Here is a 113,370-nt window from a genome sequence, read left to right as displayed (position 1 = left end):
GTCAAGGCCGACCAGAAGCTGTATGTCGGCGACGATCAGGTATCTGCGCCCGACCAGCTTGGCCCGATGCTCGATGCCAAGACCAAGGGCGACAAGGAAACCACCATCTTCTTCCAGGCCGACAAGGGCGTGGATTACGGTGACCTGATGGAAGTGATGAACAACATGCGCGCGGCCGGCTATTTGAAAGTCGGTCTGGTAGGTCTCGAGACGGCAGCCAAGAAATGACGAAGACGCGGCACAATCTGGCGCGTTACAGCGGCAGCCTGGCACTTGTGCTGGGTGTCCATGCCGTCGCTGTGCTGCTCACGCTCAATTGGTCGGTGCCTCAGGCCATCGAGCTGCCGCCGGCAGCCATGATGGTCGAGCTGGCACCTTTGCCGGAGCCTGCGCCACCTCCTCCTCCAAAAGCCGTCCCCCAGCCGCCGGCACCGGTCGAAGAACTGCCGTTGCCCAAGCTGGTGGAAGCCCCTAAACCCAAGATTGCCATCGCCAAGCCGCCCAAGCCGAAGGCCAAGCCCCAGCCGCCCAAGCCTGAGAAAAAGCCTGAGCCGCCGAAGGAAGCGCCGCCGACCGAAAGCGTGGTAGACGCACCGCCAAGCAACACGCCGCCGCAGAAGTCCGCGGCACCGGCACCGAGCATTGCGTCCAACAGCAACGCCCTGCCTACCTGGCAGAGTGACCTGCTGCGCCACTTGGCCAAGTACAAGCGTTACCCGGAAGACGCGCGTCGTCGCGGCCTGCAGGGCATCAACCGCCTGCGTTTCGTGGTCGATGCCGAAGGCAAGGTGGTGTCGTACGCCATGGCCGGTGGTTCGGGCAGCGCGGCGCTGGACCGGGCGACCCTGGAAATGATCCGTCGTGCCGGCACGGTACCCAAGCCGCCACCCGAGTTGTTGAACAACGGCACGATCGAAGTCGTGGCGCCGTTCGTCTACTCGCTGGACCGCCGCTGAGACTTTTGTTTCTGTCACAAATCGGCAAGTCTGATAACGTGCGTCTATCGATTGCAGCCGCTATGCTGGGCTCGCAACTTCATGGACGCACGTTATGACCCTCACAGAATTACGCTACATCGTCACACTCGCCCAGGAACAACATTTCGGCCACGCGGCCGAACGTTGCCACGTGAGCCAACCGACCCTGTCGGTCGGTGTGAAGAAGCTCGAGGACGAGCTTGGCGTGCTGATTTTCGAGCGCAGCAAGAGCGCGGTGCGCCTGACCCCGGTCGGTGAAAGCATCGTCGCCCAGGCGCAGAAGGTACTGGAACAGGCCCAAGGCATCCGCGAGCTGGCCCAGGCCGGCAAGAACCAGCTGACGGCCCCGCTCAAGGTCGGTGCCATCTATACCGTCGGCCCTTATCTGTTCCCGCACCTGATCCCGCAGCTGCACCGTGTGGCGCCGCAGATGCCGCTGTACATCGAAGAGAACTTCACCCACGTACTGCGCGAAAAACTGCGCAACGGCGAACTCGACGCAGTGATCATCGCCCTGCCGTTCAACGAAGCCGACGTGCTGACCCTGCCGCTGTACGATGAGCCATTCTGCGCCTTGATGCCTGCCGACCACCCATGGACGGCGAAAAAGACCATCGACACCGCCATGCTCAACGACAAGAGCCTGCTGCTGCTCGGTGAAGGCCACTGCTTCCGCGACCAGGTCCTGGAAGCCTGCCCGACATTGAACAAAGGCGGCGAAGGCTCCCGGCACACCACGGTGGAATCCAGCTCCCTGGAAACCATTCGGCACATGGTTGCCTCGGGCCTTGGCGTCTCGATCCTGCCGCTGTCGGCCGTGCACAGCCACCATTACGCGCCAGGCATCATCGAAGTGCGCCCGCTGACTGCGCCAGCACCGTTCCGCACCGTGGCCATCGCCTGGCGTGCCAGCTTCCCGCGGCCCAAGGCCATCGAGATCCTCGCTGACTCGATCCGCCTCTGCTCGGTCGCCAAACCCCCTGTGGAACAGCCGGCCTGAGTCATGAGTGAGCTGTCGAAGGTCCCGGTCACGGTGCTCAAAGGGGTGGGCGATGCCATGGCGGAAAAACTCGCCAAGGTTGGCCTGGAGAACCTGCAGGACATACTGTTCCACCTGCCCCTGCGCTACCAGGACCGCACCCGTGTGGTGCCCATTGGCGAGCTGCGCCCGGGGCAGGATGCCGTGATCGAAGGTGTAGTAAGCGGTGCGGACGTCACCATGGGCAAGCGCCGCAGCCTCGTGGTGCGCCTGGGTGACGGCAGCGGCGTATTGAGCCTGCGCTTCTATCACTTCAGCAATGCGCAAAAAGAAGGCCTGAAACGCGGCACGCACCTGCGCTGCTATGGCGAAGCCCGCCCCGGCGCCTCTGGCCTGGAGATCTACCACCCGGAGTACCGGGCGCTCAACGGCGACGAGCCACCGCCCCCGGTGGAACAGACCCTGACGCCGATCTACCCGTCCACCGAAGGCCTCACCCAGCAACGCCTGCGCCTGCTTTGCCAGCAGAGCCTTGGCATGCTTGGCCCGCGCAGCCTGCCAGACTGGCTGCCCGATGAGCTGGCCCGGGACTACCAATTGGCGCCGCTGGACGATGCCATCCGCTACCTGCACAACCCGCCGGCCGATGCCGACCTCGACGAACTTGCCGAAGGCCAGCATTGGGCTCAACACCGCCTGGCCTTCGAAGAGCTGCTGACCCACCAGCTGTCGCAGCAACGCCTGCGCGAGAGCCTGCGCAGCCTGCGTGCCCCGGTACTGCCCAAGGCCAGCCGGTTGCCAGCGCAGTACCTGGCCAACCTGGGCTTCAAGCCGACCGGCGCCCAGCAACGGGTGGCCAACGAAATTGCCTACGACCTGGCCCAGGCCGAGCCCATGATGCGCCTGGTACAGGGCGATGTCGGGGCCGGTAAAACGGTGGTCGCCGCACTGGCGGCACTGCAAGCGCTGGAGGCTGGTTACCAGGTGGCGTTGATGGCCCCCACCGAGATCCTCGCCGAACAGCACTTCATTACCTTCAAGCGCTGGCTCGAACCGCTGGGCATCGAGGTGGCATGGCTGGCCGGCAAGCTCAAGGGCAAAGCCCGGGCCAGCTCGCTGGAGCAAATCGCCAACGGTGCACCGATGGTGGTGGGCACCCATGCGCTGTTCCAGGAAGAGGTCAAATTCAAGCACCTGGCCCTGGCGATCATCGATGAACAGCACCGGTTCGGTGTGCAGCAACGCCTGGCCCTGCGCAAAAAAGGCGTGGCCGGCGAGCTGTGCCCGCACCAGCTGATCATGACTGCGACGCCGATCCCTCGGACCTTGGCGATGAGCGCCTACGCCGACCTCGACACCTCGGTCCTCGACGAGCTGCCACCCGGGCGTACGCCGGTGAACACCGTGCTGGTGGCCGACAGCCGCCGCTTCGAGGTGGTCGAGCGGGTACGCGCCGCCTGTGCCGAGGGGCGTCAGGCTTATTGGGTGTGCACCCTGATCGAAGAATCCGAAGAGCTGACCTGCCAGGCGGCCGAGAGCACCTATGAAGAGCTTGGCAGCGCCTTGGGCGAGCTACGCGTCGGCCTTATCCACGGGCGCATGAAGCCTGCGGAAAAGGCCGAGATCATGGCCCAGTTCAAGGCCGGTGAGCTGCAACTGCTGGTGGCAACCACAGTCATCGAGGTGGGCGTGGACGTGCCCAATGCCAGCCTTATGATCATCGAGAACCCCGAACGCCTGGGCCTGGCCCAACTGCACCAGCTGCGTGGCCGGGTTGGCCGGGGCAGCGCGGTGAGCCACTGCGTGTTGCTGTATCACCCGCCACTGTCGCAGATCGGCCGCGAACGCCTGGGGATCATGCGTGAAACCAACGATGGCTTCATCATCGCGGAAAAAGACCTGGAACTGCGCGGCCCCGGCGAGATGCTGGGAACACGCCAGACCGGCCTGCTACAGTTCAAGGTCGCTGACCTGATGCGTGATGCCGACCTGCTGCCGGCCGTACGTGATGCCGCCCAAGCGCTGATCGCGCGCTGGCCGGACCATGTCAGCCCGTTGCTTGACCGCTGGCTGCGGCACGGCCAGCAATACGGCCAAGTGTGACGCCAGTCCCACAATGGATCCAGATTTGCGGCGGGACTGGTTATACTTCGCGTTTAAAAGAATTAGTGGATACGGACCATGACTGAAGTTGCCCTGGACACCGCAACCCCACACGCGCCCTCTGTTATCCGGCTGCTGCTCGATAAGGTTGGCGTCACCTACCGCGAAGTGCTCGAGCATGCGCAATTGCCTGCCGCCTCGCGGGTGCAGGCGGTGCTCCTCGACGACGAAGTCGGCGCCTTGATGGTGTTGTTCCCGCAGAGCCAGCTGCTTGACCTCAATCGCCTGACCGAGCTGACCGGCCGCAAACTGACCGCCGTATCGGTCCCCCGGCTCAAGCAGATGCTCGACAAGCACCACCTCAAGCGCCTGCCGGGCATTCCGGCGTTGACCAGCTCGCCGTGCCAGTACGAAAAAAGCCTGCTCGACTGCGAGACGGTGCTGATTCAGTCCGGCGAAGCTGGCCTGTTGCTGGAAATCGACCGCGCGAACTTCAAGCGCATGCTCGCCAAGGCCAGCGCCAGCAGCTTTGGCCAGGAGGTGAAGGCCATCAGCCCGAACCTCGACCGGCCTGATGACGACTCCCACGAAATCACCCAAGCGGTCCAGGCCTTTACCGCGCGACGTATCCAGAAGCGCCTGGAAGAAACCATCGAAATCCCGCCGTTGGCCGACACGGCGCAGAAGATCATCAAGCTGCGGGTAGACCCCAACGCCAGCATCGATGACATCACCGGCGTGGTCGAGACCGACCCTGCGCTGGCTGCGCAGGTGGTCAGCTGGGCCGCATCGCCCTACTACGCCTCACCAGGCAAGATCCGTTCAGTGGAAGACGCCATCGTGCGCGTGCTGGGCTTCGACCTGGTCATCAACCTGGCCTTGGGGCTGGCCCTGGGCAAGACCCTGAGCCTGCCCAAGGACCACCCGCAGCAGGCCACTCCGTATTGGCAGCAGTCGATCTACACCGCAGCCATCATCGAAGGCCTGACCCGCGCCATGCCGCGGGCAGAGCGCCCGGAAGCCGGCCTGACCTACCTGGCGGGGCTGCTGCACAACTTTGGCTATCTGCTGCTGGCGCACGTGTTCCCGCCGCACTTCTCGCTGATCTGCCGGCACCTGGAGGTCAACCCGCACCTGTGCCACACCTATGTGGAACAGCACCTGCTGGGCATCAACCGCGAACAGATTGGCGCGTGGTTGATGAAGCTGTGGGACATGCCAGAAGAGCTCTCGACGGCGCTGCGCTTCCAGCATGACCCGTCTTATGACGGCGACTATGCGGCGTTCCCCAACCTGGTGTGCCTGGCGACGCGCCTGCTGCGTTCGCGCGGTATTGGCTCGGGGCCTCAGGAAGAGGTACCCGATGAACTGCTGGAGCGGTTGGGGGTGACTCGGGAGAAGGCCGAGGATGTGGTGAACAAGGTGCTGGAGGCCGAAACCCTGCTGCGGGAACTGGCATCGCAGTTTCACGCCCCGCACTAATAGCTTGGGGCGTCCTGCGCACCCGTTGTAGGAGCAGCCTTGCGCTGCGAAGAGGCCGGTGACTACAGCGAAGATTCACTGTGTTTTCACCGGCCTCTTCGCAGCGCAAGGCTGCTCCTACAGGGCCAGAATTAGCGCTTTTTCTTCGGCTTGAGGTACTTCATCAAGCCCTGGAACCACATCACCAACGCCGGATTGCCCTTGATCTGGATGTGCTTGTCCTGAATCCCCTGCATGAAGGCCAACTGCTTGTTGCTTGCCTGCAGCGTGGCGAACCCGTAAGCGGCATCTTTGAACGCAATGGCGAACGCCGGCTGCGGGTGCACGCCACCTTTGCTGCTGATGCGCTCGTCGCTGACGATGAAGTGCCGGGCGATTTTGCCGTCCAGGGTCTGCATCTGGAATACCAGATCCTTGTCCTTGAGCTGCTGCTTGAACGCCGGGTTGTTACGGCTGGCCCTGGCCATCAACAGCCCCATGGCCCAGAGAAGAAAGCGGAACTTCATCAACGCGCCTCGAATAAAAAATGACTGAGTCGCGCAGTTTATCCTCTTCCAGAACTATTTATGCAAGTTCGCAACATATCCCTACAGAAAGCACAACGGGCGCCCTTGGGCGCCCGCTGAACCGACACTGGGGATGTCAGGATTCGATCACTTGCCTTTCTTGGCTGGCTTGGCCGGTACGTCGACGCTTTCACGCAGGTTCTTGCCTGGCTTGAAGGCTACGGTGTTGCTGGCCTTGATCTTCACCGGCTCGCCGGTCTGGGGGTTCTTGCCGGTACGCGCACCACGGTGACGTTTTTCAAAGGTGCCGAAACCGACCAGGGTCACGGTCTCCTTGTCCAGCGCACCGGTAATGCTGTCGAGGATCGCATTCAGCACCACGTTGGCCTTTTCCTTGGTCAGATCGGCCTTTTCGGCGATGACAGCGGCGAGTTCTGGTTTGCGCATAGTGAAGCCTCTTTGACGGGATTTTTTGTTGTTATGCCGTGCTGCCTCTGGGAGCAGCGCTCAAGGCACCGCAGGCTCTAATCTGCGGCAGACGGGAGTGAGAATGGCACGCCCACCGAGGCCGCGCCAGTATCTGGGCGGCCATTGTGTGAGCAACAACAGGATAAACCCGACAGAACGCCCGCTATTTACGCCATTACCGGGGGTAGCTGACGATTCAGCGCCAGCTTTTCCATCACGGCCGCACCGGTCAGGGCATAGCCCAGCAGCTTGCCGTCGGCATCGTGGCAGAGCACCTTGAGGTCGCTGCCCTGCCCCTCCACCTGCCAGTTGCCGTCGTGCCCTTGCGGGGGCGGCGAGACCACCAGCGGGCACGCCGGGGTCTTCACGGTGATCGGCATCGCCCCGTAACTGACGGCCGTGGGGTTGCCGGCCAGGGTTTGCGCCAAGGCGCGGGCACAGCTCATCAGCGGCATCACATAGAGCAGGCTGATGCCGTCCACCTCGGCGCAGTCGCCCAGGGCGAAGATATTGGCGTGGGACGTGCGCAACTGCCGGTCCACCACCACGCCGCGATTAGTCTGCAGGCCAGCAGCGGCGGCAAGATCAGTACGGGGGCGCAAGCCGATGGCTGAAACCACCAGGTCGCAGGCAATCACGCTGCCGTCGGACAGGTGCGCCTCAAGGCCCTGCGCAACCTGCTGCAGGCGCGTCAGCACCGGGCCCAGGTGGAAGCGCACGCCAAGGCCCTCTAGCCCGGCCTGCACGGCAGCGGCGGCGGCTGGGTGCAACAGGGTCGGCATCACCTGCTCGCACGGGGCCACCACCTCGACCTGGAACCCGCCCAGGCTCATGTCATTGGCGAATTCGCAGCCAATCAGGCCGGCGCCCAGAATCAGCACGCGCTGCTTGCCGGCAGCGGCGGCGCGAAAGCGTGCGTAGTCCTCCAGGTCGTTGATCGGGAATACCTGCCCGCCAGCGTCGCCCTCGATCGGCACCTGCACGGTCTGGGCGCCCCAGGCTAGCACCAGGTCGCGATAGGCCACGGCCTCTTCGCCGATCCACAGGCGCTTGTGGCCGGGGTCGATGCCGCTGATACGGGTGTGGGTGCGGATTTCGGCCTTGAGCTGCTCGGCCATCGCGCCTGGCTCGGCCATGCACAACCCATCGGCATCCTTGAGCTTGGCAAAACCCGTGGAGAGCATGGGCTTGGAGTAGGAACGACCATCGTCGGCGGTAATCAACAGCAGCGGCGTCTCGCCATCGAGCTTGCGAAATTCACGGGCCAGGTTGTAGCCGGCCAGGCCAGTACCGATGATGACTACGGGGGACGTCATGTCGTGCTTACCTCAGGGTGGTAAAAGGGGATGATCAGCCGATGGCGATCATTTCGAAGTCGCTCTTGCCGACGCCGCAGTCGGGGCACAGCCAGTCTGCAGGCACGTCTTCCCAGCGGGTGCCGGGGGCGATGCCGTCGTCGGGCCAGCCTTCGGCTTCGTCGTAGATCAGGCCACATACAATACATTGCCATTTTTTCATCGGTACGGATTCCTCGTTTCAGGCTCGGGCTTGTGTCGCTGCTGATGGCCCGCCAGGGGGCCGCCGCGCAATCTTTGGGGGCTTTTTACTGGCCCTGCCAGCAGTATGCAAGCAGTCGGGGCAATCATGCTAAGCTCGCCGCCTCTCTGGCTGTAACAAGCATACCGACGTGTCGTACGAATCCCCGCAAGCAGCCGCTGTCGCGTGGCTGCCGTATTCACAGCTGGCGACCGAGATCGACCAGCCGACCCTGGACTGGCTGTTCGACGAGGGCTCGCTGACCCGCCGCCTGACCCGCCTGTCCCACGATCATTTTTCCGTCACCCCGCTGCTGGAAGGCTGGCAGCCACTGCGTGATGACGAATGCCTGGCCCTGGGCATCTCCCCGGGGGCGCAAGGCTGGGTGCGCGAGGTGTACCTGCGTGGCCACGGCCAGCCCTGGGTGTTCGCCCGCAGCGTGGCCAGCCGCAGTGCCCTGGAGCGCGGTGGCCTGGACCTCGAGACCCTGGGCAGCCGCTCGCTGGGCGAGTTGCTGTTCTGTGACCAGGCGTTCATCCGCCACCCACTGCACGTGTGCAGTTATCCACAGGCCTGGTTACCGACCGAGGCCCGCCATGATGCGCTTTGGGGCCGACGCTCACGCTTTGAACGGGACGGCCTGGACCTGCTGGTAGCCGAGGTGTTCCTGCCAGCCCTGTGGCAAGCGGCCAAGGAGGAAAACCGCTGATGTACCTGCAACTGCTCAAGTCGCTCAACCGCGTGCACCCACGCGCCTGGGACTTTGTCCAACTCAGCCGCATGGACCGCCCCATCGGCATCTACCTGCTGCTGTGGCCGACCCTGTCGGCTGTATGGATTGCAGGGCAAGGTTCGCCGACCCTGGCCAACGTGCTGATCTTCGGCCTTGGCGTGGTACTGATGCGCGCTGCTGGCTGCTGCATCAATGACTTTGCCGACCGCAAGGTCGATGGCCACGTCAAACGCACCGCCGACCGCCCCTTGGCCAGCGGCCGGGTCAAGCCCCGCGAGGCGCTGGCACTGTTCGCGATCCTGGTCGGGGTGAGCTTCCTGCTGGTGCTGTGTACCAACAGCCGGACCGTCTGGCTGTCGTTCGGCGCCGTGGCCTTGGCGTTCTGCTACCCGTTCATGAAGCGCTACACCTATTACCCGCAGGTGGTGCTGGGCGCCGCGTATTCCTGGGGTATCCCCATGGCGTTCACCGCTGCCGGGGGCGAGCTGCCGGCCAGTGCCTGGCTGCTGTACATCGCCAACCTGCTGTGGACCGTGGGCTACGACACTTATTACGCCATGGTCGACCGCGACGATGACCTGAAGATCGGCGTGAAATCGACGGCCATCCTGTTTGGCGAAGCCGATCGGGTGATCATCCTGACCTTGCAGTTGCTGTCGTTGGCTTGCCTGCTGTTGGCCGGGAGCCGCTTCGAGCTGGGCGGCTGGTTCCACCTGGGGCTGCTGGGGGCGGCGTTGTGCTTTGCCTGGGAGTTCTGGTCGACGCGCAAGCTGGACCGCGAGTCGTGCTTCAAGGCGTTTCTGCACAATCACTGGGCGGGGTTGCTGGTGTTCATTGGGGTCGTGCTGGATTACGCATTGCGCTGACTCCCCTGGGGCTGCTTTGCAGCCCATCGCGGCACAAGGCCGCTCCCACAGGGTCCTCCATACGCCGATCAATGTGGGAGCAACTGTCTTGTGGTGCTTGTTCCGGCCGCATCGCTGGCAAGCCCACACATGGTCCCCCATACGCCGATCAATGTGGGAGCGGCCTTGTGCCGCGAAGGGCCGCACAGCGGCCCCGGCTATCTCACGGCTTGGCCACGTGCCAGACGTCTTTCATGCCGTCACCGGTGGTATCGCCAGCCTTCTTGTCCTTGACGAAGGTGTACAGCGGCTTGCCGTCATAGGCCCATTGCATCGTGCCATCGTCACGCTTGATCTGTGTCCACTTGCCATCGGCCTTTTCACCATCCATCACCTTCAATGGCGGCCAGTTGGTCGCACACTCGCCATTGCACATCGACTTGCCCCCAGCGTCCTTGTCAAAGGTGTACAGCGTCATGCCGGCATGATCGACCCACATGCCATCCTTCTCCATCGCATGGTGGGCTGAGGCCACCCCCGGGAGTACCAGCGCAGCAAGAAGGGCCATCCAGCTCAGCGTATGTCGTGTCATTGGATTCACCATTGTTTCCGGGGAAATGAGTTCTGATAGCCGCCGCAGCGGCCCTTTCAAGCCTAGTCCAGTCATGGAATGTCGCCAGAACAGCCAATGCTCTGTCACACAGCTGCAATAATTCCGTTATCTAATGCGGGCCAGACACGATTTTCCAGGAGAGGTTTTGAGCATGGTTGGCAGGAACATTCTGATCGTCGACGACGAAGCGCCTATTCGCGAGATGATCGCCGTTGCATTGGAAATGGCCGGCTACGACTGCCTGGAAGCGGAGAACTCGCAACAGGCCCACGCGATCATCGTCGACCGCAAGCCTGACCTGATCCTGCTCGACTGGATGCTGCCGGGCACCTCGGGCATCGAACTGGCCCGCCGCCTGAAGCGTGACGAGCTGACCGGGGACATCCCGATCATCATGCTCACCGCCAAAGGTGAAGAGGACAACAAGATCCAAGGCCTGGAAGTGGGCGCCGATGACTACATCACCAAACCCTTCTCGCCCCGCGAGCTGGTCGCCCGCCTGAAAGCCGTGCTGCGTCGCACCGGCCCGAGCGACAGCGAGGCGCCGATCGAAGTCGGTGGCCTGCTGCTTGACCCGATCAGCCACCGCGTGACCATCGACGGCAAACCGGCCGAGATGGGCCCCACCGAATACCGCCTGCTGCAGTTCTTCATGACCCACCAGGAGCGCGCCTACACCCGTGGCCAGTTGCTGGACCAGGTCTGGGGCGGCAACGTTTATGTCGAGGAGCGTACCGTCGACGTGCACATCCGCCGCTTGCGCAAGGCGCTGGGTGAAGCCTACGAAAATCTGGTACAAACCGTCCGCGGCACTGGCTACCGTTTCTCGACCAAGAGCTGATACGCCTGCACGCCTGGCTGCACGACGTTGTACAAGGACCGTCAATTGAACCAGAACTGGCACGCGACCCTGATTCGCCACCTGCTGCTGCTTATCTCTGTCTGCCTGCTCGGCGGGCTGGTCAGCGGTTATTACGGCTGGAGCCTGGCCATCGGCCTGGCCCTGTACCTGGGTTGGACCCTCAAGCAGCTGCTGCGCCTGCATGACTGGCTGCGCAACCATCAACCCGACGAGGCCCCGCCAGACGGCTACGGCCTGTGGGGCGAAGTGTTCGACAGCATCTACCACCTGCAACGTCGCGACCAACGCGTACGCGGCCGCCTGCAGGCGGTGATCGACCGGGTGCAGGAGTCCACTGCCGCGCTGCGCGACGCGGTGATCATGCTCGACAGCGACGGCAACCTGGAATGGTGGAACCGCGCCGCCGAAACCCTGCTGGGCTTCAAGACCCCGCAGGACGGCGGCCAACAGGTGACCAACCTGGTGCGCCACCCTCGCTTCAAGGAATACTTCGAAGCGGAGAACTACGTCGAACCGCTGGAAATCCCTTCGCCGATCAATGACCGGATGCGTGTGCAGCTGCACATCACCCGCTACGGCAATAACGAGCACCTGATGCTGGTGCGCGATGTCACCCGCATCCATCAGCTCGAACAGATGCGCAAGGACTTCGTCGCCAACGTTTCCCACGAGTTGCGTACGCCGCTGACGGTGATTACCGGCTACCTGGAAACCTTGCTCGACAACGTCGAGGACGTGAACCCGCGCTGGACCCGAGCCCTGCAGCAGATGAGCCAGCAAGGTTCACGCATGCAGACCCTGCTCAATGACTTGCTGTTGCTGGCCAAGCTGGAGGCCACCGACTACCCCTCCGACAACCTGCCCGTGCCCGTCGATGCCCTGCTGCAGTCGATCAAGGGCGATGCCCAGGCGCTGTCCGGCCCACGTAACCAGCGCATCAGCCTGGAAGCCGCACCCGGCGTCAGCCTCAAGGGCAGCGAGGCAGAGCTGCGCAGTGCGTTCTCTAACCTGGTGTTCAACGCGGTCAAGTACACCCCGGACGAGGGCAGCATTCGTATCCGCTGGTGGGCCGATGCCCAGGGTGCGCACCTCAGCGTGCAGGATTCGGGTATCGGCATCGATGCCAAGCATTTGCCACGGCTGACCGAGCGCTTCTACCGCGTCGACTCCAGCCGGGCGTCCAATACCGGGGGCACGGGGTTGGGCCTGGCGATCGTCAAGCATGTGCTGCTGCGCCATCGCGGGCGCTTGGAGATCAGCAGCGTGCCGGGGCATGGCAGCACCTTTACCTGTCACTTTGCGCCGGCACAATTGGCCAACGGCAAGGGTTGAGAAGGCTGCACTGCAACCCCATCAAGACCATCACCCTTTGCTTTTGCGGCTTCAACCGCTACATTGGATCCCCTGTGCCAGCCTGTGCTGGCACTTTTTTTCTCCATTCCTCAAAGACGGACCCCGTAAAAACTCCATCATGGACCCTTCCCCTGGTATCAGCCTCACCTCGTTATTCGCCGATTTCGGCATGATCATCTTTGCCTTGCTCCTGGTGCTGCTCAACGGCTTCTTCGTTGCCGCCGAGTTCGCCATGGTCAAGCTGCGCTCAACCCGCGTCGATTCCATCGCCGAACTGCACGGCTGGCGTGGCAGCATCCTGCGCAAGGTGCACAACCAGCTCGACGCCTACCTGTCCGCCTGCCAGCTGGGCATCACCCTCGCCTCCCTGGGCCTGGGCTGGGTCGGCGAGCCGGCGTTCGCCCACCTGCTGGAGCCGCTGCTGGCCTACATGGGCGTGGACACGCCAGAGCTGATCAAGGGCATTTCGTTCTTCGTCGCGTTCTTCGTCATCTCTTACCTGCACATCGTGGTCGGTGAGCTGGCGCCCAAGTCCTGGGCGATCCGCAAGCCCGAGCTGCTGTCGCTGTGGACCGCGGTGCCGCTGTACCTGTTCTACTGGGCGATGTACCCGGCCATCTACCTGCTCAATGCCAGCGCCAACACCATCCTGCGCATTGCTGGCCAAGGTGAGCCTGGCCCGCACCATGAGCATCATTACAGCCGCGAAGAGCTCAAGCTGATCCTGCACTCCAGCCGTGGCCAGGACCCGAGCGACCAGGGCATGCGCGTGCTGGCCTCGGCAGTGGAAATGGGCGAGCTGGAAGTGGTCGACTGGGCCAACTCCCGCGAGGACATGGTCAGCATCGACGCGCACGCGCCGCTCAAGCAGATCCTGGCCTTGCTGCGCCGCCACAAGTTCAGCCGTTACCCGGTCTACGACGCCGAACGCGAAGAGTTCACCGGGTTGCTGCACATCAAGGACCTGTTGCTGGAGTTGGCCGAACTCGACCACCTGCCCGAAACCATCGACCTCGAAGACCTGGCCCGCCCGCTGGAGCGGGTTTCCCGGCATATGCCGCTGTCGCAGTTGCTGGAGCAGTTCCGCAAGGGCGGCGCGCATTTCGTGCTGGTCGAGGAAGCCGATGGCAAGGTAATCGGCTACCTGACCATGGAAGACGTGCTGGAAGTACTGGTCGGCGATATCCAGGATGAACACCGCAAGACCGAGCGCGGCATCCTCGCCTACCAGCCGGGCAAGCTGCTGGTGCGTGGTGACACGCCGCTGTTCAAGGTCGAGCGCCTGCTGGGCATCGACCTGGACCACATCGAGGCGGAGACCCTGGCTGGGCTGGTGTATGAAACACTCAAGCGCGTCCCTGAAGAGGAAGAAGTGCTTGAGGTTGAAGGCCTGCGCATCATCATCAAGAAGATGAAAGGGCCGAAGATCGTGCTGGCCAAGGTGCTGAAGCTGGATTGACCTTACGGTCCCTCGTTCAGGGGTTGCCCGCCGTAAAGTCGGGCAGCCCACTGATCGGCCTGTCGAACTGATAGGGTATCGACTCCAGCGCCAACCCCACGTTGCGCTGCACCACAAAATGCAGGTGCGGGCCGGTGCTGTTGCCGGTGTTGCCGGACTTGGCCAGCAACTGCCCCTGCTTCACCCGCTGCCCCTCAGCCACCACCACCGAACCGCGCATCAGGTGCAGGTACACGCCCATGGTGCCGTCGGCGTGCAAGACCCTGACAAAATTGCCCGACGGGTTGCTGCCACGCCCGGTCTGGCTGTTCTCGACATTCACCACCACCCCTTCGCGGGCCGCAATGATGGTCGTGCCCTCAGGCATGGCGATATCCATGGCATAGCGCCCCTTGGGGCCAAAATGGCTGAAGCGCCCGTTGGGCCCCTGCGTCACCCGAAACGGCCCGCCCAGCCAGGGGAAGGCGTACCGATAACCCTGAGGCCGCAGCCCCGGGTCGCCCATTGCCTGCAGCAGCGTCGAGCGATAGCCCAGCAACGTCCCAGGGCGGCCCCGCAGCACGCTGAGCAACTGAGTTGAACGCCCTGGCAGCACCCTGCGCACGATCCGCGGCGCATTGCCGCCTTGGGCGTTGATCAGCTTGTCCAGGTGCAATTCGACCTGCACCGGCACATGCGATTCATTGCGCGCAGAAAAGCTCACGCCGCCCTGGAACACGATCGCGTTGAGCCGCACCTGGCTTTCCTGCCGCTCGACCATGGATTCATGCAGCTCGATCGGCTTGGCCCCGGGGCCTGGCCGGTCGGTATAGGCACCCACACCGTTGGCATCGGTAATCGGGTAGAGGGTCACGCCCAGGCTCGACGCCGAGGCCATGAGCAATGCACAGAACAGCAGCAGGCGGGCGGGCATGATAGTGGCTTTTTGACAGTTGTGATCTGTCGAAGCCTAGCAGCCGGTTTGGCGGGGGATATGACAGTTGGTCGGATGGTTATTCCGCGCCAAATACGAACCCTTGTAGGAGCGGCCTTGCGTCGCGAAGGGCCGCAAAGCGGCCCCAACAATATCTGCGTCAACGTCGAAATCGTGGGGCTGCTGCGCAGCCCTTTCGCGACGCAAGGCCGCTCCTACAAAGTGGCAGCGTGGATCAGGCGCCGGGCGTGAAGTGCTTCTGCGCCGTGCCGCGGGCAATCAGCCGCGACAGGTAGTCGAGCTTCTGTGCATCCTGATCGACGAACTTGAAGGTCAGCTGCAGCCAGTCACTGTCTGGCTTGGGCTCCAGCGCCGCAACGGCATGCAGGTAACCGTTCAGGCGCGCGACTTCGGCGTTTTCGCCTTGCTCCAGGTCCAGTACCGCGCCCTCCAGCACCTGCGGCAGCGCTTCGCTGCGGCGCACCACCAGCAGCGCCTCTTTCAGGCTCAACGCCTTGATCACGCACGGCTGTGTGCCGCTAGACAGGCGCAACTGGCCTTGGCCACGGCCACTGGGTGCAGCCGCAGGCGGTGCCGGTGCATTGATCAACGGCTTGGCCGGCGCGGCAGCAGGCGTCGCGACCTTGACGGCTTCAGGCTTGCCGCCCGTCAGCGCGCTCAGCGAATCGTTGGCAAACGCCGAATTCGCCCGCGCAGGCCCAGTGGCCATCAGGCTGTCGAGTTTGCCGATCTTGGTCAGGGCTTTCTTTACCTTGGTCAGCAACTGCTCGTTGGTGAACGGCTTGCCGACAAAATCGGACACACCGGCCTGAATGGCCTGGATCACGTTCTCCTTGTCACCACGGCTGGTCACCATGATGAACTGCAAGCTCTTCAACGCGGGCTGCTGACGGCACCAACTAAGCAGCTCCAGGCCCGACATCTCGGGCATTTCCCAGTCGCACAGGACCAGGTCGAACGGCTCCTTGCCCAACATGGCCATAGCCTTGCGACCGTTGACCGCATCGTCGATGACCATGCCCGGAAAGGCATTGCGCAGGCACTTCCTGACCAGATCGCGGATGAACGGGGCGTCATCCACGACCAGCACATTGACTTTACTCATCGATACTCCTCTTGAATCCCGACTAGCCTACCGGCAAGTGATGGCTACTTGCCACAACTGCGCGTGGAGCGGGACTTCTTCACACCGTTCGCGGGTGCCTGATGGCTGCTCGACCGCAAACGAAAACGCCCGGCCTAAGCCGGGCGTTGAGGCTCGGGAGCAATACTATTTATCGTCCGCTTGGCCCGGAACATTAGCGCTTTCGGCCTCATCGCCGCTGGTGCCCTGCACTTCCGCCTTCATGCGCTTGAGGCCCATGTGGCGGACGTCGGTGCCGCGCACCAGGTAAATCACCAGCTCGGAAATGTTGCGGGCGTGGTCGCCGATACGCTCCAGCGAACGCAAGGCCCAGATGACGCTCAGCACCCGCGAAATCGAACGCGGGTCTTCCATCATGTAGGTCACCAGCTCGCGCAGCGCGGTCTTGTACTCGCGGTCGATGGTCTTGTCGTACTGCGCCACCGACAACGCCAGGTCGGCATCGAAGCGGGCAAAGGCGTCCAACGCGTCGCGCACCATGTTGCGCACCTGGTCGCCGATGTGGCGCACCTCAACGTAGCCGCGTGGCGACTCGCCTTCTTCGCACAGCTGGATGGCGCGTCGGGCGATCTTGGTCGACTCGTCACCGATGCGTTCCAGGTCGATCACCGACTTGGAGATGCTGATGATCAGGCGCAGGTCGGACGCCGCTGGCTGGCGGCGGGCGAGGATGCGGACGCACTCCTCGTCGATGTTGCGCTCCATCTGGTTGATCTGCTCATCGACCTCGCGCACCTGCTGAGCCAGGCCCGAATCGGCCTCGATCAGCGCGGTTACCGCGTCGTTGACCTGTTTCTCGACCAGGCCGCCCATGGCCAGGAGGTGGCTGCGCACCTCTTCGAGCTCGGCGTTGAACTGCTGGGAGATGTGATGCGTAAGGCTTTCTTTGTTGATCATCGTTTCGCTCCGCGAAAAAGCTGCAAGCCTCAAGCCGCAAGCTTCAAGTCGTTCGTGTTATCCCTTGGCCCCAGGCCTGCGGCTGGCAGACCGACTAGCCATAGCGACCGGTGATGTAGTCTTCGGTCTGCTTCTTCGCCGGGTTGGTGAACAGGGTGTCGGTGTCCCCGAATTCGACCAGTTTGCCCATGTACATGAAGGCGGTGTAGTCCGAGACGCGCGCCGCCTGTTGCATGTTGTGGGTCACGATGACGATGGTGTACTTGGATTTCAATTCGTAGATCAGCTCTTCGACCTTCAGCGTCGAGATCGGGTCCAGTGCCGAGCACGGTTCGTCGAGCAGCAATACTTCTGGCTCCACGGCGATGGTGCGGGCAATGACCAGACGTTGCTGCTGGCCACCCGACAGGCCCAGGGCCGAATCGTGCAGGCGGTCTTTGACCTCATCCCACAGGGCGGCGCCCTTCAGTGCCCATTCGACGGCTTCGTCGAGGGTGCGCTTCTTGTTGATACCCTGGATGCGCAGGCCGTAGACGACGTTCTCGTAGATGGTCTTGGGGAACGGGTTCGGCTTCTGGAACACCATGCCCACACGGCGGCGCAGCTCGGCCACGTCCTCGCCCTTGCGGTAGATATTGGTGCCATACAGGTTGATGGCGCCATCCACGCGGCAACCGTCAACCAGGTCGTTCATGCGGTTGAAGGTACGCAGGAGGGTCGACTTGCCGCAGCCGGACGGGCCGATGAAGGCGGTCACGCGCTGCTTGGGGATATTCATGCTGACGTCGAACAAGGCTTGCTTGTCGCCGTAGAACAGGCTCAGGCCCGGTACTTCGATGGCCACGGTCTCTTCGGCCAGGCGCAGGCTCTGCTTGTCGCGGCCCAGGGCAGACATGTCGATGCCGTGGGTATGGGATTCGTGCTGCATGGTCAACTCCATACGCTATCAATTCGTTTCAAAGGGCCGCCCGGCTTGCAGGCGGCACGCTTGTAATCAGGATCAGTGGTCCAGCGCCTTGTACTTCTCGCGCAGGTGGTTACGGATCCACACCGCCGAGAGGTTGAGGGTGGCGATCACCAGCACCAGCAGCAGCGCGGTGGCGTACACCAGCGGGCGCGCGGCCTCGACGTTAGGGCTCTGGAAGCCGACGTCATAGATGTGGAAGCCCAGGTGCATGATCTTCTGGTCCAGGTGCAGGTACGGGTAGTTGCCATCCAGTGGCAACGACGGCGCCAGCTTCACCACACCCACCAACATCAGTGGCGCCACTTCACCCGCGGCGCGGGCCACGGCGAGGATCATGCCGGTCATCATGGCCGGGCTGGCCATCGGCAGGACGATTTTCCACAAGGTCTCGGCCTTGGTCGCGCCCAGGGCCAGCGAGCCCTCGCGCACGGTGCGTGGAATCCGCGCCAGGCCTTCTTCGGTGGCCACGATCACCACCGGTACCGCCAGCAGCGCCAAGGTCAGCGAGGCCCACAGCAGGCCCGGGGTGCCCAGGGTGGGTGCCGGCAGCGACTCGGGGAAGAACAGCCGGTCGATCGAGCCACCCAGTACATAGACGAAGAAGCCCAGGCCGAATACGCCGTAGACGATCGCCGGTACACCCGCCAGGTTGTTCACCGCGATGCGGATCAGGCGCGTCACTGGCCCCTGCTTGGCGTATTCGCGCAGGTAGACTGCAGCCAGCACGCCGAACGGGGTCACGATCACGGCCATGATCAGGGTCATCATCACGGTACCGAAGATGGCCGGGAAGATGCCGCCCTCGGTGTTGGCTTCACGCGGGTCGTCGCTGAGGAACTCCCAGACCTTGGCGAAGTAAGTGCCCATCTTGGTCAGCCCGGACATGCCGTTCGGCTGGATGGCGTGCACCACCTTGCTCAGGTTGATCTCCACTTCGCGGCCGTTGGCATCACGTGCCACCAGGCTGTCGCGGGAGAAGGCCTGGTGCAGGCCGCTGAGGCGGTCTTCGATGGCCTTGTAGCGGCTGTTCAGCTCGGCACGCTCGGCGTCCATGTCGGCCTGGGCAGCGGCATCGAGCTTGCCCTCCAGCTCCAGCTTGCGGCTATGCAAACGCAGGCGTTCGAGGCCATGGTTGATGGCGCCGATGTCTTTTTTCTCGAGTTGCTGCAATTCGCCATTGAGCTGGTTGGCGCGCTTGAGGCGGGCCTGCAGTTCGTTCCAGGCAACAGGGCCTTCGGCGACCACGCGGCCTTCTTCCTTGACGCTGACCAGGTAGCCGTAGAAGTTGCCCCACTCGCGGCGTTCCAGCGCCATCAGGTCGACCGGGCGTTGCTCATCGACCAGCCAGTCGCCCACCACCCAGGTGAAGTCGCTGCCGTTGAGGTCGCGGTTACCGACCTTGATCAGCTCACGGGTCATGAACTCCGGGCCCTGATCAGGTACCGGCAAGCCGGCACCCTTCAGGCGTGCACGGGGCACTTCTTCTTTTTGCACCACTTCGCCGACGACGATGTGATCAGCCTGGCCAGGCACCTTGTAGGTGGCCTGGACCAGGTCGGCCGGCCAGAAGTGGCCCAGGCCTCGCACGGCGATGACCGACAGCAGGCCGATGGTCATGATCACCGCCATGGCAACCGCGCCACCGCTGATCCAGACGCCTGGGGCGCCGCTCTTGAACCAGCCTTTGAGGGAATCCTTTTTCACGGATCTCTACCTTTCTATCAAAGCGACGAGTATTTCTTGCGCAGACGCTGGCGAATCAGCTCGGCCAAGGTGTTCATGATGAAGGTGAACATCAGCAGCACGAGGGCCGCCAGGAACAGCACGCGATAGTGGCTGCCACCGACTTCCGACTCTGGCATTTCTACCGCCACGTTGGCGGCCAGGGTGCGCATGCCTTCGAACAGGTTCATCTCCATCACCGGGGTGTTGCCGGTGGCCATGAGCACGATCATGGTCTCGCCCACCGCACGGCCCATGCCGATCATCAGCGCCGAGAAGATACCCGGGCTGGCGGTGAGGATGACCACGCGGGTCAGGGTCTGCCACGGCGTCGCACCCAGGGCCAGGGAGCCCAGGGTCAGGCTGCGCGGCACGCTGAACACGGCGTCTTCGGCAATCGAGTAGATGTTCGGGATGACCGCGAAGCCCATGGCGATACCGACTACCAGGGCGTTGCGCTGGTCGTAGGTGATGCCCAGGTCGTTGGTGATCCACAGGCGCATGTCGCCGCCGAAGAACCAGGTCTCCAGGTAAGGGCTCATGGTCAGGGCGAACCAGCCGGTGAACAGAATCACGGGGATCAGGATCGCCGCTTCCCAGCCATCCGGCACGCGCAGGCGGATCGACTCCGGCAGGCGGCTCCAGACGAAACCTGCCAGCAGGATGCCGAACGGCATCAGTACGAACAGGCTGAACACACCCGGCAAGTGGCCTTCGAGGTACGGCGCGAGGAACAGGCCGGCGAAGAAGCCGAGGATCACCGTCGGCATCGCTTCCATCAGCTCGATCACCGGCTTGACCTTGCGGCGCATGCCAGGGGCCATGAAGTAGGCGGTGTAGATGGCGGCGGCAATGGCCAGCGGGGCGGCCAGGATCATCGCGTAGAACGCAGCCTTCAGGGTACCGAAGGTCAGCGGCGACAGGCTCAGCTTAGGCTCGAAGTCGGTGTTCGACGCAGTCGACTGCCAGACATACTTGGGCTCGTCATAGTTCTCGTACCAGACCTTGCCCCACAGCGCGCTGAAGGAGACTTCCGGGTGCGGGTTCTTCAGGCTCAGCGGCAGCAGCTTGCCGCCTTCCTCGATGATGATGCGGTTGGCACGCGGCGACAGGGCCAGGATGCCAGCGCCTTCTGCAGCCGGCTCGACCAGCAGGGTGCGGTGCGCGGTGCTGTGGAACACACCAAGCTTGCCTTCGGCGTCCAGGGCGATGAAGCCCTTGCGGCGCTCTTCGGCATCGATCTGGACGATCGGCGCGTTGCCCATCTGGAAGCTGCGGATCAACTTGAAGCGCGACTCGCCATCGGGATCGCGGGCCATGAACCACTGGTTCATGCCACCTTTGGAGTCACCGAAGATCAGCGAGATACCGCCCACCAACTGGCCACTGGCCGTGATCTCGGCATTGCCATCTTCCAGCAGCTTGTAGCGGCCGTTGAGGCTCTTGTCACGCAGGCTGAAGACGTCGGCGGTGGCACGGCCGTTGACCACGTACAGCCATTGCTGGCGCGGGTCGACGTAGATGGCCTTGACCGGTTCGGTCATCTGCGGCAGGTCGATACGGTTCTGCTCGCTGGTGACCTCGCCGGTCATCATGTTCTCTTCGCGGGTCAGCTGGGTGACCTGCAGGTGCGAACCGGTGGAACCTGCCAGCAGCAGGGTTTCGCCGTTGACGTTGACGCTCACGTGCTCCAGAGGGCGGCCCTGGTCGTCAAGCACGAACGCGTCCTTGCCGTAGGGGTAGTCGATGCCTGGGGTGATGGTCTTCTTGTTGTCCGGGTAGGTGATCTTGTAGGTGTGGTGGAACACCAACGCCTGACCATTGGACAGACCCAGCACAACCAGCGGGCTACCCGGCTGATCGGTGCTGATGGAGCTCACTTGGGTACCGGCCGGCACCGGCAGGTCGACGCGCTGCAGCTCGGCACCGGTCTTGGTGTCGAAGAACAGTGCCTGCCCCTTGTCGGAAACCCGCATGCCCACCAGGTTTTGCTCTTCAAGCGCGATCATCAGCGGCTTGCCGGCATCCTGTTGCAGCCAGGTCGGCTCCAGGGCCTTCTTGCTGGTCAGCTCAGCGCCCTGGAACAGCGGCAGCACCACGTACGCCAGGTAGAAGAAAATCAGGGTAATTGCCGCCAATACGGCAAGCCCGCCCACCAGTACATACCAGCGGGTCAGGCGGTCCTTGAGCGCACGCATGCGGCGCTTGCGTTGCAACTCGGGCGTATTGAAGTCAATCCGCACGGGTTGGGAATTTTGGGTCATGGTGGAGTTGGCCAGATCATTCATGCGCACACCCTAGCGGTCCCGTATGACAAAAACATGACAATGCAGTGACGCAAGAAAGCCCGACGCTCAGGGGTTCTGGCTTCGGACTGAGAATTCGTGGAAGCGGCCGGGCTTAGGCACCGGCCGCTTCCTCAGTTACTTACTTCTTTGCGACGTTACCAGCGTGGGACAGGCCCAGGTCAGCCAGGGTCTTGTCGACCACTTTGGCCGGCAGCGGGATGTAGCCATCCTTCACCACGACCTGCTGGCCAGCTTGCGACAGCACCAGCTTGATGAACTCGGCGTCCAGCGGAGCCAGAGGCTTGTTCGGGGCCTTGTTGACGTAGACGTACAGGAAGCGGGACAGCGGGTACTTGCCGTTCAGGGCGTTTTCTTCGTTGTCTTCGATGAACTCGCCGCCTTCTTTCTTGGCCAGGGCTACGGTCTTGACGCTAGCGGTCTTGTAGCCGATGCCCGAGTAGCCAATGCCGTTCAGCGAGGAGCTGATCGACTGCACGACCGAAGCCGAGCCAGGCTGTTCGTTGACGTTAGGCTTGAAGTCGCCTTTGCACAGGGCTTCTTCCTTGAAGTAGCCGTAGGTGCCCGATACCGAGTTACGGCCGAACAGCTGCACTGGCTTGTTGGCGAGGTCGCCGGTCACGCCCAGGTCGCCCCAGGTTTTGACATCGGCCTTGGCGCCACACAGGCGAGTGGACGAGAAGATCGCATCGACCTGAGCCATGGTCAGGCCCTTGATCGGGTTGTCCTTGTGGACGAATACAGCCAGGGCGTCAACGGCGACCGGGATGGCGGTCGGCTTGTAGCCGTACTTCTGTTCGAAGGCCTGCAGCTCGACGTCCTTCATCTTGCGGCTCATCGGGCCCAGGTTGGCGGTGCCTTCGGTCAGCGCGGGTGGCGCGGTGGAGGAACCGGCGGCCTGGATCTGGATGTTTACGTTCGGATATTCCTTCTTGTAGGCCTCGGCCCACAGGGTCATCAGGTTGGCGAGGGTGTCCGAACCGACGCTGGAGAGGTTGCCCGAAACACCGGTGGTCTTGGTGTAGGTCGGGATTGCTGGGTCGACAGCGGCTACCGCATTGGCGGTTGCAACGCCAGCGGCGGCGAAGGTAAGGGCCGCCATCAAACGCTTCAGTTTCATGCCTTGCTCCTAGCAGGAATATTGGGGGTGTTGGATGGATCGGGCCCAAGTATCTGCAGGCCGCATGAATACGATATGACTTCAATGTGACAATTGGATGAAAGGCCATCACCGGGTGCCGGGGATGGCCTTTTCAAGATGTTGCAAGGAGGCGCGGGGTAACCGCTCAGGCTCTTCGCCTCCCCCAATGAGGGAGGCAATTGATGCAAGCCGATCAGCGCTTATTGGCGAACAGATAAACGCCTACGGCCAGCCCGACAGCACACAGCCCCGCCACATAATAGGCCGGCGCCATCGGGCTGACCTTCAACAGCGCGGTCACCACCATCGGCGTCAGCCCGCCGAAGATGGCGTAGGCGACGTTGTAAGAGAACGACAAGCCGCTGAAACGCACCACCGGTGGGAAGGCCTTGACCATCACATAGGGCACGGCGCCGACGATACCGACGCACAGGCCGGTCAGCGCATACAGCGGGAACAGCAGGTCGGGGCGGGTCGGCAGGCTGTGGTAGAAGGTCCAGGAGCTGGCCAGCAACAGCAGGCTGCCGACGATGAACACACGCCCAGCGCCGATGCGGTCGGCCAGGCTACCGGCACCGATGCAGCCGAGGCTGAGCAGCACAATGGCCAGGCTGTTGGCCTTGAGCGAGTCGGTCGGGCTGATTTGGTAGAAGCTCTGCAGCAGCGCCGGGGTCATCAGGATCACCACCACGATGCCGGCCGACAGCAGCCAGGTCAGCAGCATCGACAAAATGATCGCGCCACGGTGATCACGCAGCACGGCACGCAGCGGCAGCTCTTCGGCCAGGGCCTTGCGCTGCTGCATCTCGGCGAACACTGGGGTTTCGTGCAGCCAGCGGCGCAGGTACACCGAGAACAGGCCGAACACACCGCCCAGCAAGAACGGTATACGCCAGGCGTAATCGGCAACTTCACCTGGGGTGTAAATGCTGTTGATCAGGGTCGCGACCAGCGAGCCGAGCAGAATGCCCGAGGTCAGCCCGGCGGTCAGCGTGCCGCAGGCGTAGCCGGTATTGCGCGCTGGTACGTGCTCCGAGACGAACACCCAGGCGCCCGGCACCTCGCCACCAATCGCCGCGCCCTGAATCACGCGCATCAGCAGCAGCAAAACCGGTGCCCACAGGCCAATCTGCGCGTAGGTCGGGAGCAGGCCCATGATCAGGGTCGGCAGCGCCATCATGAAGATGCTCAGGGTGAACATCTTCTTGCGCCCGAGCAGGTCACCGAAGTGCGCCATGACGATGCCGCCCAGTGGCCGCGCCAGGTAGCCGGCGGCGAAGATGCCGAACGTCTGCATCAAGCGCAGCCATTCCGGCATGTCGGCAGGGAAGAACAGCTTGCCGACCACCGTGGCGAAGAACACGAAGATGATGAAGTCGTAGAACTCCAGTGCACCGCCCAGGGCGGACAGTGAAAGGGTCTTGTAGTCGCTGCGGGTCAGCGGCCGTGAAGGCTGCTCGATACTGCTCGGCACGGAGGTCATCGATCTTTCTCTTGTAGGTCATGCAGGCCGCTTGGCGCGCGACTTCTGGATTGGTAGACGAGCGAAGATAGCAAATTGCCGAGGCGCGCCGAAAGCGATACAAAAACCATACAGATATTCATGAATGCGCGGTCGTCGCTGGCCGTTATGCTCTATATACTGGCCGTTCGTAGGAAAAGGTTGCTCCTAGCGTGGGATGTTGTGCGAAAACGCCGGTCTGCATGTCAGGCGGTTTCGCAGAGTTTCCCTACGGCCGCCCAGTGAAACGAAATCGGCGTAGTATGTTTCCAGCTGAATCGTTTACCCGGCCTTTGCGCCACACCAACGAAAGCGTCACGGGTCAGAGGCCCCATCGCATGATTGAGCTCGAACAAGAAGATCCAATCCCGCAAGGCGACCTGGCCTTGCAAATCACCGCACTCCCTCGTGAGACCAACGGCTTTGGTGACATCTTTGGCGGCTGGCTGGTCGCCCAGATGGATTTGGCCGGCACTGCCATGGCCAGCCGTGTCGCGGGTGGCCGTGTGGCCACGGTGGCCATCGATCGCATGGCCTTCCTGGTCCCGGTCGCCGTGGGCGCCCAGCTGTCGTTCTATACCCAGACCCTGGAAATCGGCCGCAGCTCGATCCAGATGATGGTCGAAGTGTGGAGCGACGACCCGCTGTCCAGCGAATGGCGCAAGGTGACCGAAGCGGTATTCGTCTTCGTCGCCATCGACGGCAGTGGCCGCACCCGCTCTGTGCCTCGTCGCTGAGCCACGCCGGCGGTAAACTCATTGCACGTGCCCGGGTCCAAGGCCCACTGGGCAATCAATGAGACGAGTGCAATGGCTACTTTCAAGGTCGACACCGAGCAACACGGCGAACTCAATTGCTGGCGCATCACCAGCGAGCATGCCGAACTACTGATCGCCCAGCAGGGCGCGCAGATCCTCAGCTACCAGCGTGTGGGCGAACCGCCGCTGCTGTGGCTGAGCGACCAGGCCATTTTCCGCCAGGGCAAATCCGTACGCGCCGGGGTACCGGTGTGCTGGCCGTGGTTTGGCAACCTGCAGCGCAACCCCGCGTCTGTACAAAATATGTACACGGGCGAACAAGCCCCCGCTCATGGGCTGGTGCGGGGTCGCGACTGGCAGTTGAACAGGGCCGAGCAGGTCGGCGACACAATTCAGATCGAATTCGAGCTGCCTGCGGCTCAAGGTGACTTGCCCGGCTGGCCGCATGAGGTCGAGCTGAAGTTGCTGATCGAACTGGGCGAACAGCTGAACGTGACGCTGACCAGCTATAACCTCGGCAGCGACAGTGTGACCATCAGCCAAGCCCTGCACAGCTACTTCGCCGTCAGCGACGTGCGCCAGGCGCGGGTCGAGGGTGTGGAGGGGTTGAGCTACATCGAGACCTTGGCCGACTGGGAGCAGCGCCAGCAGCAAGGTGCGCTGGCATTTGCCGGGGAGACTGACCGGATCTACCTGGCTACCCCGCAAACCCTGAGCATTGTCGACCCCCACTGGGCGCGGCGGATTACCCTGACCAGCAGTGGCTCGCGCTCGGCGGTGATCTGGAACCCGTGGACCGAGCGGGCGCGGGAGCTGCCGGACATGGCGGATGATGGCTGGCAGCGGATGCTGTGCATCGAGACGGCGAATGTGTGGGATGACGTGGTGGAATTGAAGCCTGGCGCGAGCCATTCGCTGGGCGTGCAGATTGGTTGTGAAATGATCTGAGTTTTGCAGTGGTTTTGCGGGCCTCTTCGCGGGTAAACCCGCTCCCACAGGTACTGCACCGCATTCGAAATGGGTGAAGTACCTGTGGGAGCGGGTTTACCCGCGAAGAGGCCGGTGCAGGCAATCAGAGGTCGGCGTCCTCCACCACCCTCACCTTCTGCGCATCCAGCGCATAGGCCGCATCCGCCAGGTCGTTGCTGACCTTCTCCACCTTCAACGCCCCGCTAACCCACAGCGGCGTGTAGATGTCGTCGATTTTCAGCCCCTTCGGGTAGCGCACCAGCACCAACTGGTTCGGTGGCGGTGGCGGCACGTGGATGCAGGCGCCCGGGTACGGCACCAGGAAAAACAGCGTGCTGTTGCCCTTGGCATCGCTCTCCAGCGGCACCGGGTAACCGCCCAGGCGAATCTGCTTGCCGTTCATGGCGGCCACGGTCTTGGTCGAATACATCACCGCCGGCAATCCTTTGCTCTGCTTGAGGCCGCCCTTGTCGGTGAAGGTGCCCATGGCCTCCGGCGAGTTGTGGTCGATTTCGGGCATCTGCTCAAGGGCCTTCTGGTCCGACTTGGGCATCAGCTCCAGCCAGTCGGTTTCGGGCAGCTCGGCACGGGCCAGGGTGCTGGCCAGAAGCAAGGGGATGAGAAATAAGGCACGCATGAAAATGCTCGGCAACTCGGATGAATTGCCGAGCATTCTAAACAGTATTCAGCGTTTCTTGATTAATCCGTAGATCACCAGAAGGACGACGGCACCGACCAGCGCGCCGAAGAACCCTGCGGCCTGCCCCGCCTGATAAATGCCCAGTGCCTGGCCGCCGTAGGTGGCGAGCAAGGAGCCGGCAATACCCAGCAGGATGGTCATGATCCAGCCCATGCTGTCGTCGCCCGGCTTGATGAAGCGGGCCAGCAGGCCAACGATGAGGCCGATGAAGATGGTTCCAATGATGCCCATGGCAATCCCTCTGCAGTGAAGATGGAACAAGCCAAAGCCTAGACGGGCTTTGGCTTGTTGCCATGTTCAGAGGGCAAGCCGCTTGCAGAAGTTCGATTTACAGCCCGATCAGTTGCTGATCAGCGCCTCTACTTCGGCAATCTTGCGCTCGAGGGTGGCCATGTCCTGGCAACGCAGGGTGGCATGGCCAACCTTGCGCCCGACCTTGAAGGCCTTGCCATAGTGGTGCAGGTGGCAGTCTTCGATGGCGACCACTTTGTCCACCGCGGGTACTTCGCCGATGAAGTTGAGCATGGCGCTTTCACCGACCTTGGCGGTCGAGCCCAGCGGCAGGCCGGCAACGGCGCGCAGGTGGTTCTCGAATTGGCTGCACTCGGCGCCTTCGATGGTCCAGTGCCCGGAGTTGTGCACACGCGGGGCGATTTCGTTGGCCTTCAGGCCGCCGTCGACTTCGAAGAACTCGAACGCCATCACGCCGACATAGTCCAGCTGCTTCAGCACACGGCCGACGTAGTCTTCGGCCAGGCCTTGCAGCGGGTGCGCTTCGCTTGCCACCGACAGGCGCAGGATGCCGCTCTCGTGGGTGTTGTGCACCAGCGGATAGAAGCGGGTTTCGCCATCGCGGGCACGGACGGCCACCAGCGAGACTTCGCCGGTGAACGGCACGAAGCCTTCCAGCAGGCACGGCACGCTGCCCAGCTCGGCGAAGGTGTCGACCACGTCTTCAGCACTGCGCAGGACCTTCTGGCCCTTGCCGTCGTAGCCCAGGGTGCGGGTCTTGAGCACGGCTGGCAGGCCGATGCTGGCGACCGCGGCATCCAGGTCTGCCTGGGAGAGGATGTCGGCAAAGGCCGGGGTCGGAATACCCAGGTCGCGGAACATGCTCTTCTCGAACAGGCGGTCGCGGGCAATACGCAGCGCTTCGGCGCTTGGGTAGACCGGGACGAACTGCGAGAGGAAGGCCACGGTTTCGGCCGGGACGCTTTCGAACTCGAAGGTCACCAGGTCGACTTCGTCGGCCAGCTGGCGCAGAGGGTCCTGGTCACCGTAGTCGGCGCGCAGGTGCTCGCCCAGAGGGGCGGCGCAGGCATCTGCAGCCGGGTCGAGGAACGCGAAGTTCATGCCCAGCGGAGTACCCGCCAGGGCCAGCATGCGGCCGAGCTGGCCACCACCGATTACACCGATCTTCATGGGGTCAGCCTCAAGCCTGGCGCGGGTCTGGATTGTCCAGCACGGTGTCGGTCTGTTCCGTGCGGAACTGCTTGAGCGCCGCGTGGTACTGCGGGTACTTGGCGCCCAGGATGCTCGCCGACAGCAATGCAGCGTTGATCGCGCCCGCCCGGCCGATGGCCAAGGTCGCGACCGGAACGCCCGCCGGCATCTGCACGATCGACAGCAGCGAATCGACACCCGACAGCATCGACGACTGCACCGGCACGCCCAGCACCGGCAGGTGGGTCTTGGCGGCGCACATGCCTGGCAGGTGGGCTGCGCCACCGGCACCGGCGATGATCACCTCGATGCCACGGCCTTCGGCCTCTTCGGCATACTGGAACAGCAGATCCGGGGTGCGGTGGGCGGAAACCACCTTCACTTCGTAGGGAATGCCGAGTTTTTCCAGCATATCGGCGGTGTGGCTAAGGGTGGACCAATCGGACTTGGAGCCCATGATCACGCCAACCAGTGCACTCATCGTCGAGCCTCTTCGCTTGTGCGCCCTTGGGCGCGTCAAAAAACAACAAGCCACGCGGGACGACCGGCGTGGCTTGTTTGCTGATCAGGACCGGAGCTATCCGGTCTAAAGGCCGCGCAGTATACCGTAACCCTGGGCGATGCTGGCACCCCCGGCGACCAACTGTCGGCCTTATTTTTCGGGGCTTTGGCTGACTTTTGGGTCAACCGCCGCCGCCCCTTCCAACTTGCGCCACAACAAGCGCACGTTGGCCTTGCGCACCAGGGCGCAGCGGTACAGGCGGATTTCCAGGGGCACGTGCCATTGGCTGCCACCGCAGATGGCCAGCTCACCCCGCTCCAGCTCGCCGCGCATCGACAGGCGGGGCACCCAGGCAATGCCCATGCCCTCCAGCGCCATGCTCTTGAGGCTGTCGGCCATGGCGGTTTCATAAACAGTGGTGTAGCGCAGGTTGCGCTGGCGCAGCAGCAGGTTCACCGAACGGCCGAGGAAGGCACCGGCGGTGTAGGCCAAAAGTGGCACGCTGCCCTCGCCTTCCAGGTCGAACAAGGGCTGGCCGTCGGCATCCACAGCACACACCGGCAACATTTCGGTGGTGCCCATGTGCAACGACGGGAAGATCTCGGCATCCATCTGCAGCGCGGCATCTGGGTCATAGAAGGCCAGCATCAGGTCGCAACCGCCTTCGCGCAGGGCATGCACCGCATCACCCACGTTGGTCGCCACCAGACGGGTGGCGATGTTCAACCCGTCGTTGCGCAACTGGGCCACCCAACGAGGGAAAAACCCCGACGCCAGGGAGTGCGCCGCCGCCACTTGGATAACCTCGCCCTGGCCACCTTCGAGGTGGTGCAAATGGCGCAGAATTTCGCTCAACTGGTCGACAACGGTGCGCGCCGTGACCAGAAACAGCTGCCCGGCCTCGGTCAGTTCAATCGGCGTGCGGGAACGATTCACCAGCTGCAGGCCCAAGGCTGCTTCGAGGCTGCGAATACGTCGACTGAAGGCCGGTTGAGTGACGAAACGCCGCTCTGCCGCTTGCGAAAAACTGCGCGTGGCAGCCAGGGCGCTGAAGTCTTCCAGCCATTTGCTTTCCAGGTTCACGAAGCACATCTCCCGGCGTGCACCAAAATGGAACACGCTCGAATGTCAATTGGCGTCACATGAAACACTATGCCGTTTGTGCATAGGTTAGCGTGCAACAGCATTGGCCGCAAAATCCTCTTCGGGCCTAGGATTAGCGCCATTCCGGCATGTGCCGGGTCAAATTCGAGATGATATACATCATGTCTGCCGCTGCATCGTTCCGCGTCGAAAAAGATCTGCTGGGTACCCTTGAAGTTCCTGCTGATGCCTACTACGGCATCCAGACCCTGCGCGCTGCCAACAACTTCCACCTCTCCGGTGTTCCGCTGTCGCACTACCCGAAACTGGTAGTGGGCCTGGCGATGGTCAAGCAGGCTGCTGCTGACGCCAACCGAGAGCTGGGGCACCTGAGCGATGCCAAGCACGCCGCCATCAGCGCCGCCTGCGGCCGGCTGATCAAAGGCGACTACCACGAGCAGTTCGTGGTGGACATGATTCAAGGCGGTGCTGGTACTTCTACCAACATGAACGCCAACGAAGTCATCGCCAACATCGCGCTGGAGGCCATGGGCCACCAGAAGGGTGAGTACCAGTACCTGCACCCGAACAACGACGTGAACATGGCGCAGTCGACCAACGACGCCTACCCGACTGCTATCCGTCTGGGTCTGCTGCTGGGTCATGACGCCCTGCTCGCCAGCCTCGACAGCCTGATCCAGGCCTTCGCCGCCAAAGGTAAAGAGTTCGACCACGTACTGAAGATGGGCCGTACCCAGCTGCAGGACGCCGTGCCGATGACCCTGGGCCAGGAATTCCGCGCCTTCGCCACCACCATGACCGAAGACCTCAACCGTCTGCGTTCGCTGGCGCCGGAGCTGCTGACCGAAATCAACCTGGGTGGTACTGCCATCGGTACCGGCATCAACGCCGACCCGGGCTACCAGATGCTCGCCGTACAGCGCCTGGCAACCATCAGCGGCCAGCCGCTGGTCCCGGCTGCCGACCTGATCGAAGCCACCTCCGACATGGGCGCCTTCGTGCTGTTCTCCGGCATGCTCAAGCGTACCGCGGTCAAGCTGTCGAAGATCTGCAACGACCTGCGCCTGCTGTCCAGCGGCCCGCGTACCGGCATCAACGAGATCAACCTGCCAGCGCGTCAGCCAGGCAGCTCGATCATGCCAGGCAAGGTCAACCCGGTAATCCCGGAAGCCGTCAACCAGGTGGCCTTCGCCATCATGGGCAACGACCTGGCCCTGACCGTCGCCGCCGAAGGTGGCCAGCTGCAGCTGAACGTGATGGAGCCGCTGATCGCCTACAAGATCTTCGACTCGATCCGCCTGCTCCAGCGCGCCATGGACATGCTGCGCGAGCACTGCATCGTCGGCATCACTGCCAACGAACAGCGCTGCCGTGAACTGGTCGAGCACTCGATCGGCCTGGTCACCGCCCTGAACCCTTACATCGGCTACGAAAACGCCACCCGTATCGCCCGTGTTGCCCTGGAAACAGGCCGCGGTGTGCTGGAACTGGTGCGCGAAGAGAAGCTGCTGGACGAAGAGATGCTCAACGACATCCTGCGCCCAGAAAACATGATCGCACCGCGTCTGGTTCCGCTGAAGGCGTAACCGACCGCTTCAACTGTCTCACCAGGTCGAGGGACTAGACACCTCTCAACCTTTCAAAGGCCCGAGCGCATGCATCGGGCCTTTTTTTTGCCTGCATGATCTGGCGCGGTTGCGCTGCCCCAGGTTTGCGGCACACAACTTGCTCCATAATGCATCCCAACCAACGGGATACCGAGCATGCTGCACAGCCACCTGACCACCCTCAACGCGGTTTCGCTGATCCTCAACGTCTTTCAGGCTGAGGGTTGCGAAGCTTCGGCCTTGCTCGCCGGCAGCGGCATCGGCCCGGCGGACCTGGGGCATGCAGACGCGCGCATCACCACCCAGCAAGAGCTGCAGGTGTGTGCCAATGCCGTCGCCCGGCGCGAAGACATCGGCCTGGAGCTGGGCCAGCGCATGCACGTGTCGTGCTATGGCATGCTCGGTTACGCCCTGCTCTCCAGTGCCACTTTGGGTGACGCCTTGCGCCTGGCGCTGCGCTTTCCGGCACTGCTGGGAACAGTCTTCCAACTGCGCCTGATCGACGACGGCCAGCGTGTCTGGCTCAGCGCCAGCGATTACCGCGACAGCCCGGCGCTGACCGCTTTCAATGCAGAGTTCTGCCTGGTCTCGCTGAAAGTGATTTGCGACGACTTGCTGGGCCGGCCCCTGCCACTGCTCGGCAGCCGCTTCGAGCATGCTCGGCCGGGATACCACAGCCTTTATACCCGTGCCTTCCAATGCCCGATCGGCTTCGCGGCCGAGGACAACGCGTTTGCCTTCGAGCGGCGCTGGCTGGATACGCCGCTACCGTTGGCCGACCCCATTACCCACAAAGCCATGAGCGAGCGCTGCCGGCGCCTGAACCTCGAGTTCACAGGTCGTCAGGCCTGGCTGGGCAAGATTCGCCAGCTGCTGGCCCAACAACTGGACGCAGCGCCCGGGCTTGAGGGTTTGGCGCGGCAGATGAACTGCTCATCGCGGACCCTGCGTCGGCACCTGCAGGCGCTGGGCAGCAGTTATCAACAGCTGCTCGATGAGCTGCGTTTCGAGCGGGCCAAGCAGTTGTTGGCCGATGAACAGATGCCGATCTACCGGATTGCCGAAACCTTGGGGTTCAGCGAAACGGCCAGCTTCCGCCATGCGTTCCAGCGCTGGAGTGGCGTGGCGCCCAGCCACTTTCGCGGTTGACCTGGGCGGGCCTCTTCGCGGGCAAGCCCGCTCCCACAGGATCTCCACAACTCTGGGATATTGTGGTGTACCTGTGGGAGCGGGCTTGCCCGCGAAGAGGCCGGCACATTAAACCCGGCCAGCGACCTTGGCCACATCGATCCCCTTTTGGCCGTTTGCGTCGTTCTCCGCTACCGGGCTGCCCCTGAAAATGGGCCCACGCCAGTCCAACCGGAGAACAACAATGCTGACGATCTATTCCGATGACCACCGCCTGCACCACGGCCGCTGCGAGCTGATCGACGGCAAGCTGATGCCCTGCTTCGAAATGCCTTCGCGCGCCGACCATGTGCTCGATCAAGTGAACAAGCGCCAGCTGGGCGACGTGAAGGCGCCGGACGACTTCGGCCGCGCGCCGCTGCTGCGCGTCCACAGCGCCGACTACCTGGACTTTTTTGAAGGCGCTTGGGCGCGCTGGGCCGCGTTGGGCCACGAAGGCGACCTGCTGCCTTTCACCTGGCCAGCCCGCACCCTGCGCCAGGTCAAACCCACCGGCCTGCATGGCGAGCTTGGCTACTACAGCTTCGACGCCGGCGCGCCGATTACCGCCGGTACCTGGCAAGCCGCCTACAGCGCCGCCCAGGTCGCGCTCACGGCCCAGGCCGCCATCCAGCAAGGCGCCCATTCGGCGTTCGCCCTGTGCCGCCCACCGGGGCACCATGCCGCCGGCGAAGTCATGGGCGGTTACTGCTACCTGAACAACGCAGCCATCGCTGCCCAGGCCTTCCTGGACCAAGGCCGCGCCAAAGTCGCCATCCTCGACGTCGACTATCACCACGGCAACGGCACCCAAGACATCTTCTACAGCCGCAGCGATGTGTTCTTCGCCTCGATCCACGGCGACCCGCAGGACGAATTCCCGTTCTTCCTCGGCTATGCCGACGAAACGGGCGAAGGCGCAGGTGAAGGCTGCAACATCAACTACCCGTTGCCGGCCGGCAGTGACTGGGCCGCCTGGAGCGCAGCGCTGGAAGACGCGTGCCAGCGCATCGCTGCCTACGACGCCGATGTGCTGGTGATCTCGCTCGGGGTGGACACCTTCAAGGACGACCCAATCTCCCAGTTCAAGCTGGACAGCCCTGACTACCTGGAAATGGGCAAACGCATCGCCCAGCTCGGCAAGCCGACCCTGTTCGTGATGGAAGGCGGCTACGCTGTGGAAGAAATCGGCATCAACGCGGTCAATGTGCTGGAAGGTTTCCAGCGCGCCCAGCCAGGAGCCCGATAATGGCCCGACTCAAGCGTCTGCTCGCCCCGATCATCGCTGCCACCCTGTTCACCGGCGCCCTGCAGGCCCAGGCCGAACAGCGCACCCTGCGGGTCTACAACTGGTTCGATTACATCACCCCGCAGACCTTGGTCGACTTTCAGAAAGACAGCGGCGTAAAGCTGATCTACGACATTTTCGACACCAACGAGGCACTGGAAGCCAAGCTGCTGACCGGCAACTCCGGGTATGACGTGGTGGTGCCGTCCAACGTGTTCCTTGCCAAGCAGATCGAGGCTGGCGTGTTCCAGCCACTGGACCGCAGCAAGCTGCCGAACTGGCAACACCTGGACCCGGCACTGATGAAGCTGATCGAGGCCAACGACCCCGGCAACAAGTTTGCCGTGCCCTACATGTACGGCACCGTGCTGATCGGCTTCAACCCGGCCAAGGTCAAGGCTGCGCTGGGTGAGAACGCGCCTGTGGACAGCTGGGACCTGATCTTCAAGGAAGAGAACATCGCCAAGCTCAAGCAGTGCGGCGTTGCCTTGCTCGATTCGCCCTCGGAGATCTTGCCACTGGCCCTGCAATACCTGGGCTTGCCGCCCAACAGCGACAAGCCGGCCGACTACAAGAAGGCCGAAGAGCTGCTGCTGAAGATTCGCCCGCACGTCACGTACTTCCATTCCTCCAAGTACATGGCCGACATCGCCAACGGCGACATCTGCGTGGCGGTGGGATACAGCGGCAGCTTCTCGCAGGCCGCCAACCGGGCCCGCGATGCGAAGAATGGCGTGGTGGTCGACATGCGCCTGCCCAAGGAAGGTGCGCCGATCTGGTTCGATATGCTGGCCATTCCGAAAAACGCCGCCAACGCCGAAGACGCCCACACCTTCATCAACTACCTGCTGCGCCCGGAGGTGATTGCGCCGATCAGTGATTTTGTCGGCTATCCGAACCCAAACAAGGACGCCACCGAGAAGGTGAACCCGGCGATTCGCAATAACCCCAACCTTTACCCGACGGCGGAAGCGATGGCCAAGCTGTACACCCTCAAGCCGTTGCCACGCGACGCCGAGCGCGCGCGCACCAGGGCCTGGACGCGCATCAAGTCCGGCACCTAATGGGTATGTAGGCCACAGCCCACATCGCTGTAGGAGCAGCCTTGCGCTGCGAAGAGGCCAGTAAACCCAGCAGCATCTTCGCTGCTTTTATCGGCCTCTTCGCAGCACAAGGCTGCTCCTACCGGGGTAAGGCTTGGCGCAAAAGGTGTCGATTGGGCCGCACAGCGGCCCCGTTCACTTTCGCCAGGCACTGCGCAATCGCATCAGTGCATTGGCGATGTCGCCTTCCGGCACAGCCGCAAACCCCAGCACCAACCCTGCCCGCTTATCCACAGGCACCTCGCTGTCATCCAACCAGTAACTACTCAGCGGATTCACCTCAACGCCAACCCCTTCAGCCTTGGCGACCAACGCTTGTTCCCGCGCAAAGTTATCCACATCTACCTTCACGTGCAGCCCCGCCGCCACTTCCGGCATGGCGCCCAAGCCTGGAACCTCCACAGGCCAGCCCGCCTTGAGCACGTTGCGCCGGCTCAACGCCGCCCGGCGCATACGCCGGATGTGCCGCTGAAAATGCCCCTGGGCCATGAACTCGGCCATCACGCACTGGCTACTGACCTCCGAATGCCGCATGGCCAACGCCCGCCCCTGGCTGAAGGCCTGCACCAGGCGCCCAGGCAACACCAGGTAGCCCAGGCGTAGCGCGGGGAAGGCAATCTTGCCGAACGTGCCGATGTACAGCACCCGCCCCTGCCGGTCCAATGCCGCCAGCGGTGCCAATGGCGCACCGCTGTAGCGGTACTCGCCGTCGTAATCGTCTTCGATGATCCAGCCATCGCTGCGCTCGGCCCAGGCCAGCAATGCCAGGCGCCGTGCCAGGCTCATGGTCACCCCGGTCGGGTACTGGTGGGCTGGCGTCACATAGGCCAGGCGGCAGTCCGCCAATTGCATCAGCCGCTGGCAATCCATGCCCTCGTCATCCACTGGCACACCCATCACCCTGCCACCCGCCACGGCGAAGGTATGCCCGGCGGCCCGGTAGCCCGGGTTTTCCACAGCCACCCCCTCGCCAGGCTGCAACAGCAACTGTGCACAAAGGCTGATGGCCTGCTGTGCACCACTGGTGATCACAATTTGTTCAGCCGTGCACGATAAGCCCCGCGAACGGCGTAAATAGGTGGCAATCAGCTCACGCAGCTGCAGCTCGCCTGCCGGTTCGCCGTAGCCCAGCTGCGCAGGGTCCGGGTTACGCCAGAAACCCGCTTGCAGCTTGGCCCAGACGTCAAACGGGAACAGATCGAAGGCCGGAATACCCACCCGGAATGCGCGCGGCGCGCCACTTCTGGGAGGCGGCAAATGGTTACTTTTCAGACGCTCCAAAGGCTCGCTGGTGCGCTCACAGCTGGATAAATCCTCAGTCTTTTCTGAGGAAAATGTGGATAAACCTGTTGATAACCCTAGGGATAACCCTGTGGACAGTTGTGTGGATAGTTTATCGAGCTGGGTGACATAGGTGCCGTCCCCCACCCGGCTCTCGATATACCCTTCGGCATACAACTGGTCGTAGGCACGCACCACACTGTTGCGCGACAGCGCGAGGATGGCTGCCAGGTCACGGCTGGCCGGTAACCGCGTACCGCTGCTCAGGCGCCCATCCAGCACCCGTGCACGCAAGGCCTGGTAAAGCTGCTGGCTGAGCCCTCGCTGGCGGTCCAGCACGATGCCAGCGGGGTCGAAGGGCAAGATGAGGGGGCGCTTGTTCACCGTATTGGACCTGTCAAATCAGTCATAAATGGATCTTACACAGAACCAATAGCCTGCCTAGGATGGAGCCATTCGACAAGGAACCCACCATGTACAACAGCAAGCCCCACCAGGAACACGACCTCGATCGCCTGCACCAGCACATGGCCGATACCCGCCTTGCCGTGCTTATCAGCCACGGCGAACACGGGCTGCTGGCCACCCACCTGCCGGTGTTGATCGACCCCGAGCAAGGCGAGTTCGGCACGGTCTACGCGCACTTGGCGCGGGCCAATGCTCAGTGGAAAGACCTGGAGCAAGGCACTGAAGCGCTGCTGGTGTTCCCCGGCGCTGACGCTTATGTCAGCCCCAGCTACTACCCCAGCAAGGCCGAGAACCCCAAGGTGGTACCGACCTGGAACTACCTGGCGGTGCACGCCTACGGCCCGGTTGAAGTGATCCACGAAGCCGCGCCCCTGCTGCAGATCGTCAGCCGCCTGACCGACCGTCACGAGCAGGGCCGCAGTGAACCCTGGAAGGTCTCCGACGCCCCCAGCGACTACCTCGACGGCATGCTGCGCGCCATTGTCGGCATACGCCTGCCGATCGCCCGCCTGCAAGGCGCCCGCAAGCTCAGCCAAAACCGTTCGGCCGAGGACATCGCAGGCGTGCGTGAAGGCCTGAGCGGCAGTGCCGACTACCCTGACAACCAACTGGCGGCGCACATGCGCCAACTCTGAAGGAAAAGCCCATGCCCAGCGTCACTCTGCGCCCCGTCAGCGCCAACGACCATGCAGCCTGGCTTGCCCTGTGGCAGGCTTACTTGCGCTTCTATGAGACCGAATTGGCCGAAGCGGTCAGCGCCAACACCTGGCAGCGCCTGCTCGACCCCAACGAGCCCACCCACTCGGCCCTGGCCTGGGTCGATGGCAACGCCGTAGGAATGGTCAACTGGATCTATCATCGTTCCAACTGGAGCATCGAAAATTCGTGCTACCTGCAGGACCTTTATGTGGATAACACGCAGCGCGGCCTAGGCATCGGCCGCCAACTGATCGAGCATGTCTATGCCACTGCCAAGGCTGCCGGCTGCGCTAAGGTGCACTGGCTGACCCACGAGACCAACGCCACCGCCATCAGCCTGTACCAACAGGTCGCCGAGCGGCCGGGCTTCATTCAATTTCGCAAAGGGCTGTAGGCACGACATGACTGACGCACTGAACTGGAAACCCGCCACCGCGCCCACGGCAGCGCCCATCGAGGGCCACTTCATCCGCCTGGAAAAACTCGACCCGGCGCGCCACGGCGACGACCTCTGGGACGTACTGCAAGGCCCGAATGCCGACCCGGTCCTGTGGGATTACCTGCCCTATGGCCCATTCCCGGAACGCAGCGCCTTCGACCGCTGGCTGCAGGGCCATGCCGCCAGCACCGACCCGTTGTTCTATACCGTCATCGACCGCCCCACCGGCCAGGCCCAGGGCATTCTCAGCCTGATGTCGATCGTGCCCGACCATGGCCGCATCGAGATCGGCCACATCGCCTTCGGCGCCGCCATGCAGCGCACGCCCAAGGGCACCGAAGCGGTGTACCTGCTGGGTAAGCGGGCGTTCGAGCTGGGCAACCGCAGGCTCGAGTGGAAGTGCAACAACGCCAATGCCCGCTCCAAGCGCGCGGCAGAACGGTTTGGCTTTGTCTACGAAGGGGTTTTCCGCAAGCACCTGGTGGTCAAGGACCACAACCGCGACACCGCGTGGTACTCGATTACCGATGATGAATGGCCACAGGTGGCGGCAGGGTTCGAGCGCTGGTTGAGTGCCGACAACCAGCGCCCTGAGGGGCAAGCCAGGACGCTGGAAGCCTGCCGCAACGGGTGATCAGGCCAGGTTGGCCTTGAGCGCCGAAATGTGCTCCGGGCCAATACCACAGCAACCGCCGAGCAGGCTCGCGCCGCGTTGCCGCCAGTTGCTGGCCCAGCTCAGGTAACCCGGTGGGTCAAGGTCTTCACGCAGCTCATCGAGGCCATCGTTGGCGGTGGCGTCCTTGGGCTGTGGCGGGAAGGCATTGGCGTAGGCGCCGATGGCGATGTCCACGCCCAGGCGCTCGAAGGTCTCGCGCGCCACGTCCAGCGCCGCGCCAATCACCTCAGGCTGGCTGCAGTTGAACAACAGCGTACTGACACCCAGCCCGGCAATCGCTTCGGCCGCGTCGGCGACCGTTTGTCCGGAACGCAGCCGCGGTACGTCGATATCACCTTCGTCCTGCAGCGTGAACGATACCCAGAACGGCCTGCCGTCCTGCGGCAGTTGCGCGCCGATGGCCCGAACTTCTTCGATCGAGCTCTGGGTTTCTGCCAGCCACAGGTCCACGTAGGGCGACAGACCGGCCAGCAGGGGGGTCAGCACTTCGGCGACGCGCTCGGGCTGATACAGGTCCGGGCGATAAGAGCCGAACAACGGCGGCAGCGAACCGGCAACGCGTACCCGCGCGGCAGCCGCATCGGCTGCCGCACGGGCCAATTGCCCCGCCGTTGCAGCCAATGTGCGCCCTTCCTGGGCGAACCGCTCTTCACCAATATGGAAGGGCACTACCGCATAGCTGTTGCTGGTGATGACCTGAGCCCCGGCCTCGATATACGCCGTATGCACCGCCAGCACCGCCTCAGGTGCTTCGCTCAAGGCCAGCGCTGACCACTCGGGCTGCCGAAACGGCGCACCACGACGCTGCAGCTCTCGCCCCATACCGCCATCCAGAATTACCAGCGATCGTTCGCCCATATGACTATCACTTATATGTTTATGAATAAAATTCATTAGTGTGCAACTTGTTATAACTATTAAATACCCAGCACCGATTGTCCAACAACTTTTTCAGGTACTTCCATGCGCTTGCTTACCTTGCTCGGCACCGGCCTCATCGCCCTGTGTGCCACCACTCAAGCCTTCGCAGGCGCCACGTTGGAGCGAGTGGAATCGCGCAAGGAAATGGTCAACGTGCTGATGGAAAGCTATCCGCCGTTCTCGTTCCTGAACGCGCAGAACCAGCTCGATGGTTTTGACGTGGATGTGGCCAAGGCCGTCGCCGAAAAACTGGGCGTCAAGCTGCGCCTGGAAACGCCGTCCTGGGATGTGATTGCCGCGGGCCGCTGGAGTGGCCGCTACGACCTTTGCATCTGCTCCATGACGCCAAGCAAGGCGCGCGCCGAGGTGTTTGATTTCCCGGTCGAGTACTACGCCTCGCCCGCCGTGATCGTGGTCAACGCCAAGGACGATCGCATTCATTCGGCCAAGGACCTGGATGGCCGCAAGGTCGGCTTGACCAGCGCATCCAGCTACGAGAGCTACCTGAACAAGAACCTGGTCATCGAAGGCAACGAAGACAAAAAAATCGATTACCCCTTCGAAATGGTGCAAATCGCCCCCTACGACACCGACAACGTCGCCTTCCAGGACCTGGGCCTGGGTGCCGGCGTGCGCCTGGACGCGATCCTGACCAACCTGGTCACCGCCCAGCCCCGCCTCGACCAGGACAAACGCTTCAAACTGGCCGGCGCGCCGCTTTATGAAGAACCCAACTCGGTGGCCATCGAAAAAGGCGACCCGGAGTGGGATGCCAAGCTGCGCCAAGTTTTTGCCGAGCTCAAGGCCGACGGTACCTTGGCCAAGCTGTCCCAGAAATGGATCGGCGCCGATATCAGTAAATGAGTGCTCATCAACCTGCCCCTCGCCCGACTGCCAAAGCCTCGGGCGCTGGACTGTTCGGATTCCGCACACGCCTATACCTGACCTGGGTTGGGCTGTTTGTGCTGTTTGCCGCGTTTTTCCTGAGCTTTGACCTCAAGTTTTCGATCATTGTCGAGAAATTCCCGTATCTGGCGGGGTTCAAGCTGGGGCCGAACGGCTTCTTGCAGGGCGCGGCGCTGACCCTGTTCCTGTGCGTGTGCTCCATCGTCGTTTCCGTGGCACTGGGCTTCGCTGCAGCGCTGGCACGCCTGTCGAGCAGCGCAGTGTTGCTGGGCATCGCCAGCTTCTACACGTCGTTTTTCCGTGGCACACCGCTGCTGATCCAGATCCTGCTGATCTACCTGGGCTTGCCGCAGCTCGGTGTGGTGCCTGGGGCCATCAGTGCCGGCATCATCGCCCTGTCGCTGAACTATGGCGCCTACCTCAGCGAAATCTTCCGAGCCGGCATTCTTGGCGTGGCCCCCGGGCAACGCCAGGCGGCGATGGCGCTAGGCCTCGGCCCTGCGCAGATCTTCTGGCACGTCACCCTGCCCCAGGCCATGCGCACCATCATCCCGCCAAGCGCCAACCAGTTCATTTCGATGCTCAAGGACTCGTCGCTGATTTCGGTGATGGGCGTGTGGGAAGTGATGTTCCTGGCCCAGTCCTATGGCCGTTCCAGCTACCGCTACCTGGAGATGCTGACGACCGCAGCGGTGATCTACTGGGTGCTGTCGATTTTGCTGGAACTGGTGCAGGCCAAGCTGGAGCGGCATTTTGGCAAGGGCTATCAGCACTGAAAGCCGGCGTCAGATGACCTGACGCTGGCGTCTGACCACGCCTACCTGAAGACCAAACGGGCGTAGTACGGCATTCATTGATTTGAGAGTAGGGTTGCCCTCGCCCCCCTCGATCTGGATAAGGGTGCGCAACGATACCTTGCACATGCGAGCAAACTGGGACTGTTGAAGCCCTGCCACCGTCACGCGCAAATGACGTACTGCCGTACCCATGTCCCACGTACCGTCGGCGATCCATTGCTGAACATCATCAATGACTTTGGCCCGTTGCTCGGGTGTCAGTGTCATAGCAGGCCCCACCCTCTAAAACGCTGCTCGAGTTGTCTTAGCGCAACAGCAGGATGATTCATCACCACCTCCGGCAAGCCAGAGTCGCGGAGCAGATCCGGAAGTGCCAACAGCAGAGCCGCATCCTGACGCAATTGTTCGAACGCCTGCTCAGGACTGATCAATGGCGACAGGCTCTCACACGCCCTGCGCCAGTCGACCTCTCCAGCACGCTCAATATCGGATGACCATTTGGTCGTGCGGGTGACACCTTCGGCATCCAACACCATGGGCGCCAAATCGTAGATCGGCGCCAACCGCAACCTGTCATCTGCGCGAATGACGGCCATGTTGCGCCCATGATTGTCCGAGTTGCCCAGTATCTTGTTGATCAGGTCTCGGCGCAGGTACTCGGCAATCAGGTCATTTACCTGTTGCTCTTGACCGGCCTCTTTCCAGAGCCGTACCAAGCCCGTCAGCACGTCCCGGTGGTCCAGCCGGCTACCCGGCAGGGTGATGCCGGCCAACGAATAGATAGACTCCACGGCAAATCGCTCTACGCCATGTTCAGTCACTGTGCGGTCGAACCTGCGCATCCAGAGACTGGGTTTCTCACCCTCTTCCAAGGCCATTTCATCGGTGGCCACCGTCTCGATACCCAGCGTGTGCAATGCCCGGTAATACAGGTACTCGGCCCTGAGTATTTCCTGATCATTTTTAAGGGCTTGGTTGCGAGCGAATTTGATGAACCAATGTCGTCTGGCCTGTGCATCCTCAAGGGCAGCATCTGGGTACAGCAGACCGTCTTGGCCTTCTGTCATCAACAGTTTGGGCGCCTCTCCCCCCGCGCCGGTCGCTCCGCCTATTGCAGCACCCTGTTCATATGCGTACTCGAGAAATTGCTGGTCACGACTGACTACATCCTGCCTGCTGAACCCCATCGGCTCACGCGTGTCGAGGTGCGTCATCGACTCCTTGACCCGCAGGTTACCTATTGGAGCTGGTGTGCTTCTGGCTAGCAGGAACATGTCGTCACTCAGGCCCTCCGGTTTCTCTCGCCCCATATGCGCCAGCAGAAATCGCTTCGCAGCCCCCGAAGGCGCGATGTCATGGATGAATGCAGGGGCTCCGGAGAGCGAAAAACTATCGAAATCCACAGGCAAGCGAGCACTTACCGCTTTCGCGAACTGGCTCTGGTAAGCATCAAGGTTGGCCCTGATGTAGGACGATTCATAGGCAATTGAGCAAGGGCCGACGAAGCCCTGTTCCGGCTGAGCGAAAGAGAGCGTCATCGCATCTTGCCAAGCGCAATCAGCGTAGATTTGTAGCGTTATCGAGTACATGACCAAGGCCCACAGGCAGCAACACCTGCAATATAGTGCATATTTGACGGCCATAAACCCACTATTTATGCATTAAAATGCATATTTTCGACGGCTACCGTTCAAAATATGCAATTTAATGCATAAAAAAGGGGAGCATCCGCTCCCCAGAGGTAAACCGCTTTTTAGCTAAAGGTTTTTATCAACCTTCGATCTCGATCAGGATCTCGCCCGGGGTCACGCGGTCGCCCTTGGCCACGTGGATGGCCACGACTTTGCCGGCGATCGCTGCCTGCACTTCGGTCTCCATCTTCATGGCTTCGGTGATCAGCACGGCTTGGCCGGCCTTGACCATGTCGCCTTCCTTGACCAGTACATCGACGATGTTGCCAGGCATGGTGGTGCTGACATGGCCGGGGTCGGTGGCCTGCTTGCGCTTGCTGCCGCCGCCGCCGACGAACTCGTTGAGCGGCTCGAACACCACTTCTTCCGGCATGCCGTCGATCGACAGGTAGAAGTGACGCTTGCCCTCTGCCTTCACGCCCACACCGGTGATGTCCACACGGTAGGTTTCGCCGTGCACGTCGATGACGAACTCGGTCGGCACGCCTTCGCCGCCAGGTGCGGCAATAGCGCCGGCTTCCGGGATCGGCAACAGGGCTTCGGGGGTCAGGGTGCCGGCTTCACGCTCTTCGAGGAACTTGCGGCCGATGTCCGGGAACATGGCGAAGGTCAGCACGTCTTCTTCGCAACGCGCCAGGGCGCCGATGTCGTTACGCAGCTTGGTCATTTCTGGCTTGAGCAGGTCGGCCGGGCGCACGTCGATCACTTCTTCGCTGCCAATGGCCTGGCGGCGCAGTTGCTCGTTGACCACGCCCGGGGCCTTGCCGTAACCGCCTTGCAGGTACAGCTTCACCTCGTTGGTGATGGTCTTGTAGCGCTCGCCGGCCAGCACGTTGAAGAACGCCTGGGTACCGACGATCTGCGAAGTCGGGGTCACCAGCGGTGGGAAGCCGAGGTCTTCACGCACCCGCGGGATTTCCGCCAGCACTTCGTTCATGCGGTTGAGGGCGCCTTGCTCCTTGAGCTGGTTGGCCAGGTTGGAAATCATGCCGCCCGGCACCTGGTTGACCTGCACGCGGGTGTCCACCGCGGTGAACTCGCTTTCGAACTGGTGGTACTTCTTGCGCACGGCGTAGAAGTACAGGCCGATTTCCTGCAGCAGCTCCAGGTCCAGGCCTGTGTCGAACTCGCTGCCCTTGAGCGCCGCGACCATCGACTCGGTGCCTGGGTGGCTGGTGCCCCAGGCGAAGCTGGAGATTGCGGTGTCGATGTGGTCGGCACCGTTTTCCACAGCCTTGAGCTGGCACATGGCAGCCAGGCCGGCGGTGTCGTGGGAGTGGATGAACACCGGCAGCGACTGCTCGGCCTTCAGTGCCTTGACCAGCTCGCCCGTGGCAAACGGGGTCAGCAGGCCGGCCATGTCCTTGATCGCCACCGAGTCGCAACCCATGGCTTCCATCTGCTTGGCCTGGTTCACGAAGGCTTCGATGGTGTGCACCGGGCTGGTGGTGTAGGCGATGGTGCCCTGGGCGTGCTTGCCGGCGGCCTTGACCGCTTCGATGGCCACGCGCAGGTTACGCACATCGTTCATGGCGTCGAAGATGCGGAACACATCGATGCCGTTGACGGCGGCCTTGGCGACAAAGGCTTTGACCACGTCATCGCTGTAGTGGCGGTAGCCCAGCAGGTTCTGGCCGCGCAGCAGCATTTGCAGGCGGGTGTTGGGCAGCGCGGCGCGCAGCTTGCGCAGGCGCTCCCACGGGTCTTCCTTGAGGAAGCGCACACAGGCGTCGAAAGTGGCACCGCCCCAGACTTCCAGCGACCAGTAGCCGACTTTGTCGAGCTTTTCGCAGATCGGCAGCATGTCTTCGGTACGCATGCGGGTGGCCAGCAGGGACTGGTGGGCGTCGCGCAGGATCGTGTCGGTTACGTGGATTTTCTTGGACATTATTAGGTTCCTCACAGGCCTGCGTGGGCGGCGATGGCGGCGGCGATGGCCAGGGCCAGCTCTTCGGGTTTGCGCTTGATCGAGTAGTTGGTCAGTTCAGGGTGGCTTTCGACGAAGCTGGTGTTGAACTGGCCGCTACGGAATTCCGGGTTGCGCAGGATTTCCTGGTAATACGCCGCGGTGGTTTTCACCCCTTGCACGCGCATGTCGTCCAGGGCCCGCAGGCCGCGGTCCATGGCTTCTTCCCAGGTCAATGCCCAGACCACCAGTTTCAGGCACATGGAGTCGTAGAACGGCGGAATGGTGTAGCCGGTGTAGATGGCCGTGTCGGTGCGCACGCCTGGGCCGCCGGGTGCGTAGTAACGGGTGATCTTGCCAAAGCTGGGCAGGAAGTTGTTTTTCGGGTCTTCGGCGTTGATCCGGAACTGCAGCGCGTAGCCGCGGTGCTGGATGTCTTCCTGCTTGACCGACAGCGGCAGGCCCGACGCGATGCGGATCTGCTCACGCACGATGTCGATGCCAGTGATTTCCTCGGTGATGGTGTGCTCCACCTGCACCCGGGTGTTCATTTCCATGAAGTACACCTCGCCATCGGCGAGCAAGAACTCCACGGTACCGGCGTTTTCGTAATTCACAGCCTTGGCTGCACGCACCGCCAGGTCGCCGATGTAGGCACGCTGCTCGGGGGTGAGCTGTGGGCTTGGGGCGATCTCGATAAGCTTCTGGTTGCGGCGCTGGATGGAGCAGTCGCGCTCGAACAGGTGCACCACGTTGCCGAAGCTGTCACCGAGAATCTGCGCCTCGATGTGCTTGGGGTTGACGATGCACTTTTCCAGGAACACTTCCGCCGAACCGAAGGCCTTGGTAGCCTCGGAAATCACCCGCGGGAAGTTCTGCTCCAGCTCTTCACGGCTGTTGCAACGGCGAATACCGCGGCCGCCACCGCCGGAGGTGGCCTTGAGCATCACCGGGTAACCGATGCGGTCACCTTCGCTCAGGGCTTCATGGATATCGGCAACGTTACCTTCGGTGCCCGGTGTGACCGGGACGCCGGCCTTGATCATGGTGCGGCGCGCTTCGGTCTTGTCGCCCATGCGGCGAATGACTTCGGCAGCCGGGCCGATGAACTTGATCCCGCGCTCGGCGCAGATCTCTGCCAGTTCAGCGTTTTCCGACAAGAAACCGTAACCCGGGTGCAGGGCATCACAACCGGTTTCGACAGCGAGGTTCACCAGCTTGCGCGGGTTCAGGTACCCGGCCAGCGGCTCGGCACCGATGCTGTGGGCCTCGTCAGCGCGCTTCACGTGCAGCGCATGACGGTCGGCGTCGGAATAGATCGCTACCGAGCGAATGCCCATCTCGGCGCAGGCACGCACGATCCGAACTGCGATTTCACCTCGGTTGGCGATCAGGATTTTTTTTATCACTGGAGTCTTCCCAAAGCCGTAGGAACAGTCGAGCCGGTTCTACCGGTCGGCGCGTGACCAGACGTTGCTGGCCAGTCGCACATTCACCCTAGCGCTGTAGGTCGATAAACAAAAATCAATATTTGTTAGGGGCAGTATTAGCAAAAGCTTATAGTGCCGTAACAAGGTTTTGCCGGAGCCTGGAGAAAAATGCGTAAGTCCTTGATGCGTATGACTTTACGTCAGTTACAGATCTTCAACGAAGTGTGCGATCTGCGCTCGTACAGCCGCGCGGCCGAGGAGATGGCGCTCACGCAACCCGCCGTTAGTCTACAGATCCGCCAGCTTGAAGAACTGATCGGCCAGCCGCTGTTCGAGTACGTCGGCAAGAAGCTCTACCTGACCGAAGCGGCCGAAGCGCTGCAGCGCGCCAGCCGCGACATCTTCGGCCGGCTAGAAAGCCTCGACATGCAACTGTCGGACATGCAGGGCTCACTGCAAGGGCAGCTGAAGCTGGCGATCGAGTCCAGTGCCAAGTACTTCGTGCCACACCTGTTCGCCGCCTTCAAGCAACGACACCCGGAGGTCAACCTGACGCTCACGGTGGTCAACCGCGCCCAGGCGATACGGCGCCTTTCGGACAACCGTGACGACCTGATCATCATGTCCATGGTGCCGCAGGACATGGGCCTGGAGTTTCTGCCGTTCTTGAACAACCCGATCGTCGCCGTGGCACCGCCGGACCATCCACTGTGCAAGCTCGAGCACCTGCGCCTGCAAGACCTTGAGCCTCATACCCTGCTGGTCCGCGAACAAGGCTCGGGCACCCGCAAGGCGTGCGAGGAGTACTTCAAGGACAAGCGCGTGCACTTCACCCAGACCCTCGAAGTGGCCTCGGCCGATGCCCAGCGCGAGTGTGTGATCGCAGGTTTGGGCATCGCCCTGCTGACCCGCCATGCGTTGAACATGGAGCTGGCCACGGGGGTGCTGAAAGAATTGCCGGTGGAGGAACTGCCGCTGTACCGAAGCTGGTGCGTGGTACAGGCCAAGGCCAAGCGGCAGTCACCGGTGGCCCTGGCATTTTTAGCGTTCATCCGCAGCGAACGCGTGCTTATCAGCGCAATTGTGGAGCGTTTTTCGGGGAAGTCGCTGCCGACGCCTGCCACACCGTGAGTGCTTGTAGCTCAGGGTAGTCGGCCAAGTCACGAAGCAATTGACGCTGGTCGCAGTAGCTTTCGATCGCGCGGCGATACTCCATGCGGCGCTGATCCTTTTCCTGCTGCTTGCGAGCCTTGGCGTTGGGTTGGTACGTACCGTCGAAGTCACGAGCCATTGCCTGTCTCCCAGTTAGGATGCGGGAGTTTCAGACTGGCGCTGGCGGTTTACGGTTTTGCGGTGGGGAGGTTACAAAACCATGAATTTTCGCGGGCTTCATCGCCGGGCCTTGCGCCCGCTGTAGGAGCAGCCTTGTGCTGCGAAGAGGCCAGTGATAGCAGCGAAGATTCATGGCGTTTTCACCGGCCTCTTCGCAGCGCAAGGCTGCTGCTACAAAGGGCCGTGCAGATGATCGCGAGGGTCAGTCGTCGGTAGCCTTGATCGACTTGGGCGACAACCGCAGGCTGCGCAAACTGCGCTTCACGCTCTTGAGGTGGTTGACCAGGCTCGGCCCACGCGCCATGGCAACGCCCATGGCCAGCACATCGATCACCACCAGGTGCGCAATGCGGGAGGTCAGCGGGGTGTAGATCTCGGTGTCTTCATGCACGTCGATCGCCAAGTTGACGGTGGAAAGCTCCGCCAACGGGGTTGCGCTCGGGCACAGGGTGATCAGGTTGGCGCCACTTTCACGCACCAGGTTGGCGGTGATCAGCAGGTCTTTGGAACGGCCCGACTGGGAAATGCACACCGCTACATCGCCTGGCTTCAAGGTGACCGCCGACATGGCCTGCATGTGCGGGTCGGAATAGGCGGCGGCACTGAGCAGCAGGCGGAAGAATTTGTGCTGGGCATCGGCAGCCACCGCGCCGGACGCGCCAAAACCGTAGAACTCCACACGCTGCGCCTGCGCCATCGCGCTCACGGCCTGCTGCAGCGCCTGCGGGTCGAGGTGCTCGCGCACTTCCATCAGCGTGTGCAAGGTAGTGTCGAAGATCTTCAGGCTGTAATCGGCGACCGAATCATCTTCATGGATCGCGAACTGGCCAAAACTGGCCCCGGCGGCCAGGCTCTGCGCCAGCTTCAACTTGAGGTCCTGGAAACCTGAACAACCTATCGCCCGGCAGAAACGCACGATGGTCGGTTCACTGATACCCACGTTGTGCGCCAAGTCGGCCATCGAGCTGTGCATGACGGCAGCCGGGTCTAGCAGCACGTGGTCGGCCACTTTCAGTTCCGATTTGCGCAGCAGGTGGCGCGATTGGGCGATATGTTGCAACAGATTCACGGGCTGGACTCGGTTATGATCGGCTGGCCGGGATGTAGCTTTCTTGTAGTTATACTACATGGGCGCCAACCCGCCCAGTTAAACGAACGTGGAGAGTGGTGGTTTGACTATTCCTTGCGACATTCTGGTCTTCGGTGGCACCGGCGATCTGGCCCTGCACAAACTGCTTCCAGCGCTCTATCACCTGTTTCGCGAGGCTCGCCTGAACAACGCCGTGCGGATCATCGCCCTGGCGCGGCGCAACCTGCCACGTACCGATTACTTGAAGCTCGCCGAGCGCCACTGCCGGGCGCAGATTGCCCGTAATGACTTCGACGAAGAGGTCTGGCAGCGGTTCTCCGCCCGGCTCGACTACTTCGCCATGGACGCTGCGCAAAGCGCCGACTTCGGCCGCCTGGCACGCTACCTCGGCGAGCCCGGTGGGCTGACGCGGATCTTCTACCTGGCCACCGCCCCCAACCTGTTCGTGCCCATCGCCAACCACCTGCGCATCGCCGGCCTGGCCGACCCCGAGGCCCGTATCGTGCTGGAAAAACCGATCGGCCATTCACGGGCGTCCGCCACAGCCATCAATGAAGCGATTGGCGCGGTGTTCGAGGAAGCCCAGGTGTTCCGCATCGACCACTACCTGGGCAAGGAGACCGTGCAGAACCTGATGGCCCTGCGTTTCGCCAACGCCCTGCTGGAGCCGGTCTGGCGCAACAGCCAGGTGGACCATGTGCAGATCAGCGTCTGCGAAACCCTGGGTGTAGAGAACCGCGGCGGCTACTACGACCGCGCTGGAGCGACCCGCGACATGCTGCAAAACCACCTGCTGCAGTTGCTGTGCCTGGTGGCCATGGAGCCGCCGGCGCAGTTCGAGGCCGAGGCGGTGCGGGACGAGAAAGTGAAGATTCTACGTGCCCTGAAGCCAATCACCGGCCAGGACGTACAGGACACCACCGTACGCGGCCAATATGGCGCCGGGCGCATCGGCGGGCAGGAAGTGCCGGCGTACTACTTCGAAAAAGACGTGGACAACGACAGCGACACCGAGACCTTCGTTGCCGTGCAGGCCCACATCGACAACTGGCGCTGGGCCGGCGTGCCCTTTTACCTGCGCACCGGCAAACGCATGGCGCGGCGCTCGTCGCAGATCGTCATCCAGTTCAAGCCAGTGCCCCACGAGCTGTTCAACGGCGGCCAGGTCAACCAGCTGCTGATCCAGCTGCAGCCTGAAGAACGTATCAGCTTGCGCATGATGACCAAGAGCCCTGGCAAGGGCATGCGCCTGGAGCCGGTCGACCTGGACCTGAACCTGGCTCAGGTATTTGGCCAGACGCGCCGCTGGGACGCCTATGAACGCCTGTTGCTGGACATTTTGGAGGGTGATTCGACGCTGTTCATGCGCCGCGATGAGGTCGAAGCGGCCTGGGCCTGGATCGACCCGATCATCAAGGGCTGGGAGGAGCACTTCCAGGCTCCACGCCCCTACGCGGCTGGCAGTAACGGGCCTGAGCAGGCCAACAGCCTGCTGGCGCACCAGGGCAGGCATTGGCACAGCTGAACTGTTTCTGGCTGCGATGATGTTCGTGGGTGCATGACCCTGTGCTCACGCGGCACTTCGTCGCGCAACTTCGGAGAACAGAAACATGACCCTCGACACCAAAGGCTGGGTAGCCCAAATGGACAACATGCCTGGCGCTACCGCATTTCGCGTATCCGGCAGCGTCATGGTTGGCCACCCCGGTATCCACCCGACCCTGAGCCTGCGCAAGATGCAAGACAAGTCCTTCGCGCTGGCACTTGAATTGACGCTCGAAACCGACCAAGGCATTTATCCACAGGTGGTCACGCAAAAGCCGGTGAGCTTCAACATGCCTGGCGACCACAGCAACATCCCCAAGGTAGACATCTTTCACGATGGCGCCCTGATCACCAGCATCAGCGAGATCATGGTGACCTACTGAGCACCCGGCCTGCCTTTAAGGCAGGCCCTTGCTCGAGCGCTCGGATGAACGGTGGGCCTGCAGGGTGAACATTTATACAGTAGACGTTTGCCCCATCCCTTGCCTCGCCCTAGAATGGCCCGATGCGCACAGATGACCTCTCCCTCCTGCTGAACTCCCTCAATGACGCCCAACGCCAGGCCGTAGCCGCCTCGCTCGGGCGTCAACTGGTGCTTGCCGGCGCCGGTTCCGGTAAAACCCGCGTGCTGGTGCACCGCATCGCCTGGCTGATCCAGGTCGAGCAGGCCTCGCCGCACTCGATCTTGTCGGTGACCTTCACCAACAAGGCCGCGGCAGAAATGCGCCAGCGGATCGAGCAGTTGCTGGGGATAAACCCGGCGGGCATGTGGGTCGGCACCTTCCACGGCCTGGCCCATCGCCTGCTGCGCGCGCACTGGCAGGAAGCCCGGCTGGTGCAGAACTTCCAGATTCTCGACAGCGATGACCAGCAGCGCCTGGTCAAGCGGGTGATGCGCGAGCTTGGCCTCGATGAGCAGAAGTGGCCAGCACGCCAGGCGCAGTGGTTCATCAACGGGCAGAAAGACGAAGGCCTGCGCCCCCAGCATATCCAGCCCGGCGGTGACCTGTTCCTGTCGACCATGCGCGACGTCTACACCGCCTACGAACAGGCCTGTGAGCGCGCCGGGGTCATCGACTTCTCCGAGCTGCTGCTGCGTGCCCTGGACCTGTGGCGCGATCACCCTGGCCTGCTGGAGCATTACCAGCGGCGCTTCCGTCATGTGCTGGTGGACGAGTTCCAGGACACCAACGCCGTGCAGTACGCCTGGTTGCGCCTGCTCGCGCGCGGTGGCGACAGCCTGATGGCGGTGGGTGACGACGACCAGTCGATCTACGGCTGGCGCGGCGCCAAGATCGAAAACATCCACCAGTACACAGCCGACTTCCCCGACGCCGAGATGATCCGCCTGGAGCAGAACTACCGCTCCACCGGCGGCATCCTCAAGGCAGCCAACGCCTTGATCGCCAACAACAGCGGGCGCCTGGGCAAAGAGCTGTGGACCGACATGGGCGAAGGCGAACCGCTGACCCTGTACGCGGCCTACAACGAACACGATGAAGCGCGCTACGTGGTGGAAACCATCGAGAGCCTGATCAAGCAAGGCAATGCGCGCAACGAAATCGCCATTCTGTACCGCTCCAACGCCCAGTCGCGCGTGCTGGAAGAAGCCCTACTGCGCGAACGCATTCCGTACCGCATCTACGGCGGCCAGCGCTTCTTCGAACGTGCCGAAATCAAGAACGCCATGGCCTACCTGCGCCTGCTCGAAGGCCGTGGCAACGACGCAGCGCTGGAGCGGGTCATCAACGTGCCACCGCGCGGTATCGGCGAAAAAACCGTCGAAGCCATCCGCGACCACGCCCGCCACAGCCAGCTGTCGATGTGGGAGGCGATGTGCCAACTGATCGCCGCCAAAGCCCTCAAGGGCCGCGCCGCCAGCGCCCTGGGGGCGTTCATCGAGTTGATCGAGGGCTTGGCCGCCAAGGTTGTGGACATGCCACTGCATACCATGACCCAGGTCACCATCGAACAGTCCGGCCTGATCCTCTATCACCAGGAAGAAAAGGGTGAAAAGGGCCAGGCACGGGTAGAAAACCTTGAGGAACTGGTCAGCGCTGCGCGCAACTTCGAGTCCAGCGACGAAGACGCCGACCTCTCGCCGCTCTCCGCCTTCCTTGGCCACGCGTCGCTCGAAGCGGGCGATACCCAGGCCGACGAGCATGAAGACAGCATTCAGCTGATGACCTTGCACAGCGCCAAAGGCCTGGAATTCCCCTACGTGTTCCTGGTGGGCATGGAAGAAGGCCTGTTCCCGCACAAGATGAGCCTGGAAGAGCCTGGCCGCCTTGAAGAGGAACGCCGCCTGGCCTACGTGGGCATTACCCGCGCCATGCGCCAGCTGGTCATGACCTACGCCGAGACACGTCGCCTGTATGGCAGCGAGACCTACAACAAGGTGTCGCGTTTCGTACGCGAGATTCCGGCAGGCCTGGTCCAGGAAGTGCGCCTGTCCAACAGCGTCAGCCGCCCGTTCGGCGGGGCGAAGGCCACCACCAGCAACCTGTTCGCCAATGCCAACATTCCGCAGACCGCCTTCAATCTCGGGCAGCGGGTGCAGCATGCGGTGTTCGGCGAAGGGGTTATCCTCAACTTCGAAGGCTCTGGCGCCCAGGCACGTGTGCAGGTGAATTTTGCTGAAGGCAGCAAGTGGCTGATGCTGGGGTACGCCAAGCTCGAGGCGGTGTAGGCACCGCCTTGTAACATTCAGGCAAAAGCTCGAAACATTATGTCGCTGGTCATGTGCCCGGGAACCTGTGCACCATGACGCGCGTGCAATCCACAACAGGGGATATCCCACTTATGCAACGTTTTCTTAGCATCGCTCTGGCGCTCTGCGTCGGCTTGACGCTGAGCCTGGACGCCAACGCCAAGCGGTTCGGCGGCGGCAAGAGCTCGGGCTCCGCGCCTATTCACCAGACCCGTCAGGCCACGCCAACCACGCCTGCCGCCGCGCCGACCGCGCCAGGCCGTGCACCGGCTGCCGCCAGCGGTGCTTCGCGCTGGCTGGGCCCACTGGCCGGCCTCGCCGCCGGTGGCCTGCTGGCCTCCATGTTCATGGGTGACGGCTTCCAGGGCATGCAGATCATGGACTTCCTGATCATGGGCCTGATCGCCTTCCTGGTGTTCCGCTTCATTGCCGCGCGTCGCCGCCAGCAGCAGCCGCAAATGGCCGCACCGGGCCATGCGCCGTTCCAGCGTGAAGCCCACGCACAGCCTGCCCAGCCGTCGGTCTTCGGCGGTTCGGCCGCACCTGCCGCTGCAGCCGCTCCGGTGATCAACGCACCGGCCTGGTTCAACGAGCAGAGCTTCCTGGCTGCCGCGCAAAGCCACTTCCAGTCGCTGCAGCAGCACTGGGATGCCAACGAGATGGACAAGATCGCCGAGTTCGTCACGCCGCAGATGCTCGAGTTCCTCAAGCGCGAACGTGCCGAGTTGGGTGATGGCTTCCAGGCCACCTACATCGACAACCTCGAAGTGCAGCTGGACGGTGTAGACGACCGCGCCGACCGTACCGACGCCACCCTGACCTTCCGTGGCGTGTCGAAGACCTCGCGCTTCGACCAGGGCGAAGTGTTCAGCGAAAGCTGGCACATGGTTCGCGCCCAGGGCGAGAACCAGCCTTGGCTGGTCGCCGGTATCCGTCAAAACGGCTAACCGACAGGCGCACTACAAAAACCCCGGGCCTTGTCCCGGGGTTTTTGCTTTTGCCACAGTGGGCTACTAGGGTATAACGCGCAGCGTTGTCATCAGGTAAGAGGAAGTGAACCGTGGAAGAAGTGATCGAACAACTCCGTGAAGCCAATGAACCGGTACCGGTACCTTTGGAGCTTCCCGATGAAGATCAGCTGGTAGAAATCGAAGAGCAGCTGTTCATCAACATTCCCTTCGTGTTCAAGGAGTTCCTGCTGACCGTCAGTGATGTGGTCTACGGTTCGCTGGAACCGGTCACGGTCACCGACCCGCAGTCGCATACCTACCTGCCGGATGTTGCATCCAATGCCTGGGATGCCGGCGTGCCGCGCGAGCTGATCCCGATCTGCCAGGACGGTGATAACTATTACTGCGTGGAAGAAGACGGCACTGTCGTGCTGTGGGACGCCGAAGAAGAAATCGTCCTTGAAGACAGCTGGGAGTCCGTCTGGCACTGGGCCCGGGACGTCTGGCTGGAAAGCTGATCACGCTCTTGTAGGAGCGGCCTTGTGTCGCGAAAGGGCTGCGTAGCGGCCCCAGGTTTCTGTTGTGACATAAATTGCCGGGGCCGCTTCGCGACCCTTTCGCGACACAAGGCCGCTCCTACAAAAGCATCAGAAATATCGCCAGGAAAAACAATGGCTCATAGCCATTAATGCGATTAAAATCGCCAGGCTTTCTGCGCCTGGCGACATCGCTACCGCTCCATCCCCTCGGACGACGGTGAAATCTTGCGCAGAGAGCATTACCTCCTCAGTGCGAATTCTCGCGGCTGTTTTCCAGCGTCTCCAGCAAGGCAATCTGCATGCGCGTGTGCACGCGGATAAACCAACGCCACAGCAAAGCCACCACCACTGCCGCCACCACCGCAATGACCAATAGCAGTTCACTGGTAGGCAGGATGCTCGCCGACAGCGCCGACAACAGCAGGAAGATCACCAGCAGCGACAGCAGCGGGATCACCTCGGCAATCACACGCCGCACACGCTGGGTGTGACGCCCCGCCATTTCAGGCTTAACGCCCATTTCCGCCAGCAGCATCGACAGCGCCTTGAGCTTGCGATAGGCCGCAATCAGGAACGGCAGCGACAGCAGCAATGCCGCCCCCCAGATCATCGCCTTTTGCTGGCTGACATCGGTGAACCACTCACTGAGCCAGTTGCCAATGCGCCCAGCGAAGTAACCACCGCTGAAGAAGATGGCAATCACCAGCGCCAGGTTAACGCCAACCTGCAACAGGATGCGGCGGATCATGGCTGCCAGCATGGCACCCTCACCTTGCGGCTGAATGTTGCGCAACCATTCGCCATACAGCGACAGCACACGCGCCAGACGGCTCGGCACCACCTTACCCAGCTTCAATGACAGGGGGTCGGCCGCACGGATCAGATAAGGCGTCAGCAGTGTGGTAATGGCCGAAACAGCAACCGCCACTGGATAAAGGAAATCACTGGTGACCTGCAGGGTCATGCCCAGCGCGGCGATGATGAACGAGAACTCGCCGATCTGCGAAAGCCCCATGCCGACACGCAACGAAGTGCGGCCATCATTGCCAGCGATAAACGCCCCCATGCCACAGGACAGCATCTTGCCAAGTACTACCGCCAAGGTGATGACCACGATCGGCCAGGCGTAGTCGATCAGTACCTGAGGGTCGATCATCAGGCCGATGGCGACAAAGAAAATGGCGCTGAACAGGTCACGTACCGGCTCGATCAGTTGCTCGATCTTCAGCAGCTGGCGCGACTCGGCCATGATCGCGCCAATCAGGAAGGCGCCCAGGACCATGCTGTATTCCAGCTTCACCACCAGCAGGCAGAACCCGAAACACAGGCCCAACACGGTAATCAGCAACATCTCGTTGCTTTCGAATTTCGCCACATAGGCCAACAGCCGTGGCACCAGCAAGATGCCGATGACCAGCGCGACAATCATGAACAGCGACAGCTTGCCGACCGTGGAAAACACCTCGCCAGAGCTGACCGTGCCGCTGACGGCGATGCCCGAGAGCAAGGCGATGATGCCGATACCGAGGATATCCTCGACGATCAGCACGCCGAATATCAGTTGAGCGAAGCGCTCGTTCTTCATCTTCAGGTCGTTGAGCGCCTTGACGATGATGGTGGTCGAGGAGATCGCCAGGATTGCGCCGAGGAACAACGAATCCATGGTGTTCCAACCGAACCAGCGACCGATCTCGAACCCGATCCAGATCATCAGCACGATTTCCAGGAACGCCGCGATAAACGCTGTGGCGCCGACCTTGAACAGCTTGCGCAGGCTGAACTCGAGCCCCAAGCAGAACATCAGGAAGATCACCCCGAGCTCGGCGAGGGTCTTGATGGTGTCTTCATCGTGGATCAGGCCAAACGGCGGTGTGTGTGGGCCGATGATGAAGCCGGCGACGATATAGCCCAACACGACGGGTTGCTTGAGGCGGTGGAAGAGAATCGTGACCACCCCGGCAACCAGCATGATCACTGCCAGGTCCTGGATGAAGCTGATGGCATGCATGGCGCGATACTCCTTTTATCGAATGCCCGGGCAGACCGCTCCTCTGCCAAGGCAAACCGAGCGAGCAGCAAGTACATACTGTATTGAATGCAGGAAAGCCCATGTTGCATGGGCGTACTCAGGTTAACATCGCACCCCGCCGCATAACGCCGGTGCAATATGTAGAAACAGATCGGCAGGTTAACCGCCGCCGATGGCGTGATCAGCGTGACCATGGCGCATCAGCCAACGTCCCGTACCAGGCAGGCAAACTCAAAGAGGGGAAACAGAACGTGTCAGCAGATACCCGCCCCGATTCAGCGCAACCTCACCGTGAGCACACTATGGAACCTGGAAACGCCCAGCTGAGCATGACCGTCCTGATGACCCCGGACATGGCCAACTTCTCCGGCAACGTGCATGGCGGCACCTTGCTCAAATACCTGGACGAAGTCGCCTATGCCTGTGCAAGCCGCTACGCCGGCAGCTACGTGGTGACCCTGTCGGTCGACCAGGTGATCTTCCGTGAACCCGTACACGTGGGTGAACTGGTGACGTTCCTCGCATCGGTCAACTACACCGGCAACACCTCGATGGAGGTGGGCATCAAGGTGGTGACCGAAAACATCCGGGAACGCTCGGTACGCCATTCCAACAGCTGCTTCTTCACCATGGTGGCGGTCGATGACAACCGCCGCCCGGTAGCGGTGCCGCCGCGCCAACCGCACAGCAGCGAGGAGAAGCGCCGGTTCCTGCAGGGCCAACAACGCCGGCAAATCCGCCAGGAGCTGGAAAAGCGCTACCAGGACCTCAAGACCGACGCCGTTTAAAGCGCCAGGCGCTGCGCCTCGAAGCGCACGCGCGGGTGGGCGATACGATCCTGGGCCCGCACCAGCTGCAGTTCGTAGCTGGCACAGGCTTGGGTTTCGAGCAGCACTTCATGCACTGCCGAGGCCGTGAACTCGAATGCCTGCAGCCACGTGTCGCCAAGCAGCACACGGGCCAGGAACAGGCCGGACGTCAGGTCGCCCACGCCCACCGGCTGACGCGGGAAAGCCAGCAGCGGGCGGCGCAGGTGCCAGCTGTCTTCGGCGGTCACCAACAGCATCTCGAACTGGTCCTCGGCGCGCCCGGGATACGCCAGGTGCTTCACCAGCACCACTCTCGGCCCGCGCGCGAGCAGGCTGCGCGCCATCTGCACGCAATCTTCCAGCGACTGCGCACGGCGGCCACAAAAACTGTCCAGCTCCAGCTGATTAGGGCAAAGGATGTCGGCCCGGGCGGCCGCTTCTTCAAGCAGAAACTCGCTCACTTCCTGCGGCACGATGCAGCCTTTCTCGGGGTGGCCCATGACCGGGTCGCACAGGTACAGGGCTTTGGGGTTCACGCCCTTGATGCGCTCGACCCCCGCCAGGATCGCCCGCCCCTGTTCGGCACTGCCCAGGTAGCCAGAAAGCACCGCATCGCAGTGGCCCAGTTCGCCGATGTTGGAAATGCCTTCCACCAACGCAGGAATTTGCGCTGGAGCAAGCACGTCGCCTGCCCACTGGCCATACTGAGTATGATTGGAAAACTGCACGGTATTGAGCGGCCAGACATTGACCCCAATACGCTGCATGGGAAACACCGCGGCGCTGTTGCCGGCGTGGCCGAACACCACATGTGACTGGATGGCGAGCAGGTGCGGGGTACGTTTCATGCGGGAGATTTCCAAAGCTGTTTCAAGGATTGTGCGCAGCGCAGTATGAACTCGATTGCCACCTGTACGACAGGCCAGGGACGCAGTTAAGCTGGTTCGACCTGTTTGGAGCATACGCAAATGTTGACCCTGGAGAATCTCTTCGTCCTGATGCTGGTCGCCACGGCAGGCGCTTGGTTGTGGCACAACCATGGGTTGCGCGAGAAAGCCTTGGAGCGGGTCAAGCAGCATTGCGCCAAGCTCGACCTCGAACTGCTCGACGATGCCGTTGCCCTCAAGCGCATCGCCTTTGTCCGTGACGCCAACGGCAAAAAGCGCCTGGCGCGCATCTATGCCTTCGAGTTCACCGTGACGGGTGAGCAGCGTCACCCCGGCACCGTCACCCAGTTCGGCGCCCACAGCGTGCAGATCGAACTGGCGCCCTACCCGTTCGAGATCAAGACGCCACCGCGCACTGACAATGTGATCGAGATGCAGCAGTGGCGCCAAGAGCACAACCGCTGGCGCTGATCAACGCATAAGGCATTCCTTCAAGCCGGCCTCCAGGGCCGGCTGCGGTTGAGCGTGATCAAAAATCAGCTCGATGCGCGTATCCCTGCGCCAGTCGCTCGGCTGCCAGTCCGGCAGCACCCCATCCAGCCCATTGAAAGACTGCCAGCCTTGCCCTGTGTGGATAACTCCCTTGGCACGGCGCCACGGCCAGGCGTGCAAAAACGCTAATACGCGTTGTGGATAAAATTGCTGGCTGGGATGCCAGCGCCAGCCAATACTCCAACCTCCCTCCCCTTGCTGCGCACTGCAGATCGGCTCATTGGGCTTATTCCATAGGGTTGCAGGCGTATTTCCCAGATTGTCGACAATCTTGTTATCCACATCTGGCGGCGAAATAGCGCCTGTGGATGAAATTGGAAGCCGCGAAATGGGCAGTATCCCCTGGCTTGTCCAAACAATATCTTTTTGTGTAAATCTCTTAGTTATCAACAACCTATGATATTCATCCACAGCCTCTGATTTGTTGAAAACCACTGTCTGGGAAGCCTCGAAAGCGTGCAGTTGAGCCTCTGGAAGCGGCTCGTCGCGGAGCATTTTCTGAGCATCCACAACCATGAGAAGTGGCTGGATTGTCAGCACTCCAACCCAAGGTGCTTGCTGAAGTTGAGCGAGCAACTGCAACGGATGGCCTAGGCCGGAGGGCTCGATGAACAATCGATCAGGTCGGGCCTTGCGCAACAGCCGGCCCAAGCCCACCTGGAACGGCATGCCATTGACGCAGCACAGGCAGCCCCCAGCGACTTCACCGATGGCGATGCCGTCCTCGTCGCGGCTTAGCAAGGCGGCATCGAGCCCCACCAGGCCGAACTCATTGATCAACACGGCCCAACGCTCACCGGCAGGGCGCTGGGCCAGCAAATGACCGATGAGCGTGGTCTTGCCGGCGCCCAATGGGCCGGCAATCACGTGGGTAGGGATGTTCTGCAACATGGCATGGCTTCAGGCTGGAGGTTCGCCTCACTATGCGCCGTCACGCCAGCCAGTCAAGGCTGAGCAACAAGCGCCCTTGGCGCCCGGAGGGGGAGCGATGAACCAACGCAGCGCCCTCGTTGCCCTGCCACTTTTCGCCTTTCAGCACGGCCACTTCGCCTGCCTGCAGGCACTGAATGTTATCCACAGGTGGAACGGCCAGGTGCAGTTCGCGCCGATCCACAGCGCCTTCTTTCAGCCACTCGCTACCGTGGCCTGCATAGCTGGTAAGCAAGCGCACCGGCACGTGGTCCACATGGAAGCGCGGGCACATCGGCCCTTGCAGCACACGCAGGCGCAGGCCCACTCGGCGCGCGCCGAGCAGGCAGGTATAGGCAGCCACCAGCCAGCTGACATCGGCGACGAAGCTCTCATAGCCTTGCAGGTCGGCAGCTTCGCGCAACAGGCCGGTCAACGCCGGCATCTGCTGTTCGTCTACATCGATTACGCGCTGGTCAGCCAAGGGTTGGCCGAGGCTTATGACCAGCTGTGCAAAATCCTCCAGCTGGGCCGGCAAGCGCCGACGCCATACCGCCAGGTTTACGCCGTCCTGCAGAACCTCGGTCAGCACCTGAGGCGAATCACCGAACACCTGAAAGATATCCACAGGGCTACGCGCGAGGTTCATGCTGCCGCCTCTTCATGCCAAGGGCCGAATGGGTCGGGCAGACGTAACCAACCCATCGGCCCTAATTCCATTTCTGCATCCGTCAACAGGCAGCTTTCAAGCTCTGTGGATAACTTTTCGAAGTCGATATTTTGCCCGATGAACACCAATTCCTGGCGGCAGTCACCCGTCTCCACAGTCCAATATTTCAGTATCGCCTCGGCGTTATCCACATCCTGCGGCCACTGTTCACGCGGCACGAATCGCCACCAGCGACCGGCCATGCCATGGCGCATCATGCCCCCTGCCTGAGACCAGCTACCGGCCTCCTGATACTTGCTGGCAAGCCAGAAAAAACCTTTCGAACGCAGCAGCCTGCCGTTGCTCCAGGGCTTGTGGATAAAGTCGAAAAAGCGTTGTGGATGAAGTGGGCGCCTCGCTTGCCAGGTGCTGGCGGCGATGCCGTACTCTTCGGTTTCCGGCACATGCGCGCCACGCAACTCCTGCAGCCAGCCGGGGGCTTGTGCGGCCTGGTCGAAGTCGAACAGGCCCGTGTCGAGGATGCGCGCCAGCGGTACCTCCCCCATCACCATGGGCACAATCTGCGCCCTGGCGTTGAGGCTGCGCAGAATGGCCGTGAGCTCTTCACGTTCGTGCTGGCTGATCAAGTCGATCTTGCTCAACAGCAACACGTCGGCGAACTCGACCTGCTCGATCAGCAGGTCGCTGATCGAACGCTCATCGTCATCACCCAGGGTCTCGCCACGGCTGGCCAGGCTGTCCGCTGCCTGGTAGTCGCGCATAAAGTTGAGGCCATCGACCACCGTGACCATGGTGTCCAGCCGGGCCATGTCGGACAGGCTGCGGCCCTGTTCATCGCGAAAGGTGAACGTCTCGGCCACCGGTAGCGGCTCGGATATGCCGGTGGACTCAATAAGCAAGTAATCGAAGCGCCCTTCTTCGGCTAACCGCGCCACTTCCTCAAGCAGGTCTTCGCGCAGCGTGCAGCAGATGCAGCCGTTGCTCATCTCGACGAGTTTTTCTTCTGCGCGGTTCAGGCTGACGTTGCGTTGCACCTCGCTGGCATCGATGTTGATTTCACTCATGTCGTTGACGATCACCGCGACGCGCAGGTTGTCGCGGTTACGCAGTACATGGTTAAGCAAGGTGCTCTTGCCGGCGCCAAGAAAGCCGGACAGCACGGTAACGGGGAGACGGTTGGGCATGGCGAAACCTCTTCAGGCAGACGCATTCGAAACGATGCATTGCATAATGTTATAAAGTAACAATACAATTTCGCCAAGCTGTTCTCGTCGGAAGAGTGATCGCCGGAGATGAAAAATGAAGCCGCCACGCGCTGTGCTGATGCTGTTGCTGGCCATGCCCGCAACGCTGCTAGCCATGCCACAGAGCAACCCGTTGGCACTGTGTACCCGCAGCGCGACCTTGTTGGCCTGCCAGGATGGCAAGGGCAGTTACTACAGTGTGCGCACTGAAGGCAGCACGTTCTATCTGCGTGGCTATGAGCACGTGAGCCGCCGCTCATGGGCGCAAACCAACAGCCGCTATGGTGGGTTGACCTTCTACACCGGCTTGGCCAGCGACGGCGAGGCTTGGGTGGGTTATAGCCGCCGTATCGGCTGGACCACGTTGAACCGGGTGTCCAGCTCCAGTGGGCAGCGCTTCAACCTGCACTGCAGCTTGATTGGCGGTTGCCGCTGATCTTTTCGTTTGGAATCACACATGACCCAACTCTCGCTTCCCGATATTGCCGCACAAGCTCAACAGTACGCCCTGCCCCTCGACTGGGTAGGTATGTGCGGGATCGCTGTGCCTGTGCAATTCGAAGGTCGCATAGCCGCTGCCACTGTCGACGCGGGCGTGAGCCTGGTGGACGGCAGCTCACGTGGTATCCACATGTCTCGCCTGTACTTGGCATTGGAATCACTGGAGCATCAACCACTCACTCCCTTAGCGATTCGTCAGCTACTGGCAGATTTTCTGAGCAGCCATGAAGGGCTCTCTTCCGCTGCCTATCTGCGCCTAACCTTCGAGCACCTGCTGAAACGGCCAGCTCTGATCAGCCCATTGGCAGGTTGGAAAAGCTATCCGATTACCCTCGATGCCCGCATCGAAAGTGAAGTGTTCCACGTGGAACTATTTGTTTCTGTGCCTTACTCATCGACGTGCCCGTGCTCGGCAGCACTCGCAAGGCAGCTGATTCAGCAGCAGTTTCAGGCGGACTTTGCAAAGGGGCAGTTGGATAAAGACAGCGTGCTGGAGTGGCTGGGCAGCAGCCAGGGCATCGTTGCGACGCCCCATAGCCAACGCAGTAGCGCGAAAATTCACGTGCGCCTGAAGCGTAATTTGCTAGCGCTGCCGATTACCGAGTTGATCGACCGTGTCGAGGCCAGTTTGGGTACGGCTGTGCAAACGGCGGTTAAGCGCGCGGACGAACAGGCGTTCGCGTTGGCCAACGGGCAGAACCTCATGTTCTGCGAAGACGCCGCTCGGCGACTGCATCAATCGTTGCGACAAATAGAATGGGCCACGGCCTTCAAGCTGCGCGTGGAACATGCGGAGAGCCTGCATGCCCACGACGCAGTCGCCACCAGCCAATGGCAATGGGACCTCACGTGCGCGGTTTGACCGCGCCACAATCATTGCCCAACCAGACGGCTCGGGTGTTCATGCTGCCTTGCTGCTGCACGCCCGATGCGTTGAACGTACCACTGACCTGGGTGGTGAATTCCTTGTCACTGAGGAAGGTAGCCTGCCCAGTGCCCTGAGCCTTGGGGCAGCTGAACTGGAACTTCCAGACATTACCGGTGCGGTCGGTAATCTTCTGCGTGCAACCCGACTTCGGGTCTTGCAGCGGGATATCGTTGGTTGCCACCTGCTCTTGCGTCAGGCACGAGCGCACGCCCTTGCCCCCCACTGTCACACCCTGTTTTGCCAGCACCCCTTCCATCATGGCGCGCTGCTCTGGCGGCAGGTTTTTCAACTGGCCGAGCATGAACTCCATGTCGGGTAACGGCTTGCCATCGACCTGCATGTTGCTGGTGGTCAGCTCCCACAAGCCGGGCTGCAACATCTGTGCATGCACCAATGGGCTGCTCAGGCCAAGGGCCAACGCCAACAGTGGCAGACGAATCTTCATGGACGAACGCTCCTGGAAAAAACCGGCCAACGGGCCGGGCTGAGGCTTAGACGCCAAATCCAGCTGCAGGTTGCAAGCCGCACCTGGAACGTGTTCTGTTACCCACAGTGTACTCGGCAAGCAGGATGCATATGGATTACCACAGCCCCTACTTCTTCGGTTATGTGCTCGGCCTGATTCACCTGTTGGGCATTGTCGCCGCACTGCATGCAGTGTTCACCGTGCGCACCGCCCAAGGTGCGATTGCCTGGGCCATGCCCCTGGTCTTCATTCCCTACCTGACGCTCATCCCCTACCTGATCTTCGGTGCCCGCTCCTTCTACGCCTACATCAAGGCACGGCGCCAGGCCAACCAGGAAATGCACGTGGCCATGGCCAACCTGAACTGGCGCCCCTGGGTAGAAGAGGCCCTCACCGCCCGCGAGTCGGAAAGCTATGCCGCCCTGCGCGCCATGCCCAAACTTGGGCGCATGCCTTGCCTGGCGAACAACCAGGTAAAGCTGTTGATCGACGGCAAGGCGACTTTCGATGCCATCTTCGCCGCCATCCATCAAGCCCGCGACGTGGTGCTGGTACAGTTCTTCATCATCCACGACGACACGTTGGGCAAGGCACTGCAGCAGTTGCTGTTGCGAAAAGCGGCTGAAGGCGTGAAGGTTTTCGTGCTGTATGACCGCGTTGGCAGCCATGCCTTGCCGGCCAGCTACAGCCAGGTACTGCGTGACGGTGGCGTGGAGATTCATGCCTTCGCTACACGCCGTGGTTGGTTCAACCGCTTTCAGGTCAACTTCCGCAACCACCGCAAGATCGTGGTGGTGGATGGCCTGACGGGTTTCATCGGCGGGCACAACGTGGGTGACGAGTACTTGGGTGAGCACCCGCAACTGTCGCCCTGGCGCGATACCCATGTGCAGATCGGTGGCCCGGTACTGGCCTGTTTGCAGGAGTCGTTCGCCGAAGACTGGTACTGGGCGACGCGCCAGCTGCCGCCGTTGATCCTGCCCGACACCTACCCGGAGAACGGCGTACTGTGCCAAGCCCTCGCCAGCGGGCCGGCAGACCCGCAGGAAACCTGCTCGCTGTTCTTCCTCGAAGCGATCCATTCGGCGACACGCCGGGTGTGGATCACCAGCCCCTACTTCATCCCGGACGAGGCCGTTTTTGCCGCGTTGCGCCTGGCGGTTCTGCGCGGTGTGGATGTGCGCATCCTCATTCCGTCACGGCCCGACCACCGGATCGTCTACGCGGCCTCCAGCCTGTTTGCCTTCGAAGCGGTACGTGCCGGTGTGCGCATGTTCCGTTACTTGCCGGGCTTTCTGCACCAGAAGGTGGTGCTGGTGGATGACGAGGTCAGCGCGATCGGCAGTGCGAACCTGGATAACCGTTCGTTCCGCCTGAACTTCGAAATCACCTTGCTGACCGTCGATCGCGTGTTCGCCGACCAGGTCGAACAGATGCTGCTGCGTGACTTTGATCAAGCCCGGGAAATCACCCCAGAAGACAGTCTCGATACCCATCGGCTGCAACAGCTTGGGATGCGAATAGCCCGGTTGATCTCGCCGATTCTTTAAGTTGGGTTTCAGACTTACTCATTCTTTGTAGGAGCAGCCTTGCGCTGCGAAGAGGTCGGTTGGACGTTCAGCGGTAAAGATCCTCGCGGGTCCAAGGCAGGTCATGGCGACTATCGGCGTACGGCTTCACAGCCAGGATCTGGTGCACGGGCTTTGTGCACCAGAAGCACCCATCGGTTGCAACAGCTCGGGATGCCAATAGCCCGGCTGATCTCGCCGATTCTTTGAGTTGAGTTTCAGGCTTACTCATTTTGTAGGAGCAGCCTTGCGCTGCGAAGAGGCCAGTGCAGGCACCCTCAATCGATGGTGCTTGCACCGGCCTCTTCGCAGCGCAAGGCTGCTCCTACAAAGGTTGGACGTTCAGCGGTAAAGGTCCTCGCGGGTTCAAGGCAGGTCATGGCGACCATCGGCGTAGGGCTTCACAGCCAGGATCTGGTGCACGGGCTTTGTGCACCAGAACGTGGTGCTGCGTGACTTTGATCAAGCCCGGGAAATCACGGCAGATAATGGACGGGTACCCAAGATCTGGGGCGCAGCTCAATTCTTTGTAGGAGCAGCCTTGTGCTGCGAAGAGGCCAGTGCAGGCACCCGCAATCGATGGTGCTTGCACCGGCCTCTTCGCAGCACAAGGCTGCTCCTACAAAGGTTGGACGTTCAGCGGTAAAGGTCCTCGCGGGTCCAAGGCAGGTCATGGTGACCATCGGCATAGGGCTTCACAGCCAGGATCTGGTGCACGGGATTTCTGCACCAGAAGCACCCATCGGCTGCAACAGCTCGGGATGCGAATAGCCCAGTTGATCTCACCGATTCTATAAGGTGAGTTTCAAGCTTACTCATTCTTTGTAGGAGCAGCCTTGTGCTGCGAAAAGGCCGGTGCAGGCACCCGCAATCGATGGTGCTTGCACCGGCCTCTTCGCAGCACAAGGCTGCTCCTACAAAGGTTGGACGTTCAGCGGTAAAGATCCTCGCGGGTCCAAGGCAGGTCATGGTGACCATCGGCATAGGGCTTCACAGCCAAAATCTGGTGCAGGTTGATCCAGCCCTTCTCAAAGGCATAGGCACAACCGGCCAGGTACAGCCGCCAGATACGCAGGGTCTTTTCCGGCACCATGGCCGCGGCGCGGTGCAGCTGGTTCTCCAGGTTTTCGCTCCAGTGGTGCAAGGTCTTGGCGTAATGCAGGCGAAGGCTTTCTACATCGACCACCTCGAGCCCTGTTTCACAGATGCTCGCGCTGATCATCGACAGGTGGGGTAGCTCGCCATGGGGGAACACATAACGGTCGATGAACTCTCCTGCCCCCCGCCCTACCGGCCGGCCATCCACATGCTTGGCGGTGATGCCATGGTTCATCACCAAGCCACCTTCGCGCACGGCACCGAACAGCTTCTGGCAATACAACGGCAGGTTGGCATGCCCCACGTGTTCGAACATGCCGACACTGACCACCTTGTCGAAACGCCCATCCTGGGGAAGGTCACGGTAGTCGAGGATCTGCAGGTCGACCTGCTCGGCCAGCCCTTCCTCCTTCACCCGCTGACGGCCCAGCTTGAGTTGCTCCTTGCTCAAGGTAATTCCGAATACCTTGGCACCGTATTCGCGCGCGGCGAAGCGTGACAGGCCACCCCAGCCACAGCCGACGTCCAGCAGGTAGTCACCGGCCTGCAGGCGCAACTTGCGGCACAGGTGATCGAACTTGTCCTGCTGGGCCTGGGCGAGGGTGTTGTCTGGCTCACGGAAGTAGCCACAGGAGTAAGCCATGTCCGGGTCCAGCCACAGCTGGTAGAACGCGTTGGACAGGTCGTAGTGGTAGGAAATGGCTTCGGCATCGGTGTGTTTGTCATGGGCGGTACGCTGTGGAACAGCGTCCTCGTCGTCACTCAGCAGCGCCTCGCTGAGTTCGTCGCATACCCGAATGACCTCGCCGATATCGCCTTCAAGCTCGAGCTTGCCTTCAACGAAAGCCTCACCCAGCTCGTTCAAGCTCGGGTGGGTCAGCTGGCTGATCAGTTGAGGCTCCTTGATCAGGATCGTGACTTGCGGGCTGGGCCCAAGATCGAACTGGTTGCCGTCCCATAACTTCAGACGCAAAGGTAAGTGCAGGCTCTGCAACGCAGGTGGAAGTTGCGCAAGCATCAATGACCCTCCCTTCAGGTAACGGGGCGTCACGCCTCATAATTTCGGACGCCTCCGGATCAGGGTAGTTCATTGGTGCCGATTTTGGGCTTTACACGACGATGGTCTAGAACAAACAGACATGAAAGACACGCGGATTGTATACAACTTTAAACGCACAGACTAACCTTGTGCCCCTCTCGCGCTTCTTCATCCTGGAGTTGAACCCATGAAATCCTATGACGTGGTGATCATCGGCGGTGGCCCTGGCGGCTACAACGCGGCAATCCGTGCAGGCCAGCTGGGCCTGACCGTTGCCTGTGTGGAAGGCCGCTCGACCTTGGGCGGCACCTGCCTCAATGTCGGCTGCATGCCGTCCAAGGCGCTGCTGCATGCATCCGAGCTGTACGAGGCCGCCAGCGGCGAGGAGTTCGCCCACCTCGGTATCGAAGTGAAGCCCACCTTGAACCTCGCCCAGATGATGAAGCAGAAGGACGAGAGCGTTACCGGCCTGACCAAGGGCATCGAGTACCTGTTCCGCAAGAACAAGGTCGACTGGGTCAAGGGTTGGGGGCGTCTGGATGGCGTTGGCAAAGTCGTGGTCAAGGCCGAGGACGGCAGCGAAAGCACCCTTCACGCCAAGGACATCGTCATTGCCACCGGCTCCGAGCCCACGCCCCTGCCAGGCGTGACCATCGACAATCAGCGCATCATCGATTCGACCGGTGCCCTGTCCCTGCCCCAGGTGCCCAAGCACCTGATCGTCATCGGCGCCGGCGTCATCGGCCTCGAGCTGGGTTCGGTATGGCGCCGCCTGGGCAGCGAAGTGACTGTCATCGAATACCTCGACCGCATCTGCCCGGGCACCGATGAAGAAACCGCCAAGACCCTGCAGAAGGCCTTGGCCAAGCAAGGCATGAGCTTCAAGCTCGGCAGCAAGGTCACCCAGGCCACCTCGTCGGCCGACGGCGTCAGCCTGACGTTGGAGCCCGCCGCCGGTGGCGACGCACAAACCTTGCAGGCCGACTACGTGCTGGTGGCCATCGGTCGCCGCCCCTACACCCAGGGCCTGAACCTGGAAAGCGTAGGCCTGGCGACCGACAAGCGCGGCATGCTGAGCAACGATCATCACCGCAGCTCGGTGCCTGGCATCTGGGTGATCGGCGATGTCACCTCAGGCCCGATGCTGGCGCACAAGGCTGAAGATGAAGCGGTGTCGTGCATCGAGCGCATCGCCGGCAAGGCCCATGAGGTCAACTACAACCTGATCCCCGGTGTCATTTATACCCGCCCCGAGCTGGCCAGCGTCGGCAAGACCGAAGAACAGCTCAAGGCCGAAGGCCGCGCCTACAAGGTGGGCAAGTTCCCCTTCACCGCCAACAGCCGCGCCAAGATCAACCACGAGACCGAAGGGTTCGCCAAGGTGCTCGCCGATGCCAACACCGACGAGGTACTGGGCGTGCACCTGGTGGGCCCGAGTGTCAGTGAGATGATCGGTGAATTCTGCGTAGCCATGGAGTTCTCGGCGTCGGCAGAGGACATCGCCCTCACCTGCCACCCGCACCCGACCCGCTCCGAGGCGTTGCGCCAGGCGGCGATGAATGTGGAAGGGATGGCGATGCAGATCTGACAAAACCTCGGCCACAGGGGCCGGTGCTGGCACGGTTGATACGGAGATCAACCGTCTGGCGCCCTCCCAGGCAGATTTTTACAACCCGGATATGCTGGACGATGGAGCAGTAAACCCCCGAGTTTTCGGGACCAGTGGCAACAAGGAGGTTCACCATGTCATCCACCCCGCGTGTACGTCGTTCGCTCAGCGATATCCAGGCTGACTACGATCAAGGCAAAAAAGCAGAACTTGAGAATCTGATCCGCGCCTGGAAGGGCATCAAGGATCTTCCCGCTAACGACCCAAACTCCTTTTTCACCCTCGGCGGCCTGCATGGCGAGCCATTCCGTGACAAGGGCAAGACCGACCCCAACTGGTGGGGCGGCTACTGCCAGCACGGGACGGTGCTGTTCCCAAGCTGGCACCGCGCCTACCTCTGGCGCCTGGAAGAGGCGCTGCGCAGCATCCCCGGCTGCAAAGACGTGACCCTGCCGTTCTGGGATGAATGCAGCGATGCATCACGGGAAAACGGTATCCCGTCGGCCCTGACCCAAGAATATTTCGTGCTCGATGGCCAGAAGATCGACAACCCTCTGCGCTCCTTCGTGTTCCCGAAAGCCATCACCGACGAGGTCGAGGACACGCCGATCATCTACAGCAAGCCGGAAGGCTACGAGACAGTGCGTTACCCGCTGTCCGGTTTGGTGGGCACTGATGAGGACCGCGCGAAGACCGACGCCCATAACGCGCAATTCCCAGACCCAGAGCAGAACATCGGCTACCTCAATAGCAACATCAGTACCTGGCTGAGCGGCAAGATCAAGATCGGTGGCAGGTGGCGTGGCGAGGTATTCACCCGCTTCGAAAACTGCCTGGACGCGCCCACCTACACCCTGTTCTCCAATACCACGTCGGCCGCCGCGAAAAACAAGGCTGACCCAGCGGGCACTCACCATGTCTCTCTGGAAGAGCCGCATAACTTCATGCACCTGGCCGTCGGCGGCTTCGACTACCCGGGGCAAGGCAACAATTCGGCGATCCCGGGTGCCAACGGCGACATGGGCGAGAACGAGACCGCCGGCCTGGACCCGATCTTCTTCTTCCACCACTGCTTCATCGACTATGTGTTCCGGACCTGGCAGCGTCGGCAAGGCGCGACTGATGAATTCAGCATCGATGCCACCGATCCCGGCGCCAGCTATTACAAACCCGATGGCGTGCAACCGCCAGCAGGGGCAGCAGGCCTGGACCCGAATGCCATCCTGAGCCTGGACACCACGCTTGACCCGTTCGTGAAGGCCGACGGCAGCCCCTTCACCACCCGTGACTGCTTCAACATCGAAACCCAGCTGGGCTATGGCTACGGCAAAGGCTCGCTGGACGCCTACGCCCAACCCAACAAGCCGTTGCTGTTCAAGGCCGAGGCCGTGCAACCCGCTGGCAAGACCTTGCGGGTCAGCCGCATCAACCGGGGCAAGATCCGCGGTTCGTTCCTGATCAGCGCCTACGCCAAGGTCGATGGCAAGCGCGAATACCTGGGGACCCGGCCGATACTCAGCCGCTGGCATGTCGAAGGCTGCATGAACTGCCAGACCCACTTGGAAGCCACCGCTACCTTCAAGCTGCCACTCAACGCCGACAACTCGGCGATTGATGAAGGCACAATCGAAGTGGAAGTTCAGACCCGTGACACGGTGCTCAAACGGCCAGAGGGGGCCAAACTGCTCAATAGCAGCAACGCTGTAGCCGCTGACGTGCCATTCAAACTGGAAACCTACTGAGCCACCGCCGGCGCAGCATCCTAAGTCTGGCTTCGGGTGCTGCGCTCAGGCGCTTGAACGCTGTCGGTCCCTACGCTCATAGGCAATGATGATTGCACCGACAATCATCACGGGCAGATGAACAGACGGCAGGCAAAATGCAATCAGCATCAACGGCCAACAGGTGGCGTAGCACCACACCCCATGCAGCGCCCCCTTGGCCAATGGGTTGGCGACGCTGGCGGGCCGATGGCAGCGCACAAGGCAACGCGCCCTGAACGCGCACAACTGCCACCCCCCTGCCCCTATCAGCGCCAGCAACCCTGCAACGAGTTGCGAGCCGGTGAAAGAAACCAGCAACAGCGCAATCATCAACAGCAGTGAACTGCCCGCCAGCCACACGCCAAAATACCCCAGCAGAAATGCCGCGACAGCGGGCGCTCGATGGTAGGGCCTTGATTGATGCCACAGATGCGCCAATGGCCCCTGCAGCGCGGGCAGCATCATCGCGACCAGCATCAGCCCCACCGCACCGGTGAAAACGGCGATGTCCATGCTGGAATAATAGAGGCGCAGGTTCAGCCATCCCTCGGTCAGCATCGAGGGCGAGCCGGAAATACAGAACGATTCAAGATCGTGGTGGCTGTCGTTATTGAGCGCCATCCAGATAAAAGCAACGAGGCTGGCAGCCCATAACGCACATTTGAGCGGATCACTGCAGGTGTCGCGCACCCATGCTGGCAGGGGCGCATTAGCCTGGCGCGCCATCAGACGACCTCCCTGTCATCGGCTAGACGGCCTGGCTCATTGCCTGTGCCGCGCTAGTGACTATAGAGCAGGTTGCTAAGGCTTGCCGGTACGCCGACTGATGGTGACAGGCGCACCCGGATGCTACGCAGGCTATGCCGCAGCGCCCTGCAAACAAGAGCGCCGCAGCCTGGCATTACCTTCAGAACGTCGCGTTCTTGAGCGAGATGTGGCAGTTCTTGTAGTCGTAGTCGACCAATGTCACGACACCGGAAACATTCGATTTTTTCCCAACGGAAAGCGCATTGACCATGCTGGTGTTGGTCGATTCAGCGTGGATATCCACGTCGCCAACGCTCAGCACTACCCGATACGCCTCGAGCCCTTGATTGATCATGGCGACTTCACCGTTAGTGGAGAAGGTCTTGCCGCGGTACAGGCTGTTTGCGCGAACCTTGTTTTCTTTCGTGACACGGCAGATTTCTGCAAGGCTTTGATCGATAGCAACTGGCGCGGTCGCCTTCTGAATTTCCTGCATTGTTTGCTCAAAATTCGCGCAACCCGAAAGGGCTACGAAAGGCAGCGCGGCGAAGAGGCAATTACGAAGAGCTTTCATGTGGACAACCTTACAGATGATTGAAGAAGTGCTTTGGCCTTGAGCACACCCTGACTGGAGAAATTTCAGACAGTTCCATACGAACCTCGCGGGCACATGCAGGCGTGGTGAATAGGCGATGGCTAGGCGTTGGGCTGACTTGCGGAAAATCGGGCACTACCGGTCAGGACGACGGCGGCAGCGAGGTAAGAAGGGGGGACAGCAGGCATCAGTCATTCCTTTGAGGCGCGTTTGAATGTGTTCAATCCCTTGAACCGGCCGAAAGTTATACCAAAAACCGTTTTACTGCGCAAAAAAGCACCAGCTCCTGCTGTTGATCACAGCGGGGCCGGTGCTTTTGGGTGCTCACAACATTGTTTGACACAAGCACCCGCGAAAATTGGGGCCTGTAGCCGTTGACGCTGTAGCCTCCGCAACAACATAGATTGACACAACCCGTCCAGCTTTGAAAAACGGGGGGTCATAGCTGACAATATAGTTTGACACAAACAGGTCAGAACCCGAGCCGGTTGCCAGCGAGGCGGTAACTCGTCCTGCAGCAGCGCAAGGGAGTACGATGAGTCGGTGAAGCCACACAGGAACCGACCTCAATGATCCAGCCATTGCGTATGACGGTGAAATGCCAGGATCCCGAAGACGGCTCAAAAGACGTCATCATCGATTTACCTCCAGAAATCTTAAAGGCGCTTGGTGTCACAGTTGGTGACCAGTTGAGCATCGAGCTCATCGACGGAGTGATAGTCCTGAAGCCAGTCCGTGAAGCTACTCCTAGGTAGCTGCTGGCTCCTGTTGACTGACTTCACTAAAGGCAGTCTTGGCACGAGCCTCTACCATTTCAATCAGCTCTAAGTGCTTTGGGAACTCACCCTTCAGCCAATCACTGGGAACAAAGTGATGATCGAGATGCACCGCGGTGCACTGTCCGTCACCACTAGCACAGAGCATCACGTTCATCTCTGTCTCATCACCCGCCATTGCCGCCGGCACAAAGACAGTACCGCTGTCGCTGACGCCGAACGACCGCCGCCACTCGGGAAAGCGCTTACCGTCTGGGTTGGAAACCGCGAACCAATTGATCTTGTTCATTTGTCGTTCTCGAATGGAATCAGAGTGGAGTACGGAAGCTGCTCGCCTTCGACCGCGGCAAGCACCTGATCCAGCACTGCAGCTAGGGCATCAAGAGCTCCAAGGATCACGTACAGCTCGCACATTAGGTTGGCCTTGGCCTGCCGGTCAAAACCAGCGTCACCGTCTACAGTTTCAGCCGAATCGAATGCCTGGCTCACTGACGTTTCTGCGATCAAGAAGCGAGCACCGCAGTCACACAGGAACGGGTGGTTGCCGCTGTAGAACCGGTCCTTGGCCTCCCAGCCGGGGAGCTGGGTGAACCGCCCCTGGTTTCCTAGACACCTCCAATCCTCATAATGAGGCCAAATAGGAGGTGCCATGAGTCGTCAACGTTATCCCGAAGAATTCAGATCTAAGCGGCTAACACAAAAGACATTTGACATTTCTATCAGATGTCTTTTGCTCAACCAGGATCCACCAGAACTGAAAACTGAAATCGCTCCTGTTAGTAGGTGCGACTAAATTGCCTTGAGCCAGCTTCGCTCTTTAACCCAAAGAGACCAGTTAATTCCACACAGTTATCCGACCTGTAGAGTCTATGTGACTAAGGGCCTCCGGACCATTATAGGCTCGGTCTTCGAGACTAACTTCTAATTTGATCTTACTGTCAAATATCAAAACAATAATTTTTCCGCCTTCAGTTATGCTTGTGAGCGTCAAGCCAGTTAAGTCAGTGCCGGCTGGCGTGATTGAGCTAGAGTTAAAGATATTTAGTGTATTTCCGTTACTAAACTCAAGATGAGTACACTCATCTTGGGAGTCAATTGATACGACTCTGGAGTTTAGAATACTCTGTAAGATGCTCATATTGTTCACCTGATGGGGAAGTGGCTCTGTGAATTCGGCAATGTTTTGCCTGTATTAGGGTCAACACCTTGGCCAGACTTGTTCTCATATTTTATGTAGCCATTAGGATATCCCGGACTGCTCCCTCTTGCTGGAGTTGGTTGCATGAGGCGCATCGTGCTCACCTTGGCCCGCCACGCCGAAGCGGCGGTTAACATAGCACTTGCCCCCGGTGTTTCTCCGGCCATCATCAAGTGGATTTGGGCCTTGCACGACATCAGGCCGAATCCGATTCCTCGCGAACAACAATTGACAGCACCACCAATGGAATGGAGAAATTCATGATCAATTACTTCCCGCCCACGATAAAATTCAAGCGGCTACTCCACTGCCGCCCGAAATAATTAAATCCACTTTATCGAACCAAGCGAAACTTTCCTATTACATTTTACCTTGTACTCATGGCTTCTCTTGGCTCATGCACGATTATCGCTTGAGTTCGAAAAACGGCCATCGCAAGCCAATTAAATCGATTACGAAAAAATCGAGCACATTCCATGGATAAGGCCGACTAGCAATCAGCTCAGAAATAAACTTCGAAAGCAGCTCAGGCTGAGCTAATGCCCTCGGCAATTGAGCATATCTTCGAGACAGACCTAAGTTTTTAATAAAAACATCGCTAAAGCCTAGCTTAGTAACAACGTTCCAATCAACACCTTGGGCATTCCAGAGCCTATGCTCGTGGGGGAGGTCTTCTCACATTAGTCTCGCGCTGAAGCGAAGCGGATCAACCGGACCGATCGCTCAGCCCAGAACGCACAAACCCCCGTAAATATGGGGGGGTTGTGTGTTGTGTCAAACTATGTTGTTTGTCGCCAGCTTTTTAACTGTTGCCCGTCGGTTTATTCCACCGTCACCGACTTCGCCAAGTTACGCGGCTGGTCAACGTCGGTGCCCTTGAGCACCGCCACGTAGTACGACAGCAACTGCAGCGGGATGGTGTACAGGATCGGCGCCAGGGCGTCAGCGATGTGCGGCACCTTGATCACGTGGGTGCCTTCACCGTTGGTCATGCCAGCGTGCTCGTCGGCAAACACCACCAACTCACCGCCACGGGCACGCACTTCCTGCAGGTTGGACTTGAGCTTCTCCAGCAGTTCGTTGTTCGGCGCCACGGTCACGACTGGCATGTCGTTATCCACAAGCGCCAGCGGGCCGTGCTTCAGCTCGCCTGCCGGGTAGGCTTCGGCGTGGATGTAGGAGATTTCCTTGAGCTTGAGCGCGCCTTCCATCGCTACCGGGTACTGGGCGCCGCGGCCCAGGAACAGGGTGTGGTGCTTGTCGGCGAACAGCTCGGCGATCTTTTCGACAGTTGCGTCCATGGCCAGTGCCTCGCCCAGGCGGGCCGGCAGGCGACGCAATTCTTCAACCAGCTCGGCTTCGACACCGGCTTCGAGGGTGCCGCGTACCTGGCCCAGGGCCAGGGTCAGCATCATCAGCGAGACCAGCTGGGTGGTGAACGCCTTGGTCGAAGCAACACCGATTTCCGGGCCAGCCAGGGTCAGCAGGGTCAGGTCGGATTCACGCACCAGCGAGCTGATGCCGACGTTGCAGATCGCCAGGCTGCCGAGGAAGCCCAGCTCCTTGGCGTTGCGCAGGGCAGCCAGGGTGTCGGCAGTCTCACCGGATTGCGAGATCGAGACGAACAGGGTGTCGGGCTGCACCACCACCTTGCGGTAGCGGAACTCGCTGGCGACTTCGACCTGGCAAGGGATGCCGGCCAGGCTTTCCAGCCAGTAACGGGCGACCATGCCGGCGTGGTAGCTGGTGCCGCAGGCAACGATCTGTACGTTGCGCACTTTGGCGAACAGGTCGGCGGCTTTCGGGCCAAAGGCCTGTACCAGCACGTGGTCTTTGCCCAGACGGCCTTCCAAGGTGCGCTGGACCACGCTTGGCTGCTCGTGGATTTCCTTGAGCATGAAGTGACGGTAGTTGCCCTTGTCCGCCGCTTCTGCACCTTCGTGATACTGCACGGTTTCTCGCTGAACCTTGTTGCCAGCCTGGTCCCAGATGCTGACCTGGTCACGGCGGATTTCAGCGATATCGCCTTCTTCCAGGTACATGAAACGGTCGGTGACCTGGCGCAGGGCCAGCTGGTCCGAAGCCAGGAAGTTCTCGCCAAGGCCCAGGCCGATCACCAGCGGGCTGCCGCTGCGGGCAGCTACCAGGCGGTCTGGCTGTTTAGCGCTGATCAGGGCCAGGCCATAAGCACCGTGCAGGCGCTTCACTGCAGCCTTCAGCGCGTCGGTCAGGTCTGTAACGGTCTTGAGCGTGTGGTGGATCAGGTGGACGATGACTTCGGTATCGGTCTGCGAGGTGAACACGTAGCCGAGGCCTTTGAGCTCTTCACGCAGTTCTTCGTGGTTCTCGATGATGCCGTTGTGCACGACCGCCAATTCACTGCCCGAGAAGTGTGGGTGGGCATTGCCTTCGGTTGGCGCGCCGTGGGTAGCCCAACGCGTGTGTGCGATACCCAGCTGGCCGACGAGCGGCTCGGCGGCCACGGCAGCTTCCAGCTCGCTGACCTTGCCAATCCGGCGGCGACGCTCCAGGCCACCCTGCTGGCTGTAGACCGCTAGGCCGGCACTGTCGTACCCGCGGTACTCAAGGCGCTTGAGGCCTTCGATCAGGATGGCGGTGATATTACGTTCGGCTACGGCACCAACGATTCCACACATGTTCATTGCTCCTGGCTGATCGCGGCGCAAATCAGGTTGATGCCGCGGGCTTGAATTTGTTCGCGTGCCGCTGCGGGCAGGCGTTCGTCAGTAATGAGGGTATTCACGCTGCCCCACGGCAGCTCAAGGTTGGGGATTTTGCGCCCCACCTTGTCGGACTCGACCATCACGATCACCTCACGGGCGACCTCGGCCATGACTCGGCTCAGGCCCAGCAGCTCATTGAAGGTGGTGGTGCCCCGGTTGAGGTCGATGCCATCGGCACCGATGAACAGCTGATCGAAATCGTAGGAGCGCAGCACCTGCTCGGCAACCTGCCCCTGGAACGACTCGGAGTGCGGGTCCCAAGTACCACCGGTCATCAGCAATACAGGCTCATGCTCGAGATCGCTGATGGCGCGGGCCACGTTCAAGGAATTGGTCATCACCACCAGGCCAGGCTGTCGGCCCAGCTCGGGAATCATCGCGGCAGTGGTGCTGCCACTGTCGATGATGATCCGCGCATGTTCGCGGATACGCCCTACCGCCGCGCGGGCAATGGCCTTCTTGTAGGCAGACACGGGCTGGGCCGGCTCACCGAGCAGCTCTTGCGGCACCGGTACCGCACCGCCATAGCGGCGTAGCAACAGGCCGTTGGTTTCCAGGGCGGCGAGGTCTTTGCGAATGGTCACTTCCGAGGTTTCGAAGCGCTTGGCCAATGCATCCACACTCACCTCCCCTTGCTCACTGAGCATGGCCAGGATGTTGTGGCGGCGTTGAGGCGTGTTACGTTTCGACATGAGCGCTTAAGTTTCGTTTCGAAAGATAATGGTTGCAATCAAAACCTAAGACGCTCGTTTCGTCAAGCAGTTGCTGCGCTGTGGATAGTTTCGTCCCCTGTAGGAGCGCAAACTCACGCCGCAAAAAAAAGCCGACTTATTCACATAAGTCGGCTTTCGATCGAACAGCTGTGTATAACTCAGCTCTTCTTGATCTTCTCCGGCCGCTTCCAGCCCGAGATGTTTCGCTGGCGCGCGCGGCCCACAGCCAGGTCGGCGGCTTCGACGGTCTGGGTGATAGTCGAACCGGCTGCCGTGGTCGCGCCGGCCTTGATTTCCACAGGCGCCACCAGTGAGTTGTTCGAACCGATGAACACGTCCTCACCCATCACGGTCTTGAACTTGTTGGCGCCATCATAGTTGCAGGTGATGGTGCCAGCGCCGATGTTGGTGCGCGCGCCGATTTCGGCGTCGCCCAGGTAGCTCAGGTGGCCTGCCTTGGCGCCTTCGCCCAAGTGAGCGTTTTTCAGCTCGACGAAGTTACCCACATGGGCCTTGGCATCCAGCACACTGCCTGGGCGCAGGCGAGCGAACGGGCCGGCATCGCTGCCCTCACCCATCACCGCACCTTCGATGTGGCTGTTAGCCTTGACCACCACACCCTTGCGCAGGGTGCTGTTCTTGATCACGCAGTTGGGGCCGATCTCTACGCCGTCTTCGATGACCACCTGGCCTTCGAGGATCACGTTGATGTCGATCAGCACATCGCGACCAACGGTCACTTCACCCCGTACATCGAACCGCGCCGGGTCACGCAGGGTGACGCCCTGGGCCATCAGGCGGCGGCCTGCGCGCAGCTGATAGTGGCGCTCGAGCTCGGACAGCTGGCGACGGTCGTTGGCGCCCTGCACTTCCATCGGGTCTTCAGGTTGCTCGGTGGCAACCACCAGGCCATCGGACACCGCCATGGCGATGACGTCGGTCAGGTAGTACTCGCCTTGGGCATTGTTATTCGACAAGCGGCTCATCCAGTCCGCCAGGCGCGCCGCAGGCAGGGCCAGAATGCCGGTGTTGCCTTCCTTGATCGCCTTCTGCGCGTCGCTGGCATCCTTGTGCTCAACGATGGCCGTCACCTTGCCCTGCTCGTCACGCACGATACGGCCATAGCCGGTCGGGTCTTCGAGGGTGACCGTGAGCAAGCCCAGCTGTTGATCATTGGCCTTGGCCAACAGGCGCTGCAAGGTCTCCACTTCGATCAACGGCACATCACCGTACAGCACCAGTACGGTGTCAGCGGTCAATGCTGGCAGCGCCTGGGCCACGGCATGGCCTGTACCCAGCTGCTTGTCTTGCATGACAAAGTTCAGATCGTCAGCTGCCAGGCGCTCACGCACCTGCTCGGCACCATGGCCAATGACCACGTGGATACCTTGCGGCTGGAGTTGACGCGCGCTGTGGATAACATGGCCAAGCATGGAGTTGCCGGCAACCGGGTGCAGCACCTTGGGCAGCGCCGAGCGCATGCGGGTACCTTGGCCGGCGGCGAGAATAACGATATCGAGTGACATTACTGGCTACCAATCCTGGGCGGTCAGTGAAATGACCGGGGGGAAAAATTCGGAAAAAGAAAAAGGGTAGCCGAGGCTACCCTTTTACTCAATCGCAACAGAAGTGATCAGCCCAGGGCCGATTACTTGCCTTTGCGCATTTGCTGGACGGTACGCAGCTGAGCTGCGGCCTCGGCCAGACGTGCGGCGGCGGCGCCGTAGTCGAAGTCCGCGCCTTTCAGATTCAGGGCGTTCTCGGCAGCCTTGAGGGCTTCCTGAGCCTGAGCTTCATCCAGGTCTGCAGCACGTTGCACGGTATCGGCAAGCACCTTGACCATGTTCGGCTGAACCTCGAGGAAACCACCAGAGATGTAAAACACCTCTTGGGCGCCACCCTGCTTGGTCAGCGTGATGGGACCTGGCTTCAGATTGGTGATCAGCGGCGCGTGGCCCGGAGCGATACCAAGATCACCCAGGTTACCGTGCGCAACCACCATCTCGACCAGACCGGAGAAAATCTCTCCTTCCGCGCTGACGATATCGCAATGGACTGTCATAGCCATCTGCTTGCCTCAACCTGATAGCGCCCCTTGCGGGGCGCAGGAATTACAGTTTCTTGGCTTTCTCGATCGCTTCGTCGATGCTGCCGACCATGTAGAACGCTTGTTCTGGCAGGTGGTCGTAGTCACCTTTGAGGATGCCGCTGAAGCCAGCGATGGTGTCTTTCAGGGAAACGTACTTGCCTGGCGAACCGGTGAAGACTTCGGCCACGAAGAACGGCTGCGACAGGAAGCGCTGGATCTTACGAGCGCGGGCTACCAGTTGCTTGTCGGTCTCGGACAGTTCGTCCATACCCAGGATGGCGATGATGTCTTTCAGCTCTTTGTAGCGCTGCAGAACATACTGAACGCCACGCGCGGTGTCGTAGTGCTCGTTGCCGATCACGTTCGGGTCCAGCTGGCGCGAAGTCGAGTCCAGTGGGTCGACCGCTGGGTAAATACCCAGGGAGGCGATGTCACGGGACAGAACGACGGTGGCGTCCAAGTGGGCGAAGGTGGTCGCTGGCGACGGGTCGGTCAAGTCGTCCGCAGGTACGTATACGGCCTGGACGGAGGTGATCGAACCTTCCTTGGTGGAGGTGATGCGCTCTTGCAGAACGCCCATCTCTTCAGCCAGGGTCGGCTGGTAACCTACTGCCGAAGGCATACGGCCCAGCAGTGCGGATACTTCAGTACCGGCCAGGGTGTAACGATAGATGTTGTCGACGAACAGCAGAACGTCGTTACCTTCGTCACGGAACTTCTCAGCCATGGTCAGGCCGGTCAGCGCTACGCGCAGACGGTTTCCTGGTGGCTCGTTCATCTGACCGTAGACCAGCGCTACTTTGTCGAGAACGTTGGAGTCCTTCATCTCGTGGTAGAAGTCGTTACCCTCACGAGTACGCTCACCCACACCAGCGAACACGGAGTAACCGCTGTGTTCCATGGCGATGTTACGGATCAGTTCCATCATGTTTACGGTCTTGCCGACACCGGCACCACCGAACAGACCAACTTTACCACCCTTGGCGAACGGGCAAACCAGGTCGATAACCTTGATGCCGGTTTCCAGCAGGTCGTTGCCGCCTGCCTGGTCAGCGAACGAAGGCGCTGGCTGGTGGATACCGCGACGCTCTTCTTCACCGATCGGGCCGGCTTCGTCGATCGGGTTGCCCAGTACGTCCATGATACGGCCCAGGGTGGCCTTACCAACAGGAACGGAAATGGCAGCGCCGGTGTCGACGACATCCAGACCGCGCTTCAAGCCTTCGGTCGAGCCCATCGCAATAGTACGAACCACGCCGTCGCCCAGCTGCTGCTGAACTTCGAGGGTGGTTTCCGCGCCTTGTACTTTCAGCGCGTTGTATACACTCGGCACGACGTCACGTGGGAATTCCACGTCGATGACGGCGCCGATGATTTGAACGATACGTCCGCTACTCATAGCTGGATCCTCTGAATATGTGAACCGTTAAACCGCGGCAGCGCCGCCGACGATTTCCGAGATCTCCTGGGTGATCGCAGCCTGACGCGCCTTGTTGTAGATCAACTGAAGCTCTTTGATCAAATCACCGGCGTTGTCTGTGGCGTTCTTCATGGCGATCATCCGGGCCGCTTGTTCAGCAGCGTTGTTCTCGACCACCGCCTGGTATACCTGCGACTCCACATAACGCACCATCAAGCCGTCCAGCAGCTCTTTTGCGTCGGGTTCGTACAGGTAATCCCAGTGATGCTTGAGATCCTGATCCGGGGTTGCCACCAACGGTACCAATTGCTCGACCGTTGGCTTCTGGGTCATGGTATTGATGAACTTGTTCGAAACCACGGAGAGGCGATCGATACGGCCGTCCAGGTAGGCGTCCAGCATCACTTTGACGGAGCCGATCAGATCGTTGATCGATGGCTCTTCGCCCAGGTGGCTGATCGCGGCTACGACGTTGCCGCCAAAGATGCGGAAGAAAGTCGCACCCTTGCTGCCGATCACGCACAGGTCGATTTCCACGCCCTGTTCGCGGTTTGCGTTCATGTCCTTGACCAGGGCCTTGAACAGGTTGGTGTTCAAGCCACCGCACAGACCACGGTCACTGCTCACCACGATATAACCGGTGCGCTTAACAGGGCGCTCGATCATGAAAGGGTGGCGGTATTCCGGGTTGGCGTTGGCCAGATGACCGATCACCTGGCGGATACGCTCCGCGTAAGGACGGCTAGCAGCCATGCGCATTTGTGCCTTGCGCATTTTGCTGACCGCCACTTTCTCCATGGCGCTGGTAATTTTTTGCGTGCTTTTGATGCTCGCAATCTTACTGCGAATCTCTTTTGCGCCTGCCATGTATCACCTATCAGGTTAGCAAGCGGGGGCCTGGGCCCCCGCTGCGGCTTACCAGGTCTGGGTGGCCTTGAACTTCTCGATACCGGCTTTCAGGCCAGCGTCGATTTCGTCGTTGAAGTCACCCTTCACGTTGATCTTCGCCATCAGTTCAGCGTGATCACGGTTGAAGAAGGCGATCAGTGCTTGCTCGAAGCTACCGATCTTGGAGACTTCTACGTCAGTCAGGAAACCACGCTCAGCGGCGTACAGCGACAGGGCCATGTCCGCGATGGACATTGGCGCGTACTGCTTCTGCTTCATCAGCTCGGTAACGCGCTGACCATGCTCCAGCTGCTTGCGGGTCGCTTCGTCCAGATCGGAAGCGAACTGGGCGAATGCAGCCAGTTCACGGTACTGAGCCAGAGCGGTACGAATACCACCGGACAGCTTCTTGATGATCTTGGTCTGAGCGGCACCACCTACGCGGGATACCGAAACACCGGCGTTCACTGCAGGGCGGATGCCCGAGTTGAACATGGCCGATTCCAGGAAGATCTGACCGTCGGTGATCGAGATCACGTTGGTCGGAACGAACGCGGAAACGTCGCCAGCCTGGGTTTCGATGATCGGCAGCGCGGTCAGGGAACCGGTTTTGCCAGTCACAGCACCGTTGGTGAACTTCTCGACGTACTCTTCCGAAACGCGCGATGCACGCTCCAGCAGACGGGAGTGGAGATAGAACACGTCGCCTGGGTACGCTTCACGTCCTGGTGGACGGCGCAGCAGCAGGGAGATCTGACGGTAGGCAACGGCCTGCTTGGACAGGTCATCGTAAACGATCAGTGCGTCTTCACCGCGGTCACGGAAGAACTCGCCCATGGTGCAACCGGCGTATGGCGCCAGGAATTGCAGTGCGGCGGATTCCGAAGCACTGGCAACCACCACGATGGTGTTCTTCAGTGCGTCGTTTTCTTCCAGCTTGCGAACGATGTTGGCAACGGTGGAACGCTTCTGGCCGACAGCAACATACACACAGAAAATACCGGAGTCTTTCTGGTTGATGATGGCGTCGATGGCCATGGCGGTCTTGCCGATCTGACGGTCACCGATGATCAGCTCACGCTGGCCACGGCCGACAGGGATCATGGCGTCAACGGACTTGTAGCCAGTCTGTACAGGCTGGTCTACCGACTTACGCCAGATTACGCCTGGAGCAACTTTCTCGACCGCGTCGGTCTCGGTGTTGCCCAGCGGGCCTTTGCCGTCAATCGGGTTGCCCAGTGCGTCGACGACGCGACCCAGCAGTTCCTTACCAACCGGAACTTCCAGGATGCGGCCGGTGCACTTGGCGCTCATGCCTTCGGCGAGGGTGTCGTATGCACCCAGGATCACTGCACCTACGGAGTCTTGCTCCAGGTTCAGGGCCATGCCGTAGACGCCGCCAGGGAACTCGATCATTTCGCCGTACATGACGTCGGCCAGACCGTGGATCCGCACGATACCGTCGGAAACCGAAACGACGGTACCTTCGTTACGGGCTTGGGAGCTCACATCGAGGTTGTCGATGCGGCCCTTGATGATTTCACTAATTTCGGAAGGATTGAGTTGCTGCATTGCTCTGCTGCCCCTTCAAACTCAAGATTTCAATGCTTCGGCCAGTTTCGCGATTTTGCCGCGAACAGAGCCATCGATTACCAGGTCACCAGCGCGGATGACGACGCCGCCAATCAGGCTGGCATCCTCCGACGCGTGCAGGCGCACTTCCTGGCCTAACCGTGCACTGAGAACCTTGGCGAGTTTGTCTTGCTGTTCTTGGTTCAACGCGAAGGCACTGGTGACTTCCACGTCCACGGATTTCTCTTGCTCGGCCTTGTACAGGTCGAACAGAGCGGCAATCTCCGGCAGAAGCAGGAGACGGTCGTTTTCCGCGGCAACATGAATGAAATTCTGTGCCTGTGCATTGAACTTGTCACCGCACACGTCAATGAACGTGGCGGCCTTTTCTGCGCTCGTCAGTCGCGGGGCCTTGAGCAGGCGCTGCATGGTGTCGTCTTGCGACACCGCAGCAGCCAGGCCGAGCATGGCTGACCAATTGGCCAGTTGCTGATGGGCCTGGGCATGCTCAAAGGCAGCCTTAGCGTAAGGTCGGGCCAACGTGGTCAGTTCTGCCATGATCGCCCTCGCTTAAATTTCAGCGGCCAGTTTGTTAACCAGCTCCGCATGCGCGTTTTGATCGATTGTGGCGCCAAGGATCTTTTCAGCACCGCCAACGGCCAGAGCACCCACTTGGGCACGCAGGGCGTCTTTAGCGCTGTTCAGTTCCTGTTCGATCTCGGCCAGAGCCTGAGCCTTCACACGGTCAGCTTCGACGCGGGCCTGTTCACGGGCTTCCTCGACAAGCTGAGCAGCGCGTTTCTTGCTTTGCTCAATGATTTCGGCTGCCTGTGCTTTAGCTTCACGCAGTTGCTGACCCGCTTTCTCTTGGGCCAGCTCCAGGTCGCGAGCTGCGCGGTTGGCAGCGTCCAAGCCATCGGCAATCTTCTTTTGGCGCTCTTGCAGAGCAGTGATGACCGGAGGCCATACGTACTTCATGCAGAAGAGTACAAAAATCAGGAAAGCAACGGATTGGCCAATCAGGGTTGCATTAATGTTCACGCCAACACCTCGCTCGGTCTTAATTCATACAGCAAATCAACTCGTGGTGACGAGTGATTAGCCGGCGATCTGACCAACGAACGGATTCGCGAAGGTGAAGAACAGAGCGATACCAACACCGATCATGGTTACGGCGTCGAGCAGACCGGCAACGATGAACATTTTAACCTGCAGCATCGGAACCATTTCTGGTTGACGAGCAGCGCCTTCCAGGAATTTGCCGCCCAGCAGGCCGAAACCAATGGCGGTACCCAGAGCACCCAGGCCGATCAGCAGAGCAACAGCGATAGCGGTCAGACCAACTACAGTTTCCATCTTTCCTCCCGACTTTTACGTCGTATTGGTTAGGTTTTTAGTTTGAAGCGGTAAAACAAATCGTGAGTACAGCTGCCCTTGCGGACTTTTTAAGCCCTCCCCCCGTACCGGCGAGGAAGGCTATCAGACACGCCAGGCGGTCTTAATGGTTATCTTCGTGCGCCATCGACAGGTAGACGATGGTCAGCATCATGAAGATGAAAGCTTGCAGGGTGATGATCAGGATGTGGAACACAGCCCACGCCCATTGCAGCACCACACCCAGGCCGCTCAGCCAGAGCAGGCCGGAGCCGAACATGACGGCGATCAGGATGAACACCAGCTCACCGGCGTACATGTTGCCGAACAGACGCAGGGCCAGCGAGATCGGCTTGGCGATCAGGGTGACGAATTCGAGCAGGAAGTTCACCGGGATCAGCAGGATCTGAACAAAGATGTTCTTGCTGCCGAACGGGTGCAGGGTCAGCTCACCGATGAAGCCGCCCAGGCCCTTGACCTTGATGCTGTAGAAGATGATCAGGGCGAATACGCTGAAGGCCATGGCCAGGGTCGCGTTCGGGTCGGTGGTCGACACGGCGCGGAACGGAATGTGCGGATCACCGGAGATCATGATGGCCAGCTGAGGAATCCAGTCGACCGGTACCAGGTCGACGGCGTTCATCAGGAATACCCAGACGAAGATGGTCAGCGCCAGCGGTGCGATCACCGGGCTACGGCCGTGGAAGGAGTCCTTCACGCTGCCGTTGACGAAGTCGACCATCACTTCGACGAAGTTCTGCAGACCGCCAGGTTGGCCGGAGGTCGCCTTCTTCGCCGCCATGCGGAAGATGAACAGGAAGATCAGACCCAGCGCAACGGACCAGCCCAGGGTGTCCAGGTGGAACGCCCAGAAGCCCATTGCCTTGGCTTCTGCAGCCGAATGGGCGAAGCCCCAGCTGCCGTCTGGTAGTTGACCGTAGGTCAGGTTCTGCAAGTGGTGCTGGATATAGCCCGAAGCGGTTTCTGCTGCCATGGTTGCCTCAAACGCCCTAAGGTCTCGAAAGTCTTTTATTCATTAGCAGTGGCGCGAACCAGCTGACCATTAGGGTCAGCAGGAAGACGCCGAATACTGCTAACGGCGCCAATGGCTTCACTCCTGCGAAGGTCAGTGCAAACAGCACTGCCGTCAAAATCATTTTGCCTGCCTCGCCAGCGTAGAACGACTTGACGATGGCCTGCGCTGCCCGGGCTCCGCTGAAGCGAAATGCCTTCCAGGCGAAATACACATTGGGTAGCCAGGCAATCAAACCTCCGCAGAGACCTGAATATCCACTGACCGCCCCTTTCCACTGCCACAACACCAACGTTGCCAACAGCAGTACAACACATTGAGTCAGCAGTACCGGAAAAACCGCCCAGCGATGGAAAGGCAAGCGGTTTGGCGTGCGTATTTCCATCACAACTGCTCCTCGGAAGTCGACCAACAAGTCAGCTATGACTTGGCATAATTTGTGCCGACAAAATGCGCGCAGAGTATAGGGGTGGATTAACCCCTATTCAACTCTTCGTAGTGATTTCCGACTGCGCGCTACAACAGGAATTGTTTCAGCGGATGTGAGCAAGGACGCCTTGCAACTCGTCAAGCGAGTTATAGCGAATAACCAACTGGCCCTTGCCCTTGTTGCCATGACGGATCTGTACGGCAGAGCCCAGGCGCTCTGCGAGCCGCTGTTCAAGGCGTGCGATATCCGGATCAGGTTTGCTCGGTTCGACCGGATCAGGCTTGTCGCTGAGCCACTGACGCACCAGTGCCTCAGTTTGGCGCACGGTGAGGCCACGTGCGACAACATGACGCGCCCCCTCTTCCTGACGATGCTCTTCAAGACCGAGCAAAGCGCGCGCATGACCCATCTCCAGGTCTCCATGGGCGAGCATGGTCTTGATCGCTTCAGGCAGGGTGATCAGGCGCAGCAGGTTGGCCACGGTAACCCGCGACTTGCCCACGGCATCCGCTACCTGCTGCTGGGTCAGTTCGAACTCCTGCTGCAGGCGCTGCAGCGCGAGGGCCTCTTCCAGGGGGTTGAGGTCTTCGCGCTGGATGTTTTCGATCAGCGCCATGGCGATGGCCGTTTCGTCCGGCACTTCGCGGACCATGGCCGGCACGGTGTCCAGGCCAGCCTGCTGGGTGGCGCGCCAACGGCGCTCACCGGCGATGATCTCGTAGCGGTTGTCGGCAATCGGACGAACCACGATCGGCTGCATCACGCCATGGGTGCGAATCGAGTGCGCGAGTTCTTCCAGCGCCACCGGGTCCATGTCGCGACGCGGCTGGTACTTGCCACGTTGAATCAGCTCGACCGGCAGGTGTTGCAGTTCTTTCTGGTCGATCTTGACAGCCTGCTCTTCGAGCGCGCTGACGGAAGGACCACTGAGCAGTGCATCCAACCCACGTCCGAGACCCCGTTTCTTAACGGCCATACGGATTCCTTAAGTTGTTTGTGCAGTGCGGGATGGACGGCGCTGACGGCGTACCAGTTCCCCAGCCAGGGCCAGATAAGCCAGCGCGCCACGCGATTGCTTGTCGTAGGCCAGGGCCGGCATGCCGAAGCTTGGGGCCTCGGCCAGGCGAATGTTGCGCGGGATGACCGTGTCGTACAGCTGCTCGCCGAAGTGTTCCTTGAGCTGGGCCGAAACATCGTTGTTCAGGCTCAGGCGCGGGTCGAACATAGTCCGCAACAGGCCTTCGATCTTCAGCTCCGGGTTCAACCGGGCGGCGATGCGCTTGATGTTATCCACAAGGTCACTGAGACCTTCCAGTGCGTAGTACTCGCACTGCATGGGGATAATGACGCCATCGGAGGCCACCAACGCGTTCAGCGTCAGCATCGACAACGACGGCGGACAGTCGATGAGAATGAAGTCGTAGTTCTCGCGGATCGGCGCCAGGGCGTTGCGCAGGCGGCTTTCCTTGACCTGCATTTCCAGCAGCACCACTTCGGCGGCGGTCAGGTCACGGTTGGCCGGCAACAGCTGGAAACCACCGTGCTCGGAGTAATGCATGGCCTGAGCCAGGTCGCATTCCCCGATCAGCAGGTCGTATACCGAGTGCTCGAGCTCGTGCTTGTCGACACCGCTGCCCATGGTGGCGTTGCCTTGCGGATCGAGGTCGATCAGCAGCACACGACGTTTGGTCGCGGCCAGCGAAGCGGCGAGATTGATACAGGTGGTGGTCTTGCCCACACCACCTTTCTGGTTCGCGATTGCGAATACCTTAGCCATTGATGCGCGTGTTCCCAGTCATGCCTTGCGGCGCAGTATCAGCAGATGGCGCTGGCCCTGGCAACCCGGAACGGTCAGGGCCTGCTCGCTTTCCACTGTGAAGTCTGCGGGCAATGCTACCAGTTCATCGGCAGGATGCAGCCCCTTCATTGCAAGCCATTGCGTCCCGGTGTCGCCCAGATGGCGGGTCCAGTTGGTGAAGTTCTCCATGCTGCTGAAGGCACGAGAGATGATTCCGCTGAACGGTTGCGCCGGTTTGAACTCCTCGACCCGGCTGTGGATAACCTGCAGGTTGTCCAGCTTGAGTTCCATTTTGACTTGGGTCAGGAAGCGGGTCTTCTTGCCATTGCTGTCCAGAACCGTCACTTGCTTATGCGGGTGCAGGATAGCCAAGGGTATGCCTGGCATGCCACCCCCACTGCCGACATCCAGCCAGTTATCGCGCTCGCTGTGGATAAACGACATGACGCTGAGGCTGTCGAGCAGATGCCGCGAAACCATCTCGTCTGGATCGCGCACGGCAGTCAGGTTGTAGGCCTTGTTCCATTTGATCAACAGGGCCAGGTAGCCCAGCAGCATCTCGTGCTGCTGCGCGCTCAGCTCGATGCCGAGCTGGCGCGCGCCTGTGGACAATTCTTCGGCGTGTTGCGGGGTGACCAGGGAACTCAAGCGCTTTGCTCCAATTCGCGGCCTGCGCCGCGTTTTTTCAGATGAATCAGCAGCAGCGAAATGGCCGCTGGTGTCACACCAGGAATACGCGAAGCCTGGCCCAACGTCTCGGGACGGGTCTGGCCAAGCTTGCCCTGGATTTCCTTCGACAGGCCAGAAATCGTGGTGTAGTCGATATCCACAGGCAGACGGGTGTCTTCGCTGGCGCGCAGCCGAGCGATTTCGTCCTGCTGGCGGTCGATGTAGCCCGCGTACTTGGTCTTGATCTCGACCTGCTCGGCAACCTGTGGATCAATTTCATCACCACCGGTGGCCTCGATCAGGCCGGCGTAGTCGATTTCCGGCCGCGCCAGCAGGTTGAGCAGGCTGTATTCGTGGCTCAACGGCGTGCCGAACTTATCCACAACTGCCTGGCCCTGCGGCGTATTCGGGCGAACCCAAGTCGACTTCAGGCGCTGTTCCTCACGCTCGATGCCATCACGCTTGGCGCAGAACGCGGCCCAACGCTGGTCATCGATCAGGCCCAGTTCGCGGCCTTTTTCGGTCAGGCGCAGGTCGGCGTTGTCTTCGCGCAGGATCAGCCGGTACTCGGCACGCGAGGTGAACATGCGGTACGGCTCCTGGGTACCCAGGGTGATCAGGTCGTCGACCAGTACGCCGATGTACGCCTCGTCGCGCCGCGGGCACCAGCTTTCGCGGCCTTGCGCACGCAGCGCAGCGTTGGTACCGGCCAACAAGCCTTGTGCACCGGCTTCTTCGTAACCGGTGGTGCCGTTGATCTGGCCAGCGAAGAACAGGCCGCCGATGACTTTGGTCTCGAGGCTGTACTTCAGGTCACGCGGGTCGAAGTAGTCGTACTCGATAGCGTAGCCCGGGCGCACGATGTGGGCGTTTTCCATGCCGCGAATCGAGCGCACCAGCTCCAGCTGCACGTCGAACGGCAGCGACGTCGAGATGCCGTTGGGGTACAGCTCATGGGTGTTCAGGCCTTCCGGCTCGATGAATACCTGGTGGCTTTCCTTGTCGGCAAAACGGTGGATCTTGTCTTCGATCGATGGGCAGTAGCGCGGGCCAACACCTTCGATCACACCCGAGTACATCGGCGAACGGTCGAGGTTCGACGCGATGATTTCGTGGGTGCGGCCGTTGGTGTGGGTAATCCAGCAGCTCACCTGGCGCGGGTGCATCTGCGCGTTGCCCATGAACGACATGACCGGGATCGGCGTATCGCCCGGTTGCTCGGTCATGACCGAGAAGTCTACCGACCGGCCATCGATGCGCGGCGGGGTACCGGTTTTCAAACGGCCTACGCGCAGCGGCAGTTCACGCATGCGGTGCGCGAGGGCAATCGAAGGCGGATCGCCGGCGCGACCGCCGGAATGGTTTTGCAAACCGATGTGGATAAGGCCACCGAGGAAGGTCCCGGTCGTCAGCACCACGGAGTCGGCGAAGAAGCGCAGGCCCATCTGGGTCACTACGCCTTTGACTTGGTCCTGTTCGACGATCAGGTCATCGCAGGACTGCTGGAATATCCACAGGTTTGGCTGGTTTTCCAGGATTTCGCGAACCACAGCCTTGTAAATGGCGCGGTCAGCTTGTGCTCGGGTGGCGCGTACGGCCGGGCCTTTGCGGTTGTTCAAAACGCGGAACTGGATGCCGCTCTTGTCGGTGGCCAATGCCATGGCACCGCCGAGCGCATCGATCTCTTTGACCAGATGGCTTTTGCCAATACCGCCAATCGCGGGGTTGCAGCTCATGTGACCGAGGGTTTCCACGTTATGGGTCAGCAGCAGGGTTTTCACACCCATGCGTGCAGACGCAAGCGCAGCCTCGGTACCGGCATGGCCGCCGCCGATGACGATCACTTCAAAACGGGAAGGGAAATCCACCACGCACCTCGTGCCTGTTTTTGCGAATAGAGAAGGTAAGCGGACAAGTATAGGGACTTACCCCCTTGCAAAGGAACCGCTTGCGCAAAATTTGATCAGGCTGTGGATGAGTGGCAGACAACAAAAACAACGAAGAGAGATTTAAAAAAGCTTTGTTTTTATGTTTATTCTTATGCACACACCTTTCTGTGGATAAGGTTCTAGATCCCTTATGTGGCGCTGTGTACAGAGAAATTAAACCCTGTTATCCAAGTGCCATAAGGCCTCTGGATAACGTCCTTTAGCCTGTGGATTAAAGTGCTACTTATGCACAAGTGGTTTTTTCCTCAAGAAAAAGAGGGGGTTATCAAGAGAGCTGATGGAGGGTTTTCCACAGGGTACAGCTGGGCCTTTTTTGTACCTGTTGATGAAAAAAACCGGATTACCGCAGCCGTTCGGCAATCCACAGACCGTCCCAGCGGGCCGGTGGGCCGAAAAGGTTGTTCAGCAAGTTGGGGTGAGAGGTGCTATTGCTTGCCGCGAGATAGGGTGAAGGCAGCCAGGTGCTTGTCTTGGGTTATGAGGGACGGCGTAAATCGAGCGCCGCCCGCGCGGCGCTTCGCAGCACAAGGCTGCTCCTACATCGGTTTCGGGCCAGTAACGCCTGTCCCAGCGCGCGCGACCGCCTTGTTTGTTCCACACGATATTGAGCTAGGCACCAAGGGGCCGCGCGCCTCAGTCTCAGGATTGACTGGCCCGATAAAAATGTAGGAGCAGCCTTGCGCTGCGAAGCGCCGCGCGGGCGGCGCTCGATCTCAAGGGCGTAAAAACTCCACCGCCAAACACCCAAAAAAAAGCCGCTCCCGGAGGAGCGGCCTGGTGTTGCGAGTGCCTTTTGAAGGCCTGTGGATTACTTACCGATGCAGAAACTGGAGAAGATGCGCCCCAACAGGTCATCCGAGCTGAACGACCCTGTGATCTCTCCCAGGGCCTGCTGAGCCTGTCGCAGGTCCTCGGCCAGCAGCTCACCGGCCCCCGCCAGGGTCAATTGCGCGCGGCCATGCTCCAGGTGATCGCTGGCCTGGCGCAGGGCATCAAGGTGGCGCCGGCGGGCGCTGAAACCGCTCTCGGCGGTCTGTTCATAACCCATGCAGGCCTTGAGGTGGTCGCGCAGCAACTGCAAGCCACTGTCGTCGTCCTTGGCGCTGAGGGTGATGGTCACATGGCCGTCGTCACACTGTTCCAGGCCCACGGCCTCACCACTGAGGTCAGCCTTGTTGCGGATCAGGGTGACTTTGCCAGGGTCTGGCCGCTGATCGAGGAACTCAGGCCAGAGGGCGAACGGGTCTGCGGCTTCCGGGGCTGTGGAATCCACCACCAGCAATACACGATCCGCTTCGCCAATGGCCTTGAGCGCCCGCTCTACGCCGATCTTTTCCACATGGTCATCGGTATCACGCAGGCCTGCAGTGTCGACCACATGCAACGGCATGCCGTCGATGTGGATATGTTCACGCAGGATGTCGCGGGTGGTGCCGGCGATGTCGGTAACGATGGCGGCTTCGCGGCCGGCCAGCCGATTCAGCAGGCTGGATTTACCCGCATTCGGACGGCCGGCAATCACTACGGTCATGCCATCACGCAGCAAAGCGCCCTGCCCGGCTTCGCGTTGCACTGTGGACAACTCGCCACGCACCGCGTCCAACATCGACAGCACGTGGCCATCGGCGAGGAAGTCGATCTCCTCCTCCGGGAAGTCGATCGCCGCTTCGACATAGATCCGCAAGGCGATCAGCGCCTCGGTAAGGCTGTGCACACGTTTGGAGAACTCACCTTGTAGCGAACGCAAGGCATTGCGCGCGGCCTGGCTGGAGCTGGCCTCGATAAGGTCGGCGATCGCCTCGGCTTGCGCCAGGTCGAGCTTGTCGTTGAGAAACGCACGCTCGCTGAACTCACCGGGCCGGGCCAGGCGGCAACCAAGTTGTACACAGCGTTGCAGCAGCATGTCGAGGACCACCGGCCCACCATGCCCCTGCAGCTCGAGCACATCCTCACCGGTGAACGAGTTCGGCCCCGGGAAGTACAACGCGATGCCTTCGTCCAGGACCAGCCCCTGGTCATCACGGAAGGGCCCGTAATGCGCATGGCGAGGCGTTAGGGTGCGGCCGGTGATGAGCTGGCCTGCCTTGGCCGCCAGAGGGCCAGACAAGCGGACAATGCCCACGCCACCGCGGCCTTGGGCGGTAGCGATGGCAGCGATGGTCTCACGCACAGTGTTCATGCTCGAAAGCCTCTACGACAAAAACGACAGATAGCAAAAACGCCCCACTAGGGGGCGTTTTTATTCACAGACTAGCAGCCCGTCAAGCAGCAGCTTTTTTGGTCGCTGCTTCGATACGGCGGGTGATGTACCACTGCTGCGAAATCGACAGGCAGTTGTTCACAACCCAGTACAGCACCAGGCCAGCCGGGAACCACAGGAAGAAGAAGGTGAAGATGATTGGCATCATTTTCATTACCTTGGCCTGCATCGGATCCGGCGGCGTCGGGTTCAGACGCTGCTGAATGAACATGGTGGCGCCCATGATGATCGGCAGGATGAAGAACGGATCCTTGATCGACAGGTCAGTGATCCACAGCATCCATGGGGCCTGGCGCATTTCTACGCTTTCCAGCAGTACCCAGTACAGGGCCAGGAATACCGGCATCTGAACCAGGATCGGCAGGCAGCCACCCAGCGGGTTGATCTTCTCTTTCTTGTACAGCTCCATCATCGCCTGGGACATCTTCTGGCGATCATCACCGAAGCGTTCCTTCAGCGCAGCAAGCTTCGGCGCCACGGCACGCATGCGCGCCATCGAGCGGTAGCTGGCAGCCGACAGCGGGAAGAACAGGCCTTTGATCAGCATGGTCAGGACGATGATCGACCAGCCCCAGTTACCCAGCAGGCTGTGGATATGTTGCAGCAGCCAGAAGATCGGCTGGGCAATGAACCACAGGAAGCCGTAGTCGACGGTCAGTTCCAGGCCTGGGGACAACTCTTTGAGCTTGGACTGGATCTTCGGACCGGCGTACAGCATGGCGCTGGTTTCGACCTTGCCGCCAGCAGGAACGCTGATGGCTGGGCCGGTGTAGCCGATGATGTAGTTGCCTTGGCTGTCCTTGCGGGTCTGGACAACGTTGTTGTCCGACTTGGCCGGGATCCAGGCAGTGACGAAGTAGTGCTGCAGCCAGGCGACCCAGCCGCCGGACACATTTTCTTTCAAACTACCTTTGTCGATGTCTTTCATCGACACTTTCTTGTACGGCTCGGCAGCTGTCCACAGGGCGGCGCCCAGGTAGGTCGCGGTGCCGGTGGCCGTGCTCGAAGACGGATCGCCACTGGCGTCACGCTTGAGCTGGGCAAACATGTTGCCGCTCCAAGCCTGGCTGCTCTGGTTGTCGATCAGGTAGCTGACGGTCAGGTCGTACTCACCGCGCTTGAAGCTGAAGCGCTTGATGTAGTTCACACCGTTGTCGCTGAACTTCAGGTCCACCACCAGTTGTTCCTGGCCATCGGCCAGCTGGTAGTTGCGCTGTTCAGCCGCGTACAGCGGGCGACCCGTGGAACGGGCGTCCGGGCCATTGGCGCCGGTCAGGCCGCTCTGGGCCAGGTAAACACGCTCGCCACCGTTGTCGAACAGCTGGAACGGAATGTTCGGGTGGTCCTGACGGCGTGGATACTTCGGCAGGTTCAGCTGGACGATGTCACCACCCACCGGGTCGATAGCCAGTTCCAGAACATCGGTCTTGACGCGGACCAGATCCTTGCTGAGTGCGACCGGTGCCAGTTCGGCAGGGCTCGATTCGGCGTTGGCGCTCGGTACATCGGCGCTGGCACCGTTGTTACCGGCCGGCACGCCATCGGGCAAGCCCGGAGCAACAGTGCTGGCAGCAGTATTCTGAGTCGGCAGGGCAGCTTGGCCGTAGTCATCGTTCCACTTCAGGACCATGACGTAGGACACGACTGCCAGCGCGGCGATCAGGATCGTGCGTTTAATATCCATGATTACTCGGCTATCGAAGAAGTTCGGGAGGAAGGAGCGGGTGGAACGGGATCGAAACCGCCGTCGTTCCACGGATGACAACGCCCCAGGCGACGAACGGCCAGCCACCCACCACGCCATAAGCCATGGTTTTCGATGGCTTCGTAAGCGTAACAGGAGCAGCTGGGGAAGAAACGACAGTGACTGGCCATCAGAGGACTGATGGCATAACGGTAAAACTGGATCGGAACGAGTGCCAGTTTACGCATCTTGGCTGTCTACCCCTGCGGAATCGGCGCTAACCGCTGGAGAAGGCCGGCTGCGCGCCAGGCGTTTCCAGAGCTTGCCAAAGTGTTGATGCAATTCCGGGTTTTCTACCTCACCCAATCCCTTGCGCGCGACGATCACGATGTCCAGGCCAGCGAGTATCTGCTGGTTCAGACGAAAGGAATCGCGCATCAAGCGCTTGAGGCGATTGCGTTGAACGGCGAGCTTGACGCTCTTCTTGCCGATCACCAGGCCAAGGCGCGGATGATCGAGGCCGTTCTCGCGAGCAAGGATCAGCAGGTTTTTCCCTGGAACCTTGCCGGTTGGGGAGTCGAAGACCGCTTTGAAATGTCGGGGTGTAAGCAGTCGCTTTTCCCGACTGAAGTCCTGACTCACCACCTGTGCCGAAAAATCAAATGGCCAGACGCTTACGGCCTTTGGCACGACGACGCGACAGAACAGCGCGGCCGTTCTTGGTAGCCATACGAGCACGGAAACCGTGAGTGCGCGCGCGCTTGATGGTGCTTGGTTGGAAAGTACGTTTCATGGCGTGTTACCTGGGTTTGTCGACGACGGCCGGGATGGCCCCCTTTTTAAGAGACCGGCGATTCTAGAGAAAGCAAGCCAATAGGTCAATTTCCAACCAGTCATTCCTTATAGAAGGCGTGACGGGCTCGGTCGATCAGACGCTGCCCAGACACGGCCTTAGCGTGAACGCACATCGGGGGATAACATGAAAAAAAAGAAGAGACATTTAAAAAGCTTTCTTAAAGAACTTATAAATCTTAAGTGGATAACTTTCTGTGGATAACGTTCTACAGCCCAGAAAATGCGGGCTGTACAGAGTTTTGAAACCCTGTCGGTATCCGGTGCTGCGCTTGTGCTCCGCATGCGCAGAAGCTGTGGATTAAAGTGCTAATTATCCACAGGTGAATTATCCACAGATCTCAACCCAGGGTTGTGCATAGCCCTCAGGCGCGGTTATCCACAGAGCTTATGCACAGCGCAATAAAGCCTTTTTGGTCGATAAATGGCTGTTTTGTCATGGCTCCTAACGTATCCACATGTGGATAACTGATCGCTCGACCGGTACAATGGCGGTTTGTTTTTGCCTCATCCGGCTTTCAAACTCAGGGGATATCCGTGTCAGTGGAACTTTGGCAGCAGTGCGTGGAGCTTCTGCGCGATGAACTGCCTGCCCAGCAATTCAACACCTGGATCCGTCCGCTACAGGTCGAAGCCGAAGGCGACGAGTTGCGCGTCTATGCGCCTAACCGTTTCGTTCTCGATTGGGTCAATGAAAAGTACCTGGGTCGTCTGCTCGAGCTGTTGGGTGAGAACGGCAGCGGCATTGCGCCTGCCCTTTCCTTATTAATAGGCAGCCGTCGCAGCTCGGCGCCGCGGGCCGCGCCCAATGCGCCGGTCAGTGCCGCTGTGGCCGCTTCGTTGGCGCAGACCCAGGTACAAAAAGCTGCGCCTGCTGCGATGTCGGTAGAGCCTGCCGCTGCGCCTGTGGAAGCTGCGCAGGTCAATGAGGTTGCCGAGCCTTCGTCGCGTGACAGCTTTGATGCCATGGCCGAGCCTGCGCCGGCACCGGCTACCAACACCCGCACCGAACAGCGCACTGTTCAGGTTGAAGGTGCCCTCAAGCACACCAGTTACCTGAACCGCACGTTCACCTTCGACACCTTCGTCGAAGGTAAGTCGAACCAGCTGGCGCGGGCCGCTGCCTGGCAGGTCGCCGACAACCCGAAGCATGGTTACAACCCGCTCTTCCTTTATGGTGGTGTGGGCTTGGGTAAAACCCACTTGATGCATGCTGTGGGTAACCACCTGCTGAAGAAAAATCCGAATGCCAAGGTGGTCTACCTGCATTCGGAGCGTTTCGTCGCGGACATGGTCAAGGCGCTGCAGCTCAATGCCATCAACGAATTCAAGCGCTTCTATCGCTCGGTCGATGCGTTGCTGATCGACGACATCCAGTTCTTCGCCCGCAAAGAGCGTTCCCAGGAAGAGTTTTTCCACACCTTCAACGCCCTGCTCGAGGGCGGCCAGCAGGTGATCCTCACCTCCGACCGCTACCCGAAGGAAATCGAAGGCCTGGAGGAACGTCTAAAATCCCGCTTCGGCTGGGGCCTCACCGTTGCGGTAGAGCCTCCCGAGCTGGAAACGCGTGTCGCGATTCTGATGAAGAAGGCCGACCAGGCCAAAGTCGAGCTGCCGCATGACGCTGCCTTCTTTATTGCCCAGCGCATCCGCTCTAACGTCCGCGAACTGGAAGGTGCCCTGAAGCGGGTGATCGCTCACTCGCACTTCATGGGCCGCGACATCACCATCGAACTGATTCGCGAATCGCTCAAAGACTTGCTGGCGCTGCAAGACAAGCTGGTCAGTGTGGATAACATTCAGCGCACAGTGGCCGAGTACTACAAGATCAAGATCTCCGATCTGTTGTCCAAGCGCCGCTCGCGTTCTGTCGCGCGCCCGCGCCAGGTAGCCATGGCCCTGTCGAAGGAGCTGACCAACCACAGTCTGCCGGAGATCGGCGACATGTTTGGTGGTCGCGACCACACGACCGTGCTGCACGCCTGCCGCAAAATCAACGAATTGAAGGAATCCGACGCGGACATCCGCGAGGACTACAAGAACCTGCTGCGGACGCTGACGACCTGATGGCCGTCTGCGCAGCTAATTGAAGGCAAGGGACTAGACCATGCATTTCACCATTCAACGCGAAGCCCTGTTGAAACCCCTGCAACTGGTCGCCGGTGTCGTCGAGCGCCGTCAGACCTTGCCGGTCCTGTCTAACGTATTGCTGGTTGTGCAAGGCCAGCAGCTGTCGTTGACCGGTACCGACCTGGAAGTCGAACTGGTAGGCCGCGTGCAACTGGAAGAGCCAGCCGAGCCTGGCGAAATCACTGTCCCGGCCCGTAAGCTGATGGACATCTGCAAAAGCCTGCCGAACGACGTCCTGATCGATATCAAGGTCGACGAGCAAAAACTGTTGGTCAAGGCCGGCCGCAGCCGCTTCACCCTGTCGACCCTGCCCGCCAATGACTTCCCGACGGTGGAAGAAGGCCCAGGCTCGCTGACCTGCAACCTGGAACAGAGCAAGCTGCGCCGCCTGATCGAGCGCACCAGCTTTGCCATGGCTCAGCAGGATGTGCGCTACTACCTCAATGGCATGCTGCTGGAGGTGTCGCGTAACACCCTGCGCGCCGTCTCTACCGATGGCCACCGCCTGGCGCTGTGCTCCATGAGCGCACCCATCGAGCAGGATGATCGCCACCAGGTGATCGTGCCGCGCAAAGGTATCCTGGAGCTCGCGCGCCTGCTGACTGATCCGGAAGGCATGGTCAGCATCGTCCTGGGGCAACACCATATTCGCGCAACCACCGGCGAGTTCACCTTCACCTCCAAGCTGGTGGATGGCAAATTCCCGGACTACGAGCGTGTTCTGCCTAAGGGTGGCGACAAGCTGGTAATCGGTGATCGTCAGGCGCTGCGTGAGGCATTCAGCCGTACCGCGATCCTGTCCAACGAAAAGTACCGCGGCATTCGCCTGCAACTGGCCGCTGGCCAGCTGAAGATTCAGGCCAACAACCCTGAGCAGGAAGAAGCGGAAGAAGAGATCAGCGTCGACTACAACGGCAGCGCGCTGGAGATCGGCTTCAACGTCAGCTACTTGCTGGACGTGCTGGGCGTGATGACGACCGAGCAGGTGCGTCTGATTCTGTCCGACTCCAACAGCAGTGCGCTGCTGCAGGAGGCTGGCAATGATGACTCTTCCTACGTTGTCATGCCGATGCGTCTGTAACCTGTAGCAGACTGAATGTCCCTTCGACGTATCATGGTCACCGCGGTGCGCAACCTGCACCCGGTGACCCTCTCACCCTCCCCCCGCATCAACATCCTCTACGGTGCTAACGGCAGCGGCAAAACCAGTGTGCTCGAAGCTGTGCACCTGCTGGGGCTGGCGCGCTCGTTCCGCAGCACGCGCCTGAACCCGGTCATCCAGTACGAGCAGCCAGCTTGCACCGTGTTTGGCGAGGTTGAGTTGACGTCGGGGGGCACCAGCAACCTGGGCGTATCTCGTGAGCGGCAAGGTGATTTCACCATCCGTATCGACGGGCAGAATGCCAAAAGCGCGGCGCAGTTGGCCGAGTTGCTGCCGCTGCAGCTGATCAACCCAGACAGTTTCAGGCTGTTGGAAGGCGCCCCGAAAATTCGCCGCCAATTCCTGGATTGGGGAGTGTTCCACGTGGAACCTCGTTTTCTGCCTGCCTGGCAACGTCTGCAGAAGGCGCTCCGGCAGCGGAACTCGTGGTTGCGGCATGGTACACTTGACCCAGCTTCGCAAGCCGCCTGGGACCGGGAATTGTGCCTGGCCAGCGCGGAAATAGATGAATACCGTCGCAACTATATCAAGGCCTTGAAGCCCGTCTTCGAGCGAACCCTGAGCGAACTGGTCGAGCTTGACGGGTTGACCCTGAGCTATTACCGAGGCTGGGACAAGGACCGGGAACTCAACGAAGTACTCGCCTCCTCTCTTCTTCGTGACCAGCAAATGGGCCACACCCAGGCCGGTCCGCAGCGTGCTGATCTGCGTCTTCGTTTGGCTGCCAATAACGCAGCCGACATTCTGTCGCGAGGGCAGCAGAAACTTGTGGTGTGTGCGCTACGCATTGCCCAAGGGCACCTCGTCAGCCAGGCTCGCCGCGGTCACTGTATTTATCTCGTGGATGACTTGCCGTCAGAACTGGACGAGCAACACCGCCGCGCATTGTGCCGCTTGCTAGAAGAATTACGCTGCCAGGTGTTCATCACCTGTGTAGATCACGAATTACTGAGGGAAGGCTGGCAGACGGAAACGCCAGTTGCTTTGTTCCACGTGGAACAGGGCCGTATCACCCAGACCCACGACCATCGGGAGTGAAGGCATGAGCGAAAATCAAACGTACGACTCCTCCAGCATTAAAGTGCTGAAAGGTTTGGATGCCGTACGCAAGCGTCCCGGCATGTACATTGGCGACACCGATGATGGTAGCGGCCTGCACCACATGGTCTTCGAAGTGGTCGACAACTCGATCGACGAAGCCCTCGCCGGTCATTGCGATGACATCACCGTCATCATCCACACGGATGAATCCATCAGCGTGCGCGACAACGGTCGCGGCATTCCGGTTGACGTGCATAAAGAAGAAGGCGTATCCGCAGCCGAGGTCATCATGACCGTGCTGCACGCCGGCGGTAAGTTCGACGACAACTCGTACAAAGTTTCGGGCGGCCTGCACGGTGTGGGTGTTTCCGTGGTTAACGCCCTGTCCGAGAAGCTGGTGCTGACTGTGCGTCGCAGCGGCAAGATCTGGGAGCAAACCTACGTTCATGGTGTCCCTCAAGCGCCGATGGCGATTGTAGGTGACAGCGAAACGACCGGTACCCACATCCACTTCAAGCCTTCGGCTGAGACGTTCAAGAACATCCACTTCAGCTGGGACATCCTGGCCAAGCGGATCCGTGAACTGTCGTTCCTCAACTCGGGCGTCGGCATTCTGCTCAAGGATGAACGCAGCGGTAAGGAAGAGTTCTTCAAATACGAAGGCGGCCTGCGTGCGTTCGTCGAGTACCTGAACACCAACAAGACGCCGGTGAACAACCAGGTGTTCCACTTCAACGTCCAGCGTGACGATGGTGTGGGTGTTGAAGTTGCCCTGCAGTGGAACGACAGCTTCAACGAAAACCTGCTGTGCTTCACCAACAACATTCCGCAGCGCGATGGCGGTACTCACTTGGTGGGTTTCCGTTCTTCGCTGACCCGCAGCCTGAACAGCTACATCGAGCAGGAAGGCCTGGCCAAGAAGAACAAGGTGGCGACCACGGGCGACGACGCCCGTGAAGGCCTGACCGCGATCATCTCGGTCAAGGTCCCTGACCCTAAGTTCAGCTCCCAGACCAAAGACAAGCTGGTTTCCTCGGAGGTGAAAACCGCCGTGGAACAGGAGATGAACAAGTACTTCTCGGACTTCCTGCTCGAGAACCCGAACGAAGCCAAAGCTGTTGTCGGCAAGATGATCGACGCCGCCCGTGCCCGCGAAGCCGCGCGCAAGGCGCGTGAAATGACTCGCCGCAAAGGTGCACTGGACATCGCGGGCTTGCCAGGCAAGTTGGCTGACTGCCAGGAAAAGGACCCTGCCCTTTCCGAACTGTACCTGGTGGAGGGTGACTCCGCCGGTGGTTCGGCCAAGCAAGGTCGTAACCGTCGCACTCAGGCGATCCTGCCGTTGAAGGGTAAGATCCTCAACGTCGAGAAGGCTCGCTTCGACAAGATGATCTCGTCCCAGGAGGTCGGTACGCTGATCACCGCACTGGGCTGTGGTATCGGTCGCGAAGAGTACAACATCGACAAACTGCGCTATCACAACATCATCATCATGACCGATGCTGACGTTGACGGTTCGCACATCCGTACCCTGCTGCTGACCTTCTTCTTCCGTCAGCTGCCAGAGCTGGTCGAGCGTGGCTACATCTACATTGCCCAGCCACCGTTGTACAAGGTGAAGAAAGGCAAGCAGGAGCAGTACATCAAGGACGACGAGGCCATGGAAGAGTACATGACCCAATCGGCCCTGGAAGATGCCAGCCTGCACCTGGACGAGTCGGCGCCAGCGGTTTCCGGCGTTCAGCTGGAAAGCCTGGTGAACGAGTTCCGTGGCGTGATGAAGACCCTCAAGCGTTTGTCGCGCCTGTACCCACAGGAGCTGACCGAGCACTTCATCTACCTGCCGGAAGTTACCCTGGAGCAACTGGGCGACCACGCTGTGATGCAGGCCTGGCTGGCCAAGTTCCAGGAGCGTCTGAGCAGCACCCAGAAGTCGGGCTTGGCGTATCAAGCCAGCCTGCGCGAAGACAAGGAGCGCAATGTCTGGCTGCCGGAAGTGGAAATCACCTCGCACGGGCTGGCCAGCTACATCACCTTCAACCGCGATTTCTTCGGCAGCAACGACTACCGTACCGTGGTCAACATCGGTGCCAAGCTGGCCAGCCTGCTGGGCGAAGGTGCTTATGTGCAGCGTGGCGAGCGCCGCAAGGCAATCGTCGAGTTCAAGGAAGGCCTGGACTGGCTGATGAACGAAAGCACCAAGCGCCACACCATCCAGCGATACAAAGGGCTGGGTGAGATGAACCCGGACCAGCTGTGGGAAACCACCATGGACCCAACCGTGCGCCGCATGCTCAAGGTCACCATCGAAGACGCGATCGCTGCCGATCAGATCTTCAACACCTTGATGGGCGACGCAGTGGAACCTCGCCGCGAGTTCATCGAAAGCAACGCGCTGTCGGTATCGAACCTGGATTTCTGATCAGGTGTAGGTTGAACGACATGAAAAAGCCCGCGAAAGCGGGCTTTTTTATGCGTGCGATACGGCGGGTCAGTAGCCGCTGAGAATGTTCACGATCACCCCACTGGCAATCGCCACCAGCACGTAGTCGCCATTCACAGCCAACCAACGGTGGTCACGCGGTGGCGCATAGAGGTGACGTGCACGCCAGTCGGTTACCCAGTAGCGGTCGCCGCGGTAATGGGGGTCAACGGCATGCCCGCGTTGCCATTGCTGATGGGGTATCGGCATACCCGGCTGTGGACGGAAGTTCGGGTTTTGGTAAGGGGCTGGCGCATGGCCGTTACCCGGCCGACCCTGCGGCTGTTTGCCGTGCTGGCCGTTGCCATGCGGTGTGTTGCCCTGATGGGAGGGGCCGTTGTCATGCCCCGGGGGTGGGCCCGGTTGAGCAAAGCTGGCCAGCGGCGCGCTGAACATCAGCGCGGCGCACAGCACGGTCAGGGTTTTTTTCATGTGTTGCTGATCCTCTGCATGTTAATGCCCGGCGCAAGTTCTGTTCGCCTGGTGCGGTTAACGGATCAGACAGCGGTTTTGCCAAGCTACTCCTTGGCTCGAGGTAAAGGTCAGGTAAAGGTGGGCAAGGCCTAGACTGCCTACGTGCCGAGACCCAGTGCCTTCAGGCGTCGATAGAGCGTGCGCTCACTCATGCCCAAGTGGCGCGCCAGCTCACTGCGTGGGCCCTGAAACTGCTCCAGCGCCTGCGCCAGCTCACTCAGGTCGCTATGGCCTCGGCCCCTGGTCACGCCGGGTGCAATCGGTGGGCCGATGTCGTCAGGCAGGTGCTCGGGACGGATCAGCCCGTCATCGGCAAACAGCCGTGCCCGCTCAAGGATGTTACGCAACTCGCGGATATTGCCCGGGAACGGATGCAGCCCGAGGTGCTTCAATGCGTCATCGGCCAACCTGGGCGCGGGCTGCCCAGCCATACGCTGGAGCAGGCTCTCCACCAGCAATGGCAGGTCCTCCACGCGCTCACGCAGGGCAGGCAGCCGGATAGGAAAGCCACTGATGCGGTAATACAGATCCTCACGGAACGTACCTTCGGCGACCATTCTCTTGAGCGGCTTATGCGTGGCCGAGACCAAACGGAAATCCGAGTGGACGGTCCGCAGGCTGCCCACCGGGCGGAAGCTGCCGGACTCGATCAGGCGCAGCAGCTTGACCTGCATGGCCATCGGCACTTCGCCAATTTCGTCGAGGAACAACGTGCCGCCATGTGCGGCTTCGGCCAGGCCGATCTTGCGTTGGTTGGCGCCGGTGAACGCCCCTTTCTCGTAGCCGAACAGCTCGCTCTCGAACAGCGACTCGGTCAAGCCGGTGCAGTCGACCACGACCAACGGCCCGTTTGCGCGCGGGCTGCCCATGTGCAGGGCGCGGGCGAACAGCTCTTTGCCGGTACCCGATTCGCCCTGGAGCAACACCGGGATTTGCGCGGGCGCCGCGCGCTGCAGGCTGGCCAATGCTGCCTTGAACGCTGGCGCCCGCCCTACCAAGCCCTGCTGCTGAGGTTGCGCTGCGGCGAGCGTGATGGTGGTGAGGCGCTCGACAAAGGCGACCACCCTGCCCTGCTCATCCAGGATTGGCCGCAGCTCGACGTCCACATGCTCAGGGCCGCGTGGCGTGTGATGAATGTGCAGCACACGTTCCGGCACCTTGCTGTCCCATGCCTTGCGCATGGGGCAATGCTCGCCGGCCTGGTCGCACGGCACGGCATAGTGGTGCGAGACCTTGTGGCATTTTTCACCCAGCGGCGCCTGCTGGTCTCGGCCGAACTGGCGGCGGTAGGCCGCGTTGGCTGCGAGGATGTTGTAATCCGTGTCCAGCACGATGGTGGGCAGGGCATCGTGTTCGAGGTAGGAAACCAACGCTAGGATGATGTGATGAGGCTCAGGCATGACGGCACCGATGTGATAACCCGGCGGAGGGTAGCAAGGACTGCCAAACACTGCCATTGGCTGACAGTCGACTGCCAACGTGGCTGCCATGTTGCCAGGCAAGCGCCAGCCCGGCCCGTATTCATTGGCCAAGGCCTGTGAAAAACCCTGGCATGCATCTTGATAAACCTCCGGTCACTGCCTACGCCTCTATAGGGGGCGTAGGAAACTTTGGAGAACGTGATGATCATCGGTAACAACCTTCACGTGGAAGCCTTCTTCGACGAGGCGACCTCGACCATCAGCTACCTGCTCATGGACGGCGAGACGCGCAAATGCGCGTTGATCGACAGCGTTTTGGATTACGACCCCAAGTCGGGGCGCACCTGCACCGCCTCGGCAGACCGGTTGATCACCCGGGTGCAGGCGCTCGATGCCGAGGTGCAGTGGATACTGGAAACCCATGTGCATGCAGACCACCTGTCGGCCGCGGCCTATCTGAAGGACAAGCTCGGCGGCCACACCGCCATCGGTGCGCAGATCACCCAGGTGCAGAAAGTGTTTGGCGCGCTGTTCAATGCCGAACCCGGCTTTGCCCGGGATGGCAGCCAGTTCGATGTCCTGCTGGAGGATGAGGAAGGTTTCCGTATCGGCAACCTGCATGCCCGTGCTTTGCACACGCCGGGGCACACCCCCGCCTGCATGAGCTATGTGGTGGTCGATGGCGGTGAAACGGCGGTGTTCGTCGGTGACACGCTGTTCATGCCCGACTATGGCACAGCCCGTTGCGACTTCCCCGGCGCCGATGCCCGCACCCTGTATCGCTCGATCCGCCGCCTGCTGGCCTTCCCCGACCAGACCCGGTTGTTCATGTGCCACGACTACCTGCCGGGCGGGCGCGACATGCAATACGTCACGACTGTGGCCGAGCAACGTGGCAGCAATATCCACATTCACCACGGCATCGACGAAGACAGCTTCGTGGCCATGCGCGAAGCCCGCGACAAGACCCTCGACATGCCCGTGCTGATCCTGCCATCGGTGCAGGTCAACATGCGCAGCGGCCACTTCCCTGAGCCTGAGGCCAATGGCGTGAGCTACCTGAAGATTCCTTTGAACACGCTTTAACCGCTTTTACCCATAACGAGATTTCCAGGAAATACCGCCATGCCTGCCTTGCTCCGCCCTGCCAAAACGCTCAATACCGACCACCACAAAGTGGTGATCGTCGGTGCCGGTGCTGCCGGTATCGCCACCGCGTCCAGCCTGATCAGCCGTGATCCGTCACTGGATATCGCCCTGATCGACCCCGCCGACGTGCATTACTACCAGCCCGGCTGGACCCTGGTCGGTGCCGGCGTGTTCAAGGCGCCAGACACGGCGCGCACCATGGCCTCGACCCTTCCCCGTGGCGTGCATTGGATCAGGGCGCGCGTGCAGGGCTTCGACCCCTTGGGCCAGTTGGTCGTACTCGAAGATGGCCGCGCTATCAGCTATGAACAGTTGGTGGTTTGCCCAGGCCTGAAACTCGATTGGCAGGCCATCGACGGCCTGAGCGAGACACTGGGCCGTAACGGCGTGACCTCCAACTACCGCTACGACCTGGCCTCGTACACCTGGCAACTGGTGCAGCAGCTCAAGCAGGGCCGCGCCTTGTTCACCCAACCGCCGATGCCGATCAAGTGCGCTGGTGCGCCACAGAAAGCGCTGTACCTGTCTTGCGACCACTGGCTGCGCCACGGGCATTTGGGGGATGTGAAAGCCAGTTTCTTCAACGCCGGTGCCGTGCTGTTTGGCGTGGCCGATTACGTGCCCGCACTGATGGCTTACATCGACAAGTACGCCGTGGACCTTAACTACGCCCATCGACTGGTGGCGGTGGATGGCCCCGGCAAGCGCGCGACGTTCGTGCGTACCTTGGCCGACGGCAGCACTGAAACCCGTGTCGAGGCCTTCGACATGCTGCACGTGGTGCCGCCGCAGGTGGCGCCAGACTTCATTCGCGAGAGCCCGTTAGCAGACAGCGCGGGCTGGGTCGACGTCGACCCGCAGACCTTGCGCCATCGAAAGTTCACCAATATCCATGCCCTGGGCGACGTGGCCAACACCAGTAATGCCAAGACTGCTGCGGCAGCGCGCAAGCAGGCGCCGGTAGTGGCCAATAACGTGCTGGTGGCGTTGGGCAGGCTCCCTACCCTTGCCATGTACGACGGCTATGGCTCATGCCCGCTGACTGTCGAGCGCGGCAAGATCGTGCTGGCCGAGTTCACCTACGGCGGCAAAGTGGCGCCGAGCTTCCCACGTTGGCTACTCGATGGCCGACGGCCGACGCGCCTGGCCTGGTTGCTGAAGGCGCGGGTACTGCCGCCGTTGTACTGGAAAGGCATGCTCAAGGGGCGTGAATGGTTGGCGCGGCCGCAGCCATTGGTAGCTGAGGCCAAACAGTGATCGAACACCAACTGTTGGGCGCAGGCTTGGGGGCGGTCATCGGTGCCGTGCTGGCCTTGACCGGCGCGGGGGGCGGTATTCTAGCGGTGCCATTGCTAGTGTTTGGCCTTGGCCTGTCGATGGTCGAGGCGGCGCCAGTCGGCCTGTTGGCGGTGGGCCTTGCTGCCGCCGTGGGGGCAGTGCTGGGTTTGCGTCAGGGGTTGGTGCGCTACCGAGCGGCGTTGTTCATCGCCCTGATCGGCATCGCGGTCGCGCCCTTCGGGCTGATGCTGGCGCACCGTGTGCCCAATACGCCGCTGGCATTGGTATTCGCCGGCGTGCTGGTTTACGCCTGCCTGCGCATTTGGCGCAAGGCGGCCAGGGAGCTGCGCGGTGAAGCCAACGATGCTCATCGCTACATCGAACCCTGCGTGCTCAACCCGCTGCAGGGCCGTTTACGCTGGACGTTGCCCTGCGCACGCGCCCTGGCCTTTACCGGCGCGCTGTCGGGATTGCTGTCCGGGTTGCTGGGCGTGGGCGGTGGGTTTGTGATCATCCCCGCCTTGAACCGCTACACCAATTTGCGCATGGCCAGCATCGTCTCGACCTCGCTGGCGGTGATTGCGCTGGTGTCCACGGGGAGCGTGGTCAGCGCCAGCCTGGCGGGGGTGATGCACTGGCAGGTCGGCGCACCGTTTGCGCTCGGTGCGGTGGCCGGTTTACTGCTGGCGCGGCCATTGGCAGCCAAACTCGCCGGGCCGCGCTTGCAGCAGATGTTTGCCGTGGCCGGTTGGGCGGCCGCCCTGCTGTTGGCCGGCAAGGCGCTACTGGGCTAGCAGCTCGCCCTGTTCGGCGGCACACAGCGCCAGCAGGTAGTCCCACACTACCCGCAGGCGCACCGACTTGTGCAGTTCGCGACGGGTGCAGATCCAATAGCTGCGCTGGATGGTTTCGCTGGGCAGCACCCGGACCAGCGTCGGGTCATGGCGCGCCATGAAGTTGGGCAGCACGGCAATGCCAAGGCCCGCGCGCGCAGCGTGTTGCTGGGCGATCACGCTGGTGCTGCGAAACGCCACGTTGGGCGCGCGGCAGAAACTGTTGAGAAACAGCAGCTCTTGGCTGAACAGCAGGTCATCGACGTAGCCGATCCAGCTGTGCCGAGCCAGGTCTTCGCGGTTGCGCAGCGGCGGTGCGCGGTCGAGGTACGCTTGGCTGGCGTAGAGCGCCAGGCGGTAGTCGGTGAGCTTGCGGGTGATCAGCAGGTCGGCGTTGGGCCGCTCCAGGTGGATGCTGATTTCCGCCTCGCGGTTGAGGATGCTGACGAAGCGCGGCACCGCCACCAGTTCCACCTCAAGGCCTGGGTAGCGTTCGAACAGCGCGTTCATGCGCGGGGTGAAGAACATGATGCCAATGCCTTCGGTCACCCCCAGGCGGATCTTGCCCAGCGGGGTGATGGCTTGGGTGATTTCTTCCTGCGCCAGCAAGGCGACGTTTTCCATGGCTTCGGCGTGCTTGAGCAGGGCCTGCCCGGACGGGGTCAGGTCGTAGCCTTGGGCATGCTGCACGAACAGTGGCGTGCCCAGGCTTTTCTCGATGCTCTCGATATGCCGGGCCACGGTGCTGTGGGTGGTATTGAGGCGTTTGGCGGCAGTGAGCAAACGGCCGCTGCGCTGCAACTCGAGGAAAAACCGCAGATCGTTCCAGTCGAACATGCTGATCCTTTTGGGCTGTTCACTCTGGCCGGCGATGGCCAAAGCAGACATGTCACTGTGCTAAAACGCACAGCGGCTGCGCGAAATCTCGTGTTTCCACAGCGAAATTAATCAATAAGATGGTTCGGGACAAGAACAATAATCAGGCGCGAGGTTGCACATGCCATCAGCCGATTCTGTCTTCGACTACGTGGTCGTGGGCGCCGGTCCAGCCGGGTGCCTGCTGGCCAATCGATTGTCCGCCGACCCTTCCTGCCGCGTGCTGCTGCTGGAGGCGGGTGGCCGTGACAACTATCCCTGGATCCACATCCCCGTCGGCTACCTCTATTGCATCGGCAACCCCCGCACTGACTGGTGCTTCAAGACCGAAGCACAAAGCGGCCTGGGTGGTCGCAGCCTGGGTTATCCACGGGGCAAGGTGCTGGGCGGTTGTTCATCGATCAACGGCATGATCTACATGCGCGGCCAGGCGGCTGACTATGACCACTGGGCCGAGCAAGGCAACCCAGGCTGGGCCTGGAAGGACGTACTGCCACTGTTCAAGGCCAGTGAAAACCATTTTGCCGGTGACAGCGAGCACCATGGCGCTGCCGGCGAATGGCGGGTCGAGCGCCAGCGTTACAGCTGGCCGATCCTCGATGCGTTCCGCGAGGCGGCCGAGCAAAGTGGCATCGCCAAGGTCGACGACTTCAACACCGGTGACAACCAGGGCTGTGGATACTTTCAGGTCAACCAGCGCAGTGGCGTGCGCTGGAACGCGTCAAAGGCGTTTCTTCGGCCCGTGCTCAGCCGGTCCAACCTGACGGTGCTGACCGGTGTAGAGGTCGATCAGGTACTGCTCAACAACACCCGTGCCCGTGCGGTAAAAGCCCGCTGGCAAGGAGCCTGGCACGAGTTCGCTGCCCGTCGCGAGATCATTCTGTGCGCCGGCGCCGTCGGCTCGCCGGGGATCCTGCAACGGTCTGGCATCGGCCCGCGCAAGCTGCTCGAAGACTTGGGCATTGGCGTGCGGCATGACATGCCCGGTGTCGGCGGCAACCTGCAGGACCACCTGCAATTGCGCCTGATCTACCAGATCCGCAACACCCGTACCCTGAACCAGATGGCCAACAGCCTGTGGGGCAAGATGGGCATGGGCCTGCGTTATCTCTATGACCGCAGCGGCCCGCTGGCCATGGCGCCAAGCCAGTTGGGGGCGTTCGTGCGCTCCAGCCCCGAACATGCCACGGCCAACTTGCAGTACCACGTGCAGCCCTTGTCGCTGGAGCGGTTCGGCGAGCCATTGCACCGCTTCCCGGCCTTCACCGCTTCGGTGTGCAACCTGCGCCCGCTCAGCCGCGGGCGCATCGACATCCGCGCCGCCGATATGCACAGCGCGCCACTGATCGACCCTAACTACCTCAGTGACCCACAGGACTTGCGGGTCGCTGCAGACGCCATCCGCATGACGCGGCGCATCGTCCAGGCCCCTGCCCTCGCGGCCTTCGCCCCCCAGGAATACCTGCCGGGCCCTGCCCTGCAAAGCGAAGACGAGTTGTTTGAGGCCGCTGGCAAGATTGGCACCACCATCTTCCATCCCGTGGGCACCTGCCGCATGGGCAGTGGCCCAGAGGATGTTGTGGATAACCAACTGCGGGTGCATGGCATCCCAGGCTTGCGGGTGGCGGATGCCTCGATCATGCCGCAGATCACCTCCGGCAATACCTGTTCACCCACGCTGATGATCGCCGAAAAGGCGGCGCAACTTATCCTCAAAGGAGCTGCGACCCAGACCTACCTAAACGAAGACGCAATACCGACGCCCTGACCCGGGTGCGTGCAACACCGGCAGCTTGCGGTCGGAGGCTGCCGACAGTGGAACAAAAAGAATAATCACTGTGGCCTGTGGGCCGAGGACAGCAACGATGTCGGATTACATCCAAGAGCAGGGTGCGACGGCCAGCAGCGCCAGCCGTCGTGAAGAAAGAAAGATCATTTTCGCGTCATCCCTCGGGACGGTTTTCGAGTGGTATGACTTTTTTCTCTATGGCGCGCTGGCGGCGGTCATCAGCAAGCAGTTCTTTGCTGGGGTCAACGACACCACGGCCTTCATCTTTGCCTTGATGGCCTTCGCCGCCGGCTTCCTGGTTCGCCCCTTCGGTGCGCTGGTGTTTGGCCGGCTGGGCGACATGATTGGGCGCAAGTACACCTTCCTGGTGACCATCGTGCTGATGGGCCTGTCGACCTTTGCCGTCGGCCTGCTGCCCACCTATGCCAGCATTGGTATTGCGGCACCGATCATCCTGGTGATCCTGCGCATGCTGCAGGGCCTGGCGCTTGGGGGCGAGTACGGTGGCGCGGCTACCTACGTGGCCGAGCATGCCCCGCAGGGTAAACGCGGCTTCCATACCGGTTTCATTCAATCCACCGCCACCCTGGGCCTGCTGCTGTCGTTGCTGGTCGTACTGGGCAGCCGTTACATCAGTGGTGACCAGTTCGAAACCTGGGGCTGGCGCCTGCCGTTCCTGCTGTCGATTTTCCTGTTGGCGATTTCCACCTGGATTCGCATGAGCATGCATGAGTCGCCTGCCTTCGTGAAAATGAAGGCCCAGGGCAAGATCAGCAAATCGCCGATCCGCGAGTCGTTCACCTCCTGGCCGAACCTCAAGGTGGTGCTCACTGCCCTGTTCAGCATCAATGCTGGCCAGGCGGTGACCTTCTACACCGCGCAGTTCTACGTGCTGTTCTTCATGACCCAGATGCTCAAGATGGACCCCGCCCAGGCCAACACGCTGCTGATCATCAGTGTGGTGATCGGCGCGCCGTTCTTCGTGTTCTTCGGTTGGCTGTCGGACCGTATCGGGCGTAAGCCGATTCTGATGCTCGGCCTGCTGCTGGCGACGGTGCTGTACTTCCCGCTGTTCAAGGCGCTCAGCCATTACGCCAACCCGCAGATCGACGCCGCCAGCCGCCAGGCACCGATCGTCGTGACCGCCGACCCGCAGGGCTGCACCTTCCAGTTCGACCCGGTTGGCAAGGCGCGCTTCGACAGCCCATGCGACAAGGTCAAGACGTTCCTGGTCAAGCAGGGCCTGCCGTACAGCTCGGTGAGCGTGGCTGGCAGCGAGGTGGTGGTCAACATTGGCGACAAGACCATCAATGGTTTCGACGACGCCGCCATGCGCTCGGCGATCGAGCAGGCGGGGTACCCAGCCAAGGCTGATCCGGGGCAGGTCAACGAGGTGATGGTGGTGGTGCTGATCGTGGCGATGATCCTGATCGCGACCATGACCTATGGCCCACTGGCGGCGGTGATGGTCGAGCTGTTCCCGACCCGTATCCGCTATACCTCGATGTCCCTGCCCTACCACATCGGCAACGGCTGGTTCGGTGGCTTCCTGCCGACGGTGTCGTTCGCGCTGGTGGTGTATACCGGGGATATCTTCTACGGGCTGTGGTACCCGGTGCTGGTGACCGGCATCAGCCTGGTGGTGGGGATTTTCTGCCTGAAAGAAACCAAGGACGTGGACATCGACAAGGTCTGACATACCTCAGGTTCACCCATAAAAAAACCGGCTTTAAAAGCCGGTTTTTTTATGCCGCGAAAAAACTTATGCACGTTTTTCGCAAATCTGTCATGTGAAGAAATAAACAGCTAATTCAATCACTTACTGCATACATAGAACAGATCGCAGAAAAACTGCTCACAAGTTATCCACAGAAACTCAAGCAGTCTGCTCCTGTGGCTTTTCAGCCGCGGGTGGCAGCGAACCCAGGGCCCTTTGCGTGGCCTCGTTCCAGGCGGCGGCGCGGTCATTGAGCTCGGCAATTGCACGAGGGCCGGTGCCGTTGGCGTACATTGGCTCACCGATCACCACCTCGATGGTGCCCGCACGCTTGCCCCAGCCAGCCTTGGGCCAGAACTTGCCCGCGTTGTGCGCAATGGGCAGCACCGGCAGGCCGGCATTGACCGCCAGCGCGGTACCGCCACGGGAGAACTTGCCGACGGTGCCAAACGGCACGCGGGTGCCCTCTGGGAAGATCAGCACCCACACACCCTGCTTGAGCAGTTCATCACCTTGGCTGGCGACCTGACGCAGGGCTTCTTTAGGGTTGTCGCGGTTGATCGCGATGGGCCGCAGCATGGCCATGGCCCAGCCGAAGAACGGCACGTACAGCAGCTCGCGCTTGAGCACTTGGCTGAGCGGCGAGAAGTACTGGGAAAGGAAGAAGGTCTCCCAGGTGCTCTGATGGTTGGACAGGATCACACACGGCTCATTCGGCACATTCTCGGCGCCGGTGATCTTGTAATCGATGCCAAGGATGGTGCGGGTCAAAAATAACGCGCAACGGCACCAGTACACGTTGATGAACGTGTAACGCTTGGGGAACGACAAGAATGGCGCGACAAAAAAGCTCAGGGAGCACCACAGCAACGAGCTGGTGCCCAGCAGCAGGTAAAAAAGAAAGATTCTGATCGCCTGCAGGATCGACATAGTGGCATGTACCGTTGCGGGGCGTGCCCGCCTGAGAAAATGCGCCCTAAGGCGCACTGTTTAAATTAGTTCTCTGGCGATAGCTGCCAGATCGTCGAAAATCAGTGTAGTTTCAGGGACACCTTTTTCCAGGGTTCGCTCGCCCTTGCCGGTTTTCACCAACACGGGTTGTGCACCGACGGCCAGGGCGGCCTGAAGGTCACCTTGGCTGTCGCCGACAAACCACACGCCGCCAAGGTCGGCCTGGTAGTGCTCGGCAATCGCCCGCAGCATGCCCGGCTTGGGCTTGCGGCAATCGCAGCCTTCATCCGGGCCATGTGGGCAATAGACGATATGGCCCACTTCGCCGCCCTGCTCGGCCACCAACGCACGCAGGCGCGCGTGCATGGCCTCGAGGGTTTGCACCGGGTAATAGCCGCGGGCAATGCCGGACTGGTTGGTGGCCACGGCCACCGTCCAGCCCGCTTTGCTCAACTGCGCGATGGCCTCGACCGAGCCGGGGATGGGGATCCACTCCTCCAGCGACTTGATGTAAGCGTCGGAGTCATAGTTGATCACCCCGTCTCGATCGAGAATCAGCAGTTTCAAGGCTTACCCCAGCAGCGAGATGTCGGCCACACCCAGGAACAGACCGCGCAGGCGGCTGAGCAGGGCATAACGGTTGGCGCGGACCTTG

The 113,370-nt window shown here is 61.0% G+C and carries 109 protein-coding genes (2 of these 109 cut by a window edge); 45 read left to right on the top strand and 64 right to left on the bottom strand.

The genetic code is table 11. From position 1 onward, the window contains the following. The 5 genes from exbD to AB7M33_RS09385 all read left to right on the top strand — a co-directional run. Window positions 1–228: the 3' portion of a TonB system transport protein ExbD gene (gene exbD, locus AB7M33_RS09405; protein ID WP_027592145.1), read on the top strand. The gene continues 201 nt to the left of window position 1, outside the view; the window shows 228 of its 429 coding nt (coding positions 202–429); the start codon falls outside the window, past its left edge; its stop codon occupies window positions 226–228. Next, window positions 225–956, top strand: coding sequence for an energy transducer TonB (locus AB7M33_RS09400; protein WP_027592144.1), 732 nt, complete (start codon window positions 225–227; stop codon window positions 954–956). Before exbD ends, AB7M33_RS09400 begins: the two co-directional genes overlap by 4 nt. A 94-nt stretch (window positions 957–1,050) precedes the next feature. Continuing rightward, on the top strand, window positions 1,051–1,977 hold the full coding sequence (locus AB7M33_RS09395) for a hydrogen peroxide-inducible genes activator (protein ID WP_027592143.1): 927 nt from the start codon (window positions 1,051–1,053) through the stop codon (window positions 1,975–1,977). A gap of 3 nt (window positions 1,978–1,980) precedes the next feature. After that, window positions 1,981–4,059, top strand: coding sequence for an ATP-dependent DNA helicase RecG (recG, locus tag AB7M33_RS09390; RefSeq protein WP_027592142.1), 2,079 nt, complete (start codon window positions 1,981–1,983; stop codon window positions 4,057–4,059). Window positions 4,060–4,137: 78 nt separating this feature from the next. Further along, window positions 4,138–5,541 (top strand): aminoacyl-tRNA deacylase and HDOD domain-containing protein, encoded by a 1,404-nt coding sequence (locus AB7M33_RS09385; RefSeq protein WP_099430806.1) that lies wholly within the window; start codon window positions 4,138–4,140, stop codon window positions 5,539–5,541. 131 nt (window positions 5,542–5,672) lie between these two features. Here the strand turns inward: AB7M33_RS09385 and AB7M33_RS09380 are convergent, their stop codons facing one another. From AB7M33_RS09380 to AB7M33_RS09365, 4 genes are all read right to left on the bottom strand, one after another. Beyond that, on the bottom strand, window positions 5,673–6,047 hold the full coding sequence (locus AB7M33_RS09380) for a helicase (protein ID WP_027592140.1): 375 nt from the start codon (window positions 6,045–6,047) through the stop codon (window positions 5,673–5,675). A gap of 147 nt (window positions 6,048–6,194) precedes the next feature. Further along, on the bottom strand, window positions 6,195–6,494 hold the full coding sequence (locus AB7M33_RS09375; RefSeq protein WP_265969647.1) for an HU family DNA-binding protein: 300 nt from the start codon (window positions 6,492–6,494) through the stop codon (window positions 6,195–6,197). Between the two features lie 188 nt (window positions 6,495–6,682). After that, complete coding sequence (locus AB7M33_RS09370) at window positions 6,683–7,831, bottom strand: NAD(P)/FAD-dependent oxidoreductase (RefSeq protein ID WP_454242756.1); 1,149 nt, start codon at window positions 7,829–7,831, stop codon at window positions 6,683–6,685. Window positions 7,832–7,865: 34 nt separating this feature from the next. Then, window positions 7,866–8,033, bottom strand: a complete 168-nt coding sequence (locus AB7M33_RS09365; RefSeq protein WP_027592137.1) for a rubredoxin — start codon at window positions 8,031–8,033, stop codon at window positions 7,866–7,868. A gap of 169 nt (window positions 8,034–8,202) precedes the next feature. Here AB7M33_RS09365 and AB7M33_RS09360 point away from each other — a divergent pair, with 169 nt between their 5' ends. Both AB7M33_RS09360 and ubiA read left to right on the top strand, forming a co-directional pair. Next, complete coding sequence (locus AB7M33_RS09360; protein ID WP_454242755.1) at window positions 8,203–8,760, top strand: chorismate--pyruvate lyase family protein; 558 nt, start codon at window positions 8,203–8,205, stop codon at window positions 8,758–8,760. Beyond that, window positions 8,760–9,650 carry a 4-hydroxybenzoate octaprenyltransferase gene (ubiA, locus tag AB7M33_RS09355; protein ID WP_027592135.1) on the top strand — a complete coding sequence of 297 codons (891 nt, stop codon included), beginning with the start codon at window positions 8,760–8,762 and terminating at the stop codon, window positions 9,648–9,650. The genes AB7M33_RS09360 and ubiA overlap by 1 nt, the downstream gene beginning before the upstream one ends. 202 nt (window positions 9,651–9,852) lie before the next feature. On the opposite strand, the gene AB7M33_RS09350 is transcribed toward ubiA, so the two are convergent. Continuing rightward, the gene (locus AB7M33_RS09350) at window positions 9,853–10,221 is read right to left on the bottom strand and encodes a COG4315 family predicted lipoprotein (protein ID WP_454242754.1); all 369 of its coding nucleotides are present in this window, start codon (window positions 10,219–10,221) and stop codon (window positions 9,853–9,855) included. A 172-nt stretch (window positions 10,222–10,393) separates the two neighbouring features. Between AB7M33_RS09350 and phoB the strand changes: the two genes are divergently transcribed. The 3 genes from phoB (at window position 10,394) to AB7M33_RS09335 (ending at window position 13,916) form a co-directional block, all read left to right on the top strand. Then, window positions 10,394–11,083: a phosphate regulon transcriptional regulator PhoB gene (gene phoB, locus AB7M33_RS09345; protein ID WP_003253341.1), complete on the top strand. Its 690-nt coding sequence runs from the start codon at window positions 10,394–10,396 to the stop codon at window positions 11,081–11,083. A 45-nt stretch (window positions 11,084–11,128) separates the two neighbouring features. After that, on the top strand, window positions 11,129–12,436 hold the full coding sequence (phoR, locus tag AB7M33_RS09340; protein WP_027592133.1) for a phosphate regulon sensor histidine kinase PhoR: 1,308 nt from the start codon (window positions 11,129–11,131) through the stop codon (window positions 12,434–12,436). Window positions 12,437–12,575: 139 nt separating this feature from the next. Then, a complete protein-coding gene (locus AB7M33_RS09335; protein WP_027592132.1) occupies window positions 12,576–13,916 on the top strand; it encodes a hemolysin family protein in 1,341 nt (446 codons plus the stop codon). 16 nt (window positions 13,917–13,932) lie between these two features. Here the strand turns inward: AB7M33_RS09335 and AB7M33_RS09330 are convergent, their stop codons facing one another. The 8 genes from AB7M33_RS09330 to AB7M33_RS09295 form a co-directional block, all read right to left on the bottom strand. Beyond that, complete coding sequence (locus AB7M33_RS09330; RefSeq protein WP_454242753.1) at window positions 13,933–14,829, bottom strand: peptidoglycan DD-metalloendopeptidase family protein; 897 nt, start codon at window positions 14,827–14,829, stop codon at window positions 13,933–13,935. A gap of 235 nt (window positions 14,830–15,064) precedes the next feature. Then, window positions 15,065–15,955, bottom strand: a complete 891-nt coding sequence (locus tag AB7M33_RS09325) for a response regulator (RefSeq protein WP_454242752.1) — start codon at window positions 15,953–15,955, stop codon at window positions 15,065–15,067. 165 nt (window positions 15,956–16,120) lie between these two features. After that, window positions 16,121–16,891, bottom strand: a complete 771-nt coding sequence (gene phoU / locus AB7M33_RS09320) for a phosphate signaling complex protein PhoU (RefSeq protein ID WP_027592129.1) — start codon at window positions 16,889–16,891, stop codon at window positions 16,121–16,123. 94 nt (window positions 16,892–16,985) lie between these two features. Continuing rightward, on the bottom strand, window positions 16,986–17,819 hold the full coding sequence (gene pstB, locus AB7M33_RS09315) for a phosphate ABC transporter ATP-binding protein PstB (protein WP_252826257.1): 834 nt from the start codon (window positions 17,817–17,819) through the stop codon (window positions 16,986–16,988). 72 nt (window positions 17,820–17,891) lie between these two features. After that, window positions 17,892–19,562: a phosphate ABC transporter permease PstA gene (gene pstA / locus AB7M33_RS09310; RefSeq protein WP_454242751.1), complete on the bottom strand. Its 1,671-nt coding sequence runs from the start codon at window positions 19,560–19,562 to the stop codon at window positions 17,892–17,894. A 17-nt stretch (window positions 19,563–19,579) separates the two neighbouring features. Continuing rightward, the gene (locus AB7M33_RS09305) at window positions 19,580–21,868 is read right to left on the bottom strand and encodes an ABC transporter permease subunit (RefSeq protein ID WP_454242750.1); all 2,289 of its coding nucleotides are present in this window, start codon (window positions 21,866–21,868) and stop codon (window positions 19,580–19,582) included. A 139-nt stretch (window positions 21,869–22,007) separates the two neighbouring features. Continuing rightward, complete coding sequence (locus tag AB7M33_RS09300) at window positions 22,008–23,006, bottom strand: phosphate ABC transporter substrate-binding protein PstS (protein ID WP_027592125.1); 999 nt, start codon at window positions 23,004–23,006, stop codon at window positions 22,008–22,010. A 214-nt stretch (window positions 23,007–23,220) separates the two neighbouring features. Beyond that, window positions 23,221–24,510: an MFS transporter gene (locus tag AB7M33_RS09295; RefSeq protein ID WP_027592124.1), complete on the bottom strand. Its 1,290-nt coding sequence runs from the start codon at window positions 24,508–24,510 to the stop codon at window positions 23,221–23,223. A 356-nt stretch (window positions 24,511–24,866) separates the two neighbouring features. On the opposite strand from AB7M33_RS09295, the gene AB7M33_RS09290 reads away from it, so the two are divergent. Together AB7M33_RS09290 and AB7M33_RS09285 are read left to right on the top strand one after the other, a co-directional pair. Next, window positions 24,867–25,265, top strand: a complete 399-nt coding sequence (locus AB7M33_RS09290) for an acyl-CoA thioesterase (RefSeq protein ID WP_003253317.1) — start codon at window positions 24,867–24,869, stop codon at window positions 25,263–25,265. Window positions 25,266–25,337: 72 nt separating this feature from the next. Beyond that, window positions 25,338–26,234 (top strand): D-hexose-6-phosphate mutarotase, encoded by an 897-nt coding sequence (locus AB7M33_RS09285; protein WP_454242749.1) that lies wholly within the window; start codon window positions 25,338–25,340, stop codon window positions 26,232–26,234. 124 nt (window positions 26,235–26,358) lie between these two features. On the opposite strand, the gene AB7M33_RS09280 is transcribed toward AB7M33_RS09285, so the two are convergent. The 5 genes from AB7M33_RS09280 to AB7M33_RS09260 form a co-directional block, all read right to left on the bottom strand. Continuing rightward, window positions 26,359–26,892: a DUF3299 domain-containing protein gene (locus AB7M33_RS09280; protein ID WP_420832917.1), complete on the bottom strand. Its 534-nt coding sequence runs from the start codon at window positions 26,890–26,892 to the stop codon at window positions 26,359–26,361. 48 nt (window positions 26,893–26,940) lie between these two features. Continuing rightward, window positions 26,941–27,186 (bottom strand): GlsB/YeaQ/YmgE family stress response membrane protein, encoded by a 246-nt coding sequence (locus tag AB7M33_RS09275; RefSeq protein WP_027592121.1) that lies wholly within the window; start codon window positions 27,184–27,186, stop codon window positions 26,941–26,943. Between the two features lie 108 nt (window positions 27,187–27,294). After that, entirely contained in the window at window positions 27,295–28,377 is a 1,083-nt protein-coding gene (locus AB7M33_RS09270; RefSeq protein WP_238210087.1) for a 5-(carboxyamino)imidazole ribonucleotide synthase, read from the bottom strand. Window positions 28,378–28,387: 10 nt separating this feature from the next. Then, window positions 28,388–28,879, bottom strand: coding sequence for a 5-(carboxyamino)imidazole ribonucleotide mutase (purE, locus tag AB7M33_RS09265; RefSeq protein ID WP_016489856.1), 492 nt, complete (start codon window positions 28,877–28,879; stop codon window positions 28,388–28,390). Window positions 28,880–29,050: 171 nt separating this feature from the next. Then, window positions 29,051–29,983 carry a LysR substrate-binding domain-containing protein gene (locus AB7M33_RS09260; RefSeq protein WP_172960396.1) on the bottom strand — a complete coding sequence of 311 codons (933 nt, stop codon included), beginning with the start codon at window positions 29,981–29,983 and terminating at the stop codon, window positions 29,051–29,053. Between the two features lie 182 nt (window positions 29,984–30,165). On the opposite strand from AB7M33_RS09260, the gene aspA reads away from it, so the two are divergent. The 4 genes from aspA (at window position 30,166) to AB7M33_RS09240 (ending at window position 35,130) form a co-directional block, all read left to right on the top strand. Next, on the top strand, window positions 30,166–31,590 hold the full coding sequence (gene aspA, locus AB7M33_RS09255) for an aspartate ammonia-lyase (RefSeq protein WP_027592118.1): 1,425 nt from the start codon (window positions 30,166–30,168) through the stop codon (window positions 31,588–31,590). A 177-nt stretch (window positions 31,591–31,767) separates the two neighbouring features. Further along, window positions 31,768–32,760: an AraC family transcriptional regulator gene (locus tag AB7M33_RS09250; RefSeq protein ID WP_099430818.1), complete on the top strand. Its 993-nt coding sequence runs from the start codon at window positions 31,768–31,770 to the stop codon at window positions 32,758–32,760. A 223-nt stretch (window positions 32,761–32,983) separates the two neighbouring features. Next, a complete protein-coding gene (locus tag AB7M33_RS09245; protein ID WP_252826261.1) occupies window positions 32,984–34,027 on the top strand; it encodes a histone deacetylase family protein in 1,044 nt (347 codons plus the stop codon). Then, window positions 34,027–35,130, top strand: a complete 1,104-nt coding sequence (locus tag AB7M33_RS09240; RefSeq protein ID WP_099430820.1) for an extracellular solute-binding protein — start codon at window positions 34,027–34,029, stop codon at window positions 35,128–35,130. The genes AB7M33_RS09245 and AB7M33_RS09240 overlap by 1 nt, the downstream gene beginning before the upstream one ends. Before the next feature lie 174 nt (window positions 35,131–35,304). Here AB7M33_RS09240 and pdxR read toward each other — a convergent pair whose 3' ends face one another. Further along, the gene (pdxR, locus tag AB7M33_RS09235; RefSeq protein ID WP_454242748.1) at window positions 35,305–36,834 is read right to left on the bottom strand and encodes a MocR-like pyridoxine biosynthesis transcription factor PdxR; all 1,530 of its coding nucleotides are present in this window, start codon (window positions 36,832–36,834) and stop codon (window positions 35,305–35,307) included. Between the two features lie 89 nt (window positions 36,835–36,923). Here pdxR and AB7M33_RS09230 point away from each other — a divergent pair, with 89 nt between their 5' ends. The 3 genes from AB7M33_RS09230 to AB7M33_RS09220 are packed head-to-tail and all read left to right on the top strand — an operon-like array spanning window position 36,924 to window position 38,690. Continuing rightward, the gene (locus AB7M33_RS09230) at window positions 36,924–37,553 is read left to right on the top strand and encodes an FMN-binding negative transcriptional regulator (RefSeq protein ID WP_265969815.1); all 630 of its coding nucleotides are present in this window, start codon (window positions 36,924–36,926) and stop codon (window positions 37,551–37,553) included. An 11-nt stretch (window positions 37,554–37,564) separates the two neighbouring features. Beyond that, window positions 37,565–38,011, top strand: coding sequence for a GNAT family N-acetyltransferase (locus AB7M33_RS09225; RefSeq protein WP_099430823.1), 447 nt, complete (start codon window positions 37,565–37,567; stop codon window positions 38,009–38,011). 7 nt (window positions 38,012–38,018) lie between these two features. Next, window positions 38,019–38,690, top strand: a complete 672-nt coding sequence (locus AB7M33_RS09220; RefSeq protein ID WP_186679350.1) for a GNAT family N-acetyltransferase — start codon at window positions 38,019–38,021, stop codon at window positions 38,688–38,690. Here AB7M33_RS09220 and AB7M33_RS09215 read toward each other — a convergent pair whose 3' ends face one another. Further along, entirely contained in the window at window positions 38,691–39,590 is a 900-nt protein-coding gene (locus AB7M33_RS09215) for a homocysteine S-methyltransferase family protein (RefSeq protein ID WP_454242747.1), read from the bottom strand. A 105-nt stretch (window positions 39,591–39,695) separates the two neighbouring features. Between AB7M33_RS09215 and AB7M33_RS09210 the strand changes: the two genes are divergently transcribed. Together AB7M33_RS09210 and AB7M33_RS09205 are read left to right on the top strand one after the other, a co-directional pair. Then, complete coding sequence (locus AB7M33_RS09210) at window positions 39,696–40,517, top strand: ABC transporter substrate-binding protein (RefSeq protein WP_265969812.1); 822 nt, start codon at window positions 39,696–39,698, stop codon at window positions 40,515–40,517. Beyond that, window positions 40,514–41,335: an amino acid ABC transporter permease gene (locus AB7M33_RS09205; RefSeq protein ID WP_027592108.1), complete on the top strand. Its 822-nt coding sequence runs from the start codon at window positions 40,514–40,516 to the stop codon at window positions 41,333–41,335. Before AB7M33_RS09210 ends, AB7M33_RS09205 begins: the two co-directional genes overlap by 4 nt. Window positions 41,336–41,344: 9 nt before the next feature. Here AB7M33_RS09205 and AB7M33_RS09200 read toward each other — a convergent pair whose 3' ends face one another. The 4 genes from AB7M33_RS09200 to AB7M33_RS09185 form a co-directional block, all read right to left on the bottom strand. Then, complete coding sequence (locus AB7M33_RS09200) at window positions 41,345–41,623, bottom strand: helix-turn-helix transcriptional regulator (RefSeq protein WP_027592107.1); 279 nt, start codon at window positions 41,621–41,623, stop codon at window positions 41,345–41,347. After that, window positions 41,620–42,945 (bottom strand): type II toxin-antitoxin system HipA family toxin, encoded by a 1,326-nt coding sequence (locus AB7M33_RS09195; RefSeq protein WP_454242746.1) that lies wholly within the window; start codon window positions 42,943–42,945, stop codon window positions 41,620–41,622. Before AB7M33_RS09195 ends, AB7M33_RS09200 begins: the two co-directional genes overlap by 4 nt. Window positions 42,946–43,126: 181 nt before the next feature. Then, window positions 43,127–44,935, bottom strand: a complete 1,809-nt coding sequence (gene oadA, locus AB7M33_RS09190; RefSeq protein ID WP_027592105.1) for a sodium-extruding oxaloacetate decarboxylase subunit alpha — start codon at window positions 44,933–44,935, stop codon at window positions 43,127–43,129. 11 nt (window positions 44,936–44,946) lie between these two features. Further along, a complete protein-coding gene (locus tag AB7M33_RS09185) occupies window positions 44,947–46,362 on the bottom strand; it encodes an acetyl-CoA carboxylase biotin carboxylase subunit (RefSeq protein ID WP_027592104.1) in 1,416 nt (471 codons plus the stop codon). Between the two features lie 189 nt (window positions 46,363–46,551). Between AB7M33_RS09185 and AB7M33_RS09180 the strand changes: the two genes are divergently transcribed. Then, window positions 46,552–47,514: a LysR family transcriptional regulator gene (locus tag AB7M33_RS09180; protein WP_027592103.1), complete on the top strand. Its 963-nt coding sequence runs from the start codon at window positions 46,552–46,554 to the stop codon at window positions 47,512–47,514. On the opposite strand, the gene AB7M33_RS09175 is transcribed toward AB7M33_RS09180, so the two are convergent. Together AB7M33_RS09175 and hexR are read right to left on the bottom strand one after the other, a co-directional pair. Further along, window positions 47,456–47,674 carry a PA3496 family putative envelope integrity protein gene (locus tag AB7M33_RS09175; protein ID WP_081717438.1) on the bottom strand — a complete coding sequence of 73 codons (219 nt, stop codon included), beginning with the start codon at window positions 47,672–47,674 and terminating at the stop codon, window positions 47,456–47,458. The two genes, AB7M33_RS09180 and AB7M33_RS09175, sit on opposite strands and share 59 nt — an antisense overlap. A gap of 243 nt (window positions 47,675–47,917) precedes the next feature. Further along, window positions 47,918–48,784: a transcriptional regulator HexR gene (hexR, locus tag AB7M33_RS09170; RefSeq protein ID WP_027592102.1), complete on the bottom strand. Its 867-nt coding sequence runs from the start codon at window positions 48,782–48,784 to the stop codon at window positions 47,918–47,920. Window positions 48,785–48,887: 103 nt separating this feature from the next. Between hexR and zwf the strand changes: the two genes are divergently transcribed. The 5 genes from zwf (at window position 48,888) to AB7M33_RS09145 (ending at window position 54,528) form a co-directional block, all read left to right on the top strand. Next, window positions 48,888–50,330: a glucose-6-phosphate dehydrogenase gene (zwf, locus tag AB7M33_RS09165; protein ID WP_454242745.1), complete on the top strand. Its 1,443-nt coding sequence runs from the start codon at window positions 48,888–48,890 to the stop codon at window positions 50,328–50,330. 85 nt (window positions 50,331–50,415) lie between these two features. Further along, window positions 50,416–50,733 carry a hypothetical protein gene (locus tag AB7M33_RS09160; protein ID WP_186679338.1) on the top strand — a complete coding sequence of 106 codons (318 nt, stop codon included), beginning with the start codon at window positions 50,416–50,418 and terminating at the stop codon, window positions 50,731–50,733. Between the two features lie 122 nt (window positions 50,734–50,855). Next, on the top strand, window positions 50,856–53,039 hold the full coding sequence (uvrD, locus tag AB7M33_RS09155) for a DNA helicase II (RefSeq protein WP_099430829.1): 2,184 nt from the start codon (window positions 50,856–50,858) through the stop codon (window positions 53,037–53,039). Between the two features lie 113 nt (window positions 53,040–53,152). Continuing rightward, window positions 53,153–54,007: a Tim44 domain-containing protein gene (locus tag AB7M33_RS09150; protein WP_027592098.1), complete on the top strand. Its 855-nt coding sequence runs from the start codon at window positions 53,153–53,155 to the stop codon at window positions 54,005–54,007. A 113-nt stretch (window positions 54,008–54,120) separates the two neighbouring features. Beyond that, on the top strand, window positions 54,121–54,528 hold the full coding sequence (locus AB7M33_RS09145) for an SMI1/KNR4 family protein (RefSeq protein ID WP_099455749.1): 408 nt from the start codon (window positions 54,121–54,123) through the stop codon (window positions 54,526–54,528). 268 nt (window positions 54,529–54,796) lie between these two features. Here AB7M33_RS09145 and AB7M33_RS09140 read toward each other — a convergent pair whose 3' ends face one another. Continuing rightward, entirely contained in the window at window positions 54,797–56,557 is a 1,761-nt protein-coding gene (locus tag AB7M33_RS09140) for a cation:proton antiporter (RefSeq protein WP_099430831.1), read from the bottom strand. A 323-nt stretch (window positions 56,558–56,880) separates the two neighbouring features. Between AB7M33_RS09140 and AB7M33_RS09135 the strand changes: the two genes are divergently transcribed. Next, window positions 56,881–57,366 carry an acyl-CoA thioesterase gene (locus tag AB7M33_RS09135; protein ID WP_027592095.1) on the top strand — a complete coding sequence of 162 codons (486 nt, stop codon included), beginning with the start codon at window positions 56,881–56,883 and terminating at the stop codon, window positions 57,364–57,366. Here the strand turns inward: AB7M33_RS09135 and pdxY are convergent. Next, on the bottom strand, window positions 57,363–58,235 hold the full coding sequence (pdxY, locus tag AB7M33_RS09130) for a pyridoxal kinase PdxY (protein ID WP_085272148.1): 873 nt from the start codon (window positions 58,233–58,235) through the stop codon (window positions 57,363–57,365). The genes AB7M33_RS09135 and pdxY overlap by 4 nt on opposite strands. 120 nt (window positions 58,236–58,355) lie before the next feature. On the opposite strand from pdxY, the gene AB7M33_RS09125 reads away from it, so the two are divergent. Then, complete coding sequence (locus AB7M33_RS09125; RefSeq protein WP_027592093.1) at window positions 58,356–58,745, top strand: DUF3301 domain-containing protein; 390 nt, start codon at window positions 58,356–58,358, stop codon at window positions 58,743–58,745. On the opposite strand, the gene AB7M33_RS09120 is transcribed toward AB7M33_RS09125, so the two are convergent. From AB7M33_RS09120 to zigA, 3 genes are read right to left on the bottom strand one after another with little or no spacing between them, the layout of a single operon-like run. Next, window positions 58,746–59,717: a CobW family GTP-binding protein gene (locus AB7M33_RS09120; RefSeq protein WP_454242744.1), complete on the bottom strand. Its 972-nt coding sequence runs from the start codon at window positions 59,715–59,717 to the stop codon at window positions 58,746–58,748. It abuts the gene before it with no gap. Window positions 59,718–59,757: 40 nt separating this feature from the next. Beyond that, window positions 59,758–60,384 carry a DUF1826 domain-containing protein gene (locus AB7M33_RS09115; RefSeq protein ID WP_454242743.1) on the bottom strand — a complete coding sequence of 209 codons (627 nt, stop codon included), beginning with the start codon at window positions 60,382–60,384 and terminating at the stop codon, window positions 59,758–59,760. Further along, on the bottom strand, window positions 60,381–61,589 hold the full coding sequence (gene zigA / locus AB7M33_RS09110) for a zinc metallochaperone GTPase ZigA (RefSeq protein WP_454242742.1): 1,209 nt from the start codon (window positions 61,587–61,589) through the stop codon (window positions 60,381–60,383). The genes AB7M33_RS09115 and zigA overlap by 4 nt, the downstream gene beginning before the upstream one ends. A gap of 115 nt (window positions 61,590–61,704) precedes the next feature. Between zigA and AB7M33_RS09105 the strand changes: the two genes are divergently transcribed. Together AB7M33_RS09105 and folE2 are read left to right on the top strand one after the other, a co-directional pair. Continuing rightward, window positions 61,705–62,085: a glutamine synthetase gene (locus AB7M33_RS09105; RefSeq protein ID WP_186679328.1), complete on the top strand. Its 381-nt coding sequence runs from the start codon at window positions 61,705–61,707 to the stop codon at window positions 62,083–62,085. 21 nt (window positions 62,086–62,106) lie between these two features. Continuing rightward, a complete protein-coding gene (folE2, locus tag AB7M33_RS09100; RefSeq protein ID WP_454242741.1) occupies window positions 62,107–63,012 on the top strand; it encodes a GTP cyclohydrolase FolE2 in 906 nt (301 codons plus the stop codon). Here folE2 and AB7M33_RS09095 read toward each other — a convergent pair. Then, window positions 62,996–63,523, bottom strand: coding sequence for a DUF3617 domain-containing protein (locus AB7M33_RS09095; RefSeq protein WP_099430837.1), 528 nt, complete (start codon window positions 63,521–63,523; stop codon window positions 62,996–62,998). The genes folE2 and AB7M33_RS09095 overlap by 17 nt on opposite strands. A 131-nt stretch (window positions 63,524–63,654) precedes the next feature. On the opposite strand from AB7M33_RS09095, the gene cls reads away from it, so the two are divergent. Next, window positions 63,655–65,094, top strand: a complete 1,440-nt coding sequence (cls, locus tag AB7M33_RS09090; protein WP_027592086.1) for a cardiolipin synthase — start codon at window positions 63,655–63,657, stop codon at window positions 65,092–65,094. 949 nt (window positions 65,095–66,043) lie between these two features. On the opposite strand, the gene cfaB is transcribed toward cls, so the two are convergent. Continuing rightward, window positions 66,044–67,228 (bottom strand): C17 cyclopropane fatty acid synthase CfaB, encoded by a 1,185-nt coding sequence (gene cfaB, locus AB7M33_RS09085; RefSeq protein WP_027592085.1) that lies wholly within the window; start codon window positions 67,226–67,228, stop codon window positions 66,044–66,046. 208 nt (window positions 67,229–67,436) lie between these two features. On the opposite strand from cfaB, the gene lpdA reads away from it, so the two are divergent. Together lpdA and AB7M33_RS09075 are read left to right on the top strand one after the other, a co-directional pair. Beyond that, the gene (lpdA, locus tag AB7M33_RS09080) at window positions 67,437–68,837 is read left to right on the top strand and encodes a dihydrolipoyl dehydrogenase (RefSeq protein ID WP_085272144.1); all 1,401 of its coding nucleotides are present in this window, start codon (window positions 67,437–67,439) and stop codon (window positions 68,835–68,837) included. Window positions 68,838–68,992: 155 nt separating this feature from the next. Next, window positions 68,993–70,600 carry a tyrosinase family protein gene (locus tag AB7M33_RS09075; protein WP_454242740.1) on the top strand — a complete coding sequence of 536 codons (1,608 nt, stop codon included), beginning with the start codon at window positions 68,993–68,995 and terminating at the stop codon, window positions 70,598–70,600. Between the two features lie 45 nt (window positions 70,601–70,645). On the opposite strand, the gene AB7M33_RS09070 is transcribed toward AB7M33_RS09075, so the two are convergent. Then, complete coding sequence (locus AB7M33_RS09070) at window positions 70,646–71,347, bottom strand: copper chaperone (protein ID WP_454242739.1); 702 nt, start codon at window positions 71,345–71,347, stop codon at window positions 70,646–70,648. A gap of 181 nt (window positions 71,348–71,528) precedes the next feature. Then, a complete protein-coding gene (locus AB7M33_RS09065) occupies window positions 71,529–71,942 on the bottom strand; it encodes a hypothetical protein (protein ID WP_081717437.1) in 414 nt (137 codons plus the stop codon). A gap of 590 nt (window positions 71,943–72,532) precedes the next feature. On the opposite strand from AB7M33_RS09065, the gene AB7M33_RS09060 reads away from it, so the two are divergent. Next, window positions 72,533–72,718: an AbrB/MazE/SpoVT family DNA-binding domain-containing protein gene (locus AB7M33_RS09060; RefSeq protein ID WP_454242738.1), complete on the top strand. Its 186-nt coding sequence runs from the start codon at window positions 72,533–72,535 to the stop codon at window positions 72,716–72,718. Here AB7M33_RS09060 and AB7M33_RS09055 read toward each other — a convergent pair. Both AB7M33_RS09055 and AB7M33_RS09050 read right to left on the bottom strand, forming a co-directional pair. Next, complete coding sequence (locus AB7M33_RS09055; RefSeq protein WP_454242737.1) at window positions 72,711–73,028, bottom strand: hypothetical protein; 318 nt, start codon at window positions 73,026–73,028, stop codon at window positions 72,711–72,713. The genes AB7M33_RS09060 and AB7M33_RS09055 overlap by 8 nt on opposite strands. Then, window positions 73,025–73,246 carry a hypothetical protein gene (locus AB7M33_RS09050; RefSeq protein ID WP_454242736.1) on the bottom strand — a complete coding sequence of 74 codons (222 nt, stop codon included), beginning with the start codon at window positions 73,244–73,246 and terminating at the stop codon, window positions 73,025–73,027. The genes AB7M33_RS09055 and AB7M33_RS09050 overlap by 4 nt, the downstream gene beginning before the upstream one ends. A gap of 775 nt (window positions 73,247–74,021) precedes the next feature. On the opposite strand from AB7M33_RS09050, the gene AB7M33_RS09045 reads away from it, so the two are divergent. Then, window positions 74,022–74,201 carry a hypothetical protein gene (locus AB7M33_RS09045; protein ID WP_454242735.1) on the top strand — a complete coding sequence of 60 codons (180 nt, stop codon included), beginning with the start codon at window positions 74,022–74,024 and terminating at the stop codon, window positions 74,199–74,201. 557 nt (window positions 74,202–74,758) lie between these two features. Here the strand turns inward: AB7M33_RS09045 and glmS are convergent. The 21 genes from glmS to rpmH all read right to left on the bottom strand — a co-directional run bounded on the left by glmS (window position 74,759) and on the right by rpmH (window position 95,353). Further along, window positions 74,759–76,594, bottom strand: coding sequence for a glutamine--fructose-6-phosphate transaminase (isomerizing) (gene glmS / locus AB7M33_RS09040; protein ID WP_454242734.1), 1,836 nt, complete (start codon window positions 76,592–76,594; stop codon window positions 74,759–74,761). 2 nt (window positions 76,595–76,596) lie between these two features. Then, window positions 76,597–77,373, bottom strand: a complete 777-nt coding sequence (locus AB7M33_RS09035) for a DeoR/GlpR family DNA-binding transcription regulator (RefSeq protein ID WP_027592080.1) — start codon at window positions 77,371–77,373, stop codon at window positions 76,597–76,599. Window positions 77,374–77,552: 179 nt separating this feature from the next. After that, window positions 77,553–78,920 carry a bifunctional UDP-N-acetylglucosamine diphosphorylase/glucosamine-1-phosphate N-acetyltransferase GlmU gene (glmU, locus tag AB7M33_RS09030; protein ID WP_027592079.1) on the bottom strand — a complete coding sequence of 456 codons (1,368 nt, stop codon included), beginning with the start codon at window positions 78,918–78,920 and terminating at the stop codon, window positions 77,553–77,555. Between the two features lie 122 nt (window positions 78,921–79,042). Further along, window positions 79,043–79,462: a F0F1 ATP synthase subunit epsilon gene (locus tag AB7M33_RS09025; protein ID WP_016489909.1), complete on the bottom strand. Its 420-nt coding sequence runs from the start codon at window positions 79,460–79,462 to the stop codon at window positions 79,043–79,045. A 43-nt stretch (window positions 79,463–79,505) separates the two neighbouring features. Further along, a complete protein-coding gene (atpD, locus tag AB7M33_RS09020) occupies window positions 79,506–80,882 on the bottom strand; it encodes a F0F1 ATP synthase subunit beta (RefSeq protein ID WP_016489910.1) in 1,377 nt (458 codons plus the stop codon). Between the two features lie 27 nt (window positions 80,883–80,909). Continuing rightward, a complete protein-coding gene (gene atpG / locus AB7M33_RS09015; RefSeq protein WP_016489911.1) occupies window positions 80,910–81,770 on the bottom strand; it encodes a F0F1 ATP synthase subunit gamma in 861 nt (286 codons plus the stop codon). Between the two features lie 48 nt (window positions 81,771–81,818). Continuing rightward, entirely contained in the window at window positions 81,819–83,363 is a 1,545-nt protein-coding gene (atpA, locus tag AB7M33_RS09010; protein ID WP_099430841.1) for a F0F1 ATP synthase subunit alpha, read from the bottom strand. A 21-nt stretch (window positions 83,364–83,384) separates the two neighbouring features. Next, window positions 83,385–83,921: a F0F1 ATP synthase subunit delta gene (locus tag AB7M33_RS09005; protein ID WP_003253191.1), complete on the bottom strand. Its 537-nt coding sequence runs from the start codon at window positions 83,919–83,921 to the stop codon at window positions 83,385–83,387. A 12-nt stretch (window positions 83,922–83,933) separates the two neighbouring features. After that, window positions 83,934–84,404, bottom strand: coding sequence for a F0F1 ATP synthase subunit B (locus AB7M33_RS09000; protein WP_003253189.1), 471 nt, complete (start codon window positions 84,402–84,404; stop codon window positions 83,934–83,936). 57 nt (window positions 84,405–84,461) lie between these two features. Beyond that, entirely contained in the window at window positions 84,462–84,719 is a 258-nt protein-coding gene (gene atpE, locus AB7M33_RS08995) for a F0F1 ATP synthase subunit C (protein WP_003097235.1), read from the bottom strand. A gap of 142 nt (window positions 84,720–84,861) precedes the next feature. Further along, window positions 84,862–85,731: a F0F1 ATP synthase subunit A gene (gene atpB / locus AB7M33_RS08990; protein ID WP_265967490.1), complete on the bottom strand. Its 870-nt coding sequence runs from the start codon at window positions 85,729–85,731 to the stop codon at window positions 84,862–84,864. A gap of 16 nt (window positions 85,732–85,747) precedes the next feature. After that, window positions 85,748–86,155 (bottom strand): F0F1 ATP synthase subunit I, encoded by a 408-nt coding sequence (locus tag AB7M33_RS08985; RefSeq protein ID WP_027592077.1) that lies wholly within the window; start codon window positions 86,153–86,155, stop codon window positions 85,748–85,750. A gap of 148 nt (window positions 86,156–86,303) precedes the next feature. Continuing rightward, the gene (locus AB7M33_RS08980) at window positions 86,304–87,176 is read right to left on the bottom strand and encodes a ParB/RepB/Spo0J family partition protein (RefSeq protein WP_027592076.1); all 873 of its coding nucleotides are present in this window, start codon (window positions 87,174–87,176) and stop codon (window positions 86,304–86,306) included. 9 nt (window positions 87,177–87,185) lie between these two features. After that, complete coding sequence (locus tag AB7M33_RS08975; protein ID WP_027592075.1) at window positions 87,186–87,977, bottom strand: ParA family protein; 792 nt, start codon at window positions 87,975–87,977, stop codon at window positions 87,186–87,188. An 18-nt stretch (window positions 87,978–87,995) separates the two neighbouring features. Further along, window positions 87,996–88,646, bottom strand: a complete 651-nt coding sequence (gene rsmG / locus AB7M33_RS08970; protein WP_099430842.1) for a 16S rRNA (guanine(527)-N(7))-methyltransferase RsmG — start codon at window positions 88,644–88,646, stop codon at window positions 87,996–87,998. Then, window positions 88,643–90,535, bottom strand: coding sequence for a tRNA uridine-5-carboxymethylaminomethyl(34) synthesis enzyme MnmG (gene mnmG, locus AB7M33_RS08965; RefSeq protein ID WP_454242733.1), 1,893 nt, complete (start codon window positions 90,533–90,535; stop codon window positions 88,643–88,645). Before mnmG ends, rsmG begins: the two co-directional genes overlap by 4 nt. Window positions 90,536–91,424: 889 nt before the next feature. Continuing rightward, window positions 91,425–92,795, bottom strand: a complete 1,371-nt coding sequence (mnmE, locus tag AB7M33_RS08960; RefSeq protein WP_265967489.1) for a tRNA uridine-5-carboxymethylaminomethyl(34) synthesis GTPase MnmE — start codon at window positions 92,793–92,795, stop codon at window positions 91,425–91,427. An 82-nt stretch (window positions 92,796–92,877) separates the two neighbouring features. Next, window positions 92,878–94,560: a membrane protein insertase YidC gene (yidC, locus tag AB7M33_RS08955; protein WP_027592071.1), complete on the bottom strand. Its 1,683-nt coding sequence runs from the start codon at window positions 94,558–94,560 to the stop codon at window positions 92,878–92,880. A 2-nt stretch (window positions 94,561–94,562) separates the two neighbouring features. Continuing rightward, complete coding sequence (gene yidD, locus AB7M33_RS08950) at window positions 94,563–94,808, bottom strand: membrane protein insertion efficiency factor YidD (RefSeq protein WP_075046823.1); 246 nt, start codon at window positions 94,806–94,808, stop codon at window positions 94,563–94,565. After that, on the bottom strand, window positions 94,801–95,205 hold the full coding sequence (rnpA, locus tag AB7M33_RS08945; RefSeq protein ID WP_077068714.1) for a ribonuclease P protein component: 405 nt from the start codon (window positions 95,203–95,205) through the stop codon (window positions 94,801–94,803). Before rnpA ends, yidD begins: the two co-directional genes overlap by 8 nt. A 13-nt stretch (window positions 95,206–95,218) precedes the next feature. Then, complete coding sequence (gene rpmH / locus AB7M33_RS08940) at window positions 95,219–95,353, bottom strand: 50S ribosomal protein L34 (protein ID WP_003253163.1); 135 nt, start codon at window positions 95,351–95,353, stop codon at window positions 95,219–95,221. A gap of 596 nt (window positions 95,354–95,949) precedes the next feature. Between rpmH and dnaA the strand changes: the two genes are divergently transcribed. Genes dnaA through gyrB form a run of 4 tightly spaced genes read left to right on the top strand, consistent with a single transcriptional unit; the run spans window position 95,950 to window position 102,167 of the window. Then, window positions 95,950–97,479, top strand: a complete 1,530-nt coding sequence (gene dnaA, locus AB7M33_RS08935) for a chromosomal replication initiator protein DnaA (protein ID WP_027592069.1) — start codon at window positions 95,950–95,952, stop codon at window positions 97,477–97,479. Between the two features lie 40 nt (window positions 97,480–97,519). Then, window positions 97,520–98,623: a DNA polymerase III subunit beta gene (gene dnaN, locus AB7M33_RS08930; protein ID WP_085272137.1), complete on the top strand. Its 1,104-nt coding sequence runs from the start codon at window positions 97,520–97,522 to the stop codon at window positions 98,621–98,623. 15 nt (window positions 98,624–98,638) lie between these two features. After that, a complete protein-coding gene (gene recF, locus AB7M33_RS08925; protein WP_027592067.1) occupies window positions 98,639–99,742 on the top strand; it encodes a DNA replication/repair protein RecF in 1,104 nt (367 codons plus the stop codon). 4 nt (window positions 99,743–99,746) lie between these two features. Continuing rightward, window positions 99,747–102,167 (top strand): DNA topoisomerase (ATP-hydrolyzing) subunit B, encoded by a 2,421-nt coding sequence (gene gyrB, locus AB7M33_RS08920; protein ID WP_454242732.1) that lies wholly within the window; start codon window positions 99,747–99,749, stop codon window positions 102,165–102,167. A 69-nt stretch (window positions 102,168–102,236) separates the two neighbouring features. On the opposite strand, the gene AB7M33_RS08915 is transcribed toward gyrB, so the two are convergent. Beyond that, window positions 102,237–102,659, bottom strand: coding sequence for an RcnB family protein (locus tag AB7M33_RS08915; protein ID WP_186679306.1), 423 nt, complete (start codon window positions 102,657–102,659; stop codon window positions 102,237–102,239). Window positions 102,660–102,799: 140 nt separating this feature from the next. After that, window positions 102,800–104,101 carry a sigma-54 interaction domain-containing protein gene (locus tag AB7M33_RS08910; RefSeq protein ID WP_454242731.1) on the bottom strand — a complete coding sequence of 434 codons (1,302 nt, stop codon included), beginning with the start codon at window positions 104,099–104,101 and terminating at the stop codon, window positions 102,800–102,802. A gap of 222 nt (window positions 104,102–104,323) precedes the next feature. On the opposite strand from AB7M33_RS08910, the gene AB7M33_RS08905 reads away from it, so the two are divergent. Genes AB7M33_RS08905 through AB7M33_RS08895 form a run of 3 tightly spaced genes read left to right on the top strand, consistent with a single transcriptional unit; the run spans window position 104,324 to window position 107,343 of the window. After that, window positions 104,324–105,208, top strand: coding sequence for an MBL fold metallo-hydrolase (locus tag AB7M33_RS08905; RefSeq protein ID WP_454242730.1), 885 nt, complete (start codon window positions 104,324–104,326; stop codon window positions 105,206–105,208). Between the two features lie 39 nt (window positions 105,209–105,247). Further along, window positions 105,248–106,528 (top strand): NAD(P)/FAD-dependent oxidoreductase, encoded by a 1,281-nt coding sequence (locus AB7M33_RS08900; RefSeq protein ID WP_454242729.1) that lies wholly within the window; start codon window positions 105,248–105,250, stop codon window positions 106,526–106,528. Continuing rightward, a complete protein-coding gene (locus tag AB7M33_RS08895; protein ID WP_238209906.1) occupies window positions 106,525–107,343 on the top strand; it encodes a sulfite exporter TauE/SafE family protein in 819 nt (272 codons plus the stop codon). The genes AB7M33_RS08900 and AB7M33_RS08895 overlap by 4 nt, the downstream gene beginning before the upstream one ends. Here AB7M33_RS08895 and AB7M33_RS08890 read toward each other — a convergent pair. Continuing rightward, complete coding sequence (locus AB7M33_RS08890; RefSeq protein ID WP_027592060.1) at window positions 107,332–108,219, bottom strand: LysR family transcriptional regulator; 888 nt, start codon at window positions 108,217–108,219, stop codon at window positions 107,332–107,334. The genes AB7M33_RS08895 and AB7M33_RS08890 overlap by 12 nt on opposite strands. Before the next feature lie 160 nt (window positions 108,220–108,379). On the opposite strand from AB7M33_RS08890, the gene AB7M33_RS08885 reads away from it, so the two are divergent. Then, entirely contained in the window at window positions 108,380–110,026 is a 1,647-nt protein-coding gene (locus AB7M33_RS08885; protein ID WP_238209902.1) for a GMC family oxidoreductase, read from the top strand. 97 nt (window positions 110,027–110,123) lie between these two features. After that, complete coding sequence (locus tag AB7M33_RS08880) at window positions 110,124–111,743, top strand: MFS transporter (protein ID WP_238209901.1); 1,620 nt, start codon at window positions 110,124–110,126, stop codon at window positions 111,741–111,743. 180 nt (window positions 111,744–111,923) lie between these two features. Here AB7M33_RS08880 and AB7M33_RS08875 read toward each other — a convergent pair whose 3' ends face one another. The 3 genes in view from AB7M33_RS08875 to glyS are tightly spaced (at most 60 nt apart) and all read right to left on the bottom strand, a layout consistent with a single transcriptional unit that may run on beyond the window. Beyond that, window positions 111,924–112,694 carry a lysophospholipid acyltransferase family protein gene (locus AB7M33_RS08875; protein WP_027592057.1) on the bottom strand — a complete coding sequence of 257 codons (771 nt, stop codon included), beginning with the start codon at window positions 112,692–112,694 and terminating at the stop codon, window positions 111,924–111,926. A gap of 60 nt (window positions 112,695–112,754) precedes the next feature. Beyond that, entirely contained in the window at window positions 112,755–113,282 is a 528-nt protein-coding gene (gene gmhB / locus AB7M33_RS08870) for a D-glycero-beta-D-manno-heptose 1,7-bisphosphate 7-phosphatase (RefSeq protein WP_027592056.1), read from the bottom strand. Between the two features lie 3 nt (window positions 113,283–113,285). Continuing rightward, window positions 113,286–113,370, bottom strand: partial view of a glycine--tRNA ligase subunit beta gene (gene glyS / locus AB7M33_RS08865; protein WP_085272131.1) — the end only. 1,967 nt of this gene lie beyond the right edge of the window; 85 of the gene's 2,052 nt are visible here — the last part of the coding sequence; its start codon lies beyond the right edge, outside the window — the gene reads right to left on this strand; it ends in the stop codon at window positions 113,286–113,288.

The sequence above is a fragment of the Pseudomonas sp. Y3 TE3536 genome, from assembly GCF_053629175.1.
Note: the sequence above shows the minus strand (reverse complement) of the source record. Positions and strands in the feature narration are given on the sequence as shown.

Bases quoted from the DNA above. Each gene is read 5' to 3' on its own strand.
- AB7M33_RS09400 (WP_027592144.1), top strand. From the start codon at position 225: ATGACGAAGACGCGGCACAATCTGGCGCGTTACAGCGGCAGCCTGGCA.
- AB7M33_RS09395 (WP_027592143.1), top strand. From the start codon at position 1,051: ATGACCCTCACAGAATTACGCTACATCGTCACACTCGCCCAGGAACAA.
- recG (WP_027592142.1), top strand. From the start codon at position 1,981: ATGAGTGAGCTGTCGAAGGTCCCGGTCACGGTGCTCAAAGGGGTGGGC.
- AB7M33_RS09385 (WP_099430806.1), top strand. From the start codon at position 4,138: ATGACTGAAGTTGCCCTGGACACCGCAACCCCACACGCGCCCTCTGTT.
- AB7M33_RS09380 (WP_027592140.1), bottom strand. From the start codon at position 6,047: ATGAAGTTCCGCTTTCTTCTCTGGGCCATGGGGCTGTTGATGGCCAGG.
- AB7M33_RS09375 (WP_265969647.1), bottom strand. From the start codon at position 6,494: ATGCGCAAACCAGAACTCGCCGCTGTCATCGCCGAAAAGGCCGATCTG.
- AB7M33_RS09370 (WP_454242756.1), bottom strand. From the start codon at position 7,831: ATGACGTCCCCCGTAGTCATCATCGGTACTGGCCTGGCCGGCTACAAC.
- AB7M33_RS09365 (WP_027592137.1), bottom strand. From the start codon at position 8,033: ATGAAAAAATGGCAATGTATTGTATGTGGCCTGATCTACGACGAAGCC.
- ubiA (WP_027592135.1), top strand. From the start codon at position 8,760: ATGTACCTGCAACTGCTCAAGTCGCTCAACCGCGTGCACCCACGCGCC.
- AB7M33_RS09350 (WP_454242754.1), bottom strand. From the start codon at position 10,221: ATGACACGACATACGCTGAGCTGGATGGCCCTTCTTGCTGCGCTGGTA.
- phoB (WP_003253341.1), top strand. From the start codon at position 10,394: ATGGTTGGCAGGAACATTCTGATCGTCGACGACGAAGCGCCTATTCGC.
- AB7M33_RS09335 (WP_027592132.1), top strand. From the start codon at position 12,576: ATGGACCCTTCCCCTGGTATCAGCCTCACCTCGTTATTCGCCGATTTC.
- AB7M33_RS09330 (WP_454242753.1), bottom strand. From the start codon at position 14,829: ATGCCCGCCCGCCTGCTGCTGTTCTGTGCATTGCTCATGGCCTCGGCG.
- AB7M33_RS09325 (WP_454242752.1), bottom strand. From the start codon at position 15,955: ATGAGTAAAGTCAATGTGCTGGTCGTGGATGACGCCCCGTTCATCCGC.
- phoU (WP_027592129.1), bottom strand. From the start codon at position 16,891: ATGATCAACAAAGAAAGCCTTACGCATCACATCTCCCAGCAGTTCAAC.
- pstB (WP_252826257.1), bottom strand. From the start codon at position 17,819: ATGCAGCACGAATCCCATACCCACGGCATCGACATGTCTGCCCTGGGC.
- AB7M33_RS09305 (WP_454242750.1), bottom strand. From the start codon at position 21,868: ATGAATGATCTGGCCAACTCCACCATGACCCAAAATTCCCAACCCGTG.
- AB7M33_RS09300 (WP_027592125.1), bottom strand. From the start codon at position 23,006: ATGAAACTGAAGCGTTTGATGGCGGCCCTTACCTTCGCCGCCGCTGGC.
- AB7M33_RS09295 (WP_027592124.1), bottom strand. From the start codon at position 24,510: ATGACCTCCGTGCCGAGCAGTATCGAGCAGCCTTCACGGCCGCTGACC.
- AB7M33_RS09290 (WP_003253317.1), top strand. From the start codon at position 24,867: ATGATTGAGCTCGAACAAGAAGATCCAATCCCGCAAGGCGACCTGGCC.
- AB7M33_RS09285 (WP_454242749.1), top strand. From the start codon at position 25,338: ATGGCTACTTTCAAGGTCGACACCGAGCAACACGGCGAACTCAATTGC.
- AB7M33_RS09280 (WP_420832917.1), bottom strand. From the start codon at position 26,892: ATGCGTGCCTTATTTCTCATCCCCTTGCTTCTGGCCAGCACCCTGGCC.
- AB7M33_RS09275 (WP_027592121.1), bottom strand. From the start codon at position 27,186: ATGGGCATCATTGGAACCATCTTCATCGGCCTCATCGTTGGCCTGCTG.
- AB7M33_RS09270 (WP_238210087.1), bottom strand. From the start codon at position 28,377: ATGAAGATCGGTGTAATCGGTGGTGGCCAGCTCGGCCGCATGCTGGCC.
- purE (WP_016489856.1), bottom strand. From the start codon at position 28,879: ATGAGTGCACTGGTTGGCGTGATCATGGGCTCCAAGTCCGATTGGTCC.
- aspA (WP_027592118.1), top strand. From the start codon at position 30,166: ATGTCTGCCGCTGCATCGTTCCGCGTCGAAAAAGATCTGCTGGGTACC.
- AB7M33_RS09250 (WP_099430818.1), top strand. From the start codon at position 31,768: ATGCTGCACAGCCACCTGACCACCCTCAACGCGGTTTCGCTGATCCTC.
- AB7M33_RS09245 (WP_252826261.1), top strand. From the start codon at position 32,984: ATGCTGACGATCTATTCCGATGACCACCGCCTGCACCACGGCCGCTGC.
- AB7M33_RS09240 (WP_099430820.1), top strand. From the start codon at position 34,027: ATGGCCCGACTCAAGCGTCTGCTCGCCCCGATCATCGCTGCCACCCTG.
- AB7M33_RS09230 (WP_265969815.1), top strand. From the start codon at position 36,924: ATGTACAACAGCAAGCCCCACCAGGAACACGACCTCGATCGCCTGCAC.
- AB7M33_RS09225 (WP_099430823.1), top strand. From the start codon at position 37,565: ATGCCCAGCGTCACTCTGCGCCCCGTCAGCGCCAACGACCATGCAGCC.
- AB7M33_RS09220 (WP_186679350.1), top strand. From the start codon at position 38,019: ATGACTGACGCACTGAACTGGAAACCCGCCACCGCGCCCACGGCAGCG.
- AB7M33_RS09215 (WP_454242747.1), bottom strand. From the start codon at position 39,590: ATGGGCGAACGATCGCTGGTAATTCTGGATGGCGGTATGGGGCGAGAG.
- AB7M33_RS09210 (WP_265969812.1), top strand. From the start codon at position 39,696: ATGCGCTTGCTTACCTTGCTCGGCACCGGCCTCATCGCCCTGTGTGCC.
- AB7M33_RS09205 (WP_027592108.1), top strand. From the start codon at position 40,514: ATGAGTGCTCATCAACCTGCCCCTCGCCCGACTGCCAAAGCCTCGGGC.
- AB7M33_RS09200 (WP_027592107.1), bottom strand. From the start codon at position 41,623: ATGACACTGACACCCGAGCAACGGGCCAAAGTCATTGATGATGTTCAG.
- AB7M33_RS09195 (WP_454242746.1), bottom strand. From the start codon at position 42,945: ATGTACTCGATAACGCTACAAATCTACGCTGATTGCGCTTGGCAAGAT.
- oadA (WP_027592105.1), bottom strand. From the start codon at position 44,935: ATGTCCAAGAAAATCCACGTAACCGACACGATCCTGCGCGACGCCCAC.
- AB7M33_RS09180 (WP_027592103.1), top strand. From the start codon at position 46,552: ATGCGTAAGTCCTTGATGCGTATGACTTTACGTCAGTTACAGATCTTC.
- AB7M33_RS09175 (WP_081717438.1), bottom strand. From the start codon at position 47,674: ATGGCTCGTGACTTCGACGGTACGTACCAACCCAACGCCAAGGCTCGC.
- AB7M33_RS09160 (WP_186679338.1), top strand. From the start codon at position 50,416: ATGACCCTCGACACCAAAGGCTGGGTAGCCCAAATGGACAACATGCCT.
- uvrD (WP_099430829.1), top strand. From the start codon at position 50,856: ATGCGCACAGATGACCTCTCCCTCCTGCTGAACTCCCTCAATGACGCC.
- AB7M33_RS09150 (WP_027592098.1), top strand. From the start codon at position 53,153: ATGCAACGTTTTCTTAGCATCGCTCTGGCGCTCTGCGTCGGCTTGACG.
- AB7M33_RS09140 (WP_099430831.1), bottom strand. From the start codon at position 56,557: ATGCATGCCATCAGCTTCATCCAGGACCTGGCAGTGATCATGCTGGTT.
- AB7M33_RS09135 (WP_027592095.1), top strand. From the start codon at position 56,881: ATGGAACCTGGAAACGCCCAGCTGAGCATGACCGTCCTGATGACCCCG.
- pdxY (WP_085272148.1), bottom strand. From the start codon at position 58,235: ATGAAACGTACCCCGCACCTGCTCGCCATCCAGTCACATGTGGTGTTC.
- AB7M33_RS09125 (WP_027592093.1), top strand. From the start codon at position 58,356: ATGTTGACCCTGGAGAATCTCTTCGTCCTGATGCTGGTCGCCACGGCA.
- AB7M33_RS09120 (WP_454242744.1), bottom strand. From the start codon at position 59,717: ATGTTGCAGAACATCCCTACCCACGTGATTGCCGGCCCATTGGGCGCC.
- AB7M33_RS09115 (WP_454242743.1), bottom strand. From the start codon at position 60,384: ATGAACCTCGCGCGTAGCCCTGTGGATATCTTTCAGGTGTTCGGTGAT.
- zigA (WP_454242742.1), bottom strand. From the start codon at position 61,589: ATGCCCAACCGTCTCCCCGTTACCGTGCTGTCCGGCTTTCTTGGCGCC.
- AB7M33_RS09105 (WP_186679328.1), top strand. From the start codon at position 61,705: ATGAAGCCGCCACGCGCTGTGCTGATGCTGTTGCTGGCCATGCCCGCA.
- folE2 (WP_454242741.1), top strand. From the start codon at position 62,107: ATGACCCAACTCTCGCTTCCCGATATTGCCGCACAAGCTCAACAGTAC.
- AB7M33_RS09095 (WP_099430837.1), bottom strand. From the start codon at position 63,523: ATGAAGATTCGTCTGCCACTGTTGGCGTTGGCCCTTGGCCTGAGCAGC.
- cls (WP_027592086.1), top strand. From the start codon at position 63,655: ATGGATTACCACAGCCCCTACTTCTTCGGTTATGTGCTCGGCCTGATT.
- cfaB (WP_027592085.1), bottom strand. From the start codon at position 67,228: ATGCTTGCGCAACTTCCACCTGCGTTGCAGAGCCTGCACTTACCTTTG.
- lpdA (WP_085272144.1), top strand. From the start codon at position 67,437: ATGAAATCCTATGACGTGGTGATCATCGGCGGTGGCCCTGGCGGCTAC.
- AB7M33_RS09075 (WP_454242740.1), top strand. From the start codon at position 68,993: ATGTCATCCACCCCGCGTGTACGTCGTTCGCTCAGCGATATCCAGGCT.
- AB7M33_RS09070 (WP_454242739.1), bottom strand. From the start codon at position 71,347: ATGGCGCGCCAGGCTAATGCGCCCCTGCCAGCATGGGTGCGCGACACC.
- AB7M33_RS09065 (WP_081717437.1), bottom strand. From the start codon at position 71,942: ATGAAAGCTCTTCGTAATTGCCTCTTCGCCGCGCTGCCTTTCGTAGCC.
- AB7M33_RS09060 (WP_454242738.1), top strand. From the start codon at position 72,533: ATGATCCAGCCATTGCGTATGACGGTGAAATGCCAGGATCCCGAAGAC.
- AB7M33_RS09055 (WP_454242737.1), bottom strand. From the start codon at position 73,028: ATGAACAAGATCAATTGGTTCGCGGTTTCCAACCCAGACGGTAAGCGC.
- AB7M33_RS09045 (WP_454242735.1), top strand. From the start codon at position 74,022: ATGAGGCGCATCGTGCTCACCTTGGCCCGCCACGCCGAAGCGGCGGTT.
- glmS (WP_454242734.1), bottom strand. From the start codon at position 76,594: ATGTGTGGAATCGTTGGTGCCGTAGCCGAACGTAATATCACCGCCATC.
- AB7M33_RS09035 (WP_027592080.1), bottom strand. From the start codon at position 77,373: ATGTCGAAACGTAACACGCCTCAACGCCGCCACAACATCCTGGCCATG.
- glmU (WP_027592079.1), bottom strand. From the start codon at position 78,920: ATGTCACTCGATATCGTTATTCTCGCCGCCGGCCAAGGTACCCGCATG.
- AB7M33_RS09025 (WP_016489909.1), bottom strand. From the start codon at position 79,462: ATGGCTATGACAGTCCATTGCGATATCGTCAGCGCGGAAGGAGAGATT.
- atpD (WP_016489910.1), bottom strand. From the start codon at position 80,882: ATGAGTAGCGGACGTATCGTTCAAATCATCGGCGCCGTCATCGACGTG.
- atpG (WP_016489911.1), bottom strand. From the start codon at position 81,770: ATGGCAGGCGCAAAAGAGATTCGCAGTAAGATTGCGAGCATCAAAAGC.
- atpA (WP_099430841.1), bottom strand. From the start codon at position 83,363: ATGCAGCAACTCAATCCTTCCGAAATTAGTGAAATCATCAAGGGCCGC.
- AB7M33_RS09005 (WP_003253191.1), bottom strand. From the start codon at position 83,921: ATGGCAGAACTGACCACGTTGGCCCGACCTTACGCTAAGGCTGCCTTT.
- atpE (WP_003097235.1), bottom strand. From the start codon at position 84,719: ATGGAAACTGTAGTTGGTCTGACCGCTATCGCTGTTGCTCTGCTGATC.
- atpB (WP_265967490.1), bottom strand. From the start codon at position 85,731: ATGGCAGCAGAAACCGCTTCGGGCTATATCCAGCACCACTTGCAGAAC.
- AB7M33_RS08985 (WP_027592077.1), bottom strand. From the start codon at position 86,155: ATGGAAATACGCACGCCAAACCGCTTGCCTTTCCATCGCTGGGCGGTT.
- AB7M33_RS08980 (WP_027592076.1), bottom strand. From the start codon at position 87,176: ATGGCCGTTAAGAAACGGGGTCTCGGACGTGGGTTGGATGCACTGCTC.
- AB7M33_RS08975 (WP_027592075.1), bottom strand. From the start codon at position 87,977: ATGGCTAAGGTATTCGCAATCGCGAACCAGAAAGGTGGTGTGGGCAAG.
- mnmE (WP_265967489.1), bottom strand. From the start codon at position 92,795: ATGAACACTGTGCGTGAGACCATCGCTGCCATCGCTACCGCCCAAGGC.
- yidC (WP_027592071.1), bottom strand. From the start codon at position 94,560: ATGGATATTAAACGCACGATCCTGATCGCCGCGCTGGCAGTCGTGTCC.
- yidD (WP_075046823.1), bottom strand. From the start codon at position 94,808: ATGCGTAAACTGGCACTCGTTCCGATCCAGTTTTACCGTTATGCCATC.
- rpmH (WP_003253163.1), bottom strand. From the start codon at position 95,353: ATGAAACGTACTTTCCAACCAAGCACCATCAAGCGCGCGCGCACTCAC.
- dnaN (WP_085272137.1), top strand. From the start codon at position 97,520: ATGCATTTCACCATTCAACGCGAAGCCCTGTTGAAACCCCTGCAACTG.
- recF (WP_027592067.1), top strand. From the start codon at position 98,639: ATGTCCCTTCGACGTATCATGGTCACCGCGGTGCGCAACCTGCACCCG.
- gyrB (WP_454242732.1), top strand. From the start codon at position 99,747: ATGAGCGAAAATCAAACGTACGACTCCTCCAGCATTAAAGTGCTGAAA.
- AB7M33_RS08915 (WP_186679306.1), bottom strand. From the start codon at position 102,659: ATGAAAAAAACCCTGACCGTGCTGTGCGCCGCGCTGATGTTCAGCGCG.
- AB7M33_RS08910 (WP_454242731.1), bottom strand. From the start codon at position 104,101: ATGCCTGAGCCTCATCACATCATCCTAGCGTTGGTTTCCTACCTCGAA.
- AB7M33_RS08905 (WP_454242730.1), top strand. From the start codon at position 104,324: ATGATCATCGGTAACAACCTTCACGTGGAAGCCTTCTTCGACGAGGCG.
- AB7M33_RS08900 (WP_454242729.1), top strand. From the start codon at position 105,248: ATGCCTGCCTTGCTCCGCCCTGCCAAAACGCTCAATACCGACCACCAC.
- AB7M33_RS08890 (WP_027592060.1), bottom strand. From the start codon at position 108,219: ATGTTCGACTGGAACGATCTGCGGTTTTTCCTCGAGTTGCAGCGCAGC.
- AB7M33_RS08885 (WP_238209902.1), top strand. From the start codon at position 108,380: ATGCCATCAGCCGATTCTGTCTTCGACTACGTGGTCGTGGGCGCCGGT.
- AB7M33_RS08880 (WP_238209901.1), top strand. From the start codon at position 110,124: ATGTCGGATTACATCCAAGAGCAGGGTGCGACGGCCAGCAGCGCCAGC.
- AB7M33_RS08875 (WP_027592057.1), bottom strand. From the start codon at position 112,694: ATGTCGATCCTGCAGGCGATCAGAATCTTTCTTTTTTACCTGCTGCTG.